The sequence below is a fragment of the Streptomyces sp. NPDC050549 genome, from assembly GCF_040655035.1.
Classification (GTDB): domain Bacteria; phylum Actinomycetota; class Actinomycetes; order Streptomycetales; family Streptomycetaceae; genus Streptomyces.
The window spans coordinates 54,087-166,400 of record NZ_JBFAJD010000014.1 but is presented as its reverse complement, the minus strand read 5'-3'; the positions used below and the strand labels follow the sequence as shown (position 1 = coordinate 166,400).

The window sequence follows — 112,314 nt, the reverse complement described above, 5'->3', positions numbered from 1 at the left end:
CGATACCGGCCCCGGCGGTGGCGTCGTCGGCGGGAACCGGCGGCCATGTGGTGGCGCAGTCGCCGTTGCAGTTGGACTTCGGCGGATTGGCCGTGTCGGCGTCGAAACGGTAGAGGGTGAGACCCGCTCCGTCGCTCAACACCTTTCCGAGATCGGGGTTGTTGGCAACGGTCAGCTGGCCCGCGGGCTCGGCCGCCGCGGCCTGCTGGCCGTCGGCTCCGTAGCCGTTGCTCGCGGCACTGGGGCTCGACGTAGCGGCCCCCACGCTGCCATAACCTCCGGCCGCCGCCGTGGCGCCGACGTTCTGTGCCGCAGAGGAAGGTGTGGTCACATTTTCCGAACCGCACGCCGCCGTCAACGCCATGACGGACACGGCCGTCGCCGCGAGTGAGGCGCTCCGCCAGGAGGTCTTCATCGTCAACTCCCCATAATCACCTGGATGTTGCAGCGCCCGTCTGTGCCGCCGCACGGTCCTAGGTACGGGTGGGGACCACGGAAGTGTTCAACGGCCGCACAAATTTCTTTCCGACACCTGTGACACGGCAGTCGCCTCGGATGTGCGTACGCATCCGGCCACCTCCGACAGTCGGATCGTCAAACCGTCGCACAGCGCCTTCCACTCCTTCGGGGCAATCCCCTCGCGCTCCCGCGTGCGCGGGCCCGCGAGGCCTCATGATCTCCGTCGTGCATGGACCCGAACCGACCCGAACCGCCCTCGCCGCAAGGGTGTTGACCCTGGTGACGCTCACCTGGCTGCTGACGGGCGCACCGGCGGGCCCGGCGGCGGCCGACGCGTGCGCCTACGCCTCCACCGGGCCGGACGGCACGCAGGCGGTGGCGGTGGCCGGCGACTCCTGGCCGACACCCCCGGCCTGCCCGAAGCCGACCCCGCCGCCGCCCTGCCCCCCGCCGACACCCACTCCGCCGCCGAAGCCGACGCCGCCTCCCCCTCCGAGGCCGACACCCACCCCGACTCCGACGCCCAGGCCGACGCCGACACCGAAGCCCCGGCCCACGCCGAGACCCACGCCTCCGGCACCCCGCCCGGCGCCCGCGGCCCCGCTGCCCCGGCCCGCCCCGACGCCCACGCCCACACCGACTCCGCCGCCGAAACCCAAGCCGGTACCCAGGCCCGCCCCGCATCCCTCGGCGGCCCCGGTGAGTTATCCGAAGTACCACGCCCAGCCGCGCCCGCGGCCCGCCACCGGCCGGACGCCGCCGGTCGTCTACGTCCTGCTCATCACCCTGCCCGCGGTGGTCGCCATCGCCGCGCTGCGTCCGCGCTGATCCCCGGAGGAACCCCTTGTCGGAATGGCTTGTTCTCGCCCTCGCGATGGCGGCGGCCTGTGTGGTCGTCGTCATCGTCACCTTCCTGCGCGAACGCGCGGCGTCCGAGGACGAGGACCCCAGCGAGACCCCGGACGTCATCGAGTACATGACGATGTGGATCGGCGTGGTGTACGCCATCGTCCTGGGTCTGGCGATCGCCGGCGTCTGGGAGGCCCGCAGCGCCGCCCAGGACCATGTGCAGGCGGAGGCGCAGGCGCTGCACGAGATCTCGGAACGGGTGCGGGCCTATCCGCCGGACGAGCGTGACCGCATCCGGGCGGATGTCGACGCCTACGTCTCACATGTCGTCAACACCGAGTGGAAGACGATGGCGGACCACCAGAAGCTCACCCAGCACGGCACCGATCTCCTCGAACGCATCCGTCAGGACGTCACCGACTACCAGCCGAAGACGGACTTCCAGGCGCAGGCCTACCAGCCGCTCGTCGAGCAGGTCGCCGCGGCCGACCTGGCCCGCAGCGCCCGCGCGGACTCCACCGGGGCGACGATGCCGGCGGTGGTGTGGTTCGGGCTGCTCGCCGGGGCGGTGATCACCATCGGCATGGTCTTCGCGCTGCAGATCCGGCGTACAAAACGGGAGCTGGTCCTCGCCGGGCTGTTCTCGGCGCTGATCGCCTTCCTGCTCTTCCTGATCTGGGACTTCGACGCGCCCTACAGCCGTGGCATCACGGCCTCGGTGCAGCCGTTCCTGAACCTCTTCCCGCACATCAAGGACTGACGGCCCCTCACCCGGACCGGCCGACGGATCACCCGCCGGGGGACGCCCGCCACGCCGCGGCCGTCCCCCGGTCGCAGGAACGGCGTCCCCTGTGCGGCCCACACGGTTGCCCCATTCGCGCGACTGGGATCGCGGGAGCGCACACATGTTCCTAGCGTTTCGGACATCGAGGTGCATTTACGGCGCCAGCGGAAAAGGTCCGCGGCTGCTCCTCGGGGACCCGGAGGAACCACCATGCGCGCGATACGCGTCGCCTCGGCCGCACTGCTGGGCATCAGCGCTCTCGCCCTCGCGGCGCCGGCCGCCGTCGCGAAGGGCGACGGCAACCACAACATCACGCCGTTCGGCTTCAGCGTCCTGCCCTCGACGATCGCGGCGGGCGGCCAGGTGACCCTGCAGGTGGACCGCGACAGCGGCGGCTGCAGGGGCTCCGTCACGGTCTCCTCCGGGGTCTTCGACACCGTCAGGATCTCGCCCGGCCAGTCCTCGGCGACCGCGATGGTCGACTGGGACGCCAGACCGGGCGCGGTGTACCAGGTGACGTTCACGTGCAACGGCGAGAGCGGCTCCACGGGTCTGACCATCGCCTCCGGCCGCACGAACAACAACATCCAGCCGCTCCAGCCGGCGCAGCAGATGCCCCGAGGGGTACGGGCCGGTGAGGGCGGCAGCATCGCCGGCTTCGACCTCAAGGAGCTCGGCATCGGCGCGGCCCTCATCGCGGGCTCGGTGGGGGCGGCGTACCACTTCTCCCGCCGCCGTACCGGAGAGGACGGCGCCTGACCGCTCCACCACCCGCACAGGCCTTCGCCCCGGAACCCGAAAGGGTCCGGGGCGAAGGCCTGTTCCGTGCGCCGCGACCTCCGAAGGGGGAGGAGGTCAGATGGCGCGCTCGCTGCGGCGGCGCATCCAGAACACCCCGCCGCCCACCACGGCCGCGGCGACCAGACCGCCGCCGATCGCCATGTCGGTCGGGGTCGCCCCGGCGCTGCTGCTGCCGCCGAGACCGCCGCGGACACCGCCGATGACGGTGTAGGCGGAGTCCCGGGTCAGCACGGAACCGTTCCGGCAGCGCACGGTGATGCTGTACGGGCCGGGACCGGCGTTTCTGCTGATCCGCGCCGTTCCGCTGGCGGTCTGGCCGGCTCCGCCGACGAGCGAGGACAGATTCGCGGGGCGTTCGAAGCCGGGCGAGTTGGCGGTGGCGCCGGTGAAGCAGCCGTCGACCGTCACGGTCAGCTGGCCGCCGCGGGCGATCACGCTGGGCAGGGCGACGATGTTGCTGGGGCTCTCCCCCATGCCGTCCGCGAGGGCCGCCGGGGCGGCGAGCCCCAGGACGGCCACCGCGGCACCGGCGGCAGCCAGGGCACGAGTTGTACGCATGTCATCCTCCGCGGAAGGCGCCCCGGGACCCGTCCCCGGTCGATCGGCGAGAAAACGCCTCCCAGACGCACCCTCAGATGCCTTGCACGCGCCCGCATTTCGGGAATGGTCCGTCCTGGTGAGAGGACACGCCGAGGGAGAACCGGACAATCGGATATTGCCGCAGGTCACGGACCGTCAGAAAATTCCTGCCGGCCTCTCCTCATATGGCGCACATAAGGATGACCGGGCCACCCGTTCGCGCCTGCCCCGTCGCCGGTTCCGCATTCGGGACTTAGCGTTCTCGTATGCGCGATTGACGTGGCGACGGCCGCGTCGAGAGGGGATGGCGAATGTCTGCGTCCGAGCTGTCCGAGCTTGCCGAAGAGGAGGAGCGGCAGAAGAAGCGCGCCCCGTGGGGAGTGATAGCGCTTGTTCTGCTGACCGGTCTCGCGCTCATTCGGAATGGTTCGGGAGAGTTCGATGTGGGGCCGCCGCAGCCGGCGTCGGCGGCAGCAGCCGACAGCCGTACCGGCGTCGGCACCTTCGGCAAGACCCCGGCCCCGCTGCCGTACTCCGTCGCCGACCGGGTGCGGATTCCCGCGATCCGGGTCGACGCCCCGGTCATGCCGGTGGGCCTGGACGCGGACGGCTGGGTCGGCGCGCCGCCGCCGGAGGACCCGAACCTGGCGGGCTGGTTCACCGGCGCCGTCTCGCCCGGCGAGAAGGGCACGGCGGTCGTCGTCGGCCATGTCGACAACAAAATGGGCCCCGCCGTGTTCTACGGACTCGGGGCCCTCAAGAAGGGAAATCGCGTCGAGGTCGAGCGCAAGGACGGAAAGACGGCCGTATTCGAGATCTACGGCATCGAGGTCTTCGAGAAGAGCAACTTCCCCGGCGACCGCGTCTATGCCTCCAAGGGAACTCCGGAACTGCGCGTCATCACGTGCGGGGGCGGTTTCTCCAAGCAGAACGGCTACGACGGGAACGTCGTCGTCTTCGCCCGCCTGGTCGAGGTGCGCTGAGCGTTTCCCCGGCCGGGCGGGCGAAGGCCCGTCAGGTGGTCCGGCGGCGCGGCAGCGTCATGTGGTAGCCGGAGTCGAGCAGGTGCGGCAGATATTCGCGCAGCGCCCGCACGCTCTGGGAACGGTCGCCCCCGGCGTCGTGCGAGAGCACCACGACGCCGGGGGCGGCGCCGTCCTCGACCGCGTCGACGATGTGGCGGGTGCCGGGTGTGTCCCAGTCGAGGGTGTCGACGGTCCAGGCGAGGGGTTCCATGCCCAGTTCGGAGCCGAGCTGGAAGGCGGCCCGGTTCCAGGCGCCGTAGGGCGCGCGGAACCACTGTGGGCGTTCCCCGTAGGCGTCCTCGATGACGTCGCTGGTGCGTTCCATCTCGGAGCGGATCTGACCGCGGGTCAACTTGGTCAGCAGGGGGTGCGACCAGGTGTGGTTGCCGACGACATGGCCCTCGTCGGACATCCGGGCCAGGATGTCGCGGTTCCAGTCGGCCATCTCGCCGCACACGAAGAACGTGGCGCGGACGTCGTACTCGGCGAGGGTGTCGAGGATGTGCGGGGTGTAGCGGGGGTCGGGTCCGTCGTCGAAGGTGAGCACCATGGTGTTGCCGCGTCCGGACATGCGCAGGAAGGGTTCGTGCCGTACCGGGACGTGGGCGAGGGTGGTGTGGGGTGCGCCGTATCCGGCCACGGGCCGGAGTCGGTAGGAGGAGGGTTTGCGCGCGAGGCGCGGTGGGGGTCCGGCGGCGGGTGCGGCGGCCTTGGCGGGGGCGTCGTCCGAGAGTCCGGAGTACAGCAGACCGGCGGTGCCGGCCGCTCCGACGGCAGCGGCGCCGGCGAGCAGGGCCCGTCGGCGCGTGAGCGACTGATCCTTCTTCATGACTCATCAGTCGCCCGGCCGGACACCACCGCCCCACGGCAACACCGGAGCGGCGGCAGGAAAACACCCGCCCGGCCCAGCGTTCGCGCGCTCAGCGGCGCCGGACCAGCGGGAACGGCAGCGTCTCACGGATCGTCAGGCCCGTGAGGAACATGATCAGTCGGTCCACGCCGACTCCGAGACCCCCGGTGGGCGGCATCGCGTATTCGAGGGCGTCGAGGAAGTCCTCGTCGAGCTCCATCGCCTCGGGGTCTCCCCCGGCGGCCAGCAGCGACTGGGCGGTGAGGCGGCGGCGCTGTTCGACGGGGTCGGTCAGTTCGGAGTAGGCGGTGCCGAGTTCGGTGCCGAAGGCGACCAGGTCCCAGCGTTCGGCGAGCCGCGGGTCGGTGCGGTGCTGCCGGGTGAGGGGGGAGACGTCGGTCGGGAAGTCCTTGTAGAAGGTGGGCAGCCGGGTCGGCTCCTCCACCAGCCGCTCGTACATCTCCAGTACGACGTCCCCGCGGCCGTCGTCGGCGCCGTACGGCACGCCCGCGCGGTCGCACAGCAGATGCAGGCGGGCCAGTTCGGTGTCGGCGTCGATCTCCTCGCCGAGCGCCTCGGAGATCGCGCCGTGGACGGTCTTGACCGGCCACCGGCCCGAGATGTCGTACTCCTCGCCGTCCTTGCGGGCGACGGGCGAACCGAAGGCGGCGGTCGCGGCGCCCTGGATGAGCTCGCGGGCGAGGTCGAGCATCACGTCGTAGTCGGCGTACGCCTGGTAGGCCTCCAGCATCGTGAACTCGGGGTTGTGCTTGTAGGAGACGCCCTCGTTGCGGAAGGTGCGGCCCATCTCGAAGACCTTCTCCAGGCCGCCGACGCAGAGGCGCTTGAGGTACAGCTCCGGGGCGATGCGCAGATAGAGGTCGAGGTCGTAGGCGTTGATGTGGGTGGTGAAGGGGCGCGCGTTGGCGCCGCCGTGGATCTGTTGCAGCATCGGGGTCTCGACCTCCAGGTACCCGCGCTCCAACAGGCCCTGGCGCAGGGCCTGTACGGCGGTGGAGCGGGCGCGGACCACATCGCGGGCGGCGGGGCTCGCGACCAGGTCGACGTAGCGCATGCGGACCTTGGCCTCGGGGTCGGTGAGGCCCCGGTGTTTGTCGGGCAGCGGGCGCAGGCACTTGCCGGTGAGCTGCCAGGAGGTGACGAAGACGGTGGGCTCGTCCTTGTCGCTGGTGCCCGCGAGGCCGGTGGCCGTGATGTGGTCGCCGATGTCGGTGTCCGTGACGAAACGGTCGAGGTCGGGGCCCGACTCGGCGCGGGTGAGGGCGAGTTGGTGGTCGCCGGACCAGTCGCGCAGGGTGAGGAAGACGACGCCGCCTAGGTCGCGCACTCTCATCACCCGCCCGGCGACGGTGACTTGGTCCCCCGCGCGGACCTCGGCGAGGGTGTGGGTGCGCTGCGGGACGCCGACCGGATAGGGGTCCGTGCCCGCGGCGCGCAGCCGGTCGAGCTTGTGGTGCCGCACACGGACCTGTTCGGGCAGTCCGCTGTCCGGGCCGTCGGTCCCGGCCTCGTCCCCTTGGTCGAGGCCGAGCGCCGACAGGGACGGCAGACCCGCCGTGGTCGCGGGCCGCGATCCGCTCTTCGAGTGCCCCTTTCCCCAGAGTTGGCGCAGCGACGGTACGGAGACGAAGCCCTCGGCGATACCGGAGGCGAGGCTGATCCGGGCCAGGGAGGCGGTGTCGCCGTAGCAGATGAAGCGGGGGTACCACTCGGGGTGGTACTTGGCGTTGGAGCGGTAAAGGGCCTCCAGTTGCCACCACTTGGAGAAGAACAGCAGGAGGCGGCGCCACAGACGGAGCACCGGACCCGCGCCGATGCGGGCGCCCTCCTCGAAGGCCGAGCGGAACACGGCGAAGTTGAGGGAGATCCGGTGAACGCCCAACTTCGGTGCGGTGGCACAGAGTTCGGCGACCATGAACTCCATGACGCCGTTGGGGGCGGTGCGGTCGCGGCGCATCAGGTCGAGGGAGACGCCGTCGCCGCCCCAGGGGACGAGGGAGAGCAGGGCGAGCAACTTGCCGTCCTCGCCGAGGGCTTCCACGAGGAGGCAGTCGCCGTCGGCCGGGTCGCCGAGGCGGTCGAGGGCCATGGAGAAGCCGCGTTCCGTCTCGGTGTCGCGCCAGGCGTCGGCGCGGTCGACGATCTCCTCCATCTCCGTGTCGGTGAGGGTGGCGTGGCGGCGGATGCGGCAGGCGGCGCCGGTGCGGCGGACCCGGCCCACGGCCTGGCGGGTGACGCGCATGTCGCGGCCGGCGAGGTCGAAGCCGGCGACGTGCAGGATGGCCTCGTCGCCGAGTTGGAGGGCGCCGAGCCCGGCGCGGGCGAAGGCCTTCGCACCGTCCTCGGAGGCGCCCATCACCGCGGGGGCCCAGGCGTGACGGCGGGCCAGGTCCAGCCATGCGGCGATGGCGTGCGGCCAGGCCTCGCGGTCGCCGACCGGGTCGCCGCTGGCGAGACAGACGCCGGCCTCGACGCGGTAGGTGACGGCGGCCTTGCCGCTGGGTGAGAAGACGACGGCCTTGTCCCGCCGGGTGGCGAAGTAGCCGAGGGAGTCCTTGCCGCCGTAGGCCTTCAGGAGGGCGCGGATGCGGTCCTCCTCGTCGCCGTGCAGGGCGGCTTCGAGGCGCTGGGAGCGGAAGAGGACGGTGGCCGCGTTGAGGAGGGCGAGCGCGCCGAACAGACCGAGCAGGAAGGACACGGCTCGGGGCGTACGGCCGTCGAAGGAGCGGCCGGAGACCAGGCCGCCGCAGACCCGGTCGGCCGCCCAGCCCAGGTGCTGGCTCTCGGGCAGGGTGCCGGGGAACAGGGAGACGAGCCCCCAGCCGGCCAGGATCGCGACGGCCAGCCCGGCGAGGAGGACTGCGAGGGCCCGTCGTACGGCCGCGCGGCGGGAGGCGGCGTAGAACTGCCTTCGGGCGACGATCAGCAGGACCAGCAGCAGGGCGCAGACGATCAGGGACGGGAGGGACTCGGCGTAGAGGCCGAGGGCCACGCCCAGGACGTCGGTCAGGACGAGCAGGCCCAGATATACGACGACCAGCCACCAGGCGATCTTCTTGCGGGCGGCGGTCGCGGCGGCCAGCAGGAACAGGAAGACGGCGTAGGCGAGGTTGGCGCTGACGGGGATGATCAGCAGGTCGAGGAAGCGGACCAACGGGCGCAGCACGCGGCGCAGCGGGGCGATGAAGGCCAGTAGGACGCAGAGGAGGGCGAGCGCGCCGAAGAAGGTCGCGAAGCCCTCGGGCACCCTGCTGAGGAAGCCGTTGCCGGGCGGCCTTGTCGGAGCCTTGGTGTCCTTGGCCCTGGTGCCCTCCACGGTGGCAGTCATGGTTCCGACTGTAGGAACAGGGCGGGCCGCGCGCCCGTCGAACTCCCGGTCAAGTTCGGGACCTGCGGGTTCCGATAGCCTCACAGCCGTGACGGAACAGCACTCAACTCAGTTCGAGCGGGGCACGGACGGGCCGAAGGTCATCGTGGCGGGGGTGGACGGCTCCGAGTCCTCGTTGCGCGCGGCGGCATATGCCGCGGGCCTGGCCCGGCGGCAGCACGCGCTGCTGGCCATGGTGTACGTGCAGCCGGTGCTGGCGGCGGGCGCGGCCATGGGCGCACCGGTCGCCGAGACGACCGACGAGATCGCCGAGGACCTGGTCGCCCAGATCCGGCACGAGACCGAGCGGGTGAAGGGGATATTCGACATCCGCTGGGAGTTCCACACGTTCCGTGGCGACCCCTACGGCGGCCTGGTGAAGGCCGCCGACGAACTGAAGGCCGACGCGGTCATCGTCGGAGCCTCCGAACAGGCCGGCCACCGCATCGTCGGGTCGGTCGCGGTGCGGTTGGTGAAGGCGGGGCGGTGGCCGGTGACGGTGGTGCCGTAGCCGCCCCGTGTACGGACGGGCTGCCGTGCCGGACGATGCCCCAGTGACAACTTCCCCCTTTTGACGTGGACGCTTTTCTCCGCCGGCCGCTCACGGCGCGCCTGGCGACGAACGGACCGACCGTGCGCTCCGTCTGGCTCCTGTGGGAGGACGGGGCGTTCTGGGTTCTGACAGGGCCTTGGGCCCGGTTGCCCGACCGTGTCCGGGCCGACCCGCGGTCGCTCTCGTGGTGGACGAGTGCGACGTGGCGGTGGGGCTGGTCCGGCAGGCGATCGCACGCGGGCGGGCGGGCCGAGATTCTTCCCTTCGGCGTCGAGCGCGGCCGGCGGAAACTCGTACGCTGCGTGGGCTCGGACGAAGACCTGTGGGACGAACGGTTCGTGCGGTATCCGTACGCCGATCCGGCGCGGCACGGCACCGTGTGGCTGCGGTTGGAGCCGGCCTCCTTGAAGGCCGCGGACCTGAGTTTCGTCACAGGGAGTGCAGGAACTCCCCGAGGATCGCGTTGAACTCCTCGGGCTTCTCCATGTTCGGGTAGTGGACGGCGCCCTCGATCGTCGTGGCGCGGCCGTTGGGGACCGCGCGGACGAAGCGGTCCGCCATGGCGATGCTGTCCGGCCAGTCGTCGGCGCCGTGGATGGCGAGGACCGGTACGTCGAGTTTCGGAACGCGGGGCCAGGGGTCGCCCAGCGGGACGTACCAGTCCTTCTCGCCGGGTGTGTGCTTGGCGAGGGTGTGCGTGGTCAGTTCGCGCAGGCGCCGGACGACCGACGGGGCGACCTGGTCCGGCGTGCGGTGCGGGCCCGCCACCCCTTGCGCGAAATGGTCGAGCCAGCCCGCGAGGTCGCCGGCGTCGAGCAACTGCCCGATGCGGGCCTGGCGTTCGAGCAGCTGGGGGTCGGTGTACTCGAACGCGCTGGTGCCGGCGCCGGAGACGACGATCGCCCGGACCAGTTCGGGGTGTTCCAGCGCGGTGTCCGTCGCGACGGCCGCGCCCATGCACAGGCCTACCAGGACCGCGGGACCGAGTTCGAGGTGGTGCAGGAGTGCGGCGAGGTCGTCGGCCCAGCGGTACGGCCTGCTCGCGTTGGCCGAGAAGCCGTGGCCGCGGATGTCCGGGGCGATGACGCGGAAGTCGCGGGCGAGGACCGGTATCTGGTCGTCGAAGACACGGTGGTCGGCGAAGCCGGAGTGGAGGAGGACCACGGGGTCGCCGGTGCCCACGTCGAGGTAGGCCAGGTCCCCGTCGGCAGATGCGAAGAAGCTCAGTTCCGAAGCAAGTTCCGAAGCAGCTGTCATGACAACCAAGGTGTCATCTTTGGGGGAGGTTTGGCAACCCAGGTGTCATGATGGGCTCGTGAACGACTCCACTCCCCTGTCCCCCGACGAACTCGGCCACCGCCTCACCGAGGTGTTCGACCTGGTGGGCCCGCTCTACCGGCGCGCCCTGCGCAAGGTCGAGCAGGGCGAACCGGTCGAGGGGGTCTCCGTCGGCGTGCGCGCCGTACTGGACCTGCTGCGACAGCACGGGCCGATGACGGTGCCCCAGATGGGCCGGACCCTGGCCCTGAGCCGGCAGTTCCTGCAGCGCATGGTCAACGAGGCCGCGGTCCACGGCTGGGTGGAGGTCACGCCGAACCCCGCGCACCAGCGGTCCTCCCTGATCCGGCTCACGGAGGAGGGCCGGTCCGTCATCGCGTCCGTCCTCGGCCGCGAGCACTCCCTGAACCGCCAGGTCGGCGGCGATCTGACCGACGCCGAGGTCAGCGCGTGCGTGCGGGTGCTCACCGAGATCCTCAGGACCTTCGACCACGTGGACGTGGACTGACCGTCCGCCACTTCCCCGTCACGGGCTACTTCCCCATCACCAGCCCGTCCTTCGCCGCGCCCCGGCCGAGCACCACCTCCCGGATGCGGTCGCGGTCGCCGGTCAGTTCGGCGCCCTGGGTGATCGCCCGGTTGACGTCGACCACCCGGCCCGCGTCGACGTCGAACAGCTGCGGGACGAACTCGGCCCTGGCCACCTCCCACCGCGCGCCGGGCCGGACGGGCGGTACGAAGGTGAAGCGGGCGAGGGTGCTCGTGTTGCCGCCGGGGTCCTGGGTGCCCGCGTTGTCGTACGCCTCTCCCGTGACCTGGTCGCCGAGCCCGTAGACCACCCAGGTGCCGTTGACCTTCTCGTACGCCTGCGGGGTGTGGGCGTGGGTGCCGAGGATCAGGTCGATGTCGGGCCGGCCGGCGGTGCGGGCGGCGGTCAGTTGCCCGGCCAGCGCCACCTGTTGCGGGTCGGGCGCGTCCTGGCCCGGTGTGCCCCAGCGCAGCGAGACGACGACCACGTCGGCGCCCGCGCGCCGGGCATCGCGGGCGTCGGCGAGGATGCGGGCCGGGTCGAGGAGGTTGACGGACCAGGGCTCGCCGGCCGGGAGCGGGACGCCGTTCGTGTCGGCGGTGTAGGCGAGGTGGGCGACCTTCGCCGGACCGGCGCGCAGCAGCGTGACCGAGCGCGCCTCGGCGTCGCCGCGCGCCGTTCCCACGTGCCGCACGCCCGCGCTGTCGAGGGTGTCCAGGGTGCGTCGGATACCGAACGGGCCGTCGTCCAGACTGTGGTCGGAGGCGGTGGAGCAGCTGTCGTAGCCGGTCGCGGCGAGGGCCCGGGCCTCCTCGGGCGGGGAGTCGAAGAACGGGGAGCCGGTGCGGTCGCCGTAGGCCGTCTCGATGTGACACAGCGCCAGGTCGGCCCGGGAGACGAGGGGTTGGACGCCGGAGAGCATGGGCCGGAAGTCGTAGCCGTTACCGCCCGCGTCGAAGCGGGCCCGGTCGAGGACGGCGCTGTGCGGGAGGATGCCGCCGGTGGCGACGAGGGTGAAGCCGCGGGCGGCGGGGGGAGCCGGGCGGCCGGCGGCCTTCGGGTCGTGGTGCTGGGCCTGGCAGGCGGCGGCCGCGGTGAGAATGCCCGCCAGGGCAACGGCCACCTGTTGTCTGCGTGCGATCATCAATTCACCCCACTGTGGTCATATTTACCCACCGATAGGTATGAACCTCAGCGCCCCCGCAAACGGCTTCCGGCCCCCGATGACCCGTCCGGTGTGCGCGTGTGGGGGATCCCCGGGGGCGCGGACCGTTCGTCGCACCGTTCGCCGACGCGATCGACCGTCCGCCGCAAGCCCCTCGTGCGCCCCCTGTCCCCGGACGGCCCCCTGCGATGCCATACGGCCATGACGGCCGGACCCACGCTCACCAACGGAACGACCGCCGAGCACGAGCTCGCCGCACTGCAGCGCGAGCACGGCAGGCCGCTCTTCGCGCTGCTGCTCCGGCTCTGCGACGGCGACCGCCAGCGCGCCGAGGACCTGGTCCAGGAGACCCTGGTACGGGCCTGGCAGCACCCCGAGGCCCTGCGCGCCGACGACTTCGAGTCCGTACGGCCCTGGCTGCTGACGGTGGGCCGGCGGCTCGCCATCGACGCGCGGCGGGCCCGGCAGGCGCGACCGCCCGAGGTCGGGGACGCGGTGCTGGAGAACGCGCGGGTCTGCGCCGATCACGCGGAACGGTCGGCGGCGACGCTCGATGTGCGGGAGGCTGTGAAGACACTCACTCCGGAGCACCGTGAAGTCCTGGTGCTCGTGTACTTCCAGGGGGCGAGTGTGGCGGAGGCCGCGGCGGCACTGGGAATTCCGCCCGGTACGGTGAAGTCCCGCGCGTACTACGCGCTGCGCGCCCTGCGCCGGGTGCTTCCGGGTTATGCGGCCGACCTGCGGTGAAACCAACTCCTTAGTCAAACCTCCGTAAAGCGCCTTGCTCAGGACCCTGGTTGAGTAATCGGCTGTCCTCATCCGTGTTCCGGACTGGGGGGCTCGGGGGTTCCTGACGGAGCCCCGGGCCGGGCGACGCGCACGCACCGGAGGAAGGCAGGAAGGGATGCTGCACAGAGGTCAAGAGAGCACGGACGGCACCGGTGGCGGTGAACTCACCGTCCCCATGGCGTGGTTGTACGCCGAGTACATCGCCGACGAACTGCTGCGGACCGGCGACCTGATGCCGCCGACGTCCTTCGAGTTCCGCGCGGGACGGGACGCGCTGGCGCTGACCATCTTCCTCTCCGACACGGATGGCGAACTGTCCGGTATCAGAGTGGTCACCCAACTTGAGACCTGGCTTTCGCTCACGGCGTACGACCAGCCGTGGCAGGACTGGGTCCAGGAACGTATGTCCAGGTTGACGGCGGAGGCGGTCGAGGCCGGCGTCGACGCACCGGACCTCGCGCTGGCGGAGAACGCCTGGCGCTGGCTGGAGGAGACCGAGCTGCTCGCGCCGGATCTGGACGCGGTGCCGGGAGGCGGTCCGGTGACCGGTGAGGACGACGGGCCGAAGGTCTGGACACCCGCCTGGCAGCTGGGTCTGCCGCTCGGTCACCTCGCCATCCATCTTTTTTGAAACGAGGACCAATCCATGGGCCCGACCGCTACGAATTCGTGATGGCCATTCTGTGTGTGCCTTGAGTGATTCGGCGGGCTGGTGCGTACCGATGGGAGCAAGGAGTAACCCCACCCGCACCCAACGGCACGAGGATTCGTCATGAGGTCCCTGGAAAGGCATCGCGACGTCGGCGCGTACGCGCTCGGCGTGCTGGACGAGGCGGAGGCCTTCCGCTTCGAGGATCACCTCATGGAGTGCACTAGCTGCGCGGCGCATGTGACCGAATTCGGTCCCGCCTCACGGCAGTTGATGCTGTACCGGCGGGCGACGCCGCGCTACGTGCACCCCATGGCGCAACCCGGGCCCCGGCTGCTCGACCGGTTGCTCGGCGAAGTGGCCGCCCGCCACCGGGCCGGACGGCGGCGCTTTCTGTACGCCGTGGCCGCCTCGGTGGTACTGGCCGTGGGCGGCCCCGCGGTGGCGACGCTCGCCGGGGGCGGCGACGGGGCGGTGCAACTCACCGCGACCGACGCCAAGTCGGGCGTGTGGGCACAGGTCACGGCCGCGAACGAGAACTACGGCAGTGACGTGTCCCTCAAGATCAAGGACGGCGCGGGCCCCCGCTCCTGTCGTCTCGTGGTCGTCGGCCGGGACGGTTCCGAACAGGTCGTGACCAGTTGGAACGTGCCCGCGCACGACGCGACGGTGATCACGATGCAGGGTGGCTCGGCGATGCACCCCGACGAGATCGACCACTACGACGTCCGGACGGCCGACGGCCGGCAGCTGGTGCGGCTCACCTCGCACTGACGTCCCGCCCTGCGGCGGCCAGTTGCCGCAGGGCGCGCGCGGACGGGGTCCCCGGGTCCGCGGTGATGAAGACGACCTGCTGGTCGTCGTGCGGGACGGTGAGCACATCGCAGTTCACCCGCAGCGCTCCCGATTCCGGGTGGGTCAGCGTCTTGGTGCGGTGGCCGGGGGCGTGCACCGGGCCGATGTCCCAGATCTGTGTGAACTCCTCACTGCCGGCCCGCAGTTCGGCCAGCAGGCGGGCGAGGCCCGGGTCGTACGGATAGCGGTCGGCGGCGCGACGCAGCCGGGAGACCACGATGTGGGCGAACTCCTCGGCGCTCGAACTCTCCAGGGGCCGGCCCAGGAAGCGGCGGCGCGCCAGGTTCGGCCGCGTGCCGAGATCCCCGCCGAGTACGGCAGCCGCGAGCGGGTTCCAGGCGATGACGTCGTAGGTGGCGTCGGTGACGATGGCCGCCGTGTCCGGGATGCGTTCCAGCAGGGCCGCCACATGCGGGCGGACGATGCGCACCGGGGCGGCGAGGGGTGTCAGCTGCGTCCCGGCCAGCCGGAACAGATGACTTCGCTCGGCCGGGGTGAGCCGGAACACTCCGGTGAGGGCGTCCAGGACGCGGGGCGACGGGCGGGGGCCGCGGGCCTGTTCGAGGCGGGCGTAGTAGTCGACGGACATGTGGGCCAACTCCGCAACCTCTTCGCGGCGCAGCCCGGAGGTCCGCCGGGACGGCTCCCCCGGCAGCCCCACATCGGCCGGGACCAGCTTCTCCCGCCGCCCGCGCAGAAATCGGGCCAGTTCCTGTCTGTCGGTCACTGTGCCTCCCTCCGGCTGCCAGGGACCGGTAGTCCCTGGTTCGACGGCGCCGGCCGCGGAATCGTCGTCCCCATGAACGATTCCACAGCATTGGTCACCGGCGCCAACAAGGGCATCGGCAAGGAGATCGCCCGCCTGCTCGTCGCCGAGGGTTTCACGGTGTACGTCGGCTCTCGCGAGGCGGGCCGGGGACAGCGGGCGGTCGACGAACTGGGCGGCGGCGCACGGCTGTTGGTCCTGGACGTCACGGACGCCGGCAGCATCGCGGCGGCGGCGCGGGAGGTCGCCGCCCTGGACGTCCTGGTCAACAACGCGGGCATCATGGCAGGCGCGGGCCCGGCACCCGAGGCCGACCTCGACGACGTCCGCCGCACCTACGAGACGAACGTCTTCGGAGTCCTCGCGGTCACCAACGCGTTCCTCCCGGCGCTCCGCCGCTCCTTCCGCCCCCGCATCGTGAACATCTCCAGCGGCACCGGCTCCCTGACCTGGAGCGCGGACCCGGACCGGGAGTTCGCCCTGCACGCCGGGGCGGGCGCCGCCTACCGCTCCTCGAAGACCGCCCTCAACGCGCTGACCCTCTTCTACGCGCAGACCCTCGCCGCCGAGGGCTTCAAGGTGAACGCCCTGGCGCCCGGGCTGCGAGCGACGGACCTCAACGAACGGGCCGCGGCGAGCGACGGGGACCCGGCGGAGGCGGCACGTGGCGCCGTCGAGCTGGCGCTGCTGCCGGACGACGGGCCCACCGGGCGGTTCCTGTCCTGGGACGGGACGGGGGTGCCTTGGTGAGCCGATCGGCAGGGCATCCTGTGGCGGTGGACGGCGCACAGCATGCGCAGAACCCCCGGTCCGTACTACTGCGCGGCCTGTGGCGGGACGCGATCGACGGCTGGGTGGTGACGGAGACGCACGCGGACGGTTCACAGACCGGGCAGGCACTCCCGGGGCTGCACGAGGACCTGTTGACGTCGGACCCCGGCGGACGTGACGGAGCCGGCCTCTGGCAGTAGGGCCCCGCTACTTGAGCAGTCGCGACAGCCGCCGGTCCGCGAGCGGCTTGCCGCCCGTCTGGCAGGTCGGGCAGTACTGGAGGGAGGAGTCGCTGAAGGAGACCTCGCGGATGGTGTCGCCGCAGACCGGACAGGGCCGGCCGGTGCGGCCGTGGACGCGCAGGCCGCTCTTCTTCTCCGCCTTGAGGCGGCCGGCAGCGACGCCTCGGGAGCGCTCGATGGCGTCCATGAGTGTCGTGCGCAGGGCCGTGTAGAGCGTGTGGGTCTCGGCCGGGGTCAGCGACGCGGCCAGTTTGAAGGGGCTCATCTTCGCCGCGTGCAGGATCTCGTCGCTGTACGCGTTGCCCACCCCGGCGATCAGGGTCTGGTCGCGCAGGGCGCCCTTGAGCTGTCGGCGTTCGTCCTTGAGGAGTCCGGCGAAGCGCGGCTCGTCGAAGTCGTCGGCCAGGGGGTCGGGGCCGAGGCGGGCGACACCCGGGACGGACTGCGGGTCGGTCACGACGTACACCGCCAGACGCTTCTGCGTGCCCGCCTCCGTGAGGTCGAAGCCCTCACCTGTCTCCAGGGCCACCCGGAGCGCGAGCGGGCCCTTGCCGGGGCGGGGCGGGCCGTCCGGGAGGCGGTCCTTCCAGTGCAGCCAGCCCGCCCGGGCGAGGTGGGTCACGAAGTGGGGGCCGCCGTCCGTCTCGACGTCCAGGAACTTGCCGTACCGGTGCACGGCCACCACCTCGTGTCCCTCCAGCGCGGTGGGCGGAGGGTCGTACGTCTTCAGGACGCTGATGGCGACGGGCAGCACCCGTACGATCTCGTGGCCGACGAGGTGTTCGGTCAGGAAGTCCTTCAGCGCTTCGACCTCGGGAAGTTCCGGCATACGTCCAGGGTGCCATCAGCGGCGCGTGGGGTCAGCTCCGGTCCTGGACCACGAACTCGCACCACACGCACTTGCCGCTGCCGCGCGCCTCCACTCCCCACACGTCCGTGAGCAGGTCGACCAGAAGCAGCCCGCGCCCGGAGACCCCGTCCTCGCCGGCCTCGCGGCGGCGCGGGAGGGCGCTGGAGGAGTCCTCGACCTCGACGCGCAGCCTGCGGTCGGGGCCGGTGAGGACCCTGAGGGTGACGATCGCGGCGCCCTCGGTGTGCATCAGGGCGTTGGTGATCAGTTCGTCGGCGACGAGTTCGACCTCGTCGGCGCGCTCCCGCCCGCCCCAGGCCCGGACGGCGGCCCGGATCATGTGCCGGGCCTCGGCCAGTGCCTCGGAGTCGCCCGGTGCCACGTGCTGCTGGAGCCGGCCGCCGGAGCGCGGTGCGTCGAGGCCGCGGCGGCGCAGCAGGAGCAGCGCGACGTCGTCCTCGCCGCCGCGCTCCTCGGCCACGTCGATGAGCAGGTCGGCGAGGTCGCGTACGTCGTCGGGGCCGGAGGCGATGAGGGCGGTGAGGGTCTGCAGTCCGTCGTCTAGATCCGCGCCGGGCTGTTCGACGAGGCCGTCGGTGCACAGCACCAGGGTCTGGCCGGGGTCGAGTTCGAGGGTGGAGACGGGGTATTCGAGCCGCCCGAACTCCGCGGAGAGACCGAGCGGCAGCCCGCCCACGACGGGCATCCGACGGCAGGTCCCGTCCAACTGCCGCACCAGCGGGTCGATATGACCGGCCCGGACCACCTGGACGACTCCGGTGGACAGGTCGGCCTCGGCGTAGAGGCAGGTGGCGAAGCGGTCGGTGTCGAGTTCGTGCAGGAAGACGGAGGCACGGGCCATCACGGTGGCCGGGGTGTGCCCCTCTGCCGCGTACGCCTTGAGAACGATCCGCAGCTGCCCCATGACGGCAGCGGCGTGCGTGTCGTGGCCCTGGACGTCGCCGATGACCGCACCGACCCGCCCGCCGGGCAGCGGGATCAGGTCGTACCAGTCACCGCCGATGTCCCGCCCGAGCTTCGCGGACCGGTAGCGGACCGCGACATCGGCGCCCGGCACGCTGGGGATGGCGCGCGGCAGCATCGCCTGCTGGAGGCCCTGGGCGAGGTCCTTCTCCTGCTCGTAGAACATGGCGCGCTGCAGACTCTGCGCGATGCTGCTGCCCAGCGCGACCAGCACATTGCGCTCCTCCGTCGAGAATCCGCGCCGGTCGCTGTAGAGCAGCCCCATCGCGCCGATCGGCCTCGCCTGGGCGATCAGCGGGAGATAGGCCGCGGCGGTGATGTTCAGGTCGGTGATCTCCGACCACAGCAGCGGGAAGCGCTCGGCGAACTCCTCGGGCGACTCGATGAAGGCCGGGGCGAGGGTCCGTACGACCTCCCCCATCGGGTACGGCTCGTCGATCCGGGTGACCTCCGTGCCGGGCACGAAGCTGCCCTCGGGACCTTCGGCGACCAGCCGGATACGGCCGGCCTCGACCAGGCCCATGACCAGGCTGGTGGCACCGAGGTGGACGAGTCCGTGGGTGTCCTTGAGGACGTCGATGACGTCCTGGACGGTACGGGCGTGCGCGAGGGCGGCGGTGGTGAGCTGGACGACGTTGGTCTGGTCGCGCCGGGCCGCGTCGAGGGCCGCCTGCTCACGGCGGGCCGCGTTCTCGGCGAGCTCCTGGGTGGCGTCCCGCACGATGCCGATGATCCGGCGCGGACGGCCCGTCTCGTCGCGCCGGATGTAGCCCTGGGTGTGGGTCCAGCGCAGGGTGCCGTCGCGCAGCCGCATACGGAAGTAGGCGCCGTAGTTCTCGCTGCCGTCCTTCATCGCCTGGGAGACGAGACCGTCGAGCCGGTACCCCTCCGGCGGCGGTACCCGGATCGCCAGGCTCTCGGGGCGTCCGTCGTATTCGTCGGGGCGCAGGTCGAAGACCTCGTGGGCCTGGGCGTCCATGTGGAACAGGCCGTTGTCCAGGTCCCAGTCGAAGCTGCCCATGCGGTTGAGCGCCAGGATCGGGTCCGGGTGGGCGGGCCAGTCGTCCGGGAGTGACAGGGCGCTCGCTCCCCGATCAACCATGCGGCCCACCTTGCCAGGATTTGCCCGATTATTCGACTTGTCCGAGCGTTACGGCGCCATCTCCGCCACGACCACCGCGGGCACCGTCAGCCGGCGACGACGTCCGTGGGGCTGTCGAGGATGCTGCCGGCGGTGGTGTCGTCGGGGATCAGTCCGCCACCGTCGGGCAGGTCGGGGCTTTCCGGCACGGTCGGCGGGCCGATCTCGTCCGGGGAACCGGGGTCCTGGGAGGGCTGGGGCGCGACCGTCCTCGGAGTGGCCGTGACGGTCGCGGTGGGGCAGCCCGTGGCACCGGGCGACGGCAACCGGGCCGCCGGGCCGCCGGTCGCGCCCGGGGTGACCGTGACGGTCGGGGTCGCGCAGCCGGTGGTGGGCTTGTCCGGGGCGGTGCTTCGGCCGTCGCCGGGGGACGCGCTCCCGTCACTCGGGGAAGCACTGGGAGAGACGCTCGGGGAGGCACTCGACGAAGGGCTCGGCGCGGTGCTCGTCCCGCTGGACGGGGTGCTGGACCCGCTGTCGTGCGGGCGAGGAGAGGTGCTTCCGTGCGGGGCCGGCGGCGTGGCGCCGGGCCACGTGGGCGGCACATGGGCCGGCGGCGGTACGACGTGGTCGTGGTGCGGCCCGCGATGGCCGAGAGGCCGTTCGATCCAGGTGTTGTCGACGACGTTGATGATCGTGATGTCGGTGATCACCTGCGGTGCCGGTGTCACCACGACCACCTCGGCGGGCCGGTACCCGGACCAGCCCCGTCCGCCGCGGGTAGAGTTCCCGCCCGCCACGCCCGCCTTGAGCGGGTTGCCGCAGGCGCAGCGCACGCGGGGCACGCCCCGGTTGTCGACGAGGACGGCGGTACCGGCCTGGAGGACCGACTGGAAACCGGTCACCCGCGCGTCCCGGAACCCGTGGTTGGTGACCTGGGTGTCGGCGCGCAGCACGACCGAGGCCAGCCCGCGCAGATACCCGGGAATCGCGCTCCGGGAGATCCCCTCGGCCTGCGCGAAGGCGCCGGCCTTGGCCTGGTCGCGGGTGAGGTACGCGATCTGCCGCTCGACGTCGCAGCTGCCGGTCCGCGCGGTGCCGCCGTACAGGCCCGGTGTGGCGCCGGAGACGGCGAGCGTGTGCACGGGGGACGCGGTCCGCGTGGGCGTCGAGACCGTGGGCGTCGACTGCGGCGTTCGGGTGACCCGCGGCGGGACGCTCGGCATGATGGCCGTGGAGTCCGTGAAGGGGTCGGGGCCCCGTGCCGCGACGGGCTGCAGGAAGACCTCGCCGCTGGACTTCGCGGCCCTGCCGCTCGACTTCATGCCTTGGGCGCCGTCGCCGCCGCAGCCGGCGACGAGGAGCGCCGCCGAGAGCGCGCAGGCCGTGGCGATGGTTCCGGTCGATGTGCGCACCGTGTTCTCCCGCCTCAAGCCGGGTGATTCGCCACTATTGTCTGCTTCACCCGCTTGGGTTACGCAACCGGAGGCATGGAAGACACACAGTGACGGTCGGCCGAGGTGTGACGATGGAGAGAGGAGCACACGGTCGTGGGATGGTTCACCGCACCCGACTACTGGCTGAGCCGGCTGGTCTTCCAGCGGGCCCTGGCCGGTGTCTATCTGGTCGCGTTCCTCACGGCGGCCCTGCAGTTCCGTGCGCTGATCGGCGAGCGGGGCATGCTGCCGGTCCCCCGGTTCGTCCGTCGGATGCCGTTCGGGCGGGCCCCGAGCATCTTCCAACTCCACTACTCGGACCGCTTCTTCGCGGGCTGCGCGTGGACGGGCTGCGCGGTGTCGGTGGCACTGGCCGCCGGGCTCGACTCCCGACTCCCGCTCTGGGGCGGGATGTTGCTGTGGCTGGTGCCGTGGGCGCTGTATCTGTCGATCGTCAACGTCGGCCAGACCTGGTATGCGTTCGGCTGGGAGTCGCTGCTGCTGGAAGTCGGCTTCCTGGCCGTCCTTCTCGGCAACGACGAGGTGGCGCCGCCGGTCGTGGTGCTGTTCCTGCTGCGCTGGATCCTGTTCCGGGTCGAGTTCGGCGCGGGTCTGATCAAGCTGCGCGGCGACGCGTGCTGGCGGAAGCTGACCTGCCTGGACTTCCACCACGAGACACAGCCGATGCCGGGCCCGCTGAGCTGGCTCTTCCACCACCTCCCCCGCCCCCTGCACCGGATCGAGGTCGCCGCCAACCACCTCACCCAACTCGTCGTGCCCGTCCTGCTGTTCACCCCCCAGCCGGTCGCGACGGCCGCCGCGTCCCTGATGATCGCCACTCAGCTGTGGCTGGTCCTGTCCGGCAACTTCGCCTGGCTGAACTGGATCACCATCGCGCTGGCCCTCTCGGCGGTCCGACTCCCCCACTCAGCACCGTCGCCCGTCCCGGGCCCACCACCCGTCTGGTACGAGGCCGCGGTCCTGGCCGTCGCCGCCCTGCTGCTCTGGCTCAGCCACCGCCCGGTCCGCAACATGGTCTCCCGCCGCCAGATCATGAACCGTTCCTTCGACCCGCTCCATCTGGTCAACACCTACGGCGCGTTCGGCAACGTCAGCCGCATCCGCTACGAGGTGGTGGTGGAGGGTACGTCGGACGCCGTGCCGCGCGAGGACTCCGGCTGGCGGGAGTACGAGTTCAGGGGCAAGCCGGGCCAACCGCACCACTGGCCGCGCCAGTTCGCGCCGTACCACCTGCGGCTGGACTGGATGATGTGGTTCGCGGCGCTCTCCCCCGGCTACGCCGAGCCGTGGTTCGGCGCCCTGGCGGAACGCCTGCTGGAGAACGACCGGGACACGCTACGGCTGCTGCGCCGCTCGCCGTTCCCGCCGGGGGCGCCCCCGCGTTACGTCCGGGCCCGTCTCTTCCGCTACCGCTATACGACCTGGCGGGAGCTGAGGGAGACGGGCGCCTGCTGGGAGCGGACGTTCGTGCGGGAGTACTTCCCGCCGACCGGGCTGGCGAAGGCGGTTCAGAGACCGTAGACGCGGGTTGCCGTGCCCTCGAAGACCTCGGCGCGTTCCGCCGCACCGAGACCGTCGGTCAACTCACCTGTGGCGGCGGCGACTTCGCCGTAGCTCGCCGCCAGGGTGCACACCGGCCAGTCGGAGCCGAACATCAGCCGGCCCGGCCCGAAGGCGTCGAGCGCAGCGTCCGTGTAGGGGCGCAGGTCCGGTGTGCTCCAGGTCTTCCAGTCTGCCTCCGTGACCAGGCCGGACAGTTTGCAGTGGGTGTTGGGGAGTGCGGCGAGGGAGCGGAGGGCCGACTCCCACGGCTCCAGCCGGCCCGAGGCGACGGGCGGTTTGCCCAAATGGTCGAGGACGAAGATGAGTTGGGGCAGAGATGCGGCTGCCTGGACACTGGCCGGGAACTGGTGGGGCAGCACGAGCAGGTCGTAGACGAGCCCCGCGTCCGCCACGGCGGCGAGGCCACGGCGTACATCGGGGCGCAGCAGCCAGTTCGGGTCGGGTTCGCCCTGTACCTGGTGGCGGATGCCCTTCAGGTACTGGCCGCCGGGGAGTTCGCGCAGACGGGCCAGTTCGTCGGCGATGTCGGGACGGGTGAGGTCGGTCCAGCCGACGACCCCGGCGACGAGGTCGTGTGTGTCGGCGAGGGCGAGGAACTCGGGGGTCTCCTCGGCGACGGTGACCGTCTGGACGAGGACAGTCCGGTCGACGCCGGCCGCGCGCGCCTCGGGTTCGAGGTCGGCGACGGTGAAGTCGCGCCGGATCTGCTGGAGTTCGGGGCCGGTGATCCAGTCCTGGTCGCGGACGGAGAGGTCCCAGACGTGGTGGTGGGCGTCGACGGTCATGGCAGCTCCCATACGACGGGCAGGCCGGCGTCGGCACCCTCGCTCGTGTAGTCGTGCACCACGTCCAGGAGTTGGGCCATGCGGGCCTGCCAGGCGACGTTCACGGGGAGCTGGTCCAGCTCGGCCAGCAGGCGGGCGTAGTCGTCGCACTCCAGGACGTGGAAGAGGTCGGTGCCGCTGCGCCAGATGGTCCAGGAGGTGGCGCCGGCGGCGCGGATCGCGGCGGTGAGCTCCTTGGGGACCTCGCGGTGGGCGCTCTCGTACGCGTCGACGCGGTCGGCGCGCACCTTGGTGTGCAGGGCCACTCTCATGACCGCTCCTCGGTCGGGACCGGGGCCTCGGCGGACAGCAGCCCCGTGTCCCGCAGCTCCTGCCAGAACGCCCCCGGCACCTTGGCCGCGAACTGCTCGGCGCAGTCCCGGACTTCGGCCTCCGAGCGGGCGCCGACCAGGACGCTCGCCACGGCCGGGTGCGCGGCGCAGAACGCCAGGGCGGCGGCGCGCAGGGTCGTGCCGTGCCGCTCGGCCGCTTCCTTCATACGGAGCGCCCGGTCGAGCAACTCGGCGGGTGCCTGGGCGTAGTTGTAGGTCGCGTCGGGCTTCGGGTCCGCCAGCAGACCGGAGTTGAAGGCGCCGCCGATGACCACCGATTTGCCGCGGGCGACGGCGGACGGGAGCAGTTCGGTGAGGGCGCTCTGGTCGAGCAGCGTGTAGCGGCCCGCGCACAGCACCACGTCCACGTCCGTGTCCCGGATGAAGCAGGTGAGCATCCCGGCCTGGTTCATGCCCGCGCCGATGGCGCCGACGACGCCTTCGGCGCGGAGCTTCTCCAGGGCGGGATAGCCCTCGTGGAAGGCCTGTTCGGCGTGGTCGTCCGGGTCGTGGAGGTAGACGATGTCGACGCGGTCGAGGCCGAGCCGTTCCAGGCTGGCGTCCAGGGTGCGCCGGATCCCGTCGGCGGTGAAGTCCCAGACGCGGCGGCTGGTGGCGGGCACGGCGAAGCCGTCGGCGAGGTCGTCGCCGGTCACCGTCTCCACGCGTTCGAGGCGGCGGCCGACCTTGGTGGAGATCGTGTACTCCGCGCGCGGACGGTCGCGCAGCGCGGCGCCGAGGCGTCGCTCGGACAGACCGATTCCGTAGTGGGGTGCGGTGTCGAAGTAGCGGATGCCCTGCTGCCAGGCGACGTCGACGGCCCGGTACGCCTGCTCGTCGTCGACTTCGGTGAACAGATTGCCCAGCGGGGCGGCGCCGAGACCGAGCCCGCCCACCTCGACCCCGCTGCTGCCGAGCGTGCTCACTGGCCCACCGGCCTCAGCCGCAGGCCCTGCATGCCGCCGTCCACGGCGAGTGCGGTGCCGGTGGTGGCGCCGGACAGCGGGCTCGCCAAGTAGGCGATGGCGCCCGCCACCTCGGCTGCCGAGACGAGCCTGCCGGAGGGCTGGCGGGCGGCCAGTGCGGCGCGCTCGGCGGCCGGGTCGGGGGCCGAGTCAAGGAGGCGGCCGACCCAAGGGGTGTCCGCCGTACCGGGGTTGACGCAGTTGACGCGGACGCCCTCGCGGAGGTGGTCGGCGGCCATGGCGAGGGTGAGAGACTGCACGGCGCCCTTGGTGGCGCTGTAGAGGGCGCGTTGGGGCAGTCCGGCGGTGGCGGCGATGGAGCAGGTGTTGACGATCGCCGCGTGGGAGGACTCGCGCAGATGCGGGAGCGCGGCGCGGGTGACGCGGACCATGCCGATGACGTTGACGTCCAGGACGCGGTGCCACTCGTCGTCGTCGTTGTCCTCGACGGTGCCCTGGGCGCCGATGCCCGCGTTGTTCACGACGATGTCGAGTCCGCCGAGGTCGGCGACCGCGGAGGCCACGGCCTGTCGTACGGAGGCGTCGTCGGTGACGTCGGCGCGGTAGCCGAGCAGCGGCTTCTCGACGCTGCTGGGGTCCAGGTCGAGGACGGCGACCGACGCGCCCCGCTCGGCGAGGAGTTCGGCGGTGGCCCGGCCGATGCCGGAGGCGCCGCCGGTGACCAGGGCCTTGAGGCCCTCGAAGTCGGTCATGCCGCGTGTCCCTTCTGGCTGTCGAGGTCGGCGGCCCAGAAGGTGCCGCCGGGGAACGTGTAGCGCGCGATGGACTCGGGCCGCATGGTGGCCGAGAAGCCCGGTGTGGTGGGTGCCATGTAGTGACCTTCGCGGATCACCACCGGATCGAGGAAGTGGTCGTGCAGATGATCGACGTACTCGATGACGCGGTCGTCCGTCGTGCCGGAGACGGCCAGGTAGTCGAACATCGAGAGGTGCTGGACGAGTTCGCACAGTCCGACGCCGCCCGCGTGCGGGCAGACGGGGATACCGAACTTGGCGGCGAGCAGCAGGATCGCGAGGTTCTCGTTGACTCCGCCGACGCGGGCCGCGTCTATCTGGAGGATGTCGAGGGCGCCGGCCTGGAGCAGCTGCTTGAACACGACGCGGTTCTGGACGTGTTCGCCGGTCGCGACCTTCACCGGGGCCACGGCGGCGCGGATGGCGGCGTGGCCGAGTACGTCGTCGGGGCTGGTGGGTTCCTCGATCCAGTACGGGTCGAACTCGGCGAGTGCCTTGGTCCAGCGGATCGCCTCGTCCACGTTCCAGCGCTGGTTGGCGTCGATCGCCATCCGGATGTCGGGGCCGACGGCCGAACGGGCCACGCGGCAGCGCCGGATGTCGTCGTCGAGGTCGGCGCCGACCTTCAGCTTGATCTGCCGGAAGCCGTCCCGGACGGCCTGCACGGCGAGCCGGGTGAGCTTCTCGTCGTCGTAGCCGAGCCAGCCGGCGGAGGTGGTGTAGGCGGGAAAGCCCCGCTCCAGAAGGCGGGTTCGGCGGTCCTCGGCGCCCGCCCTGCCGCGCCGCAGGATGTCCAGGGCCTCGTCCGGAGTGAGCGCGTCGGTGATGTACCTGAAGTCGATCTGGCTGACGAGCCATTCGGGTTCGGCGTCGGCGAGAAGCTGCCACAGGGGCTTGCCCGCGCGCTTGGCGGTGAGGTCCCAGGCCGCGTTCATCACGGCGCCGATCGCCATGTGCATCACGCCCTTCTCGGGCCCCAGCCAGCGGAGTTGGCTGTCGCCGATCAGGTCGCGGTTCAACGTCCCCGGGTCCGCGCACAGTTCGTCGACCGACCGGCCGATCACATGGTCCCGCAGCGCGTGGATCGCGGCGACCTGGACTTCGTTGCCCCGCCCGATGGTGAAGCTGAACCCGTGTCCCTCGTGCCCGTCGGCCGCGTCGGTGCGCAGGACGACGTAGGCCGCCGAGTAGTCGGGGTCCGGGTTCATCGCGTCGGAACCGTCGAGTTCGCGCGAGGTGGGAAAACGGATGTCGTAGGTGTCGACCGCGGTTACGCGAACGGGGGGGCCGGGGATCGGTGACACGGAAGGCCTTTCGGTCGGGTACAGGGATCCGGTGCCGTGCGGGTGCCGGAGGCCGGTTGGTTCAGTCCTGGGCGCGGCCGGTGGTGATGCGGGCGATCATGAGGGCGACCAGGATGATCCCGCCGTAGATGGCCTGGATCCAGAAGGACGGGACCTGGGCGAGGGTGAGCAGGTTCTGTACGACTCCAAGGAGGAGTACGCCGGTCAGGGCGCCGAACATGGTGCCCTTGCCGCCGTCGAGGCTGATGCCGCCGATGACGGCCGCCGCCATCACGGTGAAGATCATGTTGTTGCCCTGGTTGGCGCTGATCGCGCCGACGTAGCCGGTCTGCATGATCCCGCCCACCGAGGCGAGGACGCCGGCCACGATGGACACCCCGAGGAGCATCCGGTCGACGCGGATGCCGGCCGCGCGGGCCGCCTCCTGGTTGCCGCCGATCGCGTACAGGGCGCGTCCGACGCGGTGGTACTTGAGCACGAATCCGGCGACCGCGAAGCAGACCGCCGCCAGCCACACCGACATCGGGACGCTGAGGAAGGTGCTGGTGGCCAGCGTGAAGAAGGAGTCGGGCATACCGAACAGGGTCTTGCCCTTGGTGGCGCCGACCAGCAGTCCGCGCAGCACGATCAGCATGGCGAGGGTGACGATGAAGGCGTTGAGCTTGAACTTCACCACGAGGATGCCGTTGAAGGCACCGATGATCCCGCCCACGACGAGGATCGCGACCAGGGCGAGCGGGGCCGACCACTCCGTGCCCCAGCCGGACTCGGCCGACGGCAGGACCAGCAGGGCGCCGATCGCGGGCGCGATACCGACCACCGACTCCAGCGAGAGGTCGATCTTGCCGGTGATCAGGATCAGCGACTCCGCGAGCACCACCATCGCGAGCGCGGCGGAGGCGCCCAGGATGGAGATCAGGTTCCGTTCGGTGAGGAACGAGTCGTTGACGATCGCGCCGAGCACCAGGAGCACCAACAGGGCCGGTACGAGGGCGAGTTCACGGGCCCGGCGGAGCAGGACCGTGCGGGCCGAGCCCGCCCCGGCGGCGCGTGGGGCGGCGAGCGGCGGGGCCGCCTTGGTGTCAGCCATGGTCCACTCCTTCGATGGAGGCGATCAGCTCGTGGTCGCGCCAGCCCGCCGGGTGTTCGGCGACGACACGGCCGTGGAAAAGGACGAGGACTCGGTCGCAGCGCCGCAGGTCGTCGAGTTCGTCGGAGACGACGAGCACGGCGGTGCCGTCGTCGCGGGCGCTGTCCATGCGGGCGAGCAGTGACTCCTTGGACTTCACGTCGACGCCCGCGGTGGGGTTGATGAGGACCAGCAGCCTCGGGTCGGAGGCCAGCGCGCGGGCCATGACGACCTTCTGCGCGTTGCCGCCGGAGAGGTCGGAGACGGGCTGTTCGGGACCCTCGGCGTGGATGTCGAGGCGGTCGATCAGCTCGGTGGCGAAGCCGCGTTTGCGGTCGGTGCCGACGAAGCCGAAGCGGCCGAGCCGGTCCAGGACCGTCATGGTGGCGTTGTCACCGATGGACATGCCGAAGACCAGACCTTGGCCGTGGCGGTCACGCGGGACGCATCCGACACCGGCTTTCAACGCGGCCTGCACATCCCCGAACGGCAGTGTCTCGCCGTCGAGTTGAGCCGTGCCGCCGGTCGGCGTGTACAGCCCGGTGAAGGACTCGGCCAGCTCGATCTTGCCGCTGCCACTCGACCCGGCGAGACCGACGACCTCGCCGCGGCGGACGGTGAGGTCGACGTTCTCGTACGACTCGGAGGTGAGCCCTCGTGCGTCGAGGAGGACGGGTGCCGCGTCGTCCAACTCCCTTAGCTGCACCTCCAGTTCGGCGATCGACTCCCCCGCCATGGCCTCCACCAGCGCCCGGCGCGGGAGCTCGGCGACCGGTGCGGTGGTGATCCAGCGGGCGTCGCGCAGCACGGTGACGGTCTGGCACACCTCGTACACCTCCTGGAGGTGGTGCGAGATGAACAGGAAGGTGACGCCCGACTCCTGGAGCGCCCGCATCCGCGTGAAGAGCCGCTCTATCTCCCGGTTGTCGAGCTGGGCGGTCGGTTCGTCGAGGACGATGAACCGGGCGCCGAAGCTCAACGCCCTTGCGATCTCCACCATTTGGCGGTCCTCGACCTTGAGGTCGGCGGTGCGCGCCTCGGGGTCGACGCGCACGTCCCAGGTGTCGAGGAGTTCGGCGGCCTCGGTGCGGAGCCTGCGCCAGCTGATGACTCCGCCGCGTGAGGTCGGCTGCCGGTTGATGAAGAGGTTCTCGGCGACCGTCAGCTCCGGCACGACGGTGGGCCGTTGATAGACGCAGGCCACCTTGGAGCGCCAGGCGTCCCGGTCGGCGAGCGGAGGTGCGGGCTCGCCGTCGAAGCGGACCGTGCCCTCGTCGGGGCCCTGGAGTCCGGTGAGGACGGTGACGAGGGTGGACTTGCCGGCGCCGTTGCGGCCGACGAGGGCGTGGGACTCGCCCGGCAGCACGGTGAGCCGGCCGTCGGCGAGGGCGACGGTGGGGCCGTACCGCTTGACGATGCCCCGCGCCTCAACAAGTGGGGTACTCATTTGACCGTGTTGCCCCAGAGCTTGGGGTCGTCGACGTTGTCCTTGGTGACCAGGGGCGCGGGCAGCTGGTCCTCCAGGATGCCGCTGGGCAGCTTGACGATCGTGGAGTCGTGGTCGGTGGGGCCGGGCTTGAAGGTCTTCCCCTGCATCGCGGCCTTGATGTAGTACATGCCGTACTTGGCGTAGGCGTCGGCCGGCTGGGACACGGTGGCGTCGATCTCGCCCTTGCGGATCGCGTCGAACTCCTGCGGGATGCCGTCGTTCGAGACGATCGTGATGTGCCCGGCCTGGCCCGCCTTCTTCAGCATGCCCTTGGACTTGAGGGTCTGGAGGGTGGGCGCGAGATAGACGCCGCCCGCCTGCATGTAGATGCCCTTGATGTCCGGGTTGGCGTTGAGGAGTGTGTCGAGCTTGGAGGCCGCCGTGTCGGACTCCCACTTGGCGGGGATCTCCAGGACCTTCAGCTTCGGGTACTTCTTCTTGGCGCAGTCCCTGAACGCCTCGGACCGGTCACGGCCGTTGACGGACGCCAGGTCGCCCATGATCTGCACGACCTTGCCGCTGGTGATGTGCGCCCCGAGGTATTCGCAGGCCTTCTCGCCGTAGGCGACGTTGTCGGCGCGCACGACCATGGCGACCTTACCCTTGTCGGGGGCCACGTCGACGGCGACGACCGGTACGCCCTTGCGGTCGGCCTGGTCGAGGCCGGCTTCGATGGCGGCGCTGTCCAGCGGGGCGACGACCAGGCCCTTGACGCCCTGGTTCAGCTCGTTGTTGATGTCGGTGATCTGCTGCGAGGGGTCACTGTTGGAGTTGACCGTCTTCAGCGCGTCGACGCCTTCGGACTTCGCCATCTTCGGCACGTAGTCGTTGTACGACTGCCAGAACGGCGAGGTCAGCAAGGGCAGGATCACCCCCACCTTGCCGGTGCCACTGCTGCCGCCGGCGCTGCTGGCGCCGGTGTCCTTGGTGCTGCCGCACGCGGTGAGCACGAGCGCGGTACCCGTGACCGCGGCCACCGCACCGACCATGCGCAACCTGCTGCGTATCCCCACTGTCCTGCCGAGCATTTGGTGGCTCCTCGTTGAGCGTGTCCGAGCAGATGACCGCATATTTATCAGACCACTTCCCCGAAAGAACACCCCACAGTGGCAGTTTTTCCAGGATTTCCGCCGTAGTGGTCGGACCACCTGAGTGGTTAGACTGCGGCGCACCCGGTGAGTGGAGGATTGCGTGGACGAGACGGCCCCGCCGAAGGGCACCGTGACGCAGCGCGCCATCGACTCGATCAAGGCGTTGATCGGCGAGGGGCGTCTGGAGCCGGGCCAGCGGCTGCCCACCGAGCGTGATCTCGCGACCCAGCTGGGCATCTCCCGCAGCTCGATGCGCGAGGCGATCCGCGCGCTCACGGTGCTCGGCGTGCTTGAGGCCCGGCACGGTTCGGGCATCTACGTGACCCAGCTGGAGGCCGGAGACCTGCTGGAGACCTTCGGTGTCGTCGCCGACCTCTCCCGCGGCCCGCGCCTGGTGGAACTCCTGGAGGTCCGCCGCATCCTGGAGTCGACGGCGACCGCCCTGGCCGCCGCCCGCATCACCCCGGACCAGCTGGCCGAGGTGGAGAAGCACCTCACGGCGATGAACGCCACCGACGACCCCGAGGAGATCCTCGCCCACGACCTCGCCTTCCACCGCGAGATCGCCGCCGCGGCGGGCAACGACACCATGGCAGCGATCCTGGAGGGCCTGTCGTCCCGAACGTTCCGCGCCCGCGTCTGGCGCGGCTACCAGGAAGAGGGCGCCTTCACCCGCACCCGCCGCGAACACGCCGCCATCCACCGGGCGTTGGTGGCCCGCGACCCGGAAGCGGCACGAGCGGCGGCGGCCTCGCACGTGGGCGAGGTCGAGGAGTGGCTGCGGTCGCAACTCGGCTCGTAACACCGGGGGTTCACCAGCCCGGACTGAGCGGAGACGAGCCCTCGCACCGTCCTGCTTCCCAGCCGCCTACGGCGGACAACGGAAAGCACCCGAACGGGTTCCGGCCTTCTACCGCCCCCACGGACGACGAAAGACACCCCCACACACACCAACCTCCGGACATCCACGACACACAGCGAACGGCACCCGCGCAAGTCCCAGCTGTCGGACACCCGCAGGCGACAGCGAATGGCACCGTGTGCTCCGGCCTCCGCACACCCGCCGTGCACAACGAAAACCAACCGCATTTCTCCCTACGATCAGCCGCCCGCCGTGGGCAGCGGCGGTTCGCCCCGCTGCCCCTGGACCTCCGCCCATCCGCGCAGTTCGCTGGTGCCCACCTCGTCGATCGCCCGGTGCAGGGCGGCCCGCGCGTCCGCGTCGCGGTCGGCCGGCGGGAGCAGCAGGTAGCGGTCGACCGCCCGCCGCAGGCCCTCCCGTGCCTGGGCGGCCAGGACCCAGCGTGAGCCGGGGCTGAAGAGCTGGCGCATGCCCGTGAAGAAGACGGCACCGCCCGCGATCAGAGCCGTCAGCCAGGCGGGCGCGTGCAGTCCCGCCGCCACGACCGTCGCGGACGTGGCGGCGAGAGCGCCGAGTTCCGTCGTGTAGTGCAACCACCTCGCCCGGTCGCACGCCCCCGCGTAGAACTCCAACTCCTGCCGGGCGAGCGCCAGTAGCGGATCGGGCTGGGAGGCCCAGGCCTGGCCGACGGCCGTTCTTCGTCTCATCGCCACATCATCGGACGATCACGACCGCCGGCGAAAGCCGTACCGGGTCAGGCCTGCCGGAACCGCAGCGTCGTCAACTCGAACGGCCGCAGCCGCAGGGCCAGTTGCTCGCCCTCACGGGTCATCTCTCCAGCGTCGGCCGACGGACGTTCCAGCAGGTCGGTGACCTCGACGGAGGAGAAGGGAAAGCCGACCGTCAGCGTCGCCCTGGCCCGTCCCCCGTGCGCCTCGTGGAACCGGACCACGACATCCCCGCTCCCGTCGTCCGCCAGCTTCACCGCCGTGACGACGACCGAGTCACGGTCCACACTCACCAGCGGAGCGACCTCCTGCCCGCCCGTGAGCCGCCGCTCGGGCAGGTTGATCCGCCACCCCTCGCGCACCGCGTCGCCGATGCCCGCGCCGGGCACCAGCGCGTGCCGGAAACGGTGGACGCCCTGGTCGGTCTCGGGGTCCGGAAAACGCGGGGCGCGGAGGAGGGAGACGCGGACCGTGGTGGTCGTACCGGCGTCGCCGTCGGTGCGGACCGTACGGGTCACGTCGTGGCCGTACGTCGAGTCGTTGACGACGGCGACGCCCCAGCCGGGTTCCTCCAGGTGGACGAAGCGGTGGTTGCAGGCCTCGAACTTGGCCGCCTCCCATGAGGTGTTGGTGTGCGTGGGACGGTGGAAGTGCCCGAACTGCGTCTCGGACGCGTACCGTTCGGCGTGCACGTCGAGCGGGAAGGCGAGCTTGAGGAACTTCTCGGTCTCGTGCCAGTCGACCTCGGTGTCGATGAGCAGCCGCCGCTCCCCGGGTGCCAGGGACAGCAGTTGGGTGACCTTGGATGCGCCGAAGGATCGTACGATCCGCACCGCGCCCCCGTCGGCGACGACCTCGTCCGCCTCCGTGAGGTCCGTGACCGTGTTGCGGTAGAACTCGTCGACGTCCCAGGCGTCCCACATGTTCGGGAAGTCCGGGTGGAGTTGGAGCAGGTTGGCGGCCCGGCCGGGCGCGATCGTCTCGCGGTCGGCCTCGATGTCGTAGGCGGAGACGACGAGTCCGCGGGCGTCGATCTCGACGCGGAGCAGGCCGTTCTCCAGCACGTGTCCGCCGCCGACCCGGGAGGCGAGTGCCGACTCGCCTTCTGCCGACGGGACTTGAGCGGCTCCTGCGAGAACACCGTCGCGGGTGTGGGGCGCCGAGTTGAACAGCAGCTCCCGCGTCCCCTCCCCCGCCAGCGCGCGCTGGGCCGCGTCGATGATGCCGTTCAGCTCGACGGCCAGTCCCTCGTACGTCTTCCGGGCCTCGCGGTGCACCCAGGCGATGGAGGAGCCGGGGAGGATGTCGTGGAACTGGTGCAGCAGCACCGTCTTCCAGATCCGGTCCAAGTCCTCGTACGGGTAAGGGAATCCGGCCCGGACCGCCGCCGTGGCCGCCCACAGCTCCGCCTCGCGCAGGAGGTGTTCGCTGCGCCGGTTGCCCTGCTTGGTCTTGGCCTGGCTGGTGAGGGTGGCGCGATGGAGTTCGAGGTACAACTCACCGACCCAGACCGGGGGTTCGGGGTACTCGGCCTCGGCCTTCTCGAAGAACTCCTTCGGCGTCTCCCAGGCCACGGTCGCGGAGCCTTCGAGGTCGCGCAGACGGGCCGCCTTGGCGACCATCTCGCGGGTGGTGCCGCCGCCTCCGTCGCCCCAGCCGGTGGGCGCGAGGGAGTGGCGGGCGACGCCCTTGTCCTTGAAGTTGCGTGCCGCGTGGGCGATCTCGCGGCCCTGCATGGAGCAGTTGTAGGTGTCGACGGGCGGGAAGTGGGTGAAGATCCGGGTGCCGTCGATGCCCTCCCAACGGAAGGTGTGGTGCGGGAACTTGTTCGTCTGCGACCAGGAGATCTTCTGGGTCAGCAGCCACTTGGAACCCGCGGCCTTGATGATCTGCGGGAGTCCGGCGGCGAAGCCGAAGGTGTCGGGCAGCCAGGCCTCCTCGTTCTCGATGCCGAACTCGTCGAGGAAGAACCGCTTCCCGTGCACGAACTGACGGGCCATCGCCTCCGAGCCCGGCATGTTGGTGTCGGACTCCACCCACATGCCGCCGGCCGGCACGAACCGCCCGTCCGCCACCGCCTTCTTGACCCGAGCCCACACCTCGGGCCGGTGCTCCTTCACCCAGGCCCACTGCTGGGCCTGGGACATGGCGAAGATGAAGTCGGGTTCGTCCTCAAGGAGTGCCGTCATGTTGGACGTCGTCCGGGCGACCTTACGGACCGTCTCCCGCAGCGGCCACAGCCACGCGGAGTCGATGTGCGCGTGCCCGATGGCGCTGATGCGGTGCGCGGACGGCACGGCGGGTGTGGACAGGACGGCCGTCAGCCGTGAACGGGCGCGCTCCGCCGTGCCGTTGACGTCCTGGAGGTCGACGGCGTCCAGTGCCCTGTCGATGGCCCGCAGGAGGTCCCAGCGGCGCGCCGAGTCCACCGGCAGCTCAGCCATCAGTTCACCGGCGACCTCCAGGTCGAGGACGAGATTCCACACGTTCTCGTCGAGGACGGCGAGGTCCATGCGGGTGAGCGTGTACTGCGGCTCGCTGCCGGCGGTCTCCTTGTCGCCCAACCGGGTCGGCACGAACGGGTGGTAGTCCATGACCACCGGGTTGGACGCGGCCTCGACGTACAGCCGCACCTCCTCGCCGCCGGCGACGGGCGCGCCGATCCGGACCCACTGGTTGCGCGGGTTGAGACCCTTCACGGGGGTGCCGTCGGGCCGGTAGACGAGGCCCTCGCACTGGAAGCCGGGCATGTTCTCGTCGAAGCCGAGGTCGAGCAGCGCCTCGACGGTCTTCCCGGCCCACTCCTGGGGGACGGTCCCGGTGACACGGAACCAGCTGGTCCCCCAGGGAGCACCCCAGCGGGCGCCCACCTCGATCGGTTCGGGTGTGCCCGCGAGCCCCTCGGCCACGGGCACCGGCTCGTCGGGCGCGTGCCAGACGGCCACCTCCAGCGGCACTGACTCCGGGTACACGGCGGGACGGATGCGCTCTTCGAGAACACGCTTGAGGCGGGCTTCGACCAGGCTGCGGTCGTCATGCATGTGGGGTGCTCCGTGGCTCGGTTGCGGGTGGGATGACGGGTGCTACCAGGCGTACGCGACGGTCGCGGGGGCCGACGCTGTGTACAGCTCCCCTGTCGCGCGCAGTTCGAACCGCGCCTGCTGCTCGCCCTGTTCGGCCGTCAGCCCCCCGACGTAGAAGGCGCGCTGGCAGGTGCCGCCGAGGAATCGCCGGGTGCCGTCCGGCAGCAGCCGGTGCAGCGTGTAGTGGCGTACGGCGCCGGGCGCGGCGTCCCAGGCGAAGCGCAGGTTGCCGCCGGTGGCCGCGGTGACGAGGAAGTTGTTGGGCGCGGCCGGCGTCGGGGATGCGTCGGCATCGCGCACGGCCAGCCCGCCGAGCCGCCAGTTCACCGGCCCCGCAGTGGCGGTGAGCCGTACTCCGATGGCATGCAGCGTGCCGGAGAGCCCGGTGAGCGGCACGGTCGCCGTCTGCCAGCCACTGTCCGAGGCAGCCACCGGCAGATACATGTACGGCGGTGTCGCCCCCGCCGTGCCCGGTTCGGCGGTGGCGACGGCCAGTTCGACGTTCGCGCTGCCTGTGTCGGTGCGGAAGGTCAGGTCGACCACGGTGTCATCGGTGATCGGCAGCTGGGTGGCGTACAGGTCCACGGTCGTCGGCTGGTCCAGTGCGCCCGAGACCAGCACACTGCTGCCGCCGCGCCACGCGTCCGCGAAGTCGAAGGTGACGGTGGGCCGTTGGCCCGTCGTGCGTACCGCCCAGCGGCGGGACGGCAGCCTGTCCTGGAGTCCGAGGTGGTTCCACTGCGCGTCCGAGGTGACCGTGCCGTCCTCGTACCAGCGCAGTCCGTGCCCGGTGTTGAAGACACTCGCGAACGGCAGTGTGCCGCCCGCCGTGGACCGGTCGGCGACCGACACCGCAGGTGCCCGCCAGGGGTCGGTGCTGTCCGGCATCGACGGGTCGAGTGAACGCCCGGTCCAAAAGCGGTCGTCGGCCGCGTGGAAGTCGTCCGGGGTGCGGGTCGCGGGGAGGTGGTTGCGGGTCCACTCGGGCCGGTAGAAGCCGATGGACGTGATGTGCGCCTTGGTCGTCGGCACCATCGCGTCCCAACTCACGGACGTGTTCGACCCGTTGGACTCGACGTCGACGCCCGCCCACAACTCGTAGCGGCTGCGGCCCAGTCCGTCGGCCTTCGTGCCGGAGGCGGCCAGAGTGCTCGTGCTCCACCGGAAGTCGATGAACATGTCGTTCGCGGCCTGGAAGAACGCCTGGTTGGAGGTGTTCAGCGCGCCCTGCCAGCTGACCGTCCCGTTCACGGTCATCGCGTCGTACCAGGTGACCCGCTGCCCCTGCGCGGCGGCGAGGGACTTCAACTCGGCGACGAAGCCCTGCATGTCGGTTCCGAGCGCGGTGTTCCCGCCGCTGGTCTCGGCGTTGACGAACCAGCCGTCGAAGCCGTACGCGGCGGCCACCGCGACGAGTTGGGCGGCGAGCGGGTAGTGCCCGGCGGCATCCTTCTGCACCAGGTCGCGGGTCCACTGGAGTTGACCGCCGTAGGCGACGGGCGGCAGGAAGATGTTGCCGAGGACGGGTACGCCGTGCCGGTGGGCGGCGTCCACGACGGGCGCGTTGGGGGCGAGGATGATGCCCTCGCCGGCGGAGCCGCCCCAGAAGACGAGTTCGTCGAGGTAGGACCAGTGGGTGAGGGCGTAGTAGTCGGCGGTGGCCGCACCCTGGGAGGGGTTGCTCGACGTCGGCCCGAAGGAGACCAGGGACTGGATGCGGGCCTGGCCGGAGCGGGCGGTGCTGTTCGCGGGTGTCGGGGTGAAGCGCGCGGCGAGCGGCACGGCGGCGGCGTTGAAGGCGAGGTCCGTGTCCGAGGCGGCGGTCCAGGTCTTCAGGCTGCGCCAGGTGATGCCGGTGCCCGGGGTGCCGGAGGGCAGGGAGTCCGGGTACCAGTAACTGGCGTACGGCTGGGTCGCGGCGGCCGCGGCCTGCCCTGCGGCGTAGGCGGGCAGGGGCAGTTGGGGCAGCAGGGCCGCCGCGCCGACGGCGAGCAGGACAGTGCGTCTGGTGGGGTTCACGAGCTGGTGTCTCCTTGTGGGGTGGGGAGTACCTGATCGGAAGTGACGACTTCGGTGATGCCGCGCGCGGCGAGGTGTTCCTTGTCGTCCGCGCGCACGTCGAGGACGGTCGTCGGGCGGGCTCCGTCGGCGACGAGCCGGAAGTAGGCGTCGAAGACCGGCCCGCCGGGACCGCAGACCGAACGGACGGACGGATCGGCGGGCACGACGAGCGCCGTACTGCGGGTGGCGGGTGCGTAGGTGCGCTCGCGGGCCGCCTCGGCCAGCACGAGTGCGATGTCCTTGGCCTGCCGGTCGTTGGTCAACAGGCCCAGCCCGTATTCGAGTTCGGGGAAGTCGGCGAGGTCCCGGGACACGTCGTGCGAGCACCACCAGGTGATGCCCCAGAGGTCGGGGCAGTCAAGGGCGTTGGCGATGGTCGCGGAGGCGAAGTCGGCCGCGTGCTCGGCGGGGACGAGCGGCTGGGGCGCGCCGACCTCCTGGAGCCAGACGGGGCGATGGGGTTCGTCCGCCCATGCCTTGCTCAACTCGACCAGATAGGCGGCGTGATGCTCGCTCGGCACGGAGGTACGACCGTGACGCTGGGCGGTGCCGTTGAAGACCCAGGAGTGCACGGCCGTCATCGCGCCCCGGCGAGCGGCCTGGCCCGGGGTGAACGGCATGTCGTCCTGGTACCAGGTCGCGTCGTACTCGGCGTGCAGATGCGGCTTGCCGGGCGCGCCCTCCGCACAGGCTCCGAGCATCCGCTCCAGCCAGGCGTCGATCTGCTCCCCGGTCGCCCGGTCGGGGTCCGGATGCGGACCTGCCGAGAACTGGTTGACCTCGTTGCCGAGGGTCATGCCGATGAAGTTCGGCCGGCCGGCGAGAGCGGCGGCGAGGGTGCGCAGGTAGGCGGCCTGGCCGTCGAGGACGTCCGGGTCGGTGAAGAGGTTGCGCCGGTGCCAGGTGCGGGTCCAGGCCGGCAGATAGTCGAAGCTGCTCAAGTGCCCTTGCAGACCGTCCACGTTGACATCGAGCCCGCGCTCACCGGCCGCGTCGACGAGCTGCACGAGCTGCTCCACTGCCTTCGGGCGGATCAGTGTGCGGTTGGGCTGGAAGTACGGCCACAGCGGGAAGACCCGGATGTGGTCGAGGCCCAGCTCGGCGACCGAGTCGAGGTCGGCGCGTACGGAGTCGAGGTCGAAGTCGAGCCAGTGGTGGAACCACCCTTGACTGGGCGTGTAGTTGACGCCGAAGCGCACGGCAGAAGACATCGGGATCCTGGTTCTGTTGTGCGTGTCTGAGTGCAAGGAGACGTCAGCCCTTCACGGCGCCTTCGCCGACGCCCCGGAAGAAGTACCGCTGGAGGCAGGCGAAGAGGGCGATCAGCGGGGCCACGGCGATCACCGTGCCGGCGGCCACCAGGCGTTCGTCGTTGGCGAAGGTGCCGTGAAGATAGTTGAGGCCGATGGTGAGGGTGAACCTGGACGGGTCGCTGAGCACGATGAGCGGCCACAGGAAGTCGTCCCAGGCGCCCATGAAGGCGAAGATCGCGACGACGGCGACGGTTCCCTTCACGGACGGCAGCGCGATCCGCAGGAACCGCTGCCAGACGTTGGCGCCGTCGACGTAGGCCGCCTCCTCGATCTCGTAGGGCAGGTTGAGGAAGGCGTTGCGCATCAGCAGGACGTTCATCGCACCGATACAGCCCGGGAGGACCACGCCGATCAGGGTGTTGTTGAGGCCCAGCTCCCGCATGGTGGTGAACTGGGCGATGATGATGCCCTCCACCGGCACGAGCATCGCGAGGATGAAGACGAGGGTGGCCACCCGGCGGCCCCGGTAGCGCAGCCGGGCCAGCGCGTAGCCCGCGAGGGCCGAACCGACGCAGTTCGTCACGACGTTGGCGGAGGCGACCTTCAGCGAATTGAAGGCGTACTCCCAGACGGGGATGGTGTCGGCGACCCGCTTGTAGTTGTGCAGGGTGGGGTGTTCGGGCAGGAAGGTCGGCGGTGAGCTGTAGATGTCCTCGGTCGGGCCCTTGAGGGAAGTGGAGAGCTGCCAGAGGAACGGGCCGACCGTGATGGCGAGGACGGCCAGCAGCAGCGTGTAGCGCAGGGCGAGTTCCCAGACGCGGATACGGCGGCCGTGCTCGTCGGTGACCCGGGGTTCGCGAACCGCCTTTGTCTGGACGGGCCTTGTGCGCTCGATGACGCTCAAGCGTCCTCCTTCCGGTCGGCCCGCAGCACGAGCAGCATCAGCGCGACGGTGACGACGAAGACGACGACCGAGAGCGCGGAGGCGTACCCGACCCGCCCGGTCAGCCCCGTGCCCGTGCGCTGGACGAGCATCACGAGGGTGGTGTCCTCGCCGGCCGGGCCGCCGCTGGGGCCCGCCATCAGGTAGACCTCGGAGAACACCTTGAAGGCGGCGACCGAGGACAGCGCCCCGACGAGGACCATCGTGGAGCGGACGGCGGGCACGGTGACCGTGAAGAAGCGGCGTACCGCGCCCGCGCCGTCGACGGATGCAGCCTCGTGCAGTTCTCGTGGCACGTTGGCGAGCGCGGCCAGATAAATGATCATGTAGTAGCCGAGGCCCTTCCAGACCGTGACGGCCATGGCGCTCAGCAGAAGCAGCCACTGGTCGCTCAGAAAACCGATCCGGCCGACACCGATCGTCTCCAACAGCGAGTTGACCAGACCGCGTTCGTCCAGCAGCCACACCCAGATGAGGCCGACCACGACGATCGACGCGACGACCGGTGTGTAGAAGGCGGACCGGAAGAAGGTGATGCCGGGGATGTTCTTCTGCACCAACAGAGCGAGCAGCAGCGGGAGTACGACGAGTGCGGGGACCACTCCGAGGACGTACAGGGTGCTGTTGCGCAGGCCGGTCCAGAACATGTCGTCGTGCCACAGCTCCCGGAAGTTGGCGAAGCCCACGAAGTGGCCCTGGATCAGGGTGCGCCGGTCGGTGAAGGCGTTGGCCAGCGTGGAGCCGAACGGATAGAGGATGAAGACGCCGGTGATCAGCAGCCCGGGGGCGGCGAACAGCCAAGGGCTGGTGGGCAGTTGACGCCGCACCCGGGAGACGGTGGAGAGGGCCATCGTGGACTACCCCTGCTGCTGGAGGAGCGTGTTGCACTGCTTGACAGCGTTGTCAAGAGCCGTCTCGGGGCTCTCCTTCCCCTGCAGGGCCTTGGCCACCTCGTTGCGCAGCGCGGTCTTCATCTGCTCACTGAACAGCACCGGCGTGTAATTCACCGCGTTTTGAAGGGACTTGGCGGCGGCGATCCGCACCCGGGTCTCGTCGGTGCCGTCCTCCTTGGTGAAGTACGGGTCGTCGAGGGAGCCCGCGGTGCTCGGGAAGATGGCGACCTTCTTCGCGAACGACATCTGCTGCTGGGCGTCGGTGACGTAGTGCGCGAAGGCCACGGCGGCGGGGGTGTGCTTGGTCTTGGAGTTGACCATCACACCCATGACGTACATGTTGACGTGGCCGGTGCTGGTGATCTGGTCGGTGATGCCGATGTTCTTGTACAGGCTGGGCGCCTGCTTCTTGAAGTTGTCGAGGTCGAGGGCGCTGCCCGGGTTCATGGCGACGGCCCCGGTGAGGAACTTCTTGCCGGACGACTCGGGGGTGGCGGTGAGCGCCTGCGGGTCGAGGGCCTTCGCGTCGTACAACTCCTTGTACTTGGTGAGGAGTTCGATGCCCTTGGCGTCGTTGAAGGCGAAGGCGGTGCCGGCCTTGTTCATGAGTTCGACGCCGTAGCGGCCGAAGTCCTCGACAGTGGGTACGTTGGCGAGGGTGGCGACCTTTCCGTCGGTCTTCTTCGCCAACTGGATTGCCTGGGCGAAGAGTTCGCCGTACGTCTTCGGCGGCTGGTCGGGGTCGAGGCCGGCCTGTTTGAACAGCGACTTGTTGTAGAAGAGCGGGCCGGTGTTGAGGTACCAGGGGAAGGCGTAGGTCCCGCTCATGCCCGGTATCCGGTGGCTGGCCCAGGCCCCGGGCAGGTACTCGCTCTTGTACTTGGCGGCCGCCTTGTCGAGGTCCATCGCGAGGCCCGCCTTGGCGAGCGGGGCGACCAGGTCCGGGGAGACGTTGACGACGTCGGGCAGGGTGCCGCCGGCGGCGTCGGCGCTGATCTTGTCGGCGTAGCCCTCGGCGGGCTGGTCGATCCACTTCACATGGGTGCCGGGGTACTGCTTCTCGAAGTCGGAGATCACGCTCTCGAAGTAGGACTTGAAGTTGGCGCGGAGGTTCCAGGTCTGGAAGGTGATGTCGCCCTCGACCTTGCCCGAGGCGTCGGTCGAGCCGCCGTCGTCTCCTCCGGAGCCGCAGGCGCTCAGCGGCATGAGGACTACGGCGGCGGCAGCGGCGGCGAAGGCTCTGCGGGAGATGCGCACGGCGGGTCGCTCCTTTGCAGTGGGGGTTGGCCAATCGTGCCGGGGCAGACCTTGCACGCTGTTCGCGGGGCGCGTCAATGGATTCCGCTCAGCTAAATTCATTAGTTGGCCCGATCCAGCCAACTTCGCAGCTCAGAGAGGTCTGTTCGCATTCTTGCGGAGGATCACTAATGCGCTTTAGGGTGTGCTGGCTCAAGCGCATTAGTGCGCGGTGCCGATGGAATGGAGAGCAGGCTTGTCAGGCAAGCGGTCACCCGCGCGTCGGCCGACGATGAAGGACATAGCGCAGCGCGCCGGTGTGTCCGAGAGCGCGGTCTCCTTCGCGCTCAACGGCCGGCCGGGCGTCTCCGAGATCACCCGCGACCGGGTGCGCCGGGTCGCGGAACAGCTCGGCTGGCGGCCCAGCACGGCCGCGCGGGCGCTGTCCGGGGAGGGGGCGGCGACGGTCGGTTTCGTGCTGGCCCGGCCCGCGGACACCCTCGGCGTCGACTCCTTCTTCCTCCAACTCGTCTCGGGCATCCAGGAGATACTGGCCGAGCGTCACCTCGGCCTGCTCTTCCAGATGGCCGAGGACGTCGACGACGAGTGCGCGGTGTACCGGCGCTGGTGGGCCGAACACCGGGTGGACGGGGTCCTGGTGGCCGACCCGCGCACCGCCGACCCGCGGCCCGACCTCCTCGACGAACTGGGCCTGCCCGCCGTGGTGATCGGCGGCGCTCCCGACGAACGCCATCCCGGTCTGTCGACCGTGTGGGCGGACGACGCGGGCGCGATGGCATCCGTGGTCGACGAGTTGTACGCGCGCGGCCACCGCCGCATCGCGCACATCGCGGGTCTGCCGGGCCTCGCGCACACCGAGCGCCGGATCCGCGCCCTGCGCGCCGAGGCCGCGCGGCGCGGACTGACCGAGGTGCACTCGGTGACGACCGACTACTCGGACGCGGCGGGCGCCGCCGTCACCCGCCGGGTCCTCGAAGTCGCCGCTCCCCCAACGGCCTTGATCTACGACAACGACGTGATGGCCGTCGCCGGGGTGGCCGCCGCGACCGAACTGGGCTTCTCCGTACCGGCGGACGTGTCGGTGGTCGCCTGGGAGGACTCCGCGCTGTGCCGCATGGTCCGGCCGTGGCTGTCGGCGCTGTCCCGGGACAGCGTGGAGTTCGGCCGTACGGCCGCCCAGGAGTTGACCGCGCTGCTGGACGGCGGCCCGGCGCGCACGGTGCGAGTGCCGGTGCCGCGGCTGATCGAGCGGGACAGTACGGGACCGGCCCAGGTGTGAAAGTGCTGTGTCTCCCGGTTCGGACCCGAATCGCCGGACACCGTTGGGTACTTCGTGTGAGGCTTTGCCCATGACCTCCGAAGACCCGCTGGCCGACCGGCTCCAGCTCGACCGGCCGCACTCCGCCCGTGTGTGGAACTTCCTCCTGGGCGGCAAGGACAATTACGCCGCCGACCGGGAAGCCGGCGAAATGATCATCCAGATGTTCCCGGACATCGCCCTGCTCGCCCGCCTCCAACGAGGCTTCCTGGTACGGGCCGTGCACTATCTCGCCGCGGAGGCCGGCATCCGCCAGTTCCTCGACATCGGAACCGGCCTGCCGACCGTCGACAACACGCACGAGGTCGCGCAGCGCATCGCGCCCGAGAGCCGCATCGTCTACGTCGACAACGATCCGCTGGTCCTCGTACACGCACAGGCGCTGCTCACCAGCACCCCGGAGGGCGCCTGTGCCTATGTCGAGGCCGATGTGCGCGATCCCGAGACGATCCTCGAAGCCGCGGCCCGCACACTGGACTTCAGCAAGCCGATCGCACTGACGATGCTGGGCATCCTGGGCCAGATACCCGACTCGGACGAGCCCGAGGCCGTCGTGGCCCGCTTCCTCGACGCGCTGCCCCCGGGCAGCTATCTCGCGCTGACCGACGGCACCGACACCAACCCGGCGCTCAACCAGGCGATCTCGGTGTACAACGCCAACTCCGCGAGCTCCTACTACCTGCGCAGCCCCGCGCGGGTGACGGCCTTCTTCGACGGCCTCGAAGCCGTCGAACCCGGCATCGTCCCCATTTCACGGTGGAAGCCCGAACCCGTCGACGTGGGCCACGGTCCGTCCGACGTGGACACGATCTGCGGCATCGGCCGCAAGGTCTGAACAGCAACAGCGAGGAGGGGCACCGGCGTTGGGCCGGTGCCCCTCCTTTCTTGTGTGTGTCCGGCGTCAGATCCGGAACAGCGCCCAGACCGTCTTCCCGCCGCCCGCCCGCAGGTTCCAGCCCCAGGAGTCGCTGAGCGCGGAGACCACCTGGAGGCCGCGTCCGGACTCCGCGAACTCGTCCGGGTGCCCCTCCACGGGTATGCGGTCGCTGTCGTCAGTGACCGCGCACACCGCGTACGGCAGCCGGTCCCACACCGCGAGCCAGAGTGAGGGCTGCGGCTCCAGCGGGGAGTTGGGCGCCCGGCCGTAGCGCAGGGCGTTGCTCACCAGTTCCGACACGGTGACCGCCATGTCGTCGACGAGTTCGTCCCCGGCCCGGTCGGCCAGCGCGGCGCGGGTGAAGTCCCGTGCCACGTGCGCCGATTGAGGCATCGGGGGCACGACCAGGACGGAACAGAGAGCCGGGTTGCCTCCGTCGCCGGCGGCGGGGACCAGGGTGACGGTCTGCCCGGGTGCGGGTCGGCCCACCTCGTCGACGGCTCGGCACAGCCACTGCCAAGTGCCCTCGATCCGCAGGGAGTCGGCCGGCCGTACGACTTGCTCTGCGGACATCGCGACCCCTGAGACCCCAAGAGAACAACTGCGCGCACTACACCTGTCCGGAACATCGTCCTCCGACGGACCCTGCGAACGCAAGTGCATCGGCAATTACCGCTGCAATTGCAGACGATCTTGCGAGCGGCCCTCCCGCGGGCTATCGTCCTCCACATCACCAATGGGTGCAATTGAAGCTGCAATTGCATCCGATCTTCCGGGGGAGCGATGACGCCTCAGATAGAGCACGCGAACGGCATGTCGGCGACCCTGCTGAGCGGCGCGGAGTGGCGCAAGAGCCACCACAGCAACCCCGAGGGCAACTGCGTCGAGCTGGCCGCGCTCTCCGACGGCCACATCGCCGTGCGCAACTCGCGCCATCCCGAAGGTCCGGCGCTCGTCTACACCAGCGCCGAGATCTCCGCGTTCGTCCGCGGTGTGAAGGACGGCGACTTCGACGGCCTACTCCCCGGCCGCTGAAGTCAGGCAGATCCGCGGATGGCCGGAAGGCGCCGGACACAGGCCGGCACCTTCCGGCTCCTTCACTCCCTGCAGTTATCCGGAACCTCGGTGCTACGATCCTCTTTTGAGCCCCGAAAACTTGCGGGCAGTATCGGCGCGACCGCCGAGGGGATGAACATGACTGCAGCTCAACCGGAACACGCCCCCCTGGGTACGGACGTGCTGAGCCTTCAGCGCGGAGGCCCCACCGTCCAGCGCATCATGCTGGGCACCCGGCTGCGCCGGCTGCGCGAGTCGCTCAACATCACCCGGGACACGGCCGCTTCGGCCATACGCGCCTCGGACGCCAAGCTCTGCCGCATGGAATTGGGCCGCGTCGGCTTCAAAGAGCGTGACGTGGCCGACCTGTTGACGCTGTACGGCCTCCACGAACCGGACGCCCGCCAGGAGTTCCTGGACTCGGCCCGCCGCGCCAACGAACCCGGCTGGTGGCGCGCCTACGGCGACTCCTTCCCGGCCTGGTTCGAACAGCACCTGGGTCTGGAGGAGGCCACCTCCCTCATCCGCACCTACGAAGTCCAGTTCATCCCGGGCCTGTTGCAGACCGCCGGGTACGCCGAGGCCGTCATCCGGCTCGGCCGCCCCGCGGATTCCCCGGACTCGATCCTGCGCCGCGTCGAACTCCGCATGACCCGCCAGGAGTTGCTGACCCGCCCCGGAGCGCCCAGGCTGTGGGTCGTGGTGGACGAGGCGGCGCTGCGCAGGCCGCTCGGCGGGACCGAGGTGATGCGCGACCAGCTCCGCCATCTCATCGAGACGGCCGCTCAGCCGAACGTCACACTCCAGGTGCTGCCCTTCGAGGTGGGCGGCCATGCGGCGGCCGGCGGTCCGATCACCGTGCTGCGCTTCCCGGTCCCGGACCTGCCGGACATCGTCTATCTCGAACAGCTCACCAGCGCCCTGTACCTGGACAAGCCGGAGGAGGTCGACCGCTATCTCGCGGTCATGGACCGGCTGAGTCTGGTGGCGCTGCCCGGCCCCGAGTCGGTGGTCTTCCTGGAGAAGCTGCTCAAGGACATGTGAGCCCCGGCCCTCAGGCCCGCGAGCGGTACAGCCCGAACTCCGCGATCCGTACGGTGTCCCGGGCCGCTGTCACGCGGACCCGCCAGCGCCGGGCGCGTACGGGTGCGGGCAGCAGCAGGATGCGACTGGCACCGATCGTCCCGGCCCGGGTCACCTCGGTCCAGACCCCGTCGACGTACGCCTCGACGACGAGGGCCTCGACCTGCTGGCCGTGGCGCCGCACGTCCTCCGCCAACCGGACGCGGTCCACCTCGCGTTCCGCCCCGAGGTCGACGGTGACCCGCCCCGGTGAGTCTGCCGTCCGGGCTCCGCGCGCCAGGTCCTCGGGCAGTTCCCGATCCACGCGCTCACGGAACTCGCGCAGCCGCACCACGTCCGGGTCCGCCAGCAGGCCGTCGGTGTCCGGCGGCACATTGAGCAGCAGGACCGCGTTGCGGCCCACGGAACCGAAGTAGATGTCGATCAACTCTTCGACGCTCTTGGGGAGTTGGCCCGGGTGGTAGAACCAGCCGTCGCGGATCGACACATCGCACTCGGCCGGCCACCACTGGAGGTAGTCGGTGTTCGGCTGCGCCGCCACGAGCGCGCTGCGGCTGCCCTCGTCGGGGGTGTCGTAGGACAACGCCCAATCCGTGCGGCCGTACTGCTCCTCCTTGACCGGGAGGACGCTCCACTCGTCCTCCCGCGCGGTGCCGCCCTCGTTGCCGACCCACCGCACGTCAGGGCCGGTCACGGCGATCGCCGCGTCCGGGGCGAGTGATCTGACCAGGGTGTACCAGCTGTCCCAGTCGTAGTCCTCGACCTGGCCCGGCGGGATGCGGCCCTGGGCGCCGTCGAACCAGACCTCGTCGATCGGGCCGTACTCGGTCAGCACTTCGTAGAGGGTGTTGAGCATGTGGGCGCCGTAGTCGGTGGCGTCCAGTGTGGAGAAGGAGTCCGGAGTGCGGTCGTCGCCCTCGACGAGCGTGGGGATGGTGCGTGTGGCGCGTGCGCTGCCGTTGGCGTAGACGCCGTGGAGATACTGGTTCTCGTCGGCGGGCGAGAGATAGACGCCGGCCTTGAGGCCGTACCGTCGCATGGAGTCGGCGAAGGACCGCAGTACGTCGCCCTCCCCGGCACGCCAACTGCTGTAGGCCACCGTGTGGTTGGTGTAGCGGGAGGGGTAGAGGACGAACCCGTCGTGGTGCTTGACGGTCAGGATGGCGAGCTTGAAGCCGCCGTCGCGCAGGGCGCGGGCCCACTGGTCGGTGTCGAGGCCGGTCGGCTGGAAAACGTTCGGGTCCTCGTCGCCGGTCCCCCACTCCAGACCGGTGAAGGTGTTCACGCCGAAGTGCAGGAACGCCGTGCGCTCCAGCTTCTGCCAGGCCACCTGCCGTGCGGTGGGCCGTACTTGGGAGGCCTTGCGGACCAGGTCGGTCGCGGTGTCGTCGGAGCTGACGGGGATGCGGTAGCGGGAGTCGGACGGGGGCGGGGGCGCCGCGAGGGCGGGGGTCGTGGTGGTGCCGGTCGCGGCGAGCGCGGTGGCGGAGAGGACGAAGAGACGTCTGGAGAGGGCCATGGGGTGGGGCTCCTTCGGTCAGTGGGCGGTCAAGTGCCAGACAGCGGGCCGGTGTTGGTCCGGCGGGTACTGGGCGAGCCGGCCGTCGTCGGCGACGCTCAGAGCCATCTGCGTGATGGCGTTCACGAGCCGGTAGCCGCCCGGGGCGGGCTCCAACTCCCAGCGCTGCATGGTGTTCGCGGCGTCGCAGGGCTGCGGGGTGGCCGCGACTCCCGGCTGGAGCGGAACGTTGAGGGTGAGCCTGCCGCCCTGTATCTCCAGACAGCCGTCGGCGGTCCGCACGGTCGCGTAGCCGTCCGGTGTGCGCTGCACGGTGGCGTCGAAGGAGGCGCCCGCCGTCCGGAAGGTGTACGTCCCGTCCGCGACCGGTACCCGGGTCAGGTCCTGCCGTCCGGGCGCGTGCCCGACTGCCGTGCCCCGCGCGGTGAATTGGGCGTAGGTGGCGTCGGGGTGCGGGTCGCCCCAGGTCGCCTGGGCGAGGTGGCGCAGCGCGGGTTCGGTGTCGGCAGCGACCTCGTTCTCGGTCTCGCCGCGCCCGTTGTCGGGCCAGAGGCTGATCTTCGCCCCGGTGATGCCGGTACTGGAGGTGAGCTTCTCGCCCTCGAAGCTGCGCGGGTCCCAGCTCTGGTCGTACAGCGACTCGGTGTCGCTGTGGAAGCCGCCGCGCACCAGGTAGAGGGAGTAGGCCGCGTTCATCAACGGGTAGCCCTCGGCGACGAGTTGGCTCGGCTTCGTCTGGACGTTCAGCCAGTGCTCGACCGTCGTGCCCGCCGCAACCGGTACGGTGTTTGCTCCGGTGAGCCCGTCGTTCCAGATGCGGTTCTTCTTGCCCTTGCTCGCGGCGTAGGCCTGGACGCGGTTGATGAAGTCGACGTAGGCGTCCTGCGGGGTGGCGTTCGCGCCGTACTTCTTCTGGGCGTAGCGCAGCATCTGCGGGTACTTGGAGTAGTCGGAGCCGAGCATGTACTCGTCGGCGCCCATGTGCCAGGACGGTGCGGTGAAGACCTGCGCGTACTCGTCCATCAGGCTCGTGTAGTAGTCGAACGCCGCCTGCTGGGTGACGTCGAGCCGGGCGGGCTGCTTGTCGCCGTCGCTGTCGGTGAGCTGGAGGTCGGGGCGGTTCTCTATCCACGGGTCCATGTGGCCCGGGGAGTTGATCTCGGGGACGATCTCGACGTGGTACTTGTCGCCGAGGGCGACGAGGCGGCGCAGCTCGTCCTTGGTGTAGTAGCCCCAGGTGTCGGCCTCGGGGTGCGCGTCGCTCTTCACCTTGAGTTCCAGGAGCAGTTGGTTGAGCTTGTGGTACGCCATCTCGCGCACCAGGTTCTCCAGCCAGGGCAGGGAGATGTGGATGTAGCAGGCGCAGACACCGACCGCGCGCTCCTTGTACCGGGGTACGTCGACCGTGCGTCCGGCCGGTACGCGGTCGCCCTGGGCGAGGAGTTGGAGGAGGGTGCGGGTGCCGTAGAAGGCCCCGGTCTCGGTCGCGCCCGTGACCGACAGTTGTTTGCCCGCCTGGAGTTCATAGCCCTCCGTGCCCAACGAGCCCTGCGTCGGCCGGACTTCGATCACGATGTCGCCGGGCCGGGCGGCACCGCCCCGTATGACGGGCACTGTTCCGTGGCCTGCCGCCTTCAGGTCGTGGGCGAGGGTGTCGGCGACCCGGCGTTCGCTCGGGCTGCCGGACACCAGCCGGGTCCCGGCCCCGAAGTCGTAGCTCCCGGACTCCGAAGTCCAGTTGGACAGCGCGGGCACGGTCACCGGGGGTGCCGCCTGCTCCTGCCGGGCCGCGGCCGCCGGCGCCACGGGCGCCGTCAGCAGCGCGAACACCGCCGCGAAGCCGACCAGCCGGAATCGTCTCTTCCCTCGCTCAGCCATGACACTCCACCGGTCGCGATTGATCGGACGACTGATGATTGGACTGCGCTTGGGGGCTGTCAACGGGTGCCGGAAGCAGCCAAGTTGAGCCATTGATCGGATGACCAGCAGGTCAGTCGCCATCCGCTCGGCACCGGCGCGTGAAAAGTCCAAGAAGAGGGGAGCGAATGTCCAAGGCCGGTCACCTCTCGACGCGACGCCTCTGCCGGGGCACAGTTCTCCCTACGTACTCGCCAGTAGATTGAAGGAGCGCGCCCGTGACCAGCTGGATCGGCCGTACCGCCGCCGAGATCTCCGCCGCCGTACGCGAGAAGCGGGCCACGCCCCGTGAGGTGGTGGCCGAGCACCTCGCCCGGATCGAGCGGCTCGACGGGCGGATCGGCGCGTTCCGTGTGGTGCGGGCCGAGGCCGCGCTCGCGGAGGCCGACGCGGTGGGAGCACGGGCCGATCTGGCCGAACTGCCGCTCGCGGGCGTGCCGGTGGCCGTGAAGGACAACCTCGCCGTGACCGGCGAGTCCACCCGGGTCGGCTCCGCCGCGACCCCGGACACCCCCGCCGACCACGACCATGTCACCGTGGCCCGGCTGCGCGCGGCGGGCGCGGTGGTCGTGGGGCTGACGAACGTGCCCGAGCTGTGCGTCTTCGGCACCACCGAGGGCGTCCACGGCACCGCCCGCAACCCGTGGGACACCACCCGCACCGCTGGGGGTTCGTCGGGCGGCAGCGCGGCGGCGGTGGCGGCGGGAATGGCGCCGATCGCCCTCGGCAACGACGGCATGGGTTCGCTGCGCATACCCGCGGCCAACTGCGGTCTGGTCACCATCAAGCCGGGGTTCGGGGTCGTCCCGGCCGGCATCGGCGACGGCGACTGGTTCGGAATGTCCGAAAACGGCCCCCTGGCGACGACCGTCGAGGACGCCCGGCTGATGTTTTCGGTCATCGCGGACATCGAGGTCGTACGTCCCGAAGAGTCCGTTCCCCGCAAGGTGGCCGTGTCCGTGCGCAGCCCGCTCGCCGGAGTCGCCGTCAGCAAGCCGTATACGACCGCCGTCCGCGAGGCGGCCGGGCTGCTGACCAAGGCCGGTCACGCGCTGCACCGCGCCGATCCGCCGTATCCGCTGTCGCTGAGCACCACGTCGCTCGCGCACTGGACGGCGGGCACCTCGGTGGACGCGGCGGGGCTCGACCCGCGGAAGCTGACCCGGCGGACCCGGGTGCACGCGGCGATCGGGCGACGGTTCGTGAAGAGCGTCCGTACCGGAAGGAGCCGGGAGCAGCTGCGGGAGCGGCTCACACCGTTCTTCGCCGAGTACGACATCCTCCTGACGGCGGCGCTGGCCCGCCGCTCCCCCAAGGCCGGCCCGTGGCACGAACGGGGCTGGCTGCGGAACGTGCTGGCCAACACCAACTACTCGCCGATGACTCCCCCGTGGAACCTCACCGGCTGGCCCGCGATGTCGGTCCCGTTCGGCACGCTGCCCTCGGGCGCGCCCTGTGCCGTACAGCTGGTCGGGCGGCCGGGGTCGGAGGCGGCGCTGCTGGAGCTGGCGGAACAGTTGGAGAAGTCGCGCCCGTGGGTGCGGACCGCGCCGCTCGACTGACGGTGCGTTCTAGAGGGCGCGGTACATGATGTGCAGGCCCACGCGGCCGTCCCGGGGATGGTCGAAGGCGTCCGGCACCGTGCCCAGGATGGTGAAGCCGAGGGAGCGCCAGAGCTTGACGGCGGGGTTGGTCTCGACGACCGCGTTGAAGACCATGCCGCGGAAGCCCTGTTCGCGGGCGGCGGTGAGGATGTGTTCGGCGAGGGCGCGGCCGATGCCCCGGCCGCCGTGGTCGGGGTCGACCATGAAGCCGGCGTTGGCGATGCGGTCGGCGGGGCCGCCGTAGTTGGGGGTGACGAAGGCCGAGCCGACGATCGTCCCGCTCTCGTCCTCGGCGACGTACACGCGCTTGGGAGGGGACGTCCACAGGGCCCGGGCCGCCTCTTCGGAGGTGTCCCGGGCCCAGGTGTAGGTGTCGCCCGCGGCGACGATCCGGTGCCAGAAAGGCCAGATCCGCGGCCAGTCGTCTGCCGCGGCTTCTCTGATCAGCATGGGCGCGATTTTCGCACGCCCATGCTGTCGGCGATCGCGAAGGGTCCCGTGGGGGTCAGTCCACGCTGGGCAGGATGTGGGGCTCGGCGAGGTCGTCCTCGTAGCCCGCGAGTCGGATGGGGGCCGAGCGGGCCCACACGGCCAGGCTGCCGAGTTCGTCGGACCGGTGGCCCGCACGCTCCGTTGGTTCCTTGGGGCGTTGCTCGCGATTCGTCTTCTCCGGTGTCACCGCGCACTCCTTATGTGTCGGGTCACCCTCGGGGCATACCGGCCATTCTCCGGTCCGGTACCTGAGGCCCGCTCGGGTGTGGGTTGAAGGCAGTTCGGACGCGGTGGCGCCGGTTACTCGTGTGAGAGCAGGCCGTTGTGAACGGCTTGTCCCGGGACGGACCATGGGTGTGGGTAGGACCCCTTGTTGCTGTCCGTCCGCCTTAGGTTAACCAAATGAGCGGCCCACCGCTCGATGGGGCTGAAAACATGGGGTAAAGAATAGGGACATGCAGCGACCGGGTCTGGCCCGCCTTGACGCAGTGGGCCGACTGAACCCGTGCACATCGAGTGCACTCCGGGGCGGGCGGGGCGTGTTCGGACGCGACGGCCTCGGTGCCTCCATGGCCTCCGTGGCCCGCGAGACAGGTGTCGGGATCGCCACCGTCTTCCGTCACTTCCCCACAAAGGAAGCGCTGGTCGCAGCCGTCTTCACCGATCGCATGGACGCCTACGCCGACGCGGTCGCCACCGCCCTCGAAGACTCCGACCCCTGGCGCGGTTTCACCCGCTACATCGAGGCCGCCTGCGCGATGCAGGCCGCCGACAACGGCTTCGCCGACGTCCTGACCATGACCTTTCCCACCGCCAAGGCCATGGAGAAACGCCGGAACGAGGCGTATGAGGGCATGGTGGAACTCATCGGCCGCGCCAAGGCCACGGGCCGGCTGCGCGAGGACTTCGACCCCTCTGACCTGGTGCTGCTGCACATGGCCAACCTCGGCGTCGTCAACGCCTGCGGCGACGCCGCTCCCGACGCCTGGCGACGCGTCGTAGCCCTGATGATCCAGTCCTTCGAGGCCCCGGCCCGGTCCCCCCTTCCCGCTTCGCCCGCGCACGACGACCTCTACAGGGCCATGCTCCGCGCCCTGCCTGCAGGCGACACCGCCGCGCGGAAACCCGACGCGAACAGCTGACTTTCCGGGCCCCGCCGCCAACCAGGGGACGGCGAGAGGCACCCACGGCCTCGGCAGCGCTCTACAACGGCTACAGCTACCAGAGCGTCTTCTACTTTCTCGCCGACACCTGGCCGCTTGGCGCAATCGTCCTGGCCGCCTTCGGCACCCGCACACGCTTGGCGCGCCTCGCGGAGGCGGAACGGCCACGGGTGAGCGTCCCCGCCCGACCCGAACCGACCCGGTCGGCAGCCGGCGAGGTCGACGCAGTGCTCGGACGGCCTCCGTGCCCCACCGGAGTGCTGACGCCGGCTCTCTCCGCCGCACGGTTCGCTCTCGGTCGCGGGGCGCGGCGGAACAGCGTGCACTGGGAGAGACGGGAGTGAGTGTGACTCGCCCCGTACTGAGCACCCGGAGAGTGGGGACACACATCCCCCGCATTGATTCCGAGGCGAGGAGAGCAGTCATGCCCGCAGGTTCCAGCCCCAAGCGGGAGCGGCAGTACGAGCACATCAAGGACAGCGCGGAGCAGCGGGGAGCCTCCGTCGGGCGCGCGAAGGAGATCGCCACGCGGACGGTCAACAAGGAGCGGGCCCGCTCCGGCGAAGCACGTCAGGCGAGCAAGGTCTCCACCCAGGACAAGAAGTCCGCCTCCCAGCGCGGGGGCGAGCGCTCGCACCGAGGCCCGGTGAGTCCCACCAGGGACCAGCTCTACGAAGAGGCCAAGAAGCGCAACGTTCATGGCCGCTCCTCCATGAACAAGCAGCAACTGCGCAAGGCCCTCGGCCACTGACCCATCTCATACGTCGCGGACCAGCGGTCTCGCGGCATCGTCACGAAGAAGGGTGCATCCCCATGCCTGACAAGCCCCTCAACGGCCACCGTGTACTCGCGCTCGTCACCAACTACGGGGTCGAACAGGACGAACTGCTGGTACCGCTCAGGCGACTGCGCGAGGACGGCGCGGACGTCACCGTCGCCGCCGCGACGGCGGACCCCATCCACACGCTGGTCGGAGACAAGGACCCCGGCGAAACCGTGGAGCCCGACGCCACCTTCGATGTGGTGGACCCGGGCGACCACCAACTCCTGCTGCTCCCCGGCGGCACGCTCAACGCCGACCAACTCCGCCTCGACTACAGGGCAATCACCATCGTCAAGGCGTTCGCCTCCTCGGGCCGCCCCATCGCCGCCATCTGCCACGGCCCTTGGGCCCTGGTCGAAGCGGACGCCGTCCGGGGCAAGACCCTGACGTCCTACGCCTCACTGCGCACCGACATCCGCAACGCCGGAGCCGCGTCCTGGGTCGACGAGCCCGTGGTCAGTGACACGGCGGGCGGCTACACGCTGGTCACCTCCCGCACGCCCAAGGACCTCGACTTCTTCGTCGACGCGATCGACAAAGCCCTCATCGGGTCCTGAACCAGCGACTTCTCGACGATTGGACTCCTCCATGTTCAAAGCCATCGCCGACGTGCTTCGCTCGATCGGCAGCGCGATCGCCACCGTCGTCACGCTGCCCTTCCGCGCCGTCGCCCGGCTCTTCGGCGGCGCCTCCGACAGCGCACACGGCCATCACTGAGAACACCGATGGGCATCGTCTGTCCGCGCTGGGACCGATGCGCCGATTTTCATGTCCCCGGTGAGGACGAGGTGGAGAACGAGCCATGCCGCGAGCGCGTGAAGAAGCCCGTTTCAGACATCCCCGGCACGAGCGCCGCGGAGAGCCTCGGCTCCCGGCCGTGGCGGCGACACTCGTCGCCATCGCGCTGTACCTCTTCCTGCCCCAGCGGCTCCTGATCGCGCCTCGCTATGTACTGCCCGCCCTGGAGTGTCTACTGCTCATACCCCTCGTAGCGATCAATCCGCGACGGCTGACCCGACAGACGCGGGCGTTCCGCGTGCTGTCGCTGACGCTCGTGGCGGTGATCGGAGCGAGCAACCTCTTCGCGCTGGGAATCCTGGTCCATGAGCTGGTGTCCGCCGGGGTGAAGGACGGCCGGGAGCTGCTGGTGGCCTCGTTGCAGATCTGGCTCACAAACATCATCGTCTTCGGCCTGGCCTACTGGGAGCTGGACCGGGGCGGCCCCGTCAGCAGGACCCAAGTGCCGCGTGAATCACTGCCGTTGGCGGACTTCCGCTTCTCGCAGGACGAGAACGCCGGCGCCGTCCAGGAAGTCTCCGACGGCTCCAGCAAAACAGCCGACTGGGTGCCCACGCTGATGGACTACCTCTACGTCTCGGTGACCAACTCCACCGCCTTCAGCCCCACCGACACCATGCCTCTCTCCGCACGCGCCAAGTTCCTGATGAGCATGGAGAGCGTCACCGCTCTCCTCACCTCGCTCCTCGTGATCGCCCGCGCGGTCAGCATCCTGCACTGAAGGCGTTCCGGCTCCCCAGGAACCAGGGCTCGTCAGCGCTGCTCGCCCCGTGGCCCGCAGATCTTCGGTCTTCTCCGTCATGACCTCTCCCGCACCGGTGAACAGCGCCGGCTGCCGGATGCCCCGAGCAGCAGCGAAGATCTGGGGCCTGTGGTGGAAGTGGATCTTGCTCATGGCTTGCTCATGGCTCGCTCATGGTCGATCACGCGCCATCCGGGTGCGACGGGTGAGCAGTGGTGGGCCCGCACCAGTGAAAAATGCCTGATCAGAGGGGACGACGAGTGTTACTGTCGCCCGCATGCCTGAACTGATCAGACCCACAGGTCGACTCCAGTCCTCATGGCTCGCGGCACGTGACGAGTGGCCTCCAGGTGCCCACCAGGACGGGACCGGCCTGCGTCTCGCACCTGAAGCCGACCTCGACAGCCCCGAGGTCTTCTCGGCGTGGGTCGAGCAACTGCATCAGCAGTCGGACAGGTCGGTTGCCGTGGGAGAGGGGCGCGTCCACGCCACCCACTGGTGGATCGTCGAGGACGACAGCTATCTGGGAGCCATCGATCTGCGGCACTACCTGAACGATTTCCTGCTCGATGTCGGCGGACACATCGGCTACAGCATCCGGCCCTCCGCCCGGAGACGCGGCTTGGCCACGTGGGCCCTCGGGGCGGTTCTCGTGGAGGCCCGTGCGTTCGGTCTGGATCGGGTCCTCGTCACCTGCGACGACGACAACGTCGGATCAGCGAGCAGCATCGAGCGCAACGGTGGCGTCTTGGAGGACGTCCGCACCACCGACACGGGCATCAAGCGCCGCTACTGGATCACTCTGTAGGCAGTGGCGCAACCGTGCCGGCCACAGCCACTCGTTGACGGCCGCGACCAGCACGGTCGCCTCGTAGCAGATCGCGAGTTGCCTGTCGGGAGGCCACGGCCCGCTGGCGTTGGAAGCGGTTGATACCGCGCTCGACCGCGTGGCGCTCACGGTGGTCGGTCCTGCCGAAGCCCGGTGGCCGACCGCCGCGGGAGCCGAGCTTCTTGCGGTTGCGGATCTGGTCCTTCTCCTCCTGGACTGTGCAGCGGATGAGGAGCGGGTTGCGTGCACGGGGCGGGCCAGGCTGTCACCGGCCTCGCCCGCGATGCTCTCCGAGACCGGCAGGAACTGCGGGCTGTCGTGCCGCTCCCGGCGGTGATCAGCGACAACATCGGCTTTGGGCCGTGTTCCACGGCCAGATGGAGCTTGGTGGTCAGCCCGCCGCGTGACCGCCCTAGGCCGGGGTCGTCGGGCTCGGTGAAGACTCCGCCGGGAGGCTCGCTCTGCAGTGCTCCTCTTTACGTGATCAAGCCCTTCGCATCGGCCTTGGCCCACAGCTGCACGAAGGTCCGGTTCCGGCTACCGTCCCGTTGCCGGCGTCGGAACAAGTCGTAGACCCACCCGGTCCCAGGGCGCGTACCGCTCGGGCACGGTGGCCGGCCGCAGCAACGGCTTCAGCCGTGCCCACTGGCCGTTCGTCGGATCACCACGCCCCGCAGACAGTGATCGTTCACGATGGTGATCCACTTTCACAACAGGCCCTACTGATGTGGTGCCGGGGCGTCCCCTTCGGGCGTCCCGGCGTCGGGCGCGCGGAAACACGCGCTGACCGACTTCCCGTGGGGACAGGGGTGCGACTCCCACGTGTCGGCCATGGCATCCACGAGGAGCATGCCGCGCCCGCCAAGACTCTCCGTACCGGCCGCGCGGGGAACCGGCAGGTCGCCGGACCGGTCGTGAACGGAGACATGCAGGCAGCGGTCGTCGCACATCATCACCAACTGGGCGCTGCTGCGGGCGTGCCGGTGCGCATTGGTCACCAGCTCGGAGACGGTGAGCAGTACCGCGTCCACCGTCTGCGGAGCGGTACTGGTCCAACCCCGCGCCTCCAGATGCTCGCGCGCCCAGTCACGGGCTGCCTTCACTTCACTGTTCAAGGGCAACGAACGCGCCCAGCCCACTGCCCGCAGCGACGAACCTTCCACGACAGTCCTTTCTCATGGGGACGAGACCGGTCGGCGACAGCCACAAAGCCTTTCCGCCAAACACCGGACTTGGGCCGGCGACGCGGATCGGCAGCGGCTCAACACGCCTGTCCCGCCGATCTGAAGACTCCGGCAAGCTGCCTGACACGCCCCGTCGCGTCCGACCTACGCCCCTTGCTCAAGGCATCACACCCGGACCTGCTTCGGATACCCCCGACACGTCGGCTCAGCCCTCTCCCCGGCACCCACACAGCACACAACGCCCTCAGCACCGCCCCGGACCTGCCGTCAACGCGGTAGGAGCGAGACCGGTGTCGCATCGCTCTTCGTCCCAGCGGCCGTGGGGAATTGACACCAAGTCGGCCACCCCCACGGTGGCAGTGAGTGGGCTGGTCGGCGCCGGCGCTGAAATCCGCGGCGGCTCCGGTGGCGGAGACGGCGCGCCCCACGACGAGGCCGAACACGGCGCGGGAGGGAACCTCTCAGGCCGGCTGCTGAGGCAGCCGCGTCTCTACGCCGGGCCGACCGCGGCTGTCGGGGTGGGTGCGCCGAGGCGGCGGGCGGCTTCGACGACGACGGCCCGGTGTTCGACCAGCCGTTCGGGCCGGTAGGGGTCGGTGCCGTCGGCAGCCGTGAGGAGATCCCGTGGCGCGAGAACCCAGCTCTGGGACCGAGGTTGGAAAGGGGCTCAGTATCCGGAAAGCGGCCCGGAGACTCCCGGACCGACCGTTGAGGGGAATCGGTCGGCTCATGCGGGGCACCCGTCCGGTCATCAGCACCAGAGACGCCCGCGCCCACCAGGGCGCGGTGGTCCGGTGCCACAGGCCGGAACTAATGAGGCGCTCACCGTGGAAAACCGCAATGACCCCGAAGGCATCGCGCTGTCGTCGTACGAACGCCTCGCCTTTTTGCTCATCGAGGCGGAACTCCACCGGGACCGACAACTCGTCCGGCGTATGCGCCACCCGGAGACCCGGCCGTGGCTGTCCCTGTCGGTGGCCGCTCTGACGTGCGCCTCACTGCTCCTCCTCGTCACGGGAATCCTCACCGCCGACCTCGCCGTCCTGTGTTGCTTCGCGGCCCTGTGGCCCGTCACCCTCCTGCTGGCCTTCCGGCTGCTTCGCCGTCCGGCCAACACGGAGGACCGCGCCAGGCCGTAACCGCGAACTCGACGCCGTCGCCCGGCGGTTCACACCGACAGACCCGGCTGCCCGGAAGCGACACCCGCGGACCGGGAGCCACCCGAAACCCGCCCTGATCGAGAGTCCCGCCATGTTGTTCCGGGCGGTCGGCACCGACACCGTGGGCATCGCCGGTAACCGAACCGCCTGTGGCTCCTGGCGCACCTCGTGTATCCCGTCGCCACGGGGGAACTGGGCGGCCATGGACGCCAAGGACGAAACCAAGGGCTCGTGCTGGCTGGAGACCGCACCGCCCACCGGACCGCCCGCTCCCCCGCCGTCACATGACCTGTCCGTCGACATCGCGGTGATCGGCGGCGGCATCGCGGGACTCAGCACGGCCTGGTAACTGGCCCGGCAGGGACGCGAGGTGGCCGTGCTGGAGGCCGGACGGCTCGCCGCAGGGGTCAGCGCTCGTACGACGGCCAAGCTGACCGTCCTGCACACGGTCGTCCACGACCATCTACGCCGCACCCGCGGCCCCGAGGGCGCCCGGCTGTACGCGCGCTCGCAGTCCGCAGCGATCCGCCACGCCGCCGAGATCGTCGAGGAGTTGGACATCGACTGCGACTGGGAGGCGGCGGCGGCTTTCACCTACGCCGAGGACCCGCGGCACGTCGAGGTGTTGCGTGCCGAAGCAGAGGCGGCACGCGAGGCGGGGCTGCCGACCGACTTCGTCACGGAGACCGACCTGCCCTTCCCGGTGGCCGGTGCGGTCCGGGTGACGGGCCAGGCGCAGTTCCACCCCTGGAAGTACCTGCTGGCGCTCGCGGACGACCTGCGTCGGCGCGGTGGTGCCGTGTACGAGGACACGCGGGTTGTGGGTCTCAGCGAGGGCGAACCCTGCGTGCTGACGACCGGCACCGGAGTGTCGGTGCGTGCCCGCGAGGTCGTGGTCGCCACGCACTACCCCGTGTTCGACCGGGCCCTGCTCTTCACCAGGTTGTCCCCGAGGCGGGAACTGGTGGTGGCGGGGACCGTCGACGAGGCCCTGGCCCCGCGCCATGTACATCACACCCGAGAAGGGCACCGTTCGGTGCGCAGCGCACCGTACCGCGACGGCAAACGCCTCCTGATCGTCACCGGGGAGCACTTCACGCCCGGTGCCACCGACATCGCGGAACGCTTCGCCCGACTGTCCGCCTGGGCCAGGGACCACTTCCCCGGCCTCACGCTCACGCATCGCTGGGTCACGCAGGACAAGCCCGGTGCCGGCACCGGAGGACATCCCCCGAGGCGAGGGTTGCGTTGTACGGACGGGCGGCCGCCCAGTGCGCCGTTCACCGCGACGAGAACGGGCGGCTCCACGCCGTCTCGGCCCGCTGCACCCACCTCGGCTGCATCGTGGCCCTCAACCGCGCGGAACAGGCATGGGAATGCCCGTGCCACGTCTCCCGCTTCGCCCCTGACGGACAGATCCTCCAGGGCCCCGCCGTACGGCCGTTGGAGAAACGCGACATCTGAGCGACACGGCGTTTCACGGTCGTGGCCCACGGGAACCCGGTGAGCACCCCATCGAGAGCTCGACCGACACAGAGAGAAGTTGAAGCGCCGTGACCGCGCGCACCGCAAAACAGAAAGCCCTGAACGTGGCCAGGACCGGCTGGTCGAAGGCCCGTGACCGCCACGGCAAGGGCGTACGCACCTGCGTTCCCGCGGTGGACAGCGGCGGATCCCCCGCCACGGTGCGCACGAACGCGGAGGGTAACATCGTCAGAGGCGAGGACTGACCAGCCCCCAGCCCCCCTGCCACCGTGCCTGCATGACCGGCCCCCGCCTGTTCATCGGGCTCATCCTGTCCGGCGTCGAGCCCGCGCACGTCCGCCGCCTCGACGTCACGGTGCCCGAGGACGCCGTCGCCTCCATCTACCCCCCCACCTGGCCTCCGCCACCCTGGAGATGCCGTCGCCGACGTGCTCCGCGGCATCGGGGCGGCGCGATCGCCACCGTCGTGACATCGCCGTCCAGGAGCCCTCACCGAGGTGAGCGAGACCGGCGGCGGCCCAACTGCCGCCGCGGGTCGCCGAGATATCCAGGCGACGTCGACATGTATGGGGTGAGAGTGGGCAGGCGCCGTTCATCCTGTTTTCCACCTGAGGCGGCACTGTGACCTTTCCCGTGAATGCCCGCGAACCGACCACCGCCGTCATCACGGCAACATCCGCCCACGTGGGTGACCTGCCGCGGATCGAGGACGGTGCCGAGGTCGCGCCCAAGGACGCACGCGTGATGTCGAGGCTCTTCCTGGACCGGCTCCAGGTCCTGGAAGAGGGCACCCACGAGTATCAGTACGCCCGCAACACACTCATCGAGATGAACCTGTCCCTGGTGCGCTTCGCCGCCCGCCGCTTCCGCAACCGCGGCAACGGCGACATGGAGGACGTCATCCAGGTCGGCACCATCGGTCTCATCAAGGCCATCGACCGCTTCGACCTCACCCGCGAGGTCGAGTTCACCTCCTTCGCCATCCCCTACATCGTCGGCGAGATCAAGCGCTTCTTCCGCGACACCACCTGGGCCGTCCACGTCCCGCGCCGCCTCCAGGAACTCCGCGTCGAACTCGCCAAAGGCAAGGAAACGCTCACCGCCACGCTGGGCCGCACCCCCGCGGTCAAGGAACTCGCCACCCACTTGGGCCTGACCGACAACCAGGTGATCGAGGGCCTCGTCGCGGCCAACGGCTACATCGCCGGCTCGATCGACACCCCTGGCGGCGAAGCCGAGACCTGCGAGGGCGCACCGAAGTACGCGGACACCATGGGCGACGCCGACCCCGCCATGGAACTGTTCGAGGACCTGCACACGCTCGGCCCCCTGCTGCAGAAGCTCGGCGAGCGCGAGCGGACCATCATCGAGATGCGCTTCGGCCAGGAGCTCACCCAGGCCGAGATCGGCCGCGAACTGCACCTGTCGCAGATGCAGATCTCCCGCCTCCTCACCCGCACCCTCACCAAACTCCGCACCGGCCTCCTGGACACCTGACGTCGGCCGCGGCGGCCGAGGCCCTCGCCTTGTCGTCGGCCTTGTGCTTCGGCGTCACGCATTTCGTCAACGATGCGCTGTCCCGGCGGGCCCGCGGCATGACCGTCGCCCTCCATACCCGGGCGGGCGGGACCGCGCTCGCGCTCGTCCTGGCACCGACTCCGTCGGACGGCTCCGCCTGGCTCTCGGCCCAGTGTTGGGGAGGTCTGTCGGGGGTCGGCACCGGGGCTCGCGGAAACGGAACACGGCAGGCCCGGCCCGGGACCGCTGCGCGGCGCTGTCCTGCGGTGTGCCGAGCGTCCTGGTGGCCGGCGTGGGAATCGGTGTGCGGTTCCTGGCGATGGCGCACGCGGACGGAGGCAGCGGTCTGTTACCGGTGGTGGAGAGCCGGGTCGTGTCCGTCGTCGTCATCGCCGGCGTATCGGCGTCCTACGGCGCCGTCCGGGCCATGCCGGCAGGAGCCTGGGCGACGGCGGTGGCGGCGGGCACGGTGGGCACCGCCGGCGATCGTGTGTACCTGGCGGCGACCGCGCGTCAACTCATGGCCGTGGCCACCGTGTTGTCGTCCTTCTGCCCCGCCGTCCCCGTCGGGCCTCGTCCTGCTGCTCATGGGAGAACGGCTGAACCGTCGTCAGGTCCTCGGCCTGGCCCGCGCGCGGCACTGGCCGTCGCGCAGATCGCCCTGCGCCGAGCCGAACCCGCCGAGTCTGCCGGCATGCGTCGGTCCCGCCCGTACGTCGCCGGAGCGTGGCCGAGGCGCCCGCCGGCCGCAGGTCGTCGGTGTCGTGTCGTGTCGTGTCGTGTCGTGTCGTGTCGTAGTACACCGCGTCCAGATCCTGGGTGCTTTGGTCCCCGACCGACACGATCCCGCCCACACCGGCGAAGTCGGGCAGCCATGTCGGACACGTCCGAGCCGCGGGCAGACCAGGCCGGTCAGGATTCGTGCGGGACGGGCGGCGGCCCGGAGCTTCGGTGGCTGGTGTCGCACCACGGGTAGGTGCGACTGCGCCGACAGGTGCACAGGGCGACACAGAACCGGTCGGACGAGACGGTGGTGCCGTCCTCCAGCGTGACGTCCACCGGCCCCTCGACCAGCAGTGGTCCCGTGCGGCGGGCAACTATGCGACAGCGCCGTTCATCAGAGTCGTGCGGCACGAATGATCACCAGCTCTTCCTTCTCGGCGTCGTCCTCGATCAGGCTGCGGTCGCGCAGCCAGCCGCTGCGGGACCGCATGACGGGGCCGAAGGCGACGCTGCGGTGTTCCTCGATTCCGGCCTCCAGGCCTGCCGCCCGCAACCGGCGCAGCGTCTCTTCCGGGCCGCTCAGCGCGGACTGGACGACCAGCAGCACTCCCCCCGGCTTCAGCAGTACGGGTGCGTCCTGACAGATCCGGTCCAGTACGAGACGGCCGTCGTGTCCCGCGTCCCAGGCCCGGGCCGCACCCCGCCGAGGGCACGCGGCAGTCGGGGCCGGCACGTACGGCGGGTTGGAGAGAACGAGGTCGAAGGATCTCCCTGTGACGGGAGCCAGCAGGTCGCCGCGTCTGACGCGGATCGCGAGACGCGCCAGCAGCGCGTTGACCTTGGCGTTGAGAGCCGCTCGCCAGGAGATGTCGATCGCCGTGACGCGGGCGCCGAGTCGGGCCGCGGCCATGGCGACGGCACCTGTCCCCGTGCCCACGTCGAGGACTTCGGCGTGCGGGGGAAGGAGTTCCTCGCGCAGGAATCGGATGAGCAGGTCGGTGTCGTCCTGCGGGGTGTAGACGCCGGGCAGAGTGACCGTGGTCATGGGGTGTCGTCTCCGGTTCTCGCGGATGCCGCAGAACCTGTTCGGGGTCAGAACAGCGGTCGGACAGGCATGCGCAGCGATGGCTCCCCCGCTCGCCACGCGCCGAGGAGATGATCGGCGAGGCGGTCTTCGAGATACGTCGTGGCGTCCACGCCGAAGGCGACATCGCCTTCGAGGTACGGCTCCTCTTCGAGCAGACCCGCTACGACCTCCCGGCGGACGACCTGTTCGTGCACCGCGTCGGCCTCGACGTGCTCGTCGTAGAAGTGCTCGGCGGCCGGTCCGGCGCCGGTGCGCCGCATGGCCTGGGCCAGGCGCCGTGAACCTGGGGACGACGTGATCTCGACGGTGGCGAAATGCCCGACCAGGGCGCCTCGCAGGGCGCGGTGCAGGCCGAAGAGGGACATCAGGTTCACGGTGGCGAGGGCCTCGGGGCCGGCCGCGTCGAGGTAGTGGCCGTAGTCGGTGTCCAGTTCGAGGTCGGCCATGAGATCGGCGAACAGACGCGCGTGCACGCGATCCGCGCGGCCCCCGCCGAACTCGTCGAACTCCACGGCCGCCATGGCCGCCTTCGCCCGGCCCCACAGCCGGGGCAGCACCCAGGCATGCGGATCGGCCTCCTTGAGGTGGTAGAGCGAGCGCTGGGCCGCGTACTCGCGTATCTGCCACAGTTCTCCCTCGTCCCGCAGGAAGTGGCTGACGCCCGATCCGTCGACGGGTTCGACCAGCAGTTCGTCCAGTGCCTCGCCGGCGAGCTTGTGTACGGTCGCCGCGTCACGCAGCGTCCGGAGAAACGGCTGTTCCAGGGCTGCCCGGACCCTGAGCAGGTCGGGGTCCCACTCGCGGTCGGCATCGACGCCGGCGAATCCCCGGTAGTGCAGCTCGTAGCAGAGGTACAGGGCGAGCTGGAGATCGTCTCCGAGCGGTTCGGCGGCAGAGATCTCCCGGTCGTTCGGAAGTGGCCCCGTATTCCGCAGGTGTTCGATGATCGCCGTCGAGATCCGACCGCGAGCGGACGGCAGGGCCGGTTCCGGCGATGTGACGTTCATGAACTCCGGGTACCCGTGATCCAGAAGCTCTCACGTGAGGCGTTCGCCGTATGCCTGATCGTCTCGCGGGTACACGGCCGGTTCCGTACCCCGATCTCTGGAGCCGTCCGTGAGCGCACGTCCCCGCAACGTATTCGTCGTCGGCCTCGACGAGGCCGATCTGCGGACCCTGCGGGCCGCGCACGCCGAAGAGCTGCGTCTGCATCCCCCCCTTGTGACCATCGAGGAGCTCCAGCACAGCGAGGTGGACGTGCCGCAGCTGATCGACCGGCCCGCAGCGTGCTGGACGGCTTCGGCGGACCGATCGACGCGATCGTCGGCTACTGGGACTTCCCCGTGAGCACGCTTGTCGCGCTGCTCGCGGAGGAGTACAGGACGCGCGCCACAGGTCTGGAGTCGGTGGTCAAGTGCGAGCACAAGTACTGGAGCCGTCTCGTGCAACAGGAGGTGGTCACGGAACATCCGCGCTTCGGCCGGGTGGATCTCGACGCGGCCGACCCACGGCCGCCGGAGGGTGTGGGCTTCCCCATGTGGGTCAAGCCGGCGCTGTCTTACTCCTCCGAACTCGCCTACGGAGTGGGGGACTTGGAGGAGTTCCGCACATCGTCAAGGACCGCGGCACCGTCCACTACGACACGCTGGACCTCGACGTCGGCTGCCGCGTGCACGAGCGGTACACCTCGGTCGCCGACGACGTCACCTCACCGGCCGGGGAGGTGACGTGGACCATGGGTTTCCGGCGCAAGGAGTGGGACGTACGGTTCCGTACGAGCACGACGTTGACCTGCGACTCAGAGGAGTTCCACGTCGACGCCACACTGGACGCCTTCGAGGGCGGTCGACGCGTGGCCTCGCGCACCTGGAACGAGTCGGTCCCCAGGGACGCGCTCTGTGCCGTCGCGCGCGCAGGTACGGAGGCGGCCACGCGCGAGGGCGCTGCCGGGACTTCAAGTGGCTTGCTGTGACTGCCGGTTGTGACGTTTGTTCGGGCCCGTTCGGCGCACCCGAAGAGCTGACACAGCCTTTGTCCCAGGAATTGGAGACGCATCATGGGAATCATCGCGTGGATCATCATCGGTCTGCTCGCCGGCGTCATCGCCAAGATTTTGATGCCGGGCAAGGACCCCGGCGGCATCATCGTCACCATGCTCATCGGCATCGTCGGCGGTCTGCTCGGCGGCTGGCTCGGCAAGGTCATCTTCGGCGTCGACTCCATCGACGGATTCTTCGACCTCTCCACCTGGATCGCCGCGATCGTGGGCTCCCTCATCCTGCTCCTGCTCTACCGCCTCGTCACCGGCAACCGGCACTCGCACCGGCACGCCTGACCGAGCGAGGGCATACGCCCGCGCAGGCCGGACGGCTCCCCCCTGGTTCACAGGAGGGGAGCCGTCGGCGTGTACGGCGGGCTCCGCCGGCCCCGCGCGGCAGTGCCGTGTGCGGGTACCGGGCGCTCCCTGGGGCAGTTTCGCCAGGTGGACGGCGTTGGCGGCGAGCGTCTTGGTGGGGGCGAAGGCTTCGAGGGTGTTGCCGAGGTCCTGGTGGTCGGTGCCCTGCTGGGCTTCGCCGACCCAGTGGCCGACCGCGCCGGGCGGCAGGGAGAACCCGAGGTCGTTGGGGCCCTGGAAGCCGTCGGCACTCACCTTGTGCGTTGTGAGCCGAGGACGCCGCGACGCGCGTGGTGGACGGAGGCCGGGAGAGTCCGGCGGGGGCGGCGCGCGACCTCCCCAGGCAGTGCGCCGCCCCGCCATCGCGCTGCGATTACCCGCGAGTTGCAGCCTTATGCCCATCCGGAGCCGCGAGCATGCCGTTCGCAGTTGTCCCTGTGACCAAGCGCCGCGATGCGGAAGCGGGCCGACGTCCAAAGGGACCGTGGACACAGCACGGAATCGGGCGTTCGCATTGCGGATTGCGCGCCACTACATCGAGGGAGTCCACCGGCGCCGCACCCTCCACGGCCCCCGGGACCTCGGCCGGTCCGATCCGATCCCTCGCCACACCGGCCCACCGGCCTCCTCGGTCACGGACGCCCCCGCTCGCCGACATCGCCGGCAACGAGGACGGGCGTACGAAGTGAGTCCTTCCGGCACCCCGGCAAGGTTCCCGACCGCCACGCCCGTGGCGACCACGTTCTTCTTCCACCGCGGCGAATACCGCGCCGCCTCAGATCCCTTCCAGCGGCCCAGGTGCGACCGAACGTCGCGAAAGGTGTGCTTCAGGCGGGTCGGTCGCGCTGCCAGGGGTAGTCGGAGCGTGGGAGCCGAGCTTCTCTCGGTGTCCCTTCGACAGAAGCGCCCCCCGATCCGCGCAGGGCGTGCGGGACAAGACGAAGGAGTGCCCATGGATGCGATCGTGCTGCTGAAGGACGACCACCAGACGGTCGAGAAGCTGTTCAAGGAGTTCGAGAAGGCCGGAGACCGTGCCTACAAGACGAAGCGGAAGATCGCCGACAAGGTTGATCGAGGAGCTGACGGTCCACACCTGGATCGAGGAGAAGATCTTCTATCCCGCCGCGCGTGCCGCCGTACCGGACACCACCGACCACGTACTGGAGAGCGTCGAGGAGCACCACGTCGTGCTGTGGATGCTGTCCGAGCTGGCCCGCCTGGACCCCGAGGACGAGCGCTTCGACGCCAAGATGACCGTTCTCATGGAGAACGTCCGGCACCACGTCGAGGAGGAAGAGAAGGAGTGGTTCCCCCAGGTCCGCTCCGCTCTCGGCCGCAACCGGCTGGGCGAACTGGGCGAACAGCTCAGCGCCGCCAAGCCCGACGCGCCCCACGATCCTCTTCAGGTTCCCAGCGCGCACGAATGACCCGCGCGGGACCGCGAGACGGCCCGGGAACCCGCCTCCCGCCCCAACCGTCCGCTTGTACCGGCGTCACGCGCCGCTGGGCGTCGACCACCTGGAATCCTCCCCCGGTATCGCACAGTGGCCGCCCCTCCCTCTGTTTGGAGATTCAGCATGTCCAGTTCCACCGCGTCCGACCCGCTGGCCGGCCTGGCCGCCGCGGGGGTGTCGATCTGGCTCGACGACCTGTCCCGCGAGCTGCTGGCCGGGGGTGAGCTGGAGAAGCTGATCGCCGACCGGCATGTCGTCGGGGTCACGACGAACCCCACGGCCTCAGTAAGGGTCGGACGTGACCGAGAAGTCGAAACCGGCGCGCTCGGCGCCGGCCACGGGAGCCGGAAACGACGGTGGCGCCCTTCTTGGTAGCAGCTCTCGGATGCCGTGTCCGCGTACTCGGATCATGTCATTTCAGGCGCGCGGAACACGGCGTCATGTGCGCTCCTTCTTGGGAAACAGGTACTCGTCCAGGATGAGGCCGACCGCGACGGCCGCCGGGATGGCGACGAGGGCGCCGATGATGCCGAGAAGCGCCCCGCCGACCAGTACCGCGAGGACGGTGACCAGCGGGTGGACGTCGACGGCGAACTTCATGGCCCTGGGCACGATGAGGTAATCCTCGGCGATCCGGAAGACGACGTAGAAGACCGCAGTCGCGATCGCTATGGGCAGGGACACCGACAGCGCGACGAGGCTGACGACGATTCCGGCGAGGGTGGAGCCGACGATCGGGATCAGGTCCATCAGGGCGGTGAAGACGCCCAGTGCGGCGGCGTACGGCACGCCGGTGGCCGCGCACCAGCCGAAGGTGGCCACACCCGCGATCCCCGAGGTGACGAGGTTGCCGAGCATGAACTTGCCGATCCGGTTCATGATCTCTTCGGCCACGCCCTCGACGCGCTCGCGCCGGCTTGCCGCCACGAAGCGGTAGCAGAACTCCTTGATGGCCGGCAGCGCGGCCATGCAGTACAGGGTCACCGTGATCACGATCGCCGTGGACGTGACAGTACTCAGGACCACCTGGCCGGCGCCCAGGACACCTCCCGCCAGACCGGACGCTCCGCCTCCCGAACCGATCTGCTCCTTGGCCTTCTCGACGAGGTGGAAGCGGTCCTCCAGGCGGCCGATCGTGGACTGGTGGTTGTGGACCTGTTCCAGCCAGCCGGGCACCGCGTCCACCAGTGCGCCGAGCTCCTTGGCCACCGGCGGAATGACCAGAGCCAGGAATCCGGTGAGTACGACGAGGAAACCGGTCAGCACGATGGCGACGGCCCAGCCGCGCCGCAGACCCCGGCGGGTGAACCGGAGAACAAGGGGTTCCAGGCTGATCGCGATGAACATGGCCAGCAGGAGCAGGGTCAACATCGAACCCACTCGCAGGACGGTCTGCACGGCGAGCCACGCCAGGCTCGCCCCCAGTCCCAGGGCGAACCCCACCGTCACCCATGACCGTCTGCGCCCACCGCGTGCGTCTCGGCGCGGCGGCTCCTGGGGTGGCTTCCGAGACGCCTCCACGGCGTCCGCCGGGGCGGGATCAGAACCGTTCACTCCTGCCCCTTGCGCCTCACCCTGCTTCCCCCGGGCGGACCCGGGCTCCGAATGCGCGGACATCACGACCACTCTCCTCGGCGGCCTCGAATGGGCGTGGGTGTCCCGGGTACCCAGGTATCCGGCTCGTACCGCGTCCGCCACCACCCGGCGCGTCGTGAGACGGCCGGGGCACGGGACGTTGAACGCTTGGCCGACATCCGATCCCTTCAGGCGGGAGCCGAATACCGTGACCGATCTCGATCCCTTCACAGACCTGCTCGACTGTCCGATGTACGTCGTGACCGCCGAGGCCGACGGAGAGAGAGCCGGCTGTCTGGTCGGATTCGCCTCGCAGTGCTCGATCGAGCCCGCCCGGTTCATGGTCTGGCTGTCCAGGGCCAACCGGACGTACCGCGTCGCCGAGCGAGCCGAACGACTCGCGGTCCATCTCCTCCACCGCGACCAGGACCGGCTGGCCCGGCTCTTCGGCGGCGAGACCGGCGATCGCACGGACAAGTTCGCGGGCGTCCCCTGGCACCGGGGACCGGGCGGGTCACTGATCCTCGACGAGGCTCCCGCCTGGTTCGTCGGCCGGGTGGAGAACCGGGTCGACGGCGGCGACCACGTCGGTTTCCTGCTCGCTTCGGAGGTGGCGGAGAACATCGCAGGCGACCGCCCCCCGCTGCTGACGCTGGGAGACACCCACGGCATCACCCCGGGACACCCGGCGGACTGAGCGGCTAACGCACGCGCCTGCGTCGTATCACCGCTCCCAGACCCGCCGCTGCCGCTGCCGTCGCGGCGGCCAGCACGAGCCCGGGGTGTCGGGCGAGTGCCGCCTCGGCCGAGTGGGGACGGGACGTCTCGTCGAAGGAGCCGTGTGCGCCGTAGTCGTGTTCCGGGGCCGTGTCGGCCGGCTGCCAGAGGTTGGTCGGACGGGTGCCGGATTCGCCGTCGTCGGTCTGCTGCGAGGCGTAGCCCGTACGGGCGAGGTAGCGGTCCAGCAGGGCGGGTGCCAGTTTGTCGGCGAGGATGGTCGCGGCGGTGGACGCGCCCACGTAGTACTGCTTGCGGTGCGGATGGTCCGCCGCGTTCACCACGGCGCGGGCGGCCACCTCGGGCTGGTAGATGGGCGCGACGGGCCGAGGGCTTTTCGGCAGCCGGGACAACACCCATGAGAACTGCGGGGTGTTGACGGCCGGCATCTGCACGACGGTGACGTGCACCTGGCTGTGCTGGTGCATGAGCTCGGTGCGCACGCTCGAAGTGAAGCCGTTGACGGCGTGCTTGGCACCGCAGTAGGCGGACTGGAGCGGGATGGAGCGGTCACCGAGGGCCGAGCCGATCTGCACGATCACCCCGGCGTCCCGCGGGATCATACGCTGGAGCGCGGCCCGGGTGCCGTGCACGAAGCCCAGGTAGCTGACCTCGGTGACCCGTTTGTACTCGTCGGGCTCGATCTCCATGAACGGTGCGAACACCGACGTGAAGGCGTTGTTGACCCAGACGTCGATCGGCCCGAAGGCCTCCTCGGCGGCCACGGCAGCGGCCTCGACCTGTGCGGGGTCGGCCATGTCGGTGGGCACGGCGAGGGCACGGCCGCCCCGTTCCTCGACATCGGCGACCGTGGCGTCGAGGCCCGCCTTGCCCCGCGCGAGGAGAACGACGTTCGCGCCCCGCTCGGCGAAGAGTCGGGCGGTGGCCCGGCCGATCCCGGCGCTGGCTCCGGTGATGACGACGGTCTGCTGGTTCATGCTCGTCCTGTTCGTCTCGGAAGTCATGTGGGAATGCCCGGAGTTCGGGCGAGGGTGGCCGCGGTGTCGGGTATGAGGGCGTGGACGAACGCCTGCGGCAGGCTGCCGCGCAGTCGGCGTCGGGCGATGTCGTACTCCCGGACACAGCCGCCGTGGGGGCGCGGGTTCCGTCGAAGGAGAGGTCCTCGATGCGCGTGTGGTCGTGGAACCACTCCCGATGGCGCAGGTCGGGAATCGCGGCAGCCGCGTGTGCGTGGATGTGCGGGGCGCAGTGGCCGGAGCGTTCCAGTCCCGCTGCTTCCGGGAGGGCCACCGCGTGCAGCCGGACGGTGATTCCGCCGCAGCGGGCGACGCCGGCCTGGAGGCGGTCCAGGTTCCGGCGGGCCTGGGCGATCCGCTCTCGGTCCCGCCGTTCCGCCCGGCCCCAGGACTCCCCGACCTTGATCTTCACTCGGGGGATGTCCAACTCCTCGGTCCAGCTCATCGCCTCGTTCGCGCCGGGCGCGTTCCAGATTCTCAAGCCCGTTACTACGTCGGCGAGTTGGTGCTCGACAACGCGGGCGGTGGCACCACCGGTGCGCAGCGGCTCGCCCTCCCCGCCGGCACCCGTGCGCGAGGCCATCACTCCCCCGGCTTGTCCTGGCGCTGCTTGCCGCCGGGAAGCATGTCCTGGACCTTCGCCTTCAGGCCCTGGCGGATCATGCCGACGCGGTCGCTGTCGCCCTTGAGGACGGCCGAGGTGGCGGCCTCGATCTGTTCCAGCGTGGCGTGCGGCGGGATCGGCGGTACGGCGGGGTCGGTGCGGAAGTCGATGACGAAGGGCCGGTCGGCGCCGAGAGCCCGCTGCCAGGCATCCTCCACGTCCCCCGGCTTCTCCACCCGCACCCCGTCGAGCCCGATCGAGCGGGCGAAGTCGGCGTACGGCACGTCCGGGAGAGACTGGGAGGGCAGGAACTGCGGGGCACCGGCCAGGGCCCGCATCTCCCACGTGACCTGGTTGAGGTCCTGGTTGTTGAGGACCGCGACGATCAGCCGCGGGTCCTCCCACTCGGGCCAGTACTTGGCGGCGGTGATGAGTTCGGCCATGCCGTTCATCTGCATGGCCCCGTCCCCGACGATCGCCAGGGCGGGCCGGTCCGGGTGGGCGAACTTGGCGCCGATGACATAGGGCACACCCGGGCCCATGGTGGCGAGGGTCCCGGACAGGGAGCCGCGCATGTTGCCGCGCATGCGCAGGTGCCGTGCGTACCAGTTGGCGGCCGAGCCGGAGTCCGCGGCCAGGATGATGTCGTCCGGCAGGAGCGCGTCGAGGGTGTGCACGACGTACTCGGGGTTGATCGGGTCCGCGTCCACGGCGGCCCGCCGCTGCATGACGTCCCACCAACGGGCCGTCGCCATCTCGGTCTTCTTGCGCCACGAGCCGTGCTTCTTGCGCTTCAACTGCGGCAGCAGCGCTCGCAGGGTCTCCTTCGCGTCTCCGACGAGGTTGACCTCGAAGGGGTAGCGCAGCCCGATCATGAACGGGTCGATGTCGATCTGCACGGCCCGGGTCTGCCCGAACTCCGGCAGGAACTGGGTGTACGGGAAGCTGGAGCCGACGACGAGCAGCGTGTCGCAGTCCCGCATCATCTCGTAGGAGGCGCGGGTGCCGAGCAGTCCGATCGATCCGGTGACGTACGGCAGATCGTCGGGCAGGGCGTCCTTGCCGAGCAGCGCCTTGGCCACCCCGGCGCTGAGTACCTCGGCGATCTCCTCCACCTCGGCCCGGGCACCGCGCGCGCCCTGCCCGATCAGGATCGCGACCTTCTCGCCCTCGTCCAACACCGCGACGGCGCGCGCGAGTTCGGCTGCGGGCGGGATGGGCGCGGAGTGTGTCAGGCCGAGGCTGGACGGCACCATCTTGAAGGCGTGGGTGGGCTCCGAGTAGGTCAACTCCTGTACGTCCGCGGGGATGACGACCGCGGTCACCGTCCGCCGGGCGTACGCGGTGCGCATGGCCCGGTCGATGACGTTGGGCAGTTGCTCGGGGACGGTCACCATCTCGCAGTACGCGGAGGCCACGTCCTTGTAGAGGCTCAGCAGGTCGACCTCCTGCTGGTAACTGCCGCCCATGGCGCTGCGGTTGGTCTGCCCGACGATCGCGACGACGGGCACGTGGTCGAGCTTCGCGTCGTAGAGCCCGTTGAGGAGATGGATCGCGCCGGGGCCCGAAGTGGCCGCGCAGACACCGACCTTGCCGGAGAACTTGGCGTAGCCGACGGCCTCGAACGCGGACATCTCCTCGTGCCGCGACTGCACGAACTTCGGTTTGTTGTCGGCACGGCCCCAGGCGGCGAGGAGGCCGTTGATGCCGTCGCCCGCGTAGGCGAAGACATGGTCGACGTCCCATTCGCGGAGCCGCTGGAGAACGTAGTCGGACACCTTGATGGACACGGGAGTTCCTCTCATCGTGCTGATTGCCGGTTGCGCAGCCAGTAGGTTCCGGCCGCGGTGGCTCCGAGGACGGCGGCCGCGGCGCCCGCGGTCAGCAGGCGGCCGTCGCGGACGGAGCCCTTGGGCCGGTCGGCGAGCTTCTCGGGGTGGCCGGCGGGCAGGTGTTGTCCGTCCAGGGCGAGCGCCAGGGCCTCGGCCAGGTGCAGGGCGCGTCTGCCGGTGTCGCCCTGTTCGATCTGCGTACGGCAGCTGAAGCCGTCCGCGAGGACCAGCGCGCCGGGGGCGGTGTCCCGCACGGCGGGCAGCACCCCTTGCTCCGCCACGGTCATGGACAGGTCGTAATGGCCTTGTTCGAAGCCGAAGTTGCCGGCCAGGCCGCAGCAGCCGGCGTCCAGGACGTTCGCGTCGATCCCGGCGCGGCGCATCAGTTCGCGGTCGGCGTCGTCCTTCGTGACCGCGTGCTGGTGGCAGTGGGTCTGCACGGTCGCCGACCTGGTGAGCCGCGGGGGCTGCCAGTCGTCCGGGGCGTGGTTGAGGAGTTGCTCGGCGAAGGTCCTGAACTGCCCGGCCAGGCGCCGCACGTCCTGGTCGTCGGGCAGCAACTCAGGGGCATCGGCGCGGAAGACGGCCGTACAGGACGGTTCGAGACCGATGACGGGCGTGCCGGCCTCCAGCCAGGGCCGCAGCACGTCGAGCGTGCGGCGCAACACCCGCTTGGCAGTGGCGAGTTGGCCGGTCGAGATCCAGGTCAGGCCGCAGCACACGGACCGGGCGGGGACGGCGACGTTGAATCCGGCGTCTTCCAGGACCCGGACGGCGGACTTCGCGACGCCGGGGTGGAAGTAGGTGCTGAACGTGTCCGGCCAGAGCAGAACGGTGCGCGGGCCGACCGGATCGGGGTCGGGAGTCCCACGTGCCTGCCACCACTGCACGAAGGACTCCTCGGCGAAGACCGGTGCGTCGCGCTCGACGGCCACGCCGGCGAGGCGCTTGCCGAGGCGGGCGATGCCGGGCGCGCCGAGTGCCGCGTTGACGAGTCGCGGCGCCGGCTGGGACATCCGCGCCCACACCGGCAGCCAGCCCATGGAGTAGTGCGCCGCCGGCCGCAGCCGCCCTGCGTAGTGGTGGGAGAGGAACTCGGCCTTGTAGGTCGCCATGTCGACCCCGACCGGGCAGTCGGACTTGCAGCCCTTGCAGGCCAGACAGAGGTCCAGGGCGTCGCGGACCTCGGTGGAGCGCCAGCCGTCCGTGATCGCGGAGTCCGCGTGTCCGTCGAGCATCTCGAACAGCAGCCGGGCCCGCCCGCGCGTGGAGTGCTCCTCCTCGCCGGTCGCCCGGTAGGACGGGCACATCACTCCGCCTTCGTGGGTACGGCAGTTGCCGATGCCGACGCAGCGCAGCACCGCCCGGCCGAAGGAGTGGTCGTCGTCGGGGTAACTGAAGTGCGTGTCGTGGCCGGCCGGGCGCCACAGGGGTCCCAGGCGCAGGTTCTCGTCGACGCGATAGGGGTCGACGACCTTGCCGGGGTTCATCCGGTTGTCCCGGTCGAACAGTGCCTTCACCTGCCCGAACGCGGCCACCACGGCCTCACCGAACATGCGCGGCAACAGCTCGCCGCGCGCCTGCCCGTCGCCGTGCTCGCCGGAGAGCGAACCGCCGTAGGAGGCCACCAGATCGGCAGCCCGGAAGAGGAACTCCCGGAAGTTCGCGACCCCTTCGGCGGTGGTGAGCTCGAAGGGGATACGGGTGTGCACGCAGCCCTGGCCGAAGTGGCCGTACAGGGACGGATGGTCGTAGCCGAACTCGGCGAAGAGCTTCTTCAGGTCCCGCAGGTAGTCGCCGAGTACCTCGGGCGCCACGGCCGAGTCCTCCCAGCCCTCCCAGGTCTCCCGGCCGTCGGGTGGGCGGGCGGTGACGCCGAGGCCGGCCTCGCGGGCCTTGAGCATCTTGCGTTCGCGCGCCGGGTCGTCGGAGAACGCGACCGTCGGATCGTTCTCGCCGCGTCCGAGCGCTTGGATCAACCGGCGGCCCTGATCGTCGACTTCGTCCTGACTGTCCCCGGTGAACTGGACCAGGAGCCAGCTCTCGCCCTCCGGGAGCTGGTGCAACGAGTCGAGATGGGCGCCCTCTTCGCGCATCAACTGGGCCATCCGCCCGTCGAACGCCTCCAGTTGGGTCGGGCTGCTGTGCCTCAGCAGCCGGGGCACGTCGTCGGCCGCCGCGCAGATGTCGTCGTAGCCGAGGACGAGGAGGGCTTCGTACGGCGGCACCGGCACGAGGTCGAGTTCGGCACGCAGGACGGTGACGAGGGTGCCCTCGCTGCCGACGAGCGCGCGGGCCACGTCGAAGCCGTTCTCGGGGAGCAGTGAGTCCAGGTTGTATCCGGAGACGCGGCGCGGGATGCGGGGGAACCCGCGCCGTACGTCCGCCACGGTGCGGTCGATGATCCGCCGCAACCCCTGGTGGATCTCGGCGCGGCGGCCGCCGGCCGCGATGATCGCGTCGTACTCGTCGTCCGAGGTGGGACCGACCCAGCAGCGGAGGCCGTCGTAGGTCAGGATCTCCAGGCGTCGTACGTTGTCCACGGTCTTGCCGTAGGCCTGGGCGGAGCCGCCGCACGAGTTGTTGCCGATCATGCCGCCGAGCGAGCAGTGGCTGTGAGTGGACGGTTTGGGGCCGAACTGGAGCTGGTGGTCGGCGAGTTGGCGGTTGAGTTCGTCGAGCACGATGCCGGGTTCGACGAGACAGGTGCGCCGGTCGGGGTCGACGGACAACACCTTGTTGCAGTACTTCGTCCAGTCGATGACCACGGCCGTGTTGGTGCACTGGCCGCCCAGGCTGGTGCCGCCGCCCCTGGAGAGCACCGGCGCCCCGAATTCGGCACAGACCGCGACCGCGTCCGCGCCGGCATCGATCGCGCGCGGGACCACGACGCCGATCGGGACCTGCCGGTAGTTCGAGCCGTCCGTGGCGTAGGCGCCCCGGCTGCCCGCGTCGAACCGCACCTCGCCGTCGACCCGCTCACGGAGCGCCTTCTCCAGGGCACGCGTGTCCGGCGCCGTCTCCGATTTCCGGGCCTCGATCACCATCGGCTCCCCTCTGTCGGCGCCCCGATGCAGCGGGCCGCTCGGCTGCGTAGGGCGAGTTCCCGGTGATCGGGGTGGCTAACGTCCGGTCCGGATCGAGCGTCGGCCCCCAGGTCCCGCCCGGGAGGACGAAAGGGCTCCGCCCACCTGGCAAGCCGTACATGGGGTTGATCACGTACGCGCCGATCCCGGCGGTGATGCCCGCGAGCCAGCCGCGCGACAGCGGTCGCCGGCGCGGCACGGACCGCCAGGCGCCCGGGTCCGAAGGCCCGCCGTCCAGAAGGGACTTGGCCTGATTGCTGTGCAGGCGCATCAGGGAGCTGGGGGCGGCGAAGGGCAGGGCTCCGAGGAAGCTGTGGATGTGCTGCTCGATCGGTTTGATCCTCATGATCGGCAGGACGCCGGCCTGCCGCCGGTCTGACCAAGTGTTTGCCGTGGCGGGACAGGGGTAGCTGGCCCGGTAGTGCTTCGGACAAGCAGGCACATCCATGGGAGCGGCCAAGCGTCGCGCCGGCGTGCCTGTCCGTACGGCTGGTGCGCTCCCCATGGTGATCGTCCGCCCCAGTTCAGGGGAAGCGGTGAGGCACGATGCCGACCCGAGTGAGTACGAAGCACCATCCGCACGACGACGCCCCCGACACCGCCGAGTCCTTCCGGCAGCTCGTCCTGCTCGCCCCCGGCCCGCAGCACGACACCGTGCGCGACCAGATCGTGGTCGCGTGGCTGCCGATGGCAGACCGGCTCGCCAGGCAGTTCCGCAACCGGGGTGAAAGCTCCGAGGATCTTCGTCAGGTCGCGGCCCTCGGCCTGGTCAAGGCCGTCGACCGCTACGACCCCGAACGCGGCAACGCCTTCGAGAGCTATGCCGTACCGACCATCACCGGCGAGATCAAGCGGCACTTCCGCGACTACATGTGGACCGTGCACGTGCCGCGCCGGGTGCAGGAACTGCGCAACCAGGTGCGGTTCGCCATCCAGGATCTGTCGCAGACCGTCCACGGTCGCCGCCCCACCACCGCCGAGATCGCCGCCGAGGCCGGCCTCAGCGAGGAGGACGTCCTGGTCGGACTGGGAGCCCTGGAGAGCTTCGCCTCCCTCTCCCTGGACGCGGAACTGCCCGTCGGCGAGGGCGGATACTCCCTCAGCGACACCCTCGGGGCACCCGATCCCGCCCTCGACACCGTCGTGGACCGCGAAGCCGTCAAGCCCGGTATCCATGCGCTTCCGGAACGTGACCAGGCCATCCTCTACCTGCGCTTCTTCCGCGGCCTGACCCAGGCCGCCATCGCCGAACGACTCGGCATCTCACAGATGCACGTCTCCCGTCTGATCTCCCTCTGCTGCGACCGACTGCGCGAAGAGGTGATGCACGACGCCGCCTGGACCCCGCCCCCGGCGACCGGTTTCCTTTCGCCTTCTCAGGGCACTTCGGTTGCCAGGCCATCGCGCGCCGCCGCCGGGCGGACGAGCGACGATGCTTGGATGACGTAACGCAAACAACCAATCAAACAGGGCGAGTTGCTCTGATCGCTGGAGGTGCCAGGTGAACCGGCGCACGACGCTCCTCGGCGTGGCCGAGATCCTGGCATGGTGGGCGGTCCTCGCCCTGCTGTGGCTGGTCTTCATCAGCGCTGTGAACACACCGGAACTCGTCGTGGGGGCGTCCACCGCGCTGGTCGGCGCATGCGCCGCGTGGGGTACGCGTCGCGCGGTGAGCGGGTGGTGAACGGCTGGACGGCCGCCGCGACGGCCTGTTCGGGGGCGCGGACGCCGGTGGGCACGACGCTGCGGGCGGCGCCGGCTCTGCCGGGCATCCTGAGCGCTTGAGCAGATCACCGAAAGGGCGAGGGCGTCACCGACGCATGGTCGGGCCGAGCCGGGTAACCCCACTCGTATGCCACGAACAACGGGACCTGGGGAGCAGGTCGAGCGCGAGGCGCCGGACCGGCCCACGAAACTGGCGAAGCGGTCCTGGTGGGCGGTGCTCAAGGGCACGGTCAGGGAGTTCCAGGCCGACGAACTCGCCGACCGGGCCGCGGCATTGACCTACTACGGCGTGCTGTCGTTGTTCCCGGCCCTGCTGGTCCTGGTCTCACTGCTCGGCATCGCCGGCACGTCTGCGACCCAGCAGGTCCTGGACAACATCGAGAAACTGGCGCCGAGTTCGGCCCGGAACATCATCGGCGACGCCGTGCGCCAGCTCCATGCCACCGGCGGCCTCGGCTCGATCGTGGCCGTGGTCGGCGTCGTGGTCGCGGTGTGGTCGGCCTCCGGCTACATCGCCGCGTTCATCCGCAGCGCCAACGTCGTGTACGACATGCCCGAGGGACGCCCCGTGTGGAAGGTGCTCCCGATCCGGGTCGGCGTCACAGTGGTGCTGCTGGTCCTGACCGTGATCAGCGCGCTCACCGTGGTGTTCACCGGCGGCCTGGCCCGCGCGGCCGGTTCCGCGCTGGGAATCGGGCACGCCACCCTGATGGTGTGGTCGATCGCGAAGTGGCCGGGGCTGATCATCCTGGTCATGGCGATGATCGCGATCCTCTACTGGGCCGCGCCGAACGTGAAGGGCCGCGGGTTCCGCTGGGTCACCCCGGGCAGCGTGCTGGCCCTGCTGGTCTGGATGATCGCCTCGGCGGGCTTCGCGTTCTACGTGGCCCACTTCGCCTCGTACAACAAGACCTACGGCACGCTCGCCGGCGTCGTCGTCTTCCTGATCTGGCTGTGGATCAGCAACATCGCGGTCCTGCTCGGCCTCGAATTCGACGCGGAACTGGCCCGCCAGCGAGCCATCGCCGGCGGCCTCCCGAAGGGTGAGGAGCCGTATCTCCCGCCCCGGGACACCCGAGCCTGGAGCGAGGAGGACCGCCGCCGGGCGGAGTGACGCCGTGCGTGACGGGGGTGGTGGCCGAGCGCACGCATCGCGCCTCGCCGCTGTGGGCGGAACCCGTGATCAGACGGAACCCGAGCCCCAACGCCGGCGCTTCTGGTCCGCGCTGCGCCTGCTGCCCGACGTCCCGCCGCCGGACAGCTGGTGCGCGGTGAGCCGCTCGCTCTCGCCCTTCGCGCGCGGCACCTCGTCGGGCTCGCGCATCTCCTGAATCTCGCCGGTCGGCCCGGACTCCGGCAGCCGGGGCTGCTCCTCCGGGCGCGGCGGCGCGGACTCCCGCCGGCGGGCTCTCGTTCCGAGCCGTACGGCCCAGATCAGCCCGACGACGAGGATCAGACCGGCGACCACCGGAAAGACTCCGAGGGCCGCTCCGCTCGACGCGGCCACTTCCATGCTCGATGTGTTCATCGCTGCCGGGTACCCCGGGGCGACCAGGAGAATCTCGTCCAGCTGGCGTGCCCGGCACTCCCGAGGACACTCGATGTGGACACCCCGGAGACATGCCCCCGGGAGGTCTTCCTGTTCCGTGCCGTCGCAGACGTGCTCCGCGGCATCGGCGAGCGATCGCCACGGTCGTAACACTGCTGTTCAGGGCGCTCGCCCAGCCGTTCGGCGGGCCTCGCGCTCGGCGCACTGACGATGCCGGTGCCGGGCTTCGGCCCTATCTCCCGGGTCGGTGTATTTTGCGCCTTACGAGGTAACTGGCAGGACGCGCTCTCGCGCCCCCGGGTGACGCCTCGGCTGGAGAACAGTTGGCGATGGACTGGCAGGACTTTGCGCATCGGATGGCCTCGATGGCCCGCGAACTGCTGCGGGAGAAGTCGCACGACGCGACCCTCCAGCGGATCGTGTCGTCGACGGTGGAGACCGTCGAAGGCTGCGACTCGGCGGGCATCCTGGTCCGGGACGGGGACAAGGTGGAGACGCTGGCCTCCACCGACAGCCTCGCGGCGGAGTCCGACCGGTTTCAGGAACGACTCGGCGAGGGCCCCTGCTTCGACATCACCGTCGCCCGTGAGGACGACGGTGCGCGTGTGTTCCGCATCGAGGACCTCACCGGACTCCAGCGGCGGTGGCCGCGATACGCGCCCGCGGCACGCGAGTTGGGGATCGGAAGCATGATGACCTTCCTGTTGTATGCCGACGCCGAGGAGTTCGGCACGCTGAACATGTACGCGCGCCGGCCTGGAGCCTTCACCGAGGACAGTGAGACCTCGGGGCTGCTGCTGGCCTCCCACGCCGCTGTCGCGCTCTCCGGCGCGCGCACATCCACGCAGCTGCACAGCGCGCTCACCACCCGCCATGTCATCGGGGAGGCCATGGGCATCCTCATGGGTCGCTATCACCTCGACGAGGACAGGGCCTTCGCCGTACTCCGGGATCTCTCCCAGAAGCGCAACGTCAAGCTCCGGTCGATCGCCCAGCAGGTGTGCGACAACGGCGGCATCGAGGACTGACCCCGCGATCGTCGGGTGCGGCTCTCCCGGCACATGGTCCGGACCGGAAGAGCCTGACCATCACATTCCCCCGGGGGACAGGCGACAGCTGATGGCCGAGTGCCCACGTATCCGCGACCTACCTGTCGCCGGGGCCTGCCGGGATCGGCTGCCGGCACGGCGTCTGATCGGATCTTTTCAGGGCACTCGCCGGTCAGGAGGTGCACGTCATGGTTCCCATCCTGTTGGTATTGCTCCTGGTGCTGATCCTCTTCGGCGCCGGTTTCGCGGTACAGATCCTCTGGTGGATCGCTCTGGCCGTACTCGTCCTCTGGCTCCTGGGATTCCTGGTGCGCGGAACGAGCGCGAGTGGAAGTCGAGGACGTTGGTATCGCTGGTAGAGCCGAGCCGGTAGAGCCGGATTCGGCGCGCAAGACCCTCACAGATTCAGGAGCACTTATGAGTGAGCAGAAGCACCCGAAGCCCACCCCTCCGTCCAAGGCCCCCGGGGAAGGCGGCGACCAGGCGGCTCGGGACGAAGCGGAGGAAGCCGTACGTCCCCGAACCCACGAAGACGAGGAAGACAAGAATTCCGCGTCGGACAACGCCGATCGGCCTTCCTCTCAGCAGAGCACAGGCCGCAGCGTCGGACGACTCCGCCGAATAGCGGCTCCCGGTTGTCGCCACGGCGGGATCACGTGATGCGGTCGGCGATGCGGGTCGTGCCGTGGAGCAGGTGTTCCAACGGGCCGCGGCGGAACCGTCGGGTCCAGGCGGTCGCCAGGAGCATCGAGACGGCGACGAAGATGAGGAGTGACAGAAGTGCCGGGCCTGTCGACTCCTCCGTGCCGACGGCCCGGATGGCGAGGATGTGCAGGACATAGGCGGTCAGCGCGGTCATGCCGACCGAGGTCACGGGCGCGGCCAGGCGGGTGAGCCGGGGCAGCCGGTGCGTCGCCCAGAGGCAGAGAACCACCACGGTGAGCGCTACGCCCGTGTTGCCGAGGATGGAGAACGTCGTCTGGCTGTGCGGTGCAGCCACCAGCAGCCAGGCCGGCGGGGTGTCGTCACCTAGGTCACCGACGGTGTCGGACCACCAGGCCGAGGATGCCGGACCGCCGTCCGTCGCCGCGCCGACCGCGATGAGCGCGTGCGGGACGAGGTGCAGGGCCAGCCATGAACCGCCGTAGCCGAGCAGGGTCAGGGCACCGCCGGTCCGGAGCAGGCGGACGCGGAGCCCGGGCCGAGTGAGGTCGAGGCGGGCCAGTGCCATGCCCGCGACCATGAACGGCATCCAGGTGAGCGCCGGGTACGCGCCGGTGAACAGCAGCTCCGTGAAGCCGTCCGTGCCGGTGACCATGGCGAGTGGATCGCCGGCGACGACGGCGTCGGCCCAGCCGCCGCCCTCGATGGACTGCCGTACCGCGTACAGCACTTGGGGCAGGACGAGCGCGCCCGCCGCGGCGACGGCCGCCAGCGTCCGTGCGCGCAGCCGGTGCAACGGCAGGACGAGGAGGAAGAGAAGGCCGTAGCAGGACAGGATCACGTCGACGTCGGTGTCCAGCGCGGTCAGGGCGTAGCCCAGTGCCATCAGGACGAGCGCGCGGATGACGATCCTGCCCACGGCCTGCCGCCCCGCGCGTCCGGTACGGGGTTCCGGGCGACCGGTGACGAGCACCAGCGAGAAACCGGCGAGCAGCGCGAACAGCGCGGAGGAACGGCCGCGCGCCAGCTCCAGGACGAAGCCCAGTGGCCCGCCGACGGCGGGTTCGGGGCCGACATGCGCGGCGTACATGCCGAGGACCGCGAGTCCGCGGGCCAGGTCGATGCCCACGAGCCGTCCCGTCGACGGTGTGCGCGACGGAGGCGGAGGGTCCGGTGTGCGCGAGGGCGGTTCCGGGAGCGGATGGGCCAGGACCGGCGGCGCTGGTTGTGTCATGCGTTTCAGGATCGGGCGCGGGCGGGCCTCCCAACCATCCGGCAGGTGACCGGAGTTGCCCCCGCCGACCGGCGGGGCACCACCGCCGGCGGGAGGCGTGAGGAAGCACTCGCGGAACCAGCGGGCGGATCCCGGCGTCGTAGCGATCCGGCAGTGATCGGGCGGGGAGCGGTGCACACATGATCCGGGTTCTGGTGGTCGACGACGAGGCCATGGTCCGTACGGGCTTCCGGCACATCCTCGATGCCGCGGACGACATCGAGGTGGTGGCGGCCGTGTCCGGCGGCGCGGCGGTCCGTACCGTGCGGGAGACGCGTCCGGACGTCGTGCTGCTCGACATCCGGATGCCGGACGTCGACGGGCTCACCGTGCTGGCCGAGCTGCGCCGGCTGCCGGAGCCGCCGGTGGTCGCCATGCTCACGACCTTCGACATGGACCAGTACGTGGCGGCGGCCCTGCGATCCGGCGCGTCCGGCTTTCTGCTGAAGGACACCGATCCCGAGCAACTGCCGTACCTGATACGTTCCTTGGCCGACGGCGGGGTCGTACTGTCGGCCAAGGTCACCCGCACCGTCGTCGGCGGCTATCTGGACGCCGACCCGCGCGGCCCGGCCGCCCTGGGCATCGGCCGGCTGACCGAGCGCGAGCGGACCGTGCTCGTCCTCGTCGCCGAAGGGCTGTCCAACACCGGGATCGCCGAGCGGATGCACCTCAGTTCCGCGACGGTCAAGGACCATGTGAGCGCAGTCCTGGCCAAGTTGGAGGTGGGCAGCCGGGTCCAGGCGGCGCTGCTCGCCGACCGCGCCGGCCTGCTCAAGGAATCGCCCCCGGCGCCGGGGGGCCGATGAATCCCCGCCGCCCAACGGCTCCCTGGCTCGACGCCGCTCTGCTCGCCGCCGCCCTGCTGGACGTCTGGGTCCACGTGGACCCCGGCGACCGCGCGGCCATGGCCTGCGCCCTGCTGGGCGCCTTCTCACTCGTGCTGCGTCACCGGCTGCCGCTGCTGACGTACCTGCTGGCACTGCCGGCCACGTTCGTCACGGACTCGGTGTTCGCCACCCTCGCCGCGTTGTACACCCTGGCCTCGCTCTCCCGCCGTCGCGTCCTGCTGGCCGGCTGCGCGGCGGTGTTCACGGTCGGCGACACCACGGCATGGTCGTGGCCGGTACCGGAGTTCGCCGACCCGACGGACGCCGCGACGCTCATCACGATCACCTACAGCCTGGCGACGGCGACGGCCCCCGTCTTCCTCGGACAGCTCGTCCAGGCCCGGCGCGAACTGGGACTGCGCCTCACCGAGATCACCGAAGCACGCGAGCACGAACGCCGGTTGCTCGCCCAGAACGTGCTGGCCAAGGAACGCGCCCAACTGGCCCGGGAGATGCACGACGTCGTCTCCCACCAGGTCAGCCTGATCGCCGTACGGGCAGGGGCGCTCCAGGTGGGCAACCGGGACCCGAAGACGAAGGAGGCCGCGGCCGACATCCGGCGACTCGCCGTGCAGACGCTGGACGAACTGCGCCACATGGTCGGCGTACTGCGCGCCGCGGGCAGTCGCCCCACCGAACTGACTCCCCAGCCGTTGCTCGCCGACCTGCCCCAACTGGTCGACGGCAGCGGCATCGAGGCCGAACTACGGGCCGAACTGCCGCAGGACCTCCCGCCCGCGGTGCAACGCGCCGTCTACCGCACCGTCCAGGAAGCGCTGACCAACATACGCAAGCACGCGCCCGGTTCAAGGGCCGCGATCCGTATCGGACAGCAGGACGGGACCGTGCACGTCGTGGTCGTCAACTCCGCCCCGCAACGCCCCGCGCTCCCCCTCCCCGGTTCCCACCACGGTCTGGTCGGCCTGCGCCAGCGCGCCGAACTGCTCGGCGGCAGCGTCAGCGCGGGCCCCACGGCCGACGGCGGCTACGAACTGCGGCTGGAGTTCCCGGCACAGGACGCGTCCTGAGGCGGCTGATCGGCCGGGCTTCGGAGGCCGCGACCCGCTCGGCGATGTGCCGCCGGTGATTCGGGCGCCGGGTGACCTCCTCCGGGCCGTGTACCGGTTCCGGCTTCGTACCGGTGTTCCGGGGCGGGATGTACCCGTCGGGTCCTGGCAGTCGTGGCACCGCCGGAACACGGCCTCGCAGGTGAAACCGGAGAGCCTCCGGAGCTCTGCGGTGTCCAGGGAACGGGCGGCCTGCGCCCCGGAGTCGAGGTCCGGGCAGCACCCGGTGGACTGGCTGCCGACCTCGCTCACGGTCCACCGGCCCGGCGTGTCGGTCAGCCAGTGCTCCATTTCTGGTTGTCCCCGCCGGTACAGCTCCAGAGTTGCAGCTCCGCGCCGTTGGCGGTCCCCGCGTCGGTGACGTCGACGCACTTGTCGGCCTGGATGTTGACCAGGTCGTGCGCCGCGGTGAGCCGGAACCGCTGGGCCCCGGTGCCGTTGCAGGTGACGAGCTTGATCCACGCGCCGTCCGTCCGCGAACCGCCGTCGACGTCCATGCACTTGCCCAGGGCGCGGACCGTTCCGTCCGGCCCGAACCGCCACTGCTGCCGGGCGGCGCCCGTGCAGTCCCAGATCTGCAGGCGGGTGTTGTCCACCGGCTCACCTCCGGTCACGTCGACACAGCGGCCGGAGCCGTGCCCCCGGACCAGTACGCCATTGGCAGCGGCGGCGGAACCGGCGGTCGGCGAGGAACTCCCGGACGGTGCGCCGCCGTTCTTGGCGTCACCCTTCGTGGTGGCCGTGGCACCACCGGAGTTCTTCCCCGCTGCCGGTGATCCGGCCTTCGGGGCCGGCTGCCGGGTGGAGTCGGCTTCGAGCGCGGAGGATTCACCCGACGGCGAGGCGGAGTCGGACGAGTCGGTCACGCCCTCGTTCTGTCCACTGCCCCGGACGCTGTCCGATCCGGTGCCGGCCGCCGAACGTCCCCCGCCGTCGTCGCCGTCCATGAGGAACAGGGAGCCGGTCAGCAGGACGGCGGCGGTGGCGGCGACGGCCAGCAGCATCCTGCGGCGCCGTCCCGGGCCAAGCGCGGACCGGCTCGGGGCGGGCGTGACGTCGACTCGACCGTCGTTCGCGTCCCGGGCGAAAGCGCGGGTGCGCCTCCCTGATGACTCGGCGTCCGGCGCGCGCTCGGTGAATGCCGCGAACTCGGCCGCCGCCGCGGACATGGGCGGCGGGGCCACGGACCCGGGATCGGAGGCGGGTCCCAGCGCGGCAGCGGCCTCGGCGATCGCCGACGGTCCCCTCGACCGGCGCGGCAGGGGCAGCGGCGCGGTGTCGGGGCGGTCGGTCGAGGCAGCCGTGGCGGCCTCCGCCGTCGGTTCCTCGGAGGAGGCCGTCATGTCGTCCTTCCGGTACTCGGGTCGGGGATTCCTGCGCGGCCGATACGACGTCGAGGTGTCGAAGACGTCGTGGTCGTCCGTGGTCGCCTGCGCTGGTCCGCGATGGCCTTGAGCGGGCGCCGGCGATCGCCGTCCTCGCGCTCGATGGCGATTCTGTCGTGCTCACGACCGCCTGCGCAAAGGGCGACACGCGATGTCCTTCCCGGGGGCTTGGCGCGCAGGAACTCAGCGTCTGCGTGACCGGGTCGGCGGAAGGTCGCCACCTGGCAGCTCATCGCATCTGCGGGACGGTCAGAGGGAGTTGACCGGCCGGTCAGGCATCCGGCAGGACGCGAAGTCGGCGCGCGGCAGCACGGATCCGGCAACCGTACGAGCCGTCGACTCAGCGGCGGCGCGTGGTCCGCAGCCAGTTGGAGTCCTTGAACGCGATCACCCCGCGCCGGCCGGCCTCGCCGCCGCTCCTCTGCTCCATCGGTTCGAAGAAGGTCGGCTCCTTCGTCGTCACTGCGAAGGACACCCAAGTCCAGTCCGTGATCGAGGACTTGGAGACCGCCGGGTCTCCGAGTCGGCCCGGCTGATTCGCCGCGAGCGTCTCCCACAGAATCCAGGCTCCCGCTCACCGGACGTGTCGAGCACGGGCGCGGTGCCGGTCGAGCCGAGTGCCGAGTGACGAGTCGGCGGTCATCGAGCCGTTGGTGACCAGCACCAGGTCTCCGGCACCGGGCGCGGTCTCCTCCTGCGGCCCTGCCGCGTCCGGGGCCGGCGAACGCCTCGGTGACGGTGACGAGCCGGGACGCGGGCCACCTGGTGTGCATCTGACGGGCCTCCGAGTACGGCACCCGGGGGTCGCCGGTGGCGTTGACCATGAGGGCGGGGATGTTGTTGTGGACGGTGGTGATCGGCTGCTCCTCGGGCCGCGGCCAGAAGGAGCACGGGGTGACGTTGTTGAGGAGCGGGCCGAACAGCGGGTGTTGGGCCCGGGTCCGTTCGATCGCACGCCAGTGGACCTCGGTGTCGCGCGGTCCTGGTGTGTCGGCGCACAGGTACGCGGTCTGGGTGCTGCCGTACGCGGAGCCGTCGCCGGTCAGCGTCGCCGCCAGGAAGGCGGTGAGGAACGCGTCCGGTTCGGCGTGCCCTGTGTCGGCGGCCTGCTCGAGTGTGCGGAAGACACCGCGACAAGCGCGTCCCCTTCCTCGGTGTCGTCACCCAGGACCGCGTAGTGGAACAGCGGCGCCACGTGCCGGTCCACCCGGTACGGGCCGACGGCCAACGGCCGCCTGACGGCCGCGGATTGGATGCCGTCGAGGGTGGCGAGCACGGCGTCGGCGGTGGAACCCAGCCGGTAGGTACGGTCGTGGGCCGCCGCCCAGCCCGCCCAGTGGCGCAGGGCGTCCTCGTTGACCTGCTCCGTGCCGTACTCCGCCCAGGGGGCGAGACGGCTCGGATCGTGCACGCCGTCGAGGACGACACGGTCGGTGCGGCCGGGGAACATCGCTGTGTAGACCTCGGCCAGATAAGTGCCGTACGAAACACCGTAGAAGGAGATCCGGCGCTCGCCGAGGGCGGCGCGGACGGCCTCCATGTCGCGGGCCGCGTCGCGCGTGGAGACGTAGGGCAGAAGGGCTGCGGCGCGGTCGCGGCACTGCTCGGCGAGACCGCGCTCGAAGGCCCGCATACGCTCGAAACCCGCCCGGTCCGATCCCGCCGAGCGGAAGTAGGTCTCGGTCCGCCAGCCGCAGTCCAGTGGCACGTTGCGACCGGTGAAGCGCGGGTCCACGCCGACGATGTCGTAGTGGCGGGCCGTCTCCCCCATCGCCGCGCCGACCGCCGTCAGGGACTCGATCGCGGGATCCGCCGGTCCGCCCATGTTGTAGAGGAGCGTGCCGATGCGGTGCGCGGGGTCGGCTGCCCGCAGGCGGGCCACCGCGATGCCGATCGTCCGGCCGCCGGGGGCCGCGTAGTCCAACGGAACCGTCAGGTCGGCACATTGGGCGCCGGCCCTGTCGAGAGCCTTGCCGGTGTCGTCGTCGGGACCTCGGGCACAGGTCTTCCAGGCGAGGTGCCGGTGGTGCGGAGACGGGTCGGTGGGTGTGGTCGGGGTCTGTGTGACAGCGACCGCGGTCGTCGGGAGGGCGGCCATGCCCAGCAGAGCGGCTGCCGTCACCCTCCCGACTCCCACACGGAATGTGATCGTAATATCACTCAGTGTAGGCATCGCGGGTGGGGCCCGTATTCCGATTTTCGGGGCGTCACCGCTCAGTCCCCGACCCGTACCAGCCCGCTCTCGTAGGCGAAGATCACCGCGTGGATACGGTCCCGGAGGCCGAGTTTGGTCAGGATCCGGCCGAGGTGGGTCTTGACGGTCGTCTCCCCGACGAAGAGGCGGTCCGCGATCTCGCCGTTGGCAAGTCCGCGGGCGACCAGGGCGAGGACTTCCCGTTCCCGCTCGGTGAGAGCCGCCAGGCGGCCGCGCTGGGCGGGCGCGGACGCGGGGGCGTGCAGGACGAAGCGTTCGACCAGGCGCCGGGTGAGCGAGGGCGCCACCATGGTCTCGCCCCTCAGCACCGCGCGGACGGTCACCAGGATCTCCTCTGCGGGGGCGTCCTTGACGAGGAAGCCGTTCGCGCCGGCACGCAGGGCCGCGTACGCGTACTCGTCGAGGTCGAAGGTGGTGACGAGGAGGATGCGCGGCCCATCCGGCTGCGCGCAGAGGATTTCGGTCGCGGCGAGCCCGTCCAGACCGGGCATGCGTACGTCCATCAGGACGAGGTCCGGCTCCAGGGCGGCCACGCCCGCGATCGCCGCGTCGCCGTCGGCGGCCTCGCCCACCACGGTGAGATCCGGCTGGCTGTCGACGACCATCCGCAGCCCCATCCGGATCAGTTCCTGATCGTCGCAGATCAGCACCCGGGACGATGACGAGGATGACGACGACGCGGTGCGATTCGGGGTCGGATCGAGGTCGGTCATGGCGTCGCCGCAGTGGGCCGGGTCTCGGGCTCGACAGGACGCAGGGTTGCTACGACGCGGTAGCCGCCGTCGGACGTGGGGCCGGCGTCGACGCGTCCGCCGTACAGGGCGGTGCGCTCGCGCATGCCGGTGAGTCCGCGACCGGACGGGAGCGGCGGGGCGGGACGCCCGGCCGACACTCCGGCCGAGTTCTCCACCCTGACGCGGACCAGCCGCCCGGGCCCCTGGCTACCGGTGTCGACCCGTACGTGGACCGTGGCGTCCGGCGAGGCGTGCTTGACGACGTTGGTGAGCGCTTCCTGGACGATGCGGTACGTCTGCGCGGTGAGATCCGCCGGAAGGCCGTCCCGTTCTCCGCGAAGGTCCAACTGGGCCTGCCTGCCGCCCGAGTTGAGGCGTGCGACCAGCCGCCGCAGATCGGCCGAGAGGTGTTCGCCGGCCTCATCGGGGCCGGATCCGGAGCTGTCGGCCGGGGCGTCCACGTCGGGGGTGCGCAGTACTTCCAGCAGTCGGCGCAGTTCGCCCAGGGCCTCGCGGCCGGTCGCGCTGATGACGTCGAGGGTGCGATCGACGACGGCCGGGTCGAGCTGCCGCATCAGCCTGCCGCCCTCGGCGTTCAGCACCATCACGCTCACGCTGTGCGCGAGGACGTCGTGGATCTCGCGGGCGATGCGTGCCCGCTCCTCGGCGACGGCGACCCTGGCCAGGGCGAGGCGTTCGGACTCGGCGAGCTCGGCCCGCCGTTCGAACTCGGCGACGTAGGCGCGCCGGGCCCGGACGTACTCGCCGAACACCCAGGCCCCGGCCAGCAGCAGCCCCACCGCGAGCGGAGTGAGCCAGGCTCCCCGGGCACCCGGGCCGCCGTAGTCCCGCTGCCACGCGGGGATCCACAGCACAAGGCAGCCGGCGGTGCAGACCACCGTCGCCGCGGCGGCGCGGCGCAGGCCACGCACGGTGAGGGTGGCCAGGACCGCTGCCAGGGCGACGGCGCCGCGCCCCGGCTCCTGTCCCCACACCTGTCCGAGGAACTGTGCCCAGAACGCGGCCGTCACCAGGGCCGCGACGAGCACCGGCCGGCGGCGGCGCCACAACAGGGGCAGCACCAGGGCGATGTACACGACCACCTGCACCCAGACCGGCCGCCAGCCCGGTTCCGGTCGGATCACCGGCGGCACCGCCACCAGTACGACCAGCAGCGCGTCCGTCAGCCACGGGTGGCTCCGCCGCAGGCGGGACAGGGTCTCGATCAGCTGAAGCACCACTTCACGCTACGGCCCGGGCCGCTCCCCCACATCGTCCCGGCGGGCGTCATGGGGTCCTCCCACGGTCGTACACGCACCGGCCGGGGACACGACGTACGGCGACCCGGGGCGCTTCCACCATGACCGCCATGTCGATCACCACCGAATTCCTCAGGCGGCCCCTCATGACCGGTGCCGTGGCGGCCAGTTCACGACGGCTGGCGTACGCGATGACCGAGGGCATCGGCCTGGAGGGAGCCCGGCTCGTGGTCGAACTCGGCCCGGGAACCGGGGTGTTCACCGATGCGATCCTCGCCCGGCTCGCGCCCACCGCACGACTCGTCGCGATCGAGCTCAACCCGGTGCTCGCAGCACGGCTGTCGGCCACCAGGCGCGACACACGCCTGACCGTGGTGCGAGGCTCGGCAGCCGAACTGGCGGCCGTGGCGGGCGAACCGGCCGATGCGGTGGTCTCCGGGCTGCCGTGGACGGTCATGCCCCGGGAGCAACGCGGGCGCATCCTGGACGCCGTGGCCGAAGTCCTCAGGCCCGGAGGCCGGTTCACCACCTTCGCCTATCTGCACGCGTCCTGGACCCCACCCGCCCGCCACTTCACCGCCGAACTGGCCCGCCGTTTCGGTGAGTCGGAACGGTCGACCGTGGTGTGGCCGAACCTCCCACCCGCGTTCGTGCACCGGGCCACCCAGAGGCCATGACCGGCCCGGACACGGCCGCTCACCGGTCCGTCTCCGTGATGGCGGTCAGGGTGCGGTCCAGCCCGTCGGGAACACCTCGGGCAGCTTGCTCACCGCGCAGCGCCCGGGGCCGGGGGTGACACCGACACCCGGTCCGGCGAGAACATGACCTGCGTCGCCGAAGGCGTCGCTCAGTTCAGGTCCCGTTGGCCGGTCCGAAAGCTCGCCATGATCTCCTGGCGTTCCGCACAGGCTGTCTCGCGGGAGGACTGACGCATGGAGTTGCGCAGCGTCGAGGAGCTGATGGACCTGCTGTACGCCTGCCGGGGCGCCTGGGACACCCCGGACCGGAGCGGCGATCCGGTAGATCTGCACGACCACGCACTGCAGACGGCCGCGCTGCTGCGCCGAAGTCGCCCCGCCGACAAGGAACTCCAGGTCGCCGGACTGGTCCACGACATCGGGCATCTCCTGCAACCCGCGGACGACGCCGGACACGCCGACCACGCGGCGGACGCCGTCCACGCCCTGCTCGGCGCACGCGTCGCCCGGCTGGTCCGGCTGCACGTGCCCGCGAAGCGCTGTCCGGCCACCGCCGCACCCGACCACGACCTGTCCGCGCAGAGCATGCTGACGCTGCGGGCCCAGGGCGGCCCGATGTCCCGCGCCGAGGCCGCCGCCTTCGAGCGCGATTCACTCGCCGACGACGCGATCACCCTCCGCCAGGCCGATGACGCGGCCAAGGTCGTCGGCCTCGACGCCGGGGTCCTGGAGGACTGGCGCACGGTCCTGGGCATAGTGGCCGCCCGGAACTCTCGACTGCCCAACTTCCGTCTGGGGGCTGTCGACTGACGGTCCGTCATGAGACGGTACGGCGATGATGTCGTCGTCGTACGGTCTGCGGGGCCGGGCCGTCCTGGTCACCGGGGGCACGCGCGGGATCGGGCGCGCGGTCGCCGAGGCGTTCGCCGGGGCCGGGGCGCTGGTCTGCGTGAGCGCGCGGGACGCCGGTGAAGTGGCGCGCGTCGCGGAGGAGTTGGGCGGGGTCGGACTGGCTGGCGACGTCGGCGACCGCGAACACCCGCAGGAGTTGGCCGAGTTCGCGCTGCGCGCCTTCGGGCGGATCGACGTGGTCGTCAACAACGCGGCGACGAACCAGCCGTACGGCCCGCTGATGGAAGCCGATCCGGATGCCTGGCGGACGGCGTTCACCGTGAACGTCGAGGCACCGCTGCGCTTGACGCAGTGCGCGTGGCGGGCGTGGATGCGGGAGCACGGCGGCTCGGTGGTGAACGTGTGCACCGAGGGTGCCGGGCATGTCGGACCGAACGTGGGGGCCTACTCGACCAGCAAGGCGGCGCTGCTGCACCTCACGCAGCAGCTCGCGGGGGAACTCGCGCCCGGGGTGCGGGTCAACTCCGTCTCCCCCGGACTCGTACGCACCGAGATGGCGCGCTTCGTCTGGGAGCCGGGTGAGGCGGAGGTCGCCGCGGGGCTGCCGCTCGGCCGGATCGGGGAACCGGCCGACATCGCACGGGCCGTGCTGTGGCTGGCCTCCGACCAGGCCGAGTGGATCACCGGGGCGGATCTGCTGGTGGACGGCGGGACACGGGTGCGGGCGGCGTACGCGTCGGGCGGGTACGCCGTCCACGAGCGGCTGAGGTCGGCGGTGCCGCCCCGGCCGTAGCGGCTCCCCTCGTGGGGATCACGGGAACAGCGCGATCCCCACGAGGATCAGCAGGACGATCCCGGCGACGAGTGCGACCGTGGCCCAGGTCCCGCGATGCTTCACCGCGGCCGTGGGCCCGCCTCCGCGCGGGCGGTCCTCCGGCAGTACGGGGTGTGCCGGGCGGTCGCTCGCGTAGAACTCCTCGTCGGTCGGGTAGTGGTTGCGGGGGTCCTTGAAGGCCCTCGGATCGATGCCGTGTGTACTGGCCATGGGAACTCCTCGCGCGGTGCTCACCAGGGCCGGGACCCGGCGGACCCCGGGCTCGCGCCGGGGTGGCGGGTTACCACTTGCCGGGCGCGTAGTCCTTCAGGAAGACGCCGTACAGGTCCTCACCCTGCTCGCCGCGCACAATCGGATCGTAAACCCGGGCGGCGCCGTCGACCAGGTCGAGCGGGGCGTGGAAGCCCTCCTCGGCGAGGCGGAGCTTGTCGTAGTGGGGGCGTTCGTCGGTGATCCAGCCGGTGTCGACCGAGGTCATGAGGATGCCGTCGGTCTGGAACATCTCCTGGCCGCTGGTGCGGGTCACCATGTTCATGGCGGCCTTGGCGGCGTTGGTGTTCGGGTGCCCGGCGCCCTTGTAGCCGCGGCCGAAGACGCCCTCCATCGCGGAGACGTTGACGATGTACGCGCGTCCGCTGGTCGCGCCCTTCGCGGCGGCGGCCATGGCCGGGCGCAGCTTGCTGATGAGGATGAACGGCGCGGTGTAGTTGCAGAGCTGGGTCTCAAGCAGCTCCACCGGGGAGATCTGCTCGATGGTCTGCACCCAGGTGTTGGTGTCGACCACGTCGGGGACCAGGCCGCCGGCGTCGATGGCGGTGCCGTCGAGATGCCGGGCGACGCTGGCGTTGCCCGCGACCAGGGCGAGATCGGCGACCTGCTGGGCGTCGAGGCCGGAGATCCCGACGGGCAGTGCGGCCAGTCCGTCGACCGCGCCGGAGCCGAACGCGCCGATGACGTGGTGGGCGGGCAGCTCGCCGGCGGGCAGCGCTGCGCTCTCGCCGTCGACGAGCGCGGCGTAGGCGGAGGGCAGGCGGCGTACGGTCTGGGTCGCGTTGTTGATGAGGATGTCGAGCGGGCCCGCCTCGGCGACCTGGTCGGCGAGGGCGACGGCCTGGGCCGGGTCGCGCAGGTCGATGCCGACGACCTCCAGGCGGTGCAGCCAGTCCGCGGAGTCGTCCATGGCCTTGAAGCGGCGGATGGCGTCCTTGGGGAAGCGCGTGGTGATCGTGGTGTGGGCGCCGTCGCGCAGCAGCCTCAGCGCGATGTACATGCCGATCTTGGCGCGGCCTCCGGTGAGCAGCGCGCGCTTGCCGGTGAGGTCGGCGTGGACGTCGCGCTTCTCGCGGTTCATACGGGCGCAGTCGGGACAGAGCTGGTGGTAGAAGTAGTCGACTTCCACGTACCGGGTCTTGCAGGTGTAGCAGGAGCGCGGGCGCTGCAGTATCCCGGCGATCCGGCCCTCCTCCGTCACCGACGACGGAAGCAGTCCCTCGGTCTCGTCGTCGATGCGCTGGGCGGAGCCGGTCGCGGTGGACTCGGTGACGGCCTTGTCGTGCGCGGTCTTCGCGGCCCGGCGCTCCTGGCGGCGGCGTTGCTTGACGCTGCGGTAGATGCCGGCGGTGGCCCGGCGCACGGTGATCGCGTCGGGGTGGTCGACGTCGATCTTCTCCAGCTCGTCGAGCACGCTGAGGCAGACGGCCAGCCGCTCGGGGTCGATGCCGGGCCCGTACACGACCTCGTCCGGGGTCGTGGAGCCGTTCTCTGTCACCGTCATCGCGCTGCCGTTTCCTTGGGTCGTCCGCGGCGGCGCTCAGAGCGCACCGGCCGTCGAACAGGGAATTTTACGGAGCGCCGGGCCGCAGCACCAAACCCGTGCCACGTCACGACCCGCAGGCGGTGATGAGTGTCTCCAGCTCCTCGGTCAGCGCACGGGCGAACACATCGAGATCCGGTACGGCCGCCGCGTCCGCGACGAGGCCGTAGTGGACGTGTCCCCGGAAGGTGGAGACGGCGACCGCGAGGGACTGGCCGCCGGCCAGCGGGGCGTACGGGAAGACCGCGGTGACCGGGTTGCCACCGAGCTTCAGACCGATGCTGGGCAGCGGGACGCTGGTGACGAGGATGTCGAACCAGAGCCGGGCGGCCTGCGCGGCGAAGGGTCCGCCGAGCCGGTGGCCGAGTGCCGGTACGTGGTCGGCCAGCAGGGCGACGGCGCCCGCGCCCCGGTTGGGGCCCGCGTCCTTGTTGCGGTCCATGTCCGCGCGCACCGAGTCGAGCCGCCCGAGCGGATCGGGGTCGTCGACGGGCAGCCGTATCAGATACCCGGAGAGCCGGTTGCCCTGCGGCTGCGCACTGCGCGGGCGGCGTTTGGAGACAGGGATCAGGGCGCGGGGCGCGACACCCTCGCTGCCGTCGCCGCGTTCGTCGAGCCAGCGGCGCAGGGCGCCCGCGACGACGGCGATGAGCACGTCGTTGACGGTGCCGCCGACGGTCTTGCGGATCCGGTGCACGTCGTCGAGGTCGACGACGACTCCGGCGGTACGGCGGGTGCCCGACGGCACGGAGGCCAGTGCCGCCGACGAGCGGACGTCGAGGGTCGAGCGGGCGACGGACGCCCCGATGTCGAGGGCCCGGCCGACGTCGGACAACGCGTCCCGCAGCAGCCCGGGCAGCTTGCGCACGTCGGGCAGGAGGCCGCGCGCGGGCTCCTCCGGGCGGGGCCGCCGCTCGGGCATGTCCATCGGGTCGAGGATGGCGGCGGCGAGGGTCAGCGCGCGCAGTCCGTCGGCCAGGGCGTGGTGGAACTTGAACAGTACGGCGAAGGAGACACCGTCCTCGCCGGGCAGCACATGCGCCTCCCACGGGGGCCGGACGCGCTCCAGCGGGCGTTCCATCAGTCGGCCCGCGACCTCCTGGAAGTCGGCGGTCGGTGCGTGCAGCCGTACGTGGTGCAGCGGGTCGAAGTCGGGGTCCTCCTCGCGGGCGGCGCTCCCGAAGGACAGGGACAGCGGCTGCCATATGTCCCGGATGCGCATCCGCAGTCCGGGGACGGCGGCTGCGCGGGCGGCGAGGAGGTCGGCGGCGTGGGCTCCCGCGGTGGGCGAGTGCGCCGAGAAGACGCCGAGTGCGCCCAGGTGCATCGGGTTCCGGTCGGACTCGATGTTCCAGAACGCCAGGTCGAGTGGAGCGAGCAGGTCGGAAGTCAAAGGCTTGCCTCGCGTCGACTAGGGGTGAGCAAGCAGTGAAGCGCCGACAAGCGATTACGGTCAAGTACAATCAAGCTACGCACAGTTAACAGCAGGTAACGACTCGCCCCAGTCCCACCCCTCTGGGAGGGGTGGGACTCCAGTGGCGCTTGTGATCACTTCAGTGCCGGTGGTCCCGCCTGGGGTGACGTACCCCACTCCGACGGGTGCGGGCCGACCGTGAAGTCCAGCGACCGTACGGACCTCAGCAGGCCGGTCGTCAGATAGGTGCGGTCGTACGACGTCCCGTCCGTCCGCGCCGCCTGGATGTAGCGGTCGGTGCCCGAGGTGCCGGGCGCCTTGATGGTCAGGGCGCCGTGCGGGTAGTAGCGGCGGTCCAGGGTCAGGTCGACCCGCTCGAAGACGGGTGTGGACAGGCCCCAGGTGTCGTAGCCGGGCTGCACCGGGAAGATCCCGATCGACGACAGCACGTTCCAGGCGGACATCGTGCCGAGGTCGTCGTTGCCGGTCATGCCGGTCGGGCCGTCCGTGAACAGGGTCAGCGCGGCATGGACGACATCGGTCGTCTTCCACGGCTGTCCGGTCGACAGATAGGTGTACGGGGCGATCAGGTCGGGCTCGTTCTGCGGGTTGTACTTGTCCGCGTTGTAGTAGTCGTACGGCCCGTTGACCCACACCTCTCGGGCCGTCTTCGCCGGGTCGGCCAGCAACTGGTCGTAGGCGAAGAAGGAGTCGAGCCGGGCGTTGGCCGCCCGCTGCCCGCCGATGAGGTCGACCATGCCGGGCAGGTCCTGCGGCACGAGCCACTGGTACTGCCATGACGTGCCCTCGTGGAAGCCCTCGCTCTGCGCCGGATCGGCCGGCCCGACGAAGGCACCGGAGGTGTCGCGGGCACGGAAGAAGCCGGTCGACGGATCGAAGATGTTCCGGTAGCTCTGGGCGCGGGCGGCATAGCGCGCGGCGTCGCCGTCGTGCCCGAGGTCGCGGGCCATCTGCGCGAGCATCGCGTCCGAGAGGGCGTACTCCAGGGTGGCCGAGGCCCCGTGGTCGTAGTCCGAGTCACCGGGCTTCGCGTGCGGGCGGTCCTTGATGTACGGCGCGAAGCCGTTCGCGATGTACTCCTTGTTCGCCTCCCGGCCCACAGCCGCCGAGTCGGTGGGCGGCACGCCGTCGGCGTTCTGCTTCAACGCCCGGTAGGCACGCTCGTCGTAGCCCTTGAGCAGCCCTTGTTGATAGGCGTTCGTCAGGAACGGTGTGACCGGGTCGCCGGTCATGATGTTCGTCTCGACCGTGCCGTAGCCCCACTTGGGCAGCCAGCCGCTCTCCTCGTCGATCTTGATCACCGAGATCGCCATGTCGCGGGCCTCGCGCGGCGCGAGGAGGGCGAGGAGCTGGGACTGGGTGCGGTAGGTGTCCCAGAGAGACCAGTTCTGGTAGTAGGTGAAGCCCTTCGCGCGGTGGATCCGCTGGTCCCAGCCGGTGTACCGGCCGTCGGCGTCGCTGCCGATGTTGGGCGCGAGGAAGGACCGGTACAGGGACGAGTAGAAGGTCCGGCGCAGACTGTCGGAGCCGCCCTGGGCGCGGACGTCGTCGAGCCGGTCCTCCCAGGCCCGTTGGGCCCGGTGGCGTACCGCGTCGAAGGAACTCCCGCCCTCCGCACGGAGGTTGACGGCCGCACCGTGCGCATCGACGTACGAGAGGGCGGTGGTCGCCTCGACGGTCCGGTCCTTGGTCGTGTCGAAGCGGACGTACGCGCCACCGCTCCCGCTCCTCGAACCGGCCGTCACCGTCGAGCCGTTCCAGGTGCCGTAGGTGGTGAAGGGCCGATCGAAGTGGGTGATCGTGTAGACGGTGTAGGGCTTGGTGTCCTGACAGAAGCCGCGGCCGGTGATGGTGGTGCGCACGGTCCTGCTGTCGAGGACCTCCACCTTCGAGGAGACGCCGCTGTGCAGCGACTGGGCCGCGTTCAGCAGAACGTTGGCCTTGCCGGTGGCCGGGAAGGTGTAGCGCTGGACACCCGTGCGTGCCGTCACCGTCAGTTCGGCCTCGATGCCTGTTTTCAGGCCGACTTGGTAGTAGCCGGGGCTCGCGTGCTCGTCGTCGTGGCTGAACTCGGCCGCGTACTGGGCGTAGTCCGTCTGTGTCACCTCGCCGGTCGTGGGCAGTACGGGCAGGTCGCCGCCGAGGCCGCAGCCGACGCCGGAGAGGTGCACGAGGGAGAAGCCGCGGATGTGGTTCTGGGAGTAGTCGTAGCCGGTGTTGTGGCCGGTGTCCGGCGAGAACTGCACCATGCCGAAGGGCACGGCGGCGCCGGGATAGGTGTTGCCGTCGTTCTCGGTGCCGATGAACGGGTTGACCAGGTCGGTGAGTCGACCACCGGCCGAGGCCTGGGCGGCGGTGGCGGGGGCGGCGAACAGCGCGGACACTGCCACCGCCCCCGCCATGCACAACCGCAGGCGTCGGGTCCAACTCATACGTCCTCCAAGGGAGTTCAGGTGGTGGGGCACCCTGCGGGCGTCGGCTGCGAGGCGTCGCGGATCAGTGCCTGCTGAGCGGCCTTCACCCGTTGCGCGTCGGGCTTGAGCACCCGCCGGTCGTATGTCATCAGGCCGTTCAACTCGCCCTCGACGTCGGATATCTGGGTGTAGACCGCGCCGTTGCTTCCCCGACAGGTCAGGGCGTGCACCTCGGCGAGCTTGGCGAGGTAGTCGTCGGTGTAGGCCGTCGGATCGACGTCGACGTACGACTGCTGGACCGACCAGGCGTGGCCGGGCACCGCGAGCCCGAGGCCGCCGTACTCGCCGCTGACCAGGGCGCGTCGACCGTCCGGATGGGGTGGCAGGGCGGGGCTGGGATAGCCGTGCTCGTCGATGATGTCTCCGGTGCCGCCGTCGACCCCGAGGTTGATGCCGGACATGCTGTTGACGAGCCTCGTCGGGTCCCAGGCCTTCGCCTGGTCGGCGATGCGGGCCTCGTCGTACTGGCCCCACCCCTCGTTGAACGTCACCCACATGACGATCGACGGGCTGCTGATGTGCTGGTCGATCATCTGCTTCATCTCGCGCTCGTACTCGGCGCGGGCGGCCGGCGACGGGGTCACCCCGGCGGTCGTCGCGGGCATGTCCTGCCACACCATGAGGCCGAGCCGGTCCGCCCAGTAGAACCAGCGGTCGGGCTCGACCTTGATGTGCTTGCGCACCGCGTTGAAGCCCAACTCCTTGTGCACCTTGAGGTCATGGGCGAGTGCCTCGTCGGTCGGCGCGGTGTACAGGCCGTCCGGCCAGAAGCCCTGGTCGAGGGTGGCCATCATGAAGATCGGTTTGCCGTTGAGGACCGTGCGCGGAACGCCGTTCACCTTCTCGACGGCGATCGAGCGCATCCCGAAGTAGCTGCCGACCCGGTCCTTGCCGACGGTGACCTTCAGGTCGTAGAGGAACGGCTTGTCGGGTGACCAGAGTTGGGGGTTAGGGATGGTCAGGGTGAGCGGGTCGCCGGTGCGGCCGCGCGCGGTGGCTACCACGCGTTTTCCGTCGTACGCCGTCGCCGTGATCGGTACGCCGTCCCGAACTCCCTGTGCCTCGACGGCGAGTTGGCTCTTGGTGACGTCCGGGGTGAGCTTGAGGGAGTCGACGTGGTCGGGGGCGACCGGTTCCATCCAGACCGTCTGCCAGATGCCCGAGGTCGGGGTGTACCAGATGCCGCTCGGGTCGAGGCGCTGTTTGCCGAGGGGCGGGTTCTCGCCGTTCGCCGCGTCGGTCGGGTCGTAGACGCCGACGATCAGCTCCTGGGTGCGGCCGGGCCTGAGGGCGTCGGTGACGTCGGTGCTGAACTTGTCGTAGCCGCCCTGGTGTTCGGTGACCTTCGTGCCGTTGACGTAGACCTCGGCCCGCCAGTCGACGGCGCCGAAGTTGAGCAGCAGCCGTTTGCCCGAGCCGATCTTCCAGTCGGCGGGGACGGTGAAGGTGCGGCGGTACCACATCCGGTCCTCGTGCCGTTCCAGGCCCGAGAGTTGGGACTCGACGGGGTACGGGACGAGGATGTGCTCGGCGAGCGTCCGGCCGACGGGCGGGGACTCGCCCGCTGTGGCCGCCGCGAACTGCCAACTGCCGTTGAGGTTTCGCCAGTCGGTGCGGGTCAACTGGGGGCGCGGGTACTCGGGGAGCGCGTTGTGCGGGCCCACCTGGCCGGCCCACTGGGTGCGCAGTTCGTGGGTGGAGTGGTTCGGGCCGGTGCTCCAGAAGCCGTTGATAACGTTGCCATCGGACGTGGTGAGGCCGGCTCGGCCGTCGTAGCGGATGTCGGCGGTGCCGGGGGCGGTGCCCGTCTTGTTGCCCACGACGGGTTCGGTGAGCGGGACGATCAGGGTGCGCGGATCGGCCGGGTCCAACTCGGCTGCCCCCAGCGGCCACTTGGCGCCGCCGATCACCGCTTCGAGGTGGTCGCTGAGGTCGGCCGGGGGCGCGGCGAGGGGCTGGGCGAAGTCGAGTTCGAGGGTGCGGCCCGTGCTGGTGACCGTGGCGGCGAGGGCGCCGTCGTAGTCGTAGCCGTCGGGGAGACGGAAGGCCGACTGCGGGACGGGGACCTTGGTGCCGCCGGGTTCGGTCCAGCGGAGGTGGAGGTTGGATCCGCCGTAGTGCTCGAAGTACTCGACCTTGATGTCGTAGGCCGTGCCGGCGGTCAACTCGACGGGGGCGGCGGTCTGTTCGTGGTCCCAGTCGTCGACCCAGTGGTCGATGACGAGTTGTCCGCCGATCCAGAGGCGGAAGCCGTTGTCGCCGATGATCGAGAAGGTGTGGGGTCCGGACTTCGTCGGCACGATCTTTCCGGTCCAGCGGATGCTGACGTCGTCCGACTGGCCGGTGGTGAAGGCGAGTCGCGGTTCGAGGTTGTCGAAGTCGAGGTTCGGGTCGACGCCGGTGGCCTTGAGGTCGGCGAAGTCGAAGGCGCCGGGGGCGGACTGGGTGTAGTACTCGCCCTTCAGGCCGTGGATCTCCACGGGGTCCTCGGCGGTGGTCGCGCTCGCGGTGGGGACAGCCGCCAGGGCGGCGATGCCGAGTGCCAGCGCGAGCAGTAACGCGAGTCGGTCTCTGAGACGTCTGATGCGCACGGAACCTCCATAACAACGTTGTCATGGGCTGCAGTTGGCATGACAACACGGATTCCGCATTCCGTCCAGGGACATGACAAGCTTGCGTCAAGGCGCGGCAAAGCCCCGGTGCGGTCGGAACGCACCGGGGCCGATGTTCGGTGTCACGTGACCAGTTGACCCTTCCCCAGGGCGATGACGCCGCCCTTGGAGACCGTGTACAGGTCTGCGTCGCGCTCCGGGTTGACCCCGATCGTCGCGCCCGGCGGCACCTCGACGTTCTTGTCGAGGACGGCACCCCGGACCACCGCACCCCGCCCGATGTGGACGTTGTCGTGCAGGATCGAGCCCTGGACGACCGCTCCCGGATCGACCACCACGCCCGGGGAGAGCACCGAGCGCGTGACCTGGCCGCGGATGAGGCACCCGGAGCTGATGATCGACTCACTGGCCATGCCGCCGGCGTTGAAGCGGGCCGGGGAGAGCTGGCCGGAGTGGGTGTAGATGGGCCAGTTGCGGTTGTAGAGGTTGAAGGCGGGGCGCTCGGCGATGAGGTCCATGTGTGCGTCGTAGTAGGCGTCCAGGGTGCCGACGTCCCGCCAGTAGCCCTGGTCGCGGGTGGTCTCGCCGGGGACGTGGTTGGCGCTGAAGTCGTACAGCGCGGCCTCGCCCCGGTCGGTGAGGGCGGGCAGTATCGAGCCGCCCATGTCGTGCACCGAGCCGATGTCCTCGGCGTCCCGCTGGAGGGCCTCTATCAGGGTCTTGGTGGTGAAGATGTAGTTGCCCATCGAGGCGTAGACGCACTCCGGGTCGTCGACCAGGCCCGGCGGGTCGGCGGGCTTCTCCAGGAAGCGCTCGACCGTCTGGCCGTCCGAGCCCGGGGTGATCACGCCGAACTGCGAGGACTCCGCGCGCGGGACGCGAATGCCGGCCACGGTGACGCCCGCGCCGCTCTCGATGTGCTGGGCGAGCATCTGCCGGGGGTCCATGCGGTAGACGTGGTCGGCGCCGAAGACGGCGACGTACTCGGGGCGCTCGTCGTAGATCAGGTTCAGCGACTGGAGGATCGCGTCGGCGCTGCCGAGGTACCAGCGTGGCCCCAGGCGCTGCTGGGCAGGCACCGGGGTCACATAGTTGCCGAGCAGGCTGGACATCCGCCAGGTGGTGGTGATGTGGCGGTCCAGCGAGTGCGACTTGTACTGCGTGAGGACGCAGATGCGCAGGATGTCGGCGTTCACGAGATTGGACAGCACGAAGTCCACTAGGCGGTACGTCCCGCCGAAGGTGACAGCGGGTTTGGCCCGGTCGGCGGTCAAGGGCATCAGCCGCTTGCCCTCACCGCCCGCCAGCACGATCCCGAGCACCGAAGGTCCGCCACGACGCATGGCCGCTCCCCTCACCCTGGTTGACCCCAGCCTGCCCCTGAGCAGCGCACACTAAGCCTGTTTGAGGATCTCCTCGTAGAGCCGCGCGGTGCGCAGCGCCACGGCGTCCCAGCCGAACTCGCCCACCGCGCGCTTCCGCCCCGCCTCGCCCATGCGCTTGGCGGTCTCCGGGTCGGCGAGCACGGAGTCGAGGGCCGTCGCCAGGTTCTCCTCGAAGTTTTCCTCGATGGACACCAGCAGGCCGGTCTCGCCGTCCGCCACCACCTCGGGGATGCCCCCGACCCGGGAGGCGACCACCGCCGTACCGCAGGCCATCGCCTCCAGGTTGACGATCCCCAGGGGCTCGTACACCGAGGGACAGGCGAACACGGTGGCATGGGTGAGGAGCTGGATCACCTCCGGGCGGGGCAGCATCTGGGGGATCCAGTGCACGCCCTCGCGGACCCGGCTCAGCTCCTCGAAGAGCTCGCGGAACTCCCGGTCGATCTCCGGCGTGTCCGGCGCGCCCGCGCAGAGCACGACCTGCGCGGCCGGATCGAGACCGCGCACCGCGCGCAGCAGATGGGGCACGCCCTTCTGGCGGGTGATGCGGCCGACGAACAGGACGTAGGGGCGGTCGGGGTCGATGCCGAGCCGGGTGAGGACGTCGGTGCCGTGGTCGGGCCGGTAGAGCGTGGTGTCGATGCCGTTGTGGATGACCCGTACCGTCTCGGGGTCCAGCGACGGGTAGCAGGCGAGGATGTCCTCGCGCATGGCTCCCGATACGGCGACCACCGCGTCCGCGGCCTCGATCGCGGTGCGCTCGGCCCAGCTGGAGAGCGCGTATCCGCCGCCGAGCTGCTCGGCCTTCCAGGGGCGCAGCGGCTCCAGGGAGTGGGCGGTCATCACGTGCGGTACGCCGTGGAGGAGCTTGGCGAAGTGGCCGGCGAGGTTCGCGTACCAGGTGTGGGAGTGGACGAGTTCGCGGCCTTCGAGGGCGGCGGCCATGGAGAGGTCCACGGAGAAGGTGCGCAGGGCGTCGTTGGCGCCGTCCAGGGCCGACCAGGAGCGGTGGCGTACGACGCCCTCCGTGCGGCCCTCGCCCCAGCAGTGCACGTCCAGGTCGACCAGGGGCCTCAACTCCCGGGCCAGGAACTCCACATGGACGCCCGCGCCGCCGTACACATCCGGCGGGTACTCCCGGGTCAGCAGTCCCACTCGCACCCGTAACCCCTTGTTCTCGGCGGCTGATTGCACTCATGGTCACCCAGAAGCGGCTTTCGCGGAAGAGCCGGGCGGCTGTGTGAAGCAGCAGTCCCCGCAGATCCCGCCGCCGGGGACCCGGTAGTAGAGGCAGCAGCTGCGGCGCCGGAAGGCGGTTCCGGTGAGGGTTCCGGCGCCCGCCAGGAGGGGGTGGGCGAGGAGTTCCGCCGTGAGGCCACGCGCGCGCGTGGCCACTTCCGTACGCCCACGCGCGCGTGCCCAGCGGTCGAGTTCGCGGGCCGCGCCCGCCAGCGCGGAGGCCGCGTTGCCCCACAGCAGCCCGGCGGACATGCGGTGGTGGGCGACCAGGGCGGCGGTCAGCGGCTCCAGGTGGCCGTGGAGCACGACGTCCACGAGAGCGTCGACGGGCAGCGGGTGGACCTCGGCCAGCCACAGGTCGTCCGGGGCACCGCTGTCCGCGTCCCAGTGCAGCAGGCGTGCGTCGAGGTCCGGGATACGGCCGTAGAGGGCGGCGCAGCCGAGCGCCGCCGACCACAAGCGGGCCGCGAGCGCCTGTTGTGCCACCGAGGCGGCAATGCGCAGCTCAGGGGCACGGAGACGCTCCGCGACGACATGGACACGGAAAATAAGGGATTTTCCGTAAACATCCGACAGCGGGTTTTCGTAGGTCGTCGCGAGCGTCGGCAGCGGGCCGTTCGGCGCCGCGCCCGTGCGTAGTACGAAGAAGCTGCCGAGGGGTCGGAGCGCGGCGAGTTCGGGGTCCAGGTCCACGAACAGCAGTAGTACCAAGGCTTCTAGGGGTTCCCCCCAGGGGGTGTCCCCCTGATGTCACCCACCTTGGGGAGGACAAGGGGGGTTTCGTACTCCATCGGCAGTACTACCCAATCGGTGCTCAGGTACGACGACGGGAAGAACATCGAACGGCATCGTGTTCTGTATGAAAGCCGACCGTTCGCCGCGTGGTGCCAGAGGCGCCCGCCTGACGCAGAGGAGCTGCCGATGAGCGCCCTCGCGTTGTCCATCCTGCTGTCGCTCGTCTCCGCCGTGGCCTACGCGGGCGGAGCGATCGTGCAGGAGCGGGTCGCGGTGTCCTCTCCCGACCAGGAGTACGCCCCGCTGCGCCGCCCGAGCTGGTGGGCAGCGGTCGCGCTGAACGGCAGCGGCGGTCTGCTGCACGTGGTGGCGCTGGCCTACGGCCCGCTGAGCCTGGTGCAGCCGCTGGGCGCGCTGACGATTGTGTTCGCACTGCCGATGGCGGCTCTGTTCGTCGGCCGCAAGGCCGGTTCCACCGCCTGGCGCGGCGCGATCATGGCGACGATCGGTCTCGCCGGTCTGCTCTCCCTGGTCGGCGCGTCCGACAGCCACTCGCTGAGCACCGCCCAGCGGGTGTCCGTGGCGGTGTTCACCGGCGCGGTGGTCGCGACCCTGATGATCGCGGGCCGCGCGGCACACCGGCACCCGGCGGTCCGCAGCGTGCTGCTGGCGACCGCGTCCGGCATAGCGTTCGGCATGTCCTCGGTGTTCACGAAGACGGTGACGGTCGACTGGGACAACGGCGCGATATCGGCGACCGACATCCCGTTCCTGGCCGTGATCGCCGTATTCGCCGTGGCCGGTCTGATGCTCTCGCAGGCCTCCTACCGGGGCGCCGGCCTGGCGGCCCCGCTGGCGGTCCTGACGGTCGTGAACCCGGTGGTGGCGGCCGTCGTCGGCATCACGATGTTCGGCGAGACCTTCCGCTACGGCACTACGGGCACCCTGCTCGCCCTGAGCGCGGGAGTGGTCGCCGCCGGTGGCCTGATCCTGCTGACCACGGAGCGGCTGGAGAGCGAGCACGCACCGTCCCGCTCCGCCGACGGCAGCGCGGCGCCGAGCATCCCCGTCGCACCTTCGCCCATCGAGGAGTTGCTCGACGCCCTCCCTGGACAGCCCGTCGACGTGAGCGCGAACGTCGGCGTCACGGCCGGGGACATTCTCGTCCCGGCCCCGGCGGCGATCCCGGCCGGCGAGGGTTACGAGACCCTGGAACCGGCCGGCTCCGCTGAACCACCGAGCTACTTCGGCCCGTTCCACGCCGGGCTCTACGTGATGATGCCGGTCCACGACCGGCATCGCACCCGAGTCAAATCCTGACGCCACCGGCCCGCAGATAGGCGAGCGGGTCGATGTCGGTACCGAAGCCGGGCCCCGTCCGCACCTCGAAGTGCAGATGCGGGCCCGTGGTGTTACCGGTGGACCCCGACCGCCCGATGCGCTGCCCGGCGCCGACGGACTGACCGTCCCGCACCGAGATCGCGGACAGGTGCGCGTACTGCGAGTACCGCCCGTCGGCGTGCCGGATCACCACCTGGTAGCCGTAGGAGCCGCCCCAGCCCGCGGTGACCACCTGCCCGGCCTCGACGGCCTTCACCGAAGTGCCGGTGGGGACAAGGAAGTCGACGCCGGTGTGGTAGCCCTTCGACCAGGCTGAGCCCTCCGCGTGGTACGCCGTGCCGATGGGGGCGTCGACGGGAGCGACGAGGGAGCGGCTCGTCGACTTCCTGGTGGTGGTCTTCTTCTCCGCGGTGTCCGAAGAGGCCTTCTTCGTCGTGGACTTGGTGGCCGGCTTGGTCGTCGTACGGGCCTTCGTCCCGGCCTTGGCGTGCAGGCTCAGCCGCTGGCCCGGCAGGATCAGGTCCGGATCGTCGCCGACCGTCGTGCGGTTGGCGGCGTAGAGCTCGTGCCAGCCGCCGTCGACACGCTCGGTCTCGGCGATCCCGGAGAGGGTGTCGCCGCGCACGACCGTGTACATCTCGACGGTGCCCGCGCGGGACTGCGGTGTGGTCTGCGGCTGTACGTCCTTCACGGACCGTTTGACGGTCTGCGTCTTGGCGTCCTGGGCCTTGGTCTTCGCCGTGTCGGTGGTCTTCGTGCCGCCGACGTGGATGTCGGGGGTGCCGCCGCCCCGGGTGAGCCCGGCGCGCACCGAGCACACCGGCCAGGCGCCGGGGCCCTGGCCCTTGAGCACCTTCTCCGCCACTGCGATCTGCTGGTCCCGGGTGGCCAGATCCGCGCGGCTCGCGTACGCCGTGCCGCCGTACGCCTCCCAGGTGGACTGGGTGAACTGGAGCCCGCCGTAGTACCCGTTGCCGGTGTTGATGCTCCAGTCGCCGCTGGACTCGCAGGCGGCGACCTTGTTCCAGGTGCTCACATCGGCCGCCTGGGCACTGCCGGCACCGGCGCCGACGAGAGGGATCGCGATGCCCGCACCGCCCGCCGTGACCGTGAGGAGCGATGAACGGTTGATCCTGTTCGGCTGATACCGGCGGTGCCGGCCGCGTACGGCCATGGAGAATCCCCCTCGACATACGTCAGGAGGGCCAAAAGTAAGCGCCCCGAACAGGCCATGACAAGACGGCAACCGGCCGCCCTGCGGCACAAGTGGCGAGCGGGCCGCTCCGGTTGCGGTGAGCACGTGCGGCCGGGGTACCGGCAGGCCAGGATGGACCGTGCGGCAATACTGGCGAACACGACAGGTACCACCGATGTTCAGGACCTTCCTGATCTTTAGGCCTGATCTTTAGGCCTGATCTTCCTGATCTTTAGGAGCCAACCGAATGAGCACTTCAGCGCAGATCGGCGTCACGGGCCTCGCGGTCATGGGCCGCAACCTCGCCCGGAACTTCGCGCGCAACGGCTATACGGTCGCCGTGCACAACCGGACCGCGTCCCGCACCCACGCCCTGGTGGAGGAGTTCGGCGGCGAGGGCGACTTCATCGCGGCGGAGACGGCCAAGGACTTCGTGACCGCGCTGGAGCGACCGCGGCGCCTGGTCATCATGGTCAAGGCCGGTGAGCCGACGGACGCGGTGATCCAGGAGTTCGCCCCGCTCCTCGAACCCGGCGACATGATCATCGACGGCGGCAACGCGCACTTCGCGGACACCCGCCGCCGCGAGCGCGACCTGCGCGAACAGGGCATCCACTTCGTCGGCATGGGCGTATCCGGCGGCGAGGAGGGCGCACTGAACGGGCCGAGCATCATGCCCGGTGGCCCGAAGGAGTCGTACGACTCGCTCGGTCCGATGCTGGAGAAGATCTCCGCGAAGGCGGAGGACGGGGCGCCCTGTGTGACCCATGTGGGTCCCGACGGCGCCGGGCACTTCGTGAAGATGGTGCACAACGGCATCGAGTACGCCGACATGCAGCTGATCGGTGAGGCGTACCAGCTGCTGCGCGATGTCGCCGGGTACTCCCCCGCGCAGATCGCGGAGATCTTCCGCACCTGGAACACGGGCAGGCTGGACTCGTACCTGATCGAGATCACCGCCGAGGTGCTGTCCCACGTGGACGCGGCCACCGGCAAGCCGTTCGTGGACGTCGTCGTCGACCAGGCCGAGCAGAAGGGCACGGGCCGCTGGACGGTGCAGATCGCCCTGGACCTCGGCGTCCCGGTCTCCGGCATCGCGGAAGCGGTCTTCGCCCGCTCCATCTCCGGGCACGCGGCGCTGCGCGAGGCCTCGCGCGGTCTGGCCGGACCGACCGCCTCCCCGCTGGGCGAGGCCGAGGCGGGGGCCTTCGCGGACCGGGTCGAGCAGGCGCTGTACGCGTCGAAGATCGTGTCGTACACGCAGGGCTTCCACGAGATCGCGGCGGGCAGCGAGGAGTACGACTGGAACGTCGACCTCGGCGCGGTCTCCTCGATCTGGCGCGGCGGCTGCATCATCCGCGCGGCCTTCCTCGACCGGATCCGCTCCGCGTACGACGCTCGCGCGGACCTGCCGAGCCTGCTGTCGGACGAGACGTTCGCGCAGGAGATCGCGGCGGCGCAGGACGACTGGCGCGAAGTGGTCGTCGCGGCGACCCGCCAGGGCGTCCCGACACCGGGCTTCTCCGCGGCCCTCGCCTACTACGACGCACTGCGCGCCGAGCGGCTGCCCGCGGCGCTCACGCAGGGACAGCGGGACTTCTTCGGGGCGCACACGTACCGCCGAGTGGACCGGGACGGCTCGTTCCACACCCTCTGGGGCGGTGACCGCTCGGAGGTCTCGGGCTGACCCGGCCCGCTGTGCAGAGCCCGCCTGCCGGGGATCCGGTCAGGCGGGCTGCCACAGTTCGATCCGGTTGCCCTCGGGATCGGTGACCCAGCCGAAGCGGCCGACGCCGTCCATCTCCTGAATCTCCTCGTCCACATCCGCGCCCTCGGCGCGCAGCTGCGCGAGCATCGCGTCGAGGTCGCGGACCCGGAAGTTGAGCATCGCCTGCTGGGTGCGGGACCCGAAGTAGTCGGTGTCGGCCGGGAAGGCCGCGAACACCGTCGGCCCGGCTTCCTGTTGCCACAGACCGTGCTCGTCGGTGTCCAGGCCGAGGCAGTCGCGGTACCAGACGCTCAGGGCCGACGGGTCGGTGGCCCGCATGAAATGTCCGCCGATTCCAAGCACACGTTCCATATCGGCCATCCTGCCAGGAGTGCCGGGGCGGCGATTTCGGACGAGCCGTCCAAGGGGGTCGGATTCGTGTGAGCGGCGGTCCCGGCATCAGGTGAGCGGCGGTCCCGGCTCCGGGTTGGGTACGGGTTCCGGGCCCGGCGGGATCGGGGACGGGGAGGGCTCCGGGGTCGGGCCGGGCGGGACCGGGGACGGGCCGGGGACGGGACCCGGCGGTGGCGTGGGCCGGGGCGTCGGCGGTTCCGGGTCCGGTGTGGGGCCGGGGCCGGGAGTCGGGCCCGGCGGTACGGGACCGGGGCCCGGGATCGGTCCTGGGGGTACGGGGTCGGGGCCCGGGATCGGTCCGGGTGGTACGGGATCGGGGTACGGGTTGGTCATCCTGTCCTCCAGCCATTGAGTGCGTCGGCTCTGGACTACTCCCCCGCCTACCCGTCACCCGCGCCGCCACTCACCCGGGCGGGCTCACCCGACACACGCGCCGGAGCACCGCCGAACGCGGCCGACACGCACCACCCGGACACCGGCGGACTCATCCGACGCACAGTCCCCGGGCGCTGCCGAGCCCACCCGCCACCGACTCTCCAGAGCCCGCCGAACTCACCCGCCGCCGAGCCTCCGGACCCCGCCGAACTCACCCGCACCCGTGACCCGAGCCCCGCCGCGTTCACCCCGCACGCGTCTCCCCAGCCCCACCAGACTCCCCGGCACACAACACCCAGGCCCCGCCGAACTCACCCGACACAGAGCCTCCAGACCCCGCCGAACTCACCCGACGTACAACCCTCGGCCCCGCCAAGCTCACCCGCCACCCATGACCCGAGCCCCGCCGGACTTGCCCCACGCGCGTCGCCCGACCCCGCCGGACTCACCCGACCCGCACCGCCCGAGCCCCCGCAGCCAGCCCCAGCCGCGGGCTCGACAGCACCGGCACCGGGGTGGTCGTCAGGTGCTGGGCGTCGGCCATGGAGCCCTGCGCGAGGACGATCGCGTCGGCGGCCGTGACCGTGTCCACGACATCGGCGACCAGGCGGGCGCAGCCCTCGGTGTCGCCGGCTTCGAAGCGGGCCCAGGCGCCTTCGACGAGCAGGGTGCGGACGGCGACGGGGCGGCCGCTACGGCGGGCCTCCTCCTCGACCAGCGCCACGGTCGGCCCCAGCGTGCTCTCCAGCGTGGCGGCCACGACCACACGGGTACCGGCGGCGACGGCCGCCGCCGCCATCGGGCGGTCGATACGGAGCACCGGCACGCCGACGCCGACACCGGCCGACTCCGCCACCGCGCCGATGGTCGAGCAGGTGCACAGCACCGCCCGGGCCCCTTCGGCGACAGCCTCCTCCAGCACGTCCCGTACCGCGTCGGTCACCGCTTCCGGTCCCTCGCGGCGGGCCCGCGCGAGCAGTTCCTCGTCGACGAAGTGCCGTAGTTCCAGGCCCTGTTGGTCCTCGTCACGCAGGGCGTCGAAGACCGGGACGTGGGCGGGTGAGGTGTGCAGCAGGGCGAGCACGGGGGCGGGCCTTTCCTCCGGAACCGGAACCGGTACCGGCTGTCCTGTCTAGAACCGGCCGGGATGGGCCGTCAGCCATTCCATCGCAGCTTTGAGCAGCGCGGGGTCCGCGGCCGGGGCCTCGTCGGGGTGGTGGGCCGCCCACTTCACGACGTACGGGCAGAGCGGGGCGACGACGATGCCCTCGCGGGCTGCGATGCCGTACAGCTCGCGGGCAAGTGAGCCCGCGATGCCCTTTCCCTCGTGGGCCGGTTCCACGATCGTGTGGACCGGGACGAGGGTGCGCTCGGGGGATTCGAGGACGAAGTACTCGATGTGGCCTACGACTTCGTCGCCGTCGCCGATCGCCTCCAGGCGGCCCGCCGCCCGGTCGTCACGGATCTCGATCTCGCTCATGGGCCTTCTCCTGGTGTGGTGGTCAGGCCGTGACGGCCTGCGGGCTGCGCGCCTGCTCCGAACCCGGCACCGGCTCGGACGGATCGGCACCCAGGCCCACGATCCGGTTGGCGGAGTCCACGTGCACGACCCGGGGCCGAAGCGCCCGCGCCTCGGCGTCGGACACCTGAGCGTAACTGATGATGATCACCAGGTCTCCGGGATGCACGAGGTGGGCGGCGGCCCCGTTGATCCCGATGACACCGGAGCCCCTCTCGCCCTCGATGACGTACGTCTCCAGGCGGGCACCGTTGGTGATGTCGACGATGTGGACCAGCTCGCCTGGCAGCAGATCGGCGGCGTCCAGCAGGTCGGCGTCGATGGTGACGGAGCCGACGTAGTGCAGGTCGGCCTGGGTGACGGTGGCACGGTGGATCTTGGACTTGAACATGGTACGCAACATCGGGGCGCTCCCACAAGTAGGCTCCCTGCCTGCATTTTTGCAGGTCAAGGGCTGTTTCCTCACCCTACAACGAGTCGCACGCACGGTCAGCCTTCCCCGGGTTTTTGCAGGACTCATGCTGACCACTTGCCGATTTTCCTGACACCTCGTCAGGCGACTGAAGAGGGCATCCACTACTGTCGCGGACGCCACCGCGACGACGGCCCGAGCCTACCCAGCACCATTTGAAGGACGTCAGTGAGCATCGCCACTCGGACGGTCTGGACGGCCATCAGGTGCGAAGTCACTCGACCAAGTCGGGCCACGTACCGCCGTTGGTCAGCTGGCCCAACCCTCTCTCATTCCGCCCCGCAGGATGAGGCGACCGCAATTCCGGGAAACCTCAGCGGCCGACGCGGCGGGGCCACACATCACTGAATCACGGCTTAGCCAAACCGGTGTCTCTGATGACGGGTCTGGTGCAGCTTTGGGTGACAGGTCAGGTTCGGTCACGCGGCCTGGAGGGCCTGTGTGGTCATGACGCTCTCGAATTCGACGGGGGTCAGCCGGCCGGGCGAAGCCTGTCTGCGGCGTCGGTGGTAGGTCCGCTCGATCCAGGTCACGATCGCGATCCGCAGTTCCTCGCGAGTGGCCCAGGATCGGCGGTCGAGGACGTTCTTCTGCAGCAGGCTGAAGAAGGACTCCATGGCCGCGTTGTCGCCGGCCGCGCCGACTCTCCCTATCGATCCGACGATCCGGTGGCGGTCGAGGGCCTGGACGAACTTCCGGGAGCGGAACTGGGCGAGTTCAACTGGTCGGTGCAACACCGACTTGTTGAAGCGAGCGCAGTTGCTCCTCGAGGACTTCAGCGGGCGTCTTCCACCCGAGGATCTTTCGTGGCCGGTTGTTGAGCGCGTGAGCGACGGCCTCGAGTTCGTCGGCGGACCAGCGCGACAGGTCGGTGCCTTGGGGAAGTACTGCCGCAGCAGACCGTTCGTGTTCTCATTCGTCGGGCGCTGCCACGGTGCGTGCGGGTCAGCGAGGAACACCCGCGTCCCGGTCTCCAGCGCGAACTGCGCGTGGCCCGGACCCACGTCAGGACGCGACAGCTCGCCCGATCACCCCCTCCATGTACCGGCCGCGCCGTCCCAGTACCGGCCGTCCCGTCCCATGAGGTGTCGGCAGCGGCGGCTGCGGCGTTCAGCAGCGCCGAACGGACCACGGAGGAAGGTCCGTTCGGCGATGTGCCGGTACCCTTCCGGCCCGGGTCGACGTGGACCGGGGCGATCCACACTTCAGGCATGATTGATTCAACAGGGACTGAAACGACCGTCGGACCGCTGCTCGAAGCGGACTTGGCGGCAGCCGCGTCGGTGTCCCTGCTGCAGGTCGTCGCCGACCCGGTCCGCTGGAGCGTGTTGCAACAGCTCGTGCACGGATCGGCATGCGTGTGCAGCCTGCAGGAGCACCTGCCGATCGCCTCGAACCTGCTCAGCTACCACCTCAAGGTGCTGCGCGAGTCCGGGCTGGTGACCACCAGCCGACGGGGCCGCTGGATCGACTACGCCCTCGCCGACGATGCACTCGCCCACATGCGCTCGTCGCTGCCCGGGCTGCCCGCGCCGGGGCGGGTGCGGCCATGAGCATCGCCGAACGGCTGCCCGCCTCGACCCGCGGCAGGACGCTGACCCTGGCCGGTGCCGCGTGTGCCTGGATACTCGCCTACTGGATCAACGGATGGGTGTGGGACCGGCTGCTCTACGACGTCGCCGGGCTACGGGCAGATGTCCGGTCGACGGAGACGATCCACTTCTTCTGCTACGACACGGTCAAGATCGCTCTGCTGCTGGTGGGCATCATCTTCGTCGTCACCGTCCTGCGCTCCTACATGAGCATCGAACGTACCCGCGCGCTGCTCGGCGGCAAGCGGCAGGGTGTCGGCAACGTCATGGCCGCCGGCCTGGGCGTGATCACCCCGTTCTGCTCGTGCAGCGCCGTACCGGCGTTCATCGGGTTCGTCGCCGCCGGCGTCCCGATCGGAGTCACGCTGAGCTTCCTCATCGCCAGCCCGCTGGTCAACGAGATCGCGATCGGCCTGCTGTTCACCCTGTTCGGCTGGCAGATCACGGCTCTCTACATCGCGGCCGGCCTGAGCGTGGCCGTCGTCGCCGGCTGGACG

The 112,314-nt window shown here is 70.4% G+C and carries 104 protein-coding genes and 9 pseudogenes (2 of these 113 running past the window's edge); 48 read left to right on the top strand and 65 right to left on the bottom strand.

The features are described from left to right. Window positions 1–415 carry the 5' end (the start) of an SCO0930 family lipoprotein gene (locus tag AB0I51_RS22145; RefSeq protein WP_362977614.1) on the bottom strand. Its footprint begins 545 nt before the window's first position, so only the first 415 of its 960 coding nucleotides appear in the window; the start codon lies at window positions 413–415; its stop codon lies beyond the left edge, outside the window. 385 nt (window positions 416–800) lie between these two features. After that, on the bottom strand, window positions 801–1,094 hold the full coding sequence (locus tag AB0I51_RS22140) for a hypothetical protein (RefSeq protein ID WP_362977612.1): 294 nt from the start codon (window positions 1,092–1,094) through the stop codon (window positions 801–803). 64 nt (window positions 1,095–1,158) lie between these two features. On the opposite strand from AB0I51_RS22140, the gene AB0I51_RS22135 reads away from it, so the two are divergent. From AB0I51_RS22135 to AB0I51_RS22125, 3 genes are all read left to right on the top strand, one after another. Next, window positions 1,159–1,287 carry a hypothetical protein gene (locus AB0I51_RS22135; RefSeq protein WP_019068336.1) on the top strand — a complete coding sequence of 43 codons (129 nt, stop codon included), beginning with the start codon at window positions 1,159–1,161 and terminating at the stop codon, window positions 1,285–1,287. Window positions 1,288–1,303: 16 nt separating this feature from the next. Continuing rightward, window positions 1,304–2,068 (top strand): DUF4239 domain-containing protein, encoded by a 765-nt coding sequence (locus tag AB0I51_RS22130; protein WP_362977610.1) that lies wholly within the window; start codon window positions 1,304–1,306, stop codon window positions 2,066–2,068. A gap of 234 nt (window positions 2,069–2,302) precedes the next feature. Next, window positions 2,303–2,851, top strand: a complete 549-nt coding sequence (locus tag AB0I51_RS22125) for a hypothetical protein (protein ID WP_362977608.1) — start codon at window positions 2,303–2,305, stop codon at window positions 2,849–2,851. Window positions 2,852–2,947: 96 nt separating this feature from the next. On the opposite strand, the gene AB0I51_RS22120 is transcribed toward AB0I51_RS22125, so the two are convergent. Then, window positions 2,948–3,451: a hypothetical protein gene (locus AB0I51_RS22120; RefSeq protein WP_362977606.1), complete on the bottom strand. Its 504-nt coding sequence runs from the start codon at window positions 3,449–3,451 to the stop codon at window positions 2,948–2,950. A 332-nt stretch (window positions 3,452–3,783) separates the two neighbouring features. On the opposite strand from AB0I51_RS22120, the gene AB0I51_RS22115 reads away from it, so the two are divergent. Further along, window positions 3,784–4,455 carry a class F sortase gene (locus AB0I51_RS22115; protein ID WP_362977604.1) on the top strand — a complete coding sequence of 224 codons (672 nt, stop codon included), beginning with the start codon at window positions 3,784–3,786 and terminating at the stop codon, window positions 4,453–4,455. A 31-nt stretch (window positions 4,456–4,486) separates the two neighbouring features. Here AB0I51_RS22115 and AB0I51_RS22110 read toward each other — a convergent pair whose 3' ends face one another. Beyond that, on the bottom strand, window positions 4,487–5,326 hold the full coding sequence (locus AB0I51_RS22110) for a polysaccharide deacetylase family protein (RefSeq protein ID WP_362977602.1): 840 nt from the start codon (window positions 5,324–5,326) through the stop codon (window positions 4,487–4,489). A gap of 91 nt (window positions 5,327–5,417) precedes the next feature. Continuing rightward, entirely contained in the window at window positions 5,418–8,696 is a 3,279-nt protein-coding gene (gene lysX, locus AB0I51_RS22105) for a bifunctional lysylphosphatidylglycerol synthetase/lysine--tRNA ligase LysX (protein WP_362977600.1), read from the bottom strand. 88 nt (window positions 8,697–8,784) lie between these two features. Between lysX and AB0I51_RS22100 the strand changes: the two genes are divergently transcribed. Next, a complete protein-coding gene (locus AB0I51_RS22100; protein ID WP_362977598.1) occupies window positions 8,785–9,246 on the top strand; it encodes a universal stress protein in 462 nt (153 codons plus the stop codon). Between the two features lie 471 nt (window positions 9,247–9,717). On the opposite strand, the gene AB0I51_RS22095 is transcribed toward AB0I51_RS22100, so the two are convergent. Next, complete coding sequence (locus tag AB0I51_RS22095) at window positions 9,718–10,545, bottom strand: alpha/beta hydrolase (RefSeq protein ID WP_362977596.1); 828 nt, start codon at window positions 10,543–10,545, stop codon at window positions 9,718–9,720. Between the two features lie 58 nt (window positions 10,546–10,603). Here AB0I51_RS22095 and AB0I51_RS22090 point away from each other — a divergent pair, with 58 nt between their 5' ends. Further along, entirely contained in the window at window positions 10,604–11,074 is a 471-nt protein-coding gene (locus tag AB0I51_RS22090; RefSeq protein WP_362977594.1) for a MarR family transcriptional regulator, read from the top strand. Between the two features lie 25 nt (window positions 11,075–11,099). On the opposite strand, the gene AB0I51_RS22085 is transcribed toward AB0I51_RS22090, so the two are convergent. Continuing rightward, complete coding sequence (locus AB0I51_RS22085; RefSeq protein WP_362977592.1) at window positions 11,100–12,239, bottom strand: CapA family protein; 1,140 nt, start codon at window positions 12,237–12,239, stop codon at window positions 11,100–11,102. A gap of 222 nt (window positions 12,240–12,461) precedes the next feature. Between AB0I51_RS22085 and AB0I51_RS22080 the strand changes: the two genes are divergently transcribed. The 3 genes from AB0I51_RS22080 (at window position 12,462) to AB0I51_RS22070 (ending at window position 14,472) form a co-directional block, all read left to right on the top strand. Continuing rightward, window positions 12,462–13,007 carry a sigma-70 family RNA polymerase sigma factor gene (locus AB0I51_RS22080; protein WP_043670802.1) on the top strand — a complete coding sequence of 182 codons (546 nt, stop codon included), beginning with the start codon at window positions 12,462–12,464 and terminating at the stop codon, window positions 13,005–13,007. A gap of 157 nt (window positions 13,008–13,164) precedes the next feature. Next, window positions 13,165–13,680, top strand: a complete 516-nt coding sequence (locus AB0I51_RS22075) for a hypothetical protein (RefSeq protein WP_362977590.1) — start codon at window positions 13,165–13,167, stop codon at window positions 13,678–13,680. A 141-nt stretch (window positions 13,681–13,821) separates the two neighbouring features. Further along, window positions 13,822–14,472: a zf-HC2 domain-containing protein gene (locus AB0I51_RS22070; RefSeq protein WP_362977588.1), complete on the top strand. Its 651-nt coding sequence runs from the start codon at window positions 13,822–13,824 to the stop codon at window positions 14,470–14,472. Here AB0I51_RS22070 and AB0I51_RS22065 read toward each other — a convergent pair. Then, window positions 14,459–15,280: a helix-turn-helix transcriptional regulator gene (locus AB0I51_RS22065; protein ID WP_362977586.1), complete on the bottom strand. Its 822-nt coding sequence runs from the start codon at window positions 15,278–15,280 to the stop codon at window positions 14,459–14,461. The genes AB0I51_RS22070 and AB0I51_RS22065 overlap by 14 nt on opposite strands. A 72-nt stretch (window positions 15,281–15,352) precedes the next feature. Between AB0I51_RS22065 and AB0I51_RS22060 the strand changes: the two genes are divergently transcribed. Together AB0I51_RS22060 and AB0I51_RS22055 are read left to right on the top strand one after the other, a co-directional pair. Continuing rightward, window positions 15,353–16,069 (top strand): SDR family NAD(P)-dependent oxidoreductase, encoded by a 717-nt coding sequence (locus AB0I51_RS22060; protein WP_362977584.1) that lies wholly within the window; start codon window positions 15,353–15,355, stop codon window positions 16,067–16,069. A gap of 26 nt (window positions 16,070–16,095) precedes the next feature. Beyond that, the gene (locus AB0I51_RS22055) at window positions 16,096–16,290 is read left to right on the top strand and encodes a hypothetical protein (RefSeq protein WP_362977582.1); all 195 of its coding nucleotides are present in this window, start codon (window positions 16,096–16,098) and stop codon (window positions 16,288–16,290) included. 7 nt (window positions 16,291–16,297) lie between these two features. Here AB0I51_RS22055 and AB0I51_RS22050 read toward each other — a convergent pair whose 3' ends face one another. The 3 genes from AB0I51_RS22050 to AB0I51_RS22040 form a co-directional block, all read right to left on the bottom strand. Further along, on the bottom strand, window positions 16,298–17,161 hold the full coding sequence (locus AB0I51_RS22050) for a DNA-formamidopyrimidine glycosylase family protein (protein WP_362977580.1): 864 nt from the start codon (window positions 17,159–17,161) through the stop codon (window positions 16,298–16,300). Between the two features lie 31 nt (window positions 17,162–17,192). Further along, window positions 17,193–19,268, bottom strand: a complete 2,076-nt coding sequence (locus AB0I51_RS22045; RefSeq protein WP_362977578.1) for a SpoIIE family protein phosphatase — start codon at window positions 19,266–19,268, stop codon at window positions 17,193–17,195. 86 nt (window positions 19,269–19,354) lie between these two features. Continuing rightward, window positions 19,355–20,662, bottom strand: a complete 1,308-nt coding sequence (locus tag AB0I51_RS22040; protein WP_362977576.1) for a DUF6777 domain-containing protein — start codon at window positions 20,660–20,662, stop codon at window positions 19,355–19,357. A 135-nt stretch (window positions 20,663–20,797) separates the two neighbouring features. On the opposite strand from AB0I51_RS22040, the gene AB0I51_RS22035 reads away from it, so the two are divergent. Next, entirely contained in the window at window positions 20,798–22,225 is a 1,428-nt protein-coding gene (locus AB0I51_RS22035; RefSeq protein WP_362977574.1) for a lipase maturation factor family protein, read from the top strand. On the opposite strand, the gene AB0I51_RS22030 is transcribed toward AB0I51_RS22035, so the two are convergent. From AB0I51_RS22030 to AB0I51_RS21995, 8 genes are all read right to left on the bottom strand, one after another. Beyond that, window positions 22,213–23,052, bottom strand: coding sequence for an amidohydrolase family protein (locus AB0I51_RS22030; protein WP_362977572.1), 840 nt, complete (start codon window positions 23,050–23,052; stop codon window positions 22,213–22,215). The genes AB0I51_RS22035 and AB0I51_RS22030 overlap by 13 nt on opposite strands. Beyond that, window positions 23,049–23,363 (bottom strand): L-rhamnose mutarotase, encoded by a 315-nt coding sequence (locus AB0I51_RS22025; protein ID WP_362977570.1) that lies wholly within the window; start codon window positions 23,361–23,363, stop codon window positions 23,049–23,051. The genes AB0I51_RS22030 and AB0I51_RS22025 overlap by 4 nt, the downstream gene beginning before the upstream one ends. After that, complete coding sequence (locus tag AB0I51_RS22020) at window positions 23,360–24,349, bottom strand: aldo/keto reductase (protein ID WP_362977568.1); 990 nt, start codon at window positions 24,347–24,349, stop codon at window positions 23,360–23,362. Before AB0I51_RS22020 ends, AB0I51_RS22025 begins: the two co-directional genes overlap by 4 nt. Next, the gene (locus AB0I51_RS22015; RefSeq protein WP_362977566.1) at window positions 24,346–25,101 is read right to left on the bottom strand and encodes an SDR family oxidoreductase; all 756 of its coding nucleotides are present in this window, start codon (window positions 25,099–25,101) and stop codon (window positions 24,346–24,348) included. Before AB0I51_RS22015 ends, AB0I51_RS22020 begins: the two co-directional genes overlap by 4 nt. Next, a complete protein-coding gene (locus tag AB0I51_RS22010) occupies window positions 25,098–26,447 on the bottom strand; it encodes an L-fuconate dehydratase (protein WP_362977564.1) in 1,350 nt (449 codons plus the stop codon). Before AB0I51_RS22010 ends, AB0I51_RS22015 begins: the two co-directional genes overlap by 4 nt. A 61-nt stretch (window positions 26,448–26,508) precedes the next feature. Beyond that, the gene (locus AB0I51_RS22005; RefSeq protein ID WP_362977562.1) at window positions 26,509–27,537 is read right to left on the bottom strand and encodes an ABC transporter permease; all 1,029 of its coding nucleotides are present in this window, start codon (window positions 27,535–27,537) and stop codon (window positions 26,509–26,511) included. Continuing rightward, entirely contained in the window at window positions 27,530–29,023 is a 1,494-nt protein-coding gene (locus AB0I51_RS22000) for a sugar ABC transporter ATP-binding protein (protein ID WP_362977560.1), read from the bottom strand. The genes AB0I51_RS22005 and AB0I51_RS22000 overlap by 8 nt, the downstream gene beginning before the upstream one ends. Continuing rightward, window positions 29,020–30,093, bottom strand: coding sequence for a sugar ABC transporter substrate-binding protein (locus AB0I51_RS21995; protein ID WP_362977558.1), 1,074 nt, complete (start codon window positions 30,091–30,093; stop codon window positions 29,020–29,022). Before AB0I51_RS21995 ends, AB0I51_RS22000 begins: the two co-directional genes overlap by 4 nt. A gap of 163 nt (window positions 30,094–30,256) precedes the next feature. On the opposite strand from AB0I51_RS21995, the gene AB0I51_RS21990 reads away from it, so the two are divergent. Next, window positions 30,257–30,958: a FadR/GntR family transcriptional regulator gene (locus AB0I51_RS21990; RefSeq protein ID WP_362977556.1), complete on the top strand. Its 702-nt coding sequence runs from the start codon at window positions 30,257–30,259 to the stop codon at window positions 30,956–30,958. 299 nt (window positions 30,959–31,257) lie between these two features. On the opposite strand, the gene AB0I51_RS21985 is transcribed toward AB0I51_RS21990, so the two are convergent. From AB0I51_RS21985 to AB0I51_RS21955, 7 genes are read right to left on the bottom strand one after another with little or no spacing between them, the layout of a single operon-like run. After that, entirely contained in the window at window positions 31,258–31,725 is a 468-nt protein-coding gene (locus tag AB0I51_RS21985; RefSeq protein WP_362977554.1) for a DUF4231 domain-containing protein, read from the bottom strand. 47 nt (window positions 31,726–31,772) lie between these two features. After that, window positions 31,773–34,787 carry a glycoside hydrolase family 38 C-terminal domain-containing protein gene (locus tag AB0I51_RS21980; RefSeq protein WP_362977552.1) on the bottom strand — a complete coding sequence of 1,005 codons (3,015 nt, stop codon included), beginning with the start codon at window positions 34,785–34,787 and terminating at the stop codon, window positions 31,773–31,775. Window positions 34,788–34,829: 42 nt separating this feature from the next. Continuing rightward, window positions 34,830–36,848 carry an endo-beta-N-acetylglucosaminidase gene (locus AB0I51_RS21975; RefSeq protein ID WP_362977550.1) on the bottom strand — a complete coding sequence of 673 codons (2,019 nt, stop codon included), beginning with the start codon at window positions 36,846–36,848 and terminating at the stop codon, window positions 34,830–34,832. Beyond that, a complete protein-coding gene (locus AB0I51_RS21970) occupies window positions 36,845–38,101 on the bottom strand; it encodes a glycosyl hydrolase (RefSeq protein ID WP_362977548.1) in 1,257 nt (418 codons plus the stop codon). The genes AB0I51_RS21975 and AB0I51_RS21970 overlap by 4 nt, the downstream gene beginning before the upstream one ends. A gap of 43 nt (window positions 38,102–38,144) precedes the next feature. Then, window positions 38,145–39,047 (bottom strand): carbohydrate ABC transporter permease, encoded by a 903-nt coding sequence (locus AB0I51_RS21965; protein ID WP_362977546.1) that lies wholly within the window; start codon window positions 39,045–39,047, stop codon window positions 38,145–38,147. Further along, window positions 39,044–39,937 (bottom strand): sugar ABC transporter permease, encoded by an 894-nt coding sequence (locus AB0I51_RS21960; RefSeq protein ID WP_362977544.1) that lies wholly within the window; start codon window positions 39,935–39,937, stop codon window positions 39,044–39,046. Before AB0I51_RS21960 ends, AB0I51_RS21965 begins: the two co-directional genes overlap by 4 nt. Window positions 39,938–39,943: 6 nt before the next feature. Next, complete coding sequence (locus AB0I51_RS21955; protein WP_362977542.1) at window positions 39,944–41,236, bottom strand: sugar ABC transporter substrate-binding protein; 1,293 nt, start codon at window positions 41,234–41,236, stop codon at window positions 39,944–39,946. Between the two features lie 271 nt (window positions 41,237–41,507). Between AB0I51_RS21955 and AB0I51_RS21950 the strand changes: the two genes are divergently transcribed. Next, window positions 41,508–42,515 carry a LacI family DNA-binding transcriptional regulator gene (locus tag AB0I51_RS21950; protein WP_362977700.1) on the top strand — a complete coding sequence of 336 codons (1,008 nt, stop codon included), beginning with the start codon at window positions 41,508–41,510 and terminating at the stop codon, window positions 42,513–42,515. A gap of 70 nt (window positions 42,516–42,585) precedes the next feature. Further along, window positions 42,586–43,389 carry an SAM-dependent methyltransferase gene (locus tag AB0I51_RS21945; protein WP_362977541.1) on the top strand — a complete coding sequence of 268 codons (804 nt, stop codon included), beginning with the start codon at window positions 42,586–42,588 and terminating at the stop codon, window positions 43,387–43,389. Window positions 43,390–43,455: 66 nt separating this feature from the next. On the opposite strand, the gene AB0I51_RS21940 is transcribed toward AB0I51_RS21945, so the two are convergent. Further along, window positions 43,456–44,004 carry an ATP-binding protein gene (locus AB0I51_RS21940; protein WP_362977539.1) on the bottom strand — a complete coding sequence of 183 codons (549 nt, stop codon included), beginning with the start codon at window positions 44,002–44,004 and terminating at the stop codon, window positions 43,456–43,458. Window positions 44,005–44,214: 210 nt separating this feature from the next. Here AB0I51_RS21940 and AB0I51_RS21935 point away from each other — a divergent pair, with 210 nt between their 5' ends. Together AB0I51_RS21935 and AB0I51_RS21930 are read left to right on the top strand one after the other, a co-directional pair. Beyond that, window positions 44,215–44,466, top strand: a complete 252-nt coding sequence (locus AB0I51_RS21935; RefSeq protein WP_362977537.1) for a DUF397 domain-containing protein — start codon at window positions 44,215–44,217, stop codon at window positions 44,464–44,466. A 159-nt stretch (window positions 44,467–44,625) separates the two neighbouring features. Further along, entirely contained in the window at window positions 44,626–45,531 is a 906-nt protein-coding gene (locus tag AB0I51_RS21930) for a helix-turn-helix transcriptional regulator (RefSeq protein WP_362977535.1), read from the top strand. A 10-nt stretch (window positions 45,532–45,541) separates the two neighbouring features. Here the strand turns inward: AB0I51_RS21930 and AB0I51_RS21925 are convergent, their stop codons facing one another. Both AB0I51_RS21925 and AB0I51_RS21920 read right to left on the bottom strand, forming a co-directional pair. Next, window positions 45,542–47,089 (bottom strand): alpha-L-fucosidase, encoded by a 1,548-nt coding sequence (locus AB0I51_RS21925; protein WP_362977533.1) that lies wholly within the window; start codon window positions 47,087–47,089, stop codon window positions 45,542–45,544. An 18-nt stretch (window positions 47,090–47,107) separates the two neighbouring features. Then, window positions 47,108–48,967 (bottom strand): family 20 glycosylhydrolase, encoded by a 1,860-nt coding sequence (locus AB0I51_RS21920; protein WP_362977531.1) that lies wholly within the window; start codon window positions 48,965–48,967, stop codon window positions 47,108–47,110. A 257-nt stretch (window positions 48,968–49,224) separates the two neighbouring features. Between AB0I51_RS21920 and AB0I51_RS21915 the strand changes: the two genes are divergently transcribed. Next, a complete protein-coding gene (locus AB0I51_RS21915) occupies window positions 49,225–50,568 on the top strand; it encodes an amidase family protein (protein ID WP_362977529.1) in 1,344 nt (447 codons plus the stop codon). Window positions 50,569–50,577: 9 nt separating this feature from the next. On the opposite strand, the gene AB0I51_RS21910 is transcribed toward AB0I51_RS21915, so the two are convergent. Beyond that, a complete protein-coding gene (locus AB0I51_RS21910) occupies window positions 50,578–51,060 on the bottom strand; it encodes an N-acetyltransferase (RefSeq protein ID WP_362977527.1) in 483 nt (160 codons plus the stop codon). A gap of 55 nt (window positions 51,061–51,115) precedes the next feature. Then, window positions 51,116–51,289: a hypothetical protein gene (locus AB0I51_RS21905; RefSeq protein WP_019068289.1), complete on the bottom strand. Its 174-nt coding sequence runs from the start codon at window positions 51,287–51,289 to the stop codon at window positions 51,116–51,118. Between the two features lie 268 nt (window positions 51,290–51,557). Between AB0I51_RS21905 and AB0I51_RS21900 the strand changes: the two genes are divergently transcribed. From AB0I51_RS21900 to AB0I51_RS21875, 6 genes are all read left to right on the top strand, one after another. Next, the gene (locus tag AB0I51_RS21900) at window positions 51,558–52,244 is read left to right on the top strand and encodes a TetR/AcrR family transcriptional regulator (RefSeq protein WP_362977525.1); all 687 of its coding nucleotides are present in this window, start codon (window positions 51,558–51,560) and stop codon (window positions 52,242–52,244) included. 445 nt (window positions 52,245–52,689) lie between these two features. After that, complete coding sequence (locus AB0I51_RS21895; protein WP_362977523.1) at window positions 52,690–53,016, top strand: plasmid stabilization protein; 327 nt, start codon at window positions 52,690–52,692, stop codon at window positions 53,014–53,016. Between the two features lie 62 nt (window positions 53,017–53,078). Beyond that, a complete protein-coding gene (locus AB0I51_RS21890) occupies window positions 53,079–53,645 on the top strand; it encodes a DJ-1/PfpI/YhbO family deglycase/protease (protein ID WP_362977521.1) in 567 nt (188 codons plus the stop codon). Window positions 53,646–53,676: 31 nt separating this feature from the next. Further along, a complete protein-coding gene (locus tag AB0I51_RS21885; protein WP_362977519.1) occupies window positions 53,677–53,805 on the top strand; it encodes an LPFR motif small protein in 129 nt (42 codons plus the stop codon). 160 nt (window positions 53,806–53,965) lie between these two features. Next, window positions 53,966–54,607: a hypothetical protein gene (locus tag AB0I51_RS21880; protein ID WP_362977517.1), complete on the top strand. Its 642-nt coding sequence runs from the start codon at window positions 53,966–53,968 to the stop codon at window positions 54,605–54,607. Between the two features lie 298 nt (window positions 54,608–54,905). Then, entirely contained in the window at window positions 54,906–55,436 is a 531-nt protein-coding gene (locus tag AB0I51_RS21875; protein WP_362977515.1) for a GNAT family N-acetyltransferase, read from the top strand. 740 nt (window positions 55,437–56,176) lie between these two features. Here AB0I51_RS21875 and AB0I51_RS21870 read toward each other — a convergent pair. Then, a complete protein-coding gene (locus tag AB0I51_RS21870) occupies window positions 56,177–56,620 on the bottom strand; it encodes an ATP-binding protein (protein ID WP_362977513.1) in 444 nt (147 codons plus the stop codon). A gap of 848 nt (window positions 56,621–57,468) precedes the next feature. On the opposite strand from AB0I51_RS21870, the gene AB0I51_RS21865 reads away from it, so the two are divergent. The 4 genes and pseudogenes from AB0I51_RS21865 (at window position 57,469) to AB0I51_RS21850 (ending at window position 60,783) form a co-directional block, all read left to right on the top strand. Continuing rightward, a complete protein-coding gene (locus tag AB0I51_RS21865; protein WP_362977511.1) occupies window positions 57,469–57,780 on the top strand; it encodes a DUF3040 domain-containing protein in 312 nt (103 codons plus the stop codon). A 223-nt stretch (window positions 57,781–58,003) separates the two neighbouring features. Continuing rightward, a pseudogene (locus AB0I51_RS21860) lies at window positions 58,004–59,265 on the top strand (FAD-dependent oxidoreductase). An 89-nt stretch (window positions 59,266–59,354) separates the two neighbouring features. Beyond that, entirely contained in the window at window positions 59,355–59,531 is a 177-nt protein-coding gene (locus AB0I51_RS21855) for a hypothetical protein (RefSeq protein ID WP_362977509.1), read from the top strand. A gap of 499 nt (window positions 59,532–60,030) precedes the next feature. Further along, entirely contained in the window at window positions 60,031–60,783 is a 753-nt protein-coding gene (locus AB0I51_RS21850; RefSeq protein ID WP_362977699.1) for a SigB/SigF/SigG family RNA polymerase sigma factor, read from the top strand. A 716-nt stretch (window positions 60,784–61,499) separates the two neighbouring features. Here AB0I51_RS21850 and AB0I51_RS21845 read toward each other — a convergent pair. From AB0I51_RS21845 to AB0I51_RS21830, 4 genes and pseudogenes are all read right to left on the bottom strand, one after another. After that, window positions 61,500–61,706, bottom strand: a pseudogene (locus AB0I51_RS21845) (hypothetical protein); the annotation flags it as partial. A 10-nt stretch (window positions 61,707–61,716) separates the two neighbouring features. Further along, on the bottom strand, window positions 61,717–61,938 hold the full coding sequence (locus AB0I51_RS21840; RefSeq protein ID WP_362977507.1) for a CDGSH iron-sulfur domain-containing protein: 222 nt from the start codon (window positions 61,936–61,938) through the stop codon (window positions 61,717–61,719). Further along, window positions 61,922–62,572 carry a HemK2/MTQ2 family protein methyltransferase gene (locus AB0I51_RS21835; protein ID WP_362977505.1) on the bottom strand — a complete coding sequence of 217 codons (651 nt, stop codon included), beginning with the start codon at window positions 62,570–62,572 and terminating at the stop codon, window positions 61,922–61,924. The genes AB0I51_RS21840 and AB0I51_RS21835 overlap by 17 nt, the downstream gene beginning before the upstream one ends. A gap of 47 nt (window positions 62,573–62,619) precedes the next feature. After that, window positions 62,620–63,621: an iron-containing redox enzyme family protein gene (locus AB0I51_RS21830; RefSeq protein WP_362977503.1), complete on the bottom strand. Its 1,002-nt coding sequence runs from the start codon at window positions 63,619–63,621 to the stop codon at window positions 62,620–62,622. A gap of 109 nt (window positions 63,622–63,730) precedes the next feature. Here AB0I51_RS21830 and AB0I51_RS21825 point away from each other — a divergent pair. The 3 genes and pseudogenes from AB0I51_RS21825 to AB0I51_RS21815 form a co-directional block, all read left to right on the top strand. Continuing rightward, window positions 63,731–64,227, top strand: a pseudogene (locus AB0I51_RS21825) (biotin carboxylase); the annotation flags it as partial. Continuing rightward, window positions 64,224–64,511: pseudogene (locus AB0I51_RS21820) on the top strand (peptidase S15); the annotation flags it as partial. The pseudogenes AB0I51_RS21825 and AB0I51_RS21820, both read left to right, overlap by 4 nt. Window positions 64,512–64,670: 159 nt before the next feature. Then, window positions 64,671–64,949, top strand: coding sequence for a GlsB/YeaQ/YmgE family stress response membrane protein (locus AB0I51_RS21815; RefSeq protein ID WP_362977501.1), 279 nt, complete (start codon window positions 64,671–64,673; stop codon window positions 64,947–64,949). A 135-nt stretch (window positions 64,950–65,084) separates the two neighbouring features. Here the strand turns inward: AB0I51_RS21815 and AB0I51_RS21810 are convergent. Then, window positions 65,085–65,270, bottom strand: a pseudogene (locus AB0I51_RS21810) (NADPH-dependent oxidoreductase); the annotation flags it as partial. 806 nt (window positions 65,271–66,076) lie between these two features. Here AB0I51_RS21810 and AB0I51_RS21805 point away from each other — a divergent pair. Next, window positions 66,077–66,436 (top strand): hemerythrin domain-containing protein, encoded by a 360-nt coding sequence (locus tag AB0I51_RS21805; RefSeq protein ID WP_362977499.1) that lies wholly within the window; start codon window positions 66,077–66,079, stop codon window positions 66,434–66,436. Between the two features lie 150 nt (window positions 66,437–66,586). Continuing rightward, complete coding sequence (locus AB0I51_RS21800; RefSeq protein WP_362977497.1) at window positions 66,587–66,838, top strand: hypothetical protein; 252 nt, start codon at window positions 66,587–66,589, stop codon at window positions 66,836–66,838. A gap of 63 nt (window positions 66,839–66,901) precedes the next feature. Here the strand turns inward: AB0I51_RS21800 and AB0I51_RS21795 are convergent, their stop codons facing one another. Then, entirely contained in the window at window positions 66,902–67,912 is a 1,011-nt protein-coding gene (locus AB0I51_RS21795) for an AI-2E family transporter (protein WP_362977495.1), read from the bottom strand. Window positions 67,913–68,246: 334 nt separating this feature from the next. On the opposite strand from AB0I51_RS21795, the gene AB0I51_RS21790 reads away from it, so the two are divergent. Continuing rightward, window positions 68,247–68,735: a flavin reductase family protein gene (locus AB0I51_RS21790; RefSeq protein WP_362977493.1), complete on the top strand. Its 489-nt coding sequence runs from the start codon at window positions 68,247–68,249 to the stop codon at window positions 68,733–68,735. A 4-nt stretch (window positions 68,736–68,739) separates the two neighbouring features. Here the strand turns inward: AB0I51_RS21790 and AB0I51_RS21785 are convergent, their stop codons facing one another. The 4 genes and pseudogenes from AB0I51_RS21785 to AB0I51_RS21770 form a co-directional block, all read right to left on the bottom strand. After that, the gene (locus AB0I51_RS21785; protein WP_362977491.1) at window positions 68,740–69,753 is read right to left on the bottom strand and encodes an SDR family oxidoreductase; all 1,014 of its coding nucleotides are present in this window, start codon (window positions 69,751–69,753) and stop codon (window positions 68,740–68,742) included. Between the two features lie 166 nt (window positions 69,754–69,919). Next, window positions 69,920–70,213, bottom strand: a pseudogene (locus AB0I51_RS21780) (enolase C-terminal domain-like protein); the annotation flags it as partial. 161 nt (window positions 70,214–70,374) lie between these two features. Further along, the gene (locus AB0I51_RS21775) at window positions 70,375–72,186 is read right to left on the bottom strand and encodes a thiamine pyrophosphate-requiring protein (RefSeq protein ID WP_362977489.1); all 1,812 of its coding nucleotides are present in this window, start codon (window positions 72,184–72,186) and stop codon (window positions 70,375–70,377) included. Window positions 72,187–72,197: 11 nt separating this feature from the next. Continuing rightward, window positions 72,198–75,275: an FAD-linked oxidase C-terminal domain-containing protein gene (locus AB0I51_RS21770; RefSeq protein WP_362977487.1), complete on the bottom strand. Its 3,078-nt coding sequence runs from the start codon at window positions 75,273–75,275 to the stop codon at window positions 72,198–72,200. Between the two features lie 585 nt (window positions 75,276–75,860). On the opposite strand from AB0I51_RS21770, the gene AB0I51_RS21765 reads away from it, so the two are divergent. The 3 genes from AB0I51_RS21765 to AB0I51_RS21755 all read left to right on the top strand — a co-directional run bounded on the left by AB0I51_RS21765 (window position 75,861) and on the right by AB0I51_RS21755 (window position 78,153). Then, entirely contained in the window at window positions 75,861–76,763 is a 903-nt protein-coding gene (locus tag AB0I51_RS21765; RefSeq protein WP_362977485.1) for an RNA polymerase sigma factor SigF, read from the top strand. Between the two features lie 52 nt (window positions 76,764–76,815). Then, window positions 76,816–76,998 (top strand): hypothetical protein, encoded by a 183-nt coding sequence (locus AB0I51_RS21760; RefSeq protein WP_362977484.1) that lies wholly within the window; start codon window positions 76,816–76,818, stop codon window positions 76,996–76,998. Between the two features lie 168 nt (window positions 76,999–77,166). Continuing rightward, the gene (locus AB0I51_RS21755) at window positions 77,167–78,153 is read left to right on the top strand and encodes a YihY/virulence factor BrkB family protein (RefSeq protein WP_362977482.1); all 987 of its coding nucleotides are present in this window, start codon (window positions 77,167–77,169) and stop codon (window positions 78,151–78,153) included. 69 nt (window positions 78,154–78,222) lie between these two features. Here the strand turns inward: AB0I51_RS21755 and AB0I51_RS21750 are convergent, their stop codons facing one another. Beyond that, complete coding sequence (locus AB0I51_RS21750) at window positions 78,223–78,567, bottom strand: DUF6479 family protein (protein WP_362977480.1); 345 nt, start codon at window positions 78,565–78,567, stop codon at window positions 78,223–78,225. 350 nt (window positions 78,568–78,917) lie between these two features. Here AB0I51_RS21750 and AB0I51_RS21745 point away from each other — a divergent pair, with 350 nt between their 5' ends. Continuing rightward, window positions 78,918–79,616, top strand: coding sequence for a GAF and ANTAR domain-containing protein (locus tag AB0I51_RS21745; protein ID WP_362977478.1), 699 nt, complete (start codon window positions 78,918–78,920; stop codon window positions 79,614–79,616). Between the two features lie 209 nt (window positions 79,617–79,825). Next, the gene (locus AB0I51_RS21740) at window positions 79,826–79,996 is read left to right on the top strand and encodes a hydrophobic protein (RefSeq protein WP_362977476.1); all 171 of its coding nucleotides are present in this window, start codon (window positions 79,826–79,828) and stop codon (window positions 79,994–79,996) included. 293 nt (window positions 79,997–80,289) lie between these two features. On the opposite strand, the gene AB0I51_RS21735 is transcribed toward AB0I51_RS21740, so the two are convergent. Next, window positions 80,290–81,534: a DUF418 domain-containing protein gene (locus tag AB0I51_RS21735; protein ID WP_362977474.1), complete on the bottom strand. Its 1,245-nt coding sequence runs from the start codon at window positions 81,532–81,534 to the stop codon at window positions 80,290–80,292. Between the two features lie 179 nt (window positions 81,535–81,713). Here AB0I51_RS21735 and AB0I51_RS21730 point away from each other — a divergent pair, with 179 nt between their 5' ends. Together AB0I51_RS21730 and AB0I51_RS21725 are read left to right on the top strand one after the other, a co-directional pair. Next, window positions 81,714–82,382 (top strand): response regulator transcription factor, encoded by a 669-nt coding sequence (locus AB0I51_RS21730; RefSeq protein ID WP_362977472.1) that lies wholly within the window; start codon window positions 81,714–81,716, stop codon window positions 82,380–82,382. Then, window positions 82,379–83,491: a histidine kinase gene (locus AB0I51_RS21725; RefSeq protein WP_362977470.1), complete on the top strand. Its 1,113-nt coding sequence runs from the start codon at window positions 82,379–82,381 to the stop codon at window positions 83,489–83,491. The genes AB0I51_RS21730 and AB0I51_RS21725 overlap by 4 nt, the downstream gene beginning before the upstream one ends. Window positions 83,492–83,805: 314 nt before the next feature. On the opposite strand, the gene AB0I51_RS21720 is transcribed toward AB0I51_RS21725, so the two are convergent. From AB0I51_RS21720 to AB0I51_RS21695, 6 genes and pseudogenes are all read right to left on the bottom strand, one after another. Then, window positions 83,806–84,873 carry a ricin-type beta-trefoil lectin domain protein gene (locus tag AB0I51_RS21720; RefSeq protein ID WP_362977468.1) on the bottom strand — a complete coding sequence of 356 codons (1,068 nt, stop codon included), beginning with the start codon at window positions 84,871–84,873 and terminating at the stop codon, window positions 83,806–83,808. Window positions 84,874–85,255: 382 nt separating this feature from the next. Beyond that, a complete protein-coding gene (locus tag AB0I51_RS21715) occupies window positions 85,256–85,474 on the bottom strand; it encodes an oleate hydratase (protein ID WP_362977697.1) in 219 nt (72 codons plus the stop codon). 229 nt (window positions 85,475–85,703) lie between these two features. Beyond that, window positions 85,704–85,772, bottom strand: a pseudogene (locus AB0I51_RS21710) (hypothetical protein); the annotation flags it as partial. Window positions 85,773–85,957: 185 nt separating this feature from the next. Next, complete coding sequence (locus AB0I51_RS21705) at window positions 85,958–87,037, bottom strand: alpha/beta fold hydrolase (RefSeq protein WP_362977466.1); 1,080 nt, start codon at window positions 87,035–87,037, stop codon at window positions 85,958–85,960. Window positions 87,038–87,129: 92 nt separating this feature from the next. After that, window positions 87,130–87,843, bottom strand: coding sequence for a response regulator transcription factor (locus tag AB0I51_RS21700; RefSeq protein ID WP_362977464.1), 714 nt, complete (start codon window positions 87,841–87,843; stop codon window positions 87,130–87,132). Further along, the gene (locus AB0I51_RS21695; protein ID WP_362977462.1) at window positions 87,840–89,102 is read right to left on the bottom strand and encodes a histidine kinase; all 1,263 of its coding nucleotides are present in this window, start codon (window positions 89,100–89,102) and stop codon (window positions 87,840–87,842) included. The genes AB0I51_RS21700 and AB0I51_RS21695 overlap by 4 nt, the downstream gene beginning before the upstream one ends. A 131-nt stretch (window positions 89,103–89,233) precedes the next feature. Between AB0I51_RS21695 and AB0I51_RS21690 the strand changes: the two genes are divergently transcribed. The 3 genes from AB0I51_RS21690 to AB0I51_RS21680 all read left to right on the top strand — a co-directional run bounded on the left by AB0I51_RS21690 (window position 89,234) and on the right by AB0I51_RS21680 (window position 91,466). Beyond that, entirely contained in the window at window positions 89,234–89,800 is a 567-nt protein-coding gene (locus AB0I51_RS21690) for a methyltransferase domain-containing protein (protein WP_362977460.1), read from the top strand. A gap of 255 nt (window positions 89,801–90,055) precedes the next feature. Further along, on the top strand, window positions 90,056–90,631 hold the full coding sequence (locus tag AB0I51_RS21685) for an HD domain-containing protein (RefSeq protein ID WP_362977458.1): 576 nt from the start codon (window positions 90,056–90,058) through the stop codon (window positions 90,629–90,631). A gap of 28 nt (window positions 90,632–90,659) precedes the next feature. Next, window positions 90,660–91,466, top strand: a complete 807-nt coding sequence (locus AB0I51_RS21680; RefSeq protein ID WP_362977695.1) for an SDR family oxidoreductase — start codon at window positions 90,660–90,662, stop codon at window positions 91,464–91,466. Window positions 91,467–91,484: 18 nt separating this feature from the next. Here AB0I51_RS21680 and AB0I51_RS21675 read toward each other — a convergent pair whose 3' ends face one another. The 8 genes from AB0I51_RS21675 to AB0I51_RS21640 form a co-directional block, all read right to left on the bottom strand. Next, window positions 91,485–91,718 carry a hypothetical protein gene (locus tag AB0I51_RS21675; RefSeq protein WP_362977456.1) on the bottom strand — a complete coding sequence of 78 codons (234 nt, stop codon included), beginning with the start codon at window positions 91,716–91,718 and terminating at the stop codon, window positions 91,485–91,487. Window positions 91,719–91,788: 70 nt separating this feature from the next. Continuing rightward, window positions 91,789–93,282: an SDR family NAD(P)-dependent oxidoreductase gene (locus AB0I51_RS21670; RefSeq protein ID WP_362977454.1), complete on the bottom strand. Its 1,494-nt coding sequence runs from the start codon at window positions 93,280–93,282 to the stop codon at window positions 91,789–91,791. Window positions 93,283–93,388: 106 nt separating this feature from the next. Beyond that, entirely contained in the window at window positions 93,389–94,714 is a 1,326-nt protein-coding gene (locus AB0I51_RS21665) for a wax ester/triacylglycerol synthase family O-acyltransferase (protein ID WP_362977452.1), read from the bottom strand. A 155-nt stretch (window positions 94,715–94,869) separates the two neighbouring features. After that, complete coding sequence (locus AB0I51_RS21660; protein WP_362977450.1) at window positions 94,870–97,188, bottom strand: GH92 family glycosyl hydrolase; 2,319 nt, start codon at window positions 97,186–97,188, stop codon at window positions 94,870–94,872. A 17-nt stretch (window positions 97,189–97,205) separates the two neighbouring features. Continuing rightward, on the bottom strand, window positions 97,206–99,821 hold the full coding sequence (locus AB0I51_RS21655) for a PA14 domain-containing protein (protein ID WP_362977448.1): 2,616 nt from the start codon (window positions 99,819–99,821) through the stop codon (window positions 97,206–97,208). 143 nt (window positions 99,822–99,964) lie between these two features. After that, a complete protein-coding gene (glgC, locus tag AB0I51_RS21650; protein ID WP_362977446.1) occupies window positions 99,965–101,185 on the bottom strand; it encodes a glucose-1-phosphate adenylyltransferase in 1,221 nt (406 codons plus the stop codon). A gap of 51 nt (window positions 101,186–101,236) precedes the next feature. Continuing rightward, entirely contained in the window at window positions 101,237–102,388 is a 1,152-nt protein-coding gene (gene glgA, locus AB0I51_RS21645) for a glycogen synthase (RefSeq protein ID WP_362977444.1), read from the bottom strand. Between the two features lie 39 nt (window positions 102,389–102,427). Next, window positions 102,428–103,177 (bottom strand): (2Fe-2S)-binding protein, encoded by a 750-nt coding sequence (locus AB0I51_RS21640; protein WP_362977442.1) that lies wholly within the window; start codon window positions 103,175–103,177, stop codon window positions 102,428–102,430. A 210-nt stretch (window positions 103,178–103,387) separates the two neighbouring features. Between AB0I51_RS21640 and AB0I51_RS21635 the strand changes: the two genes are divergently transcribed. Continuing rightward, a complete protein-coding gene (locus tag AB0I51_RS21635; protein WP_362977440.1) occupies window positions 103,388–104,521 on the top strand; it encodes a DMT family transporter in 1,134 nt (377 codons plus the stop codon). On the opposite strand, the gene AB0I51_RS21630 is transcribed toward AB0I51_RS21635, so the two are convergent. Further along, complete coding sequence (locus tag AB0I51_RS21630; protein WP_362977438.1) at window positions 104,511–105,716, bottom strand: transglycosylase family protein; 1,206 nt, start codon at window positions 105,714–105,716, stop codon at window positions 104,511–104,513. The genes AB0I51_RS21635 and AB0I51_RS21630 overlap by 11 nt on opposite strands. Window positions 105,717–105,984: 268 nt before the next feature. Here AB0I51_RS21630 and gndA point away from each other — a divergent pair, with 268 nt between their 5' ends. Next, complete coding sequence (gndA, locus tag AB0I51_RS21625; protein ID WP_362977436.1) at window positions 105,985–107,424, top strand: NADP-dependent phosphogluconate dehydrogenase; 1,440 nt, start codon at window positions 105,985–105,987, stop codon at window positions 107,422–107,424. Between the two features lie 39 nt (window positions 107,425–107,463). Here gndA and AB0I51_RS21620 read toward each other — a convergent pair whose 3' ends face one another. The 6 genes and pseudogenes from AB0I51_RS21620 to AB0I51_RS21595 all read right to left on the bottom strand — a co-directional run. Then, window positions 107,464–107,817, bottom strand: a complete 354-nt coding sequence (locus tag AB0I51_RS21620) for a VOC family protein (protein WP_362977434.1) — start codon at window positions 107,815–107,817, stop codon at window positions 107,464–107,466. A gap of 862 nt (window positions 107,818–108,679) precedes the next feature. Continuing rightward, window positions 108,680–109,318, bottom strand: a complete 639-nt coding sequence (locus AB0I51_RS21615; protein WP_362977432.1) for an aspartate/glutamate racemase family protein — start codon at window positions 109,316–109,318, stop codon at window positions 108,680–108,682. A 48-nt stretch (window positions 109,319–109,366) separates the two neighbouring features. Continuing rightward, a complete protein-coding gene (locus AB0I51_RS21610) occupies window positions 109,367–109,714 on the bottom strand; it encodes a GNAT family N-acetyltransferase (protein WP_362977430.1) in 348 nt (115 codons plus the stop codon). A 22-nt stretch (window positions 109,715–109,736) separates the two neighbouring features. Continuing rightward, window positions 109,737–110,156 carry an aspartate 1-decarboxylase gene (panD, locus tag AB0I51_RS21605; RefSeq protein WP_362977428.1) on the bottom strand — a complete coding sequence of 140 codons (420 nt, stop codon included), beginning with the start codon at window positions 110,154–110,156 and terminating at the stop codon, window positions 109,737–109,739. A gap of 488 nt (window positions 110,157–110,644) precedes the next feature. After that, a pseudogene (locus AB0I51_RS21600) lies at window positions 110,645–110,938 on the bottom strand (integrase core domain-containing protein); the annotation flags it as partial. Between the two features lie 4 nt (window positions 110,939–110,942). Further along, window positions 110,943–111,217, bottom strand: a pseudogene (locus AB0I51_RS21595) (IS30 family transposase); the annotation flags it as partial. A 219-nt stretch (window positions 111,218–111,436) separates the two neighbouring features. Between AB0I51_RS21595 and AB0I51_RS21590 the strand changes: the two are divergent. Then, on the top strand, window positions 111,437–111,778 hold the full coding sequence (locus tag AB0I51_RS21590; RefSeq protein WP_362977426.1) for a metalloregulator ArsR/SmtB family transcription factor: 342 nt from the start codon (window positions 111,437–111,439) through the stop codon (window positions 111,776–111,778). Next, window positions 111,775–112,314 carry the 5' portion of a permease gene (locus tag AB0I51_RS21585; protein WP_362977424.1) on the top strand. Its footprint extends 510 nt past the window's final position, so the window shows 540 of its 1,050 coding nt (coding positions 1–540); it begins with the start codon at window positions 111,775–111,777; its stop codon lies beyond the right edge, outside the window. Before AB0I51_RS21590 ends, AB0I51_RS21585 begins: the two co-directional genes overlap by 4 nt.

Bases quoted from the DNA above. Each gene is read 5' to 3' on its own strand.
- AB0I51_RS21680 (WP_362977695.1), top strand. From the start codon at position 90,660: ATGTCGTCGTCGTACGGTCTGCGGGGCCGGGCCGTCCTGGTCACCGGG.
- AB0I51_RS21925 (WP_362977533.1), bottom strand. From the start codon at position 47,089: ATGGCCCTCTCCAGACGTCTCTTCGTCCTCTCCGCCACCGCGCTCGCC.
- AB0I51_RS21700 (WP_362977464.1), bottom strand. From the start codon at position 87,843: ATGACCGACCTCGATCCGACCCCGAATCGCACCGCGTCGTCGTCATCC.
- AB0I51_RS22015 (WP_362977566.1), bottom strand. From the start codon at position 25,101: ATGACCGACTTCGAGGGCCTCAAGGCCCTGGTCACCGGCGGCGCCTCC.
- gndA (WP_362977436.1), top strand. From the start codon at position 105,985: ATGAGCACTTCAGCGCAGATCGGCGTCACGGGCCTCGCGGTCATGGGC.
- AB0I51_RS21675 (WP_362977456.1), bottom strand. From the start codon at position 91,718: ATGGCCAGTACACACGGCATCGATCCGAGGGCCTTCAAGGACCCCCGC.
- AB0I51_RS21720 (WP_362977468.1), bottom strand. From the start codon at position 84,873: ATGACGGCCTCCTCCGAGGAACCGACGGCGGAGGCCGCCACGGCTGCC.
- AB0I51_RS21730 (WP_362977472.1), top strand. From the start codon at position 81,714: ATGATCCGGGTTCTGGTGGTCGACGACGAGGCCATGGTCCGTACGGGC.
- AB0I51_RS21755 (WP_362977482.1), top strand. From the start codon at position 77,167: ATGCCACGAACAACGGGACCTGGGGAGCAGGTCGAGCGCGAGGCGCCG.
- AB0I51_RS21985 (WP_362977554.1), bottom strand. From the start codon at position 31,725: ATGAGACGAAGAACGGCCGTCGGCCAGGCCTGGGCCTCCCAGCCCGAT.
- panD (WP_362977428.1), bottom strand. From the start codon at position 110,156: ATGTTGCGTACCATGTTCAAGTCCAAGATCCACCGTGCCACCGTCACC.
- AB0I51_RS21900 (WP_362977525.1), top strand. From the start codon at position 51,558: ATGCAGCGACCGGGTCTGGCCCGCCTTGACGCAGTGGGCCGACTGAAC.
- AB0I51_RS21750 (WP_362977480.1), bottom strand. From the start codon at position 78,567: ATGAACACATCGAGCATGGAAGTGGCCGCGTCGAGCGGAGCGGCCCTC.
- AB0I51_RS21815 (WP_362977501.1), top strand. From the start codon at position 64,671: ATGGGAATCATCGCGTGGATCATCATCGGTCTGCTCGCCGGCGTCATC.
- AB0I51_RS21630 (WP_362977438.1), bottom strand. From the start codon at position 105,716: ATGGCCGTACGCGGCCGGCACCGCCGGTATCAGCCGAACAGGATCAAC.
- AB0I51_RS22000 (WP_362977560.1), bottom strand. From the start codon at position 29,023: ATGAGTACCCCACTTGTTGAGGCGCGGGGCATCGTCAAGCGGTACGGC.
- lysX (WP_362977600.1), bottom strand. From the start codon at position 8,696: ATGACTGCCACCGTGGAGGGCACCAGGGCCAAGGACACCAAGGCTCCG.
- AB0I51_RS21910 (WP_362977527.1), bottom strand. From the start codon at position 51,060: ATGCTGATCAGAGAAGCCGCGGCAGACGACTGGCCGCGGATCTGGCCT.
- AB0I51_RS21995 (WP_362977558.1), bottom strand. From the start codon at position 30,093: ATGCTCGGCAGGACAGTGGGGATACGCAGCAGGTTGCGCATGGTCGGT.
- AB0I51_RS21590 (WP_362977426.1), top strand. From the start codon at position 111,437: ATGATTGATTCAACAGGGACTGAAACGACCGTCGGACCGCTGCTCGAA.
- AB0I51_RS22080 (WP_043670802.1), top strand. From the start codon at position 12,462: ATGACGGCCGGACCCACGCTCACCAACGGAACGACCGCCGAGCACGAG.
- AB0I51_RS21660 (WP_362977450.1), bottom strand. From the start codon at position 97,188: ATGAGTTGGACCCGACGCCTGCGGTTGTGCATGGCGGGGGCGGTGGCA.
- AB0I51_RS22115 (WP_362977604.1), top strand. From the start codon at position 3,784: ATGTCTGCGTCCGAGCTGTCCGAGCTTGCCGAAGAGGAGGAGCGGCAG.
- AB0I51_RS21745 (WP_362977478.1), top strand. From the start codon at position 78,918: ATGGACTGGCAGGACTTTGCGCATCGGATGGCCTCGATGGCCCGCGAA.
- AB0I51_RS21930 (WP_362977535.1), top strand. From the start codon at position 44,626: ATGACTGCAGCTCAACCGGAACACGCCCCCCTGGGTACGGACGTGCTG.
- AB0I51_RS21970 (WP_362977548.1), bottom strand. From the start codon at position 38,101: ATGTCTTCTGCCGTGCGCTTCGGCGTCAACTACACGCCCAGTCAAGGG.
- AB0I51_RS22095 (WP_362977596.1), bottom strand. From the start codon at position 10,545: ATGACAGCTGCTTCGGAACTTGCTTCGGAACTGAGCTTCTTCGCATCT.
- AB0I51_RS21830 (WP_362977503.1), bottom strand. From the start codon at position 63,621: ATGAACGTCACATCGCCGGAACCGGCCCTGCCGTCCGCTCGCGGTCGG.
- AB0I51_RS21740 (WP_362977476.1), top strand. From the start codon at position 79,826: ATGGTTCCCATCCTGTTGGTATTGCTCCTGGTGCTGATCCTCTTCGGC.
- AB0I51_RS22025 (WP_362977570.1), bottom strand. From the start codon at position 23,363: ATGAGAGTGGCCCTGCACACCAAGGTGCGCGCCGACCGCGTCGACGCG.
- AB0I51_RS21950 (WP_362977700.1), top strand. From the start codon at position 41,508: ATGAAGGACATAGCGCAGCGCGCCGGTGTGTCCGAGAGCGCGGTCTCC.
- AB0I51_RS21960 (WP_362977544.1), bottom strand. From the start codon at position 39,937: ATGGCCCTCTCCACCGTCTCCCGGGTGCGGCGTCAACTGCCCACCAGC.
- AB0I51_RS21890 (WP_362977521.1), top strand. From the start codon at position 53,079: ATGCCTGACAAGCCCCTCAACGGCCACCGTGTACTCGCGCTCGTCACC.
- AB0I51_RS22125 (WP_362977608.1), top strand. From the start codon at position 2,303: ATGCGCGCGATACGCGTCGCCTCGGCCGCACTGCTGGGCATCAGCGCT.
- AB0I51_RS21885 (WP_362977519.1), top strand. From the start codon at position 53,677: ATGTTCAAAGCCATCGCCGACGTGCTTCGCTCGATCGGCAGCGCGATC.
- AB0I51_RS21895 (WP_362977523.1), top strand. From the start codon at position 52,690: ATGCCCGCAGGTTCCAGCCCCAAGCGGGAGCGGCAGTACGAGCACATC.
- AB0I51_RS22110 (WP_362977602.1), bottom strand. From the start codon at position 5,326: ATGAAGAAGGATCAGTCGCTCACGCGCCGACGGGCCCTGCTCGCCGGC.
- AB0I51_RS21610 (WP_362977430.1), bottom strand. From the start codon at position 109,714: ATGAGCGAGATCGAGATCCGTGACGACCGGGCGGCGGGCCGCCTGGAG.
- AB0I51_RS21765 (WP_362977485.1), top strand. From the start codon at position 75,861: ATGCCGACCCGAGTGAGTACGAAGCACCATCCGCACGACGACGCCCCC.
- AB0I51_RS21800 (WP_362977497.1), top strand. From the start codon at position 66,587: ATGTCCAGTTCCACCGCGTCCGACCCGCTGGCCGGCCTGGCCGCCGCG.
- AB0I51_RS21685 (WP_362977458.1), top strand. From the start codon at position 90,056: ATGGAGTTGCGCAGCGTCGAGGAGCTGATGGACCTGCTGTACGCCTGC.
- AB0I51_RS22005 (WP_362977562.1), bottom strand. From the start codon at position 27,537: ATGGCTGACACCAAGGCGGCCCCGCCGCTCGCCGCCCCACGCGCCGCC.
- AB0I51_RS21770 (WP_362977487.1), bottom strand. From the start codon at position 75,275: ATGGTGATCGAGGCCCGGAAATCGGAGACGGCGCCGGACACGCGTGCC.
- AB0I51_RS21620 (WP_362977434.1), bottom strand. From the start codon at position 107,817: ATGGAACGTGTGCTTGGAATCGGCGGACATTTCATGCGGGCCACCGAC.
- AB0I51_RS21945 (WP_362977541.1), top strand. From the start codon at position 42,586: ATGACCTCCGAAGACCCGCTGGCCGACCGGCTCCAGCTCGACCGGCCG.
- AB0I51_RS21670 (WP_362977454.1), bottom strand. From the start codon at position 93,282: ATGACGGTGACAGAGAACGGCTCCACGACCCCGGACGAGGTCGTGTAC.
- AB0I51_RS22050 (WP_362977580.1), bottom strand. From the start codon at position 17,161: ATGCCGGAACTTCCCGAGGTCGAAGCGCTGAAGGACTTCCTGACCGAA.
- AB0I51_RS22070 (WP_362977588.1), top strand. From the start codon at position 13,822: ATGAGGTCCCTGGAAAGGCATCGCGACGTCGGCGCGTACGCGCTCGGC.
- AB0I51_RS21935 (WP_362977537.1), top strand. From the start codon at position 44,215: ATGACGCCTCAGATAGAGCACGCGAACGGCATGTCGGCGACCCTGCTG.
- AB0I51_RS21735 (WP_362977474.1), bottom strand. From the start codon at position 81,534: ATGACACAACCAGCGCCGCCGGTCCTGGCCCATCCGCTCCCGGAACCG.
- AB0I51_RS21940 (WP_362977539.1), bottom strand. From the start codon at position 44,004: ATGTCCGCAGAGCAAGTCGTACGGCCGGCCGACTCCCTGCGGATCGAG.
- AB0I51_RS22060 (WP_362977584.1), top strand. From the start codon at position 15,353: ATGAACGATTCCACAGCATTGGTCACCGGCGCCAACAAGGGCATCGGC.
- AB0I51_RS21690 (WP_362977460.1), top strand. From the start codon at position 89,234: ATGTCGATCACCACCGAATTCCTCAGGCGGCCCCTCATGACCGGTGCC.
- AB0I51_RS21980 (WP_362977552.1), bottom strand. From the start codon at position 34,787: ATGCATGACGACCGCAGCCTGGTCGAAGCCCGCCTCAAGCGTGTTCTC.
- AB0I51_RS21635 (WP_362977440.1), top strand. From the start codon at position 103,388: ATGAGCGCCCTCGCGTTGTCCATCCTGCTGTCGCTCGTCTCCGCCGTG.
- AB0I51_RS21875 (WP_362977515.1), top strand. From the start codon at position 54,906: ATGCCTGAACTGATCAGACCCACAGGTCGACTCCAGTCCTCATGGCTC.
- glgC (WP_362977446.1), bottom strand. From the start codon at position 101,185: ATGCGTCGTGGCGGACCTTCGGTGCTCGGGATCGTGCTGGCGGGCGGT.
- AB0I51_RS22120 (WP_362977606.1), bottom strand. From the start codon at position 3,451: ATGCGTACAACTCGTGCCCTGGCTGCCGCCGGTGCCGCGGTGGCCGTC.
- AB0I51_RS21725 (WP_362977470.1), top strand. From the start codon at position 82,379: ATGAATCCCCGCCGCCCAACGGCTCCCTGGCTCGACGCCGCTCTGCTC.
- AB0I51_RS22075 (WP_362977590.1), top strand. From the start codon at position 13,165: ATGCTGCACAGAGGTCAAGAGAGCACGGACGGCACCGGTGGCGGTGAA.
- AB0I51_RS21835 (WP_362977505.1), bottom strand. From the start codon at position 62,572: ATGACCACGGTCACTCTGCCCGGCGTCTACACCCCGCAGGACGACACC.
- AB0I51_RS21785 (WP_362977491.1), bottom strand. From the start codon at position 69,753: ATGAACCAGCAGACCGTCGTCATCACCGGAGCCAGCGCCGGGATCGGC.
- AB0I51_RS22045 (WP_362977578.1), bottom strand. From the start codon at position 19,268: ATGGTTGATCGGGGAGCGAGCGCCCTGTCACTCCCGGACGACTGGCCC.
- AB0I51_RS21920 (WP_362977531.1), bottom strand. From the start codon at position 48,967: ATGGCTGAGCGAGGGAAGAGACGATTCCGGCTGGTCGGCTTCGCGGCG.
- AB0I51_RS22085 (WP_362977592.1), bottom strand. From the start codon at position 12,239: ATGATCGCACGCAGACAACAGGTGGCCGTTGCCCTGGCGGGCATTCTC.
- AB0I51_RS22030 (WP_362977572.1), bottom strand. From the start codon at position 23,052: ATGACCGTCGACGCCCACCACCACGTCTGGGACCTCTCCGTCCGCGAC.
- AB0I51_RS21850 (WP_362977699.1), top strand. From the start codon at position 60,031: ATGTCGAGGCTCTTCCTGGACCGGCTCCAGGTCCTGGAAGAGGGCACC.